This is a genomic window from Oenococcus oeni DSM 20252 = AWRIB129, from assembly GCF_000372485.1.
Taxonomy (GTDB): domain Bacteria; phylum Bacillota; class Bacilli; order Lactobacillales; family Lactobacillaceae; genus Oenococcus; species Oenococcus oeni.
The window spans coordinates 115344-230686 of the sequence record NZ_AQVA01000001.1 but is presented as its reverse complement, the minus strand read 5'-3'; the positions used below and the strand labels follow the sequence as shown (position 1 = coordinate 230686).

General features: G+C 39.1%; 107 protein-coding genes, 1 tRNA gene and 7 pseudogenes (2 of these 115 cut by a window edge). 26 read left to right on the top strand and 89 right to left on the bottom strand.

What is annotated here, in order from left to right; genetic code table 11:
* The 4 genes and pseudogenes from tkt to A3G9_RS0101145 all read right to left on the bottom strand — a co-directional run.
* Positions 1 to 830 carry the start of a transketolase gene (gene tkt, locus A3G9_RS0101160; protein WP_002821710.1) on the bottom strand. Its footprint begins 1210 nt before the window's first position, so the window shows 830 of its 2040 coding nt (coding positions 1-830); its start codon is at positions 828 to 830; the stop codon falls past the left edge of the window.
* Between the two features lie 36 nt (positions 831 to 866).
* Positions 867 to 2237, bottom strand: a pseudogene (locus A3G9_RS01000000109370) (PTS ascorbate transporter subunit IIC).
* 18 nt (positions 2238 to 2255) lie between these two features.
* Positions 2256 to 2555: a PTS sugar transporter subunit IIB gene (locus A3G9_RS0101150; protein WP_011677723.1), complete on the bottom strand. Its 300-nt coding sequence runs from the start codon at positions 2553 to 2555 to the stop codon at positions 2256 to 2258.
* A complete protein-coding gene (locus A3G9_RS0101145) occupies positions 2552 to 3034 on the bottom strand; it encodes a PTS sugar transporter subunit IIA (RefSeq protein ID WP_002820858.1) in 483 nt (160 codons plus the stop codon). Before A3G9_RS0101145 ends, A3G9_RS0101150 begins: the two co-directional genes overlap by 4 nt.
* A 108-nt stretch (positions 3035 to 3142) precedes the next feature.
* On the opposite strand from A3G9_RS0101145, the gene A3G9_RS0101140 reads away from it, so the two are divergent.
* Positions 3143 to 4903, top strand: coding sequence for a BglG family transcription antiterminator (locus A3G9_RS0101140; RefSeq protein ID WP_002821709.1), 1761 nt, complete (start codon positions 3143 to 3145; stop codon positions 4901 to 4903).
* On the opposite strand, the pseudogene A3G9_RS1000000110735 reads toward A3G9_RS0101140, so the two are convergent.
* From A3G9_RS1000000110735 to gnd, 6 genes and pseudogenes are all read right to left on the bottom strand, one after another.
* Positions 4881 to 4961: pseudogene (locus tag A3G9_RS1000000110735) on the bottom strand (prealbumin-like fold domain-containing protein); the annotation flags it as partial. The gene A3G9_RS0101140 and the pseudogene A3G9_RS1000000110735 sit on opposite strands and share 23 nt — an antisense overlap.
* Positions 4962 to 5199: 238 nt before the next feature.
* Positions 5200 to 6666 (bottom strand): amidase, encoded by a 1467-nt coding sequence (locus tag A3G9_RS0101135; RefSeq protein ID WP_002821708.1) that lies wholly within the window; start codon positions 6664 to 6666, stop codon positions 5200 to 5202.
* Between the two features lie 93 nt (positions 6667 to 6759).
* Entirely contained in the window at positions 6760 to 7653 is an 894-nt protein-coding gene (locus A3G9_RS0101130) for a serine hydrolase (protein ID WP_002821707.1), read from the bottom strand.
* A gap of 59 nt (positions 7654 to 7712) precedes the next feature.
* Complete coding sequence (locus tag A3G9_RS0101125; protein WP_002817595.1) at positions 7713 to 8594, bottom strand: DegV family protein; 882 nt, start codon at positions 8592 to 8594, stop codon at positions 7713 to 7715.
* Between the two features lies 1 nt (position 8595).
* The gene (locus tag A3G9_RS0101120) at positions 8596 to 9483 is read right to left on the bottom strand and encodes a DegV family protein (protein WP_002821706.1); all 888 of its coding nucleotides are present in this window, start codon (positions 9481 to 9483) and stop codon (positions 8596 to 8598) included.
* 176 nt (positions 9484 to 9659) lie between these two features.
* Complete coding sequence (gene gnd, locus A3G9_RS0101115) at positions 9660 to 10565, bottom strand: phosphogluconate dehydrogenase (NAD(+)-dependent, decarboxylating) (protein ID WP_002821705.1); 906 nt, start codon at positions 10563 to 10565, stop codon at positions 9660 to 9662.
* A 91-nt stretch (positions 10566 to 10656) separates the two neighbouring features.
* On the opposite strand from gnd, the gene A3G9_RS0101110 reads away from it, so the two are divergent.
* Positions 10657 to 11505 (top strand): MurR/RpiR family transcriptional regulator, encoded by an 849-nt coding sequence (locus A3G9_RS0101110; protein ID WP_002817598.1) that lies wholly within the window; start codon positions 10657 to 10659, stop codon positions 11503 to 11505.
* 82 nt (positions 11506 to 11587) lie between these two features.
* On the opposite strand, the gene A3G9_RS0101105 is transcribed toward A3G9_RS0101110, so the two are convergent.
* The 4 genes from A3G9_RS0101105 to A3G9_RS0101085 form a co-directional block, all read right to left on the bottom strand.
* Positions 11588 to 12811: a DUF2075 domain-containing protein gene (locus A3G9_RS0101105; RefSeq protein WP_002821704.1), complete on the bottom strand. Its 1224-nt coding sequence runs from the start codon at positions 12809 to 12811 to the stop codon at positions 11588 to 11590.
* Between the two features lie 131 nt (positions 12812 to 12942).
* The gene (locus tag A3G9_RS0101100) at positions 12943 to 13308 is read right to left on the bottom strand and encodes a hypothetical protein (protein WP_002819335.1); all 366 of its coding nucleotides are present in this window, start codon (positions 13306 to 13308) and stop codon (positions 12943 to 12945) included.
* Between the two features lie 55 nt (positions 13309 to 13363).
* Positions 13364 to 14287 (bottom strand): alpha/beta hydrolase, encoded by a 924-nt coding sequence (locus tag A3G9_RS0101095; RefSeq protein ID WP_002819336.1) that lies wholly within the window; start codon positions 14285 to 14287, stop codon positions 13364 to 13366.
* 104 nt (positions 14288 to 14391) lie between these two features.
* Positions 14392 to 15063: a DUF6198 family protein gene (locus A3G9_RS0101085; protein WP_472472794.1), complete on the bottom strand. Its 672-nt coding sequence runs from the start codon at positions 15061 to 15063 to the stop codon at positions 14392 to 14394.
* A 229-nt stretch (positions 15064 to 15292) separates the two neighbouring features.
* Here A3G9_RS0101085 and A3G9_RS0101080 point away from each other — a divergent pair, with 229 nt between their 5' ends.
* Entirely contained in the window at positions 15293 to 15721 is a 429-nt protein-coding gene (locus tag A3G9_RS0101080; protein WP_002821703.1) for a helix-turn-helix domain-containing protein, read from the top strand.
* On the top strand, positions 15711 to 16508 hold the full coding sequence (locus A3G9_RS0101075) for a hypothetical protein (protein WP_002821702.1): 798 nt from the start codon (positions 15711 to 15713) through the stop codon (positions 16506 to 16508). Before A3G9_RS0101080 ends, A3G9_RS0101075 begins: the two co-directional genes overlap by 11 nt.
* Here A3G9_RS0101075 and A3G9_RS0101070 read toward each other — a convergent pair.
* From A3G9_RS0101070 to A3G9_RS0101055, 4 genes and pseudogenes are all read right to left on the bottom strand, one after another.
* On the bottom strand, positions 16495 to 17361 hold the full coding sequence (locus A3G9_RS0101070; RefSeq protein ID WP_002819344.1) for a fructosamine kinase family protein: 867 nt from the start codon (positions 17359 to 17361) through the stop codon (positions 16495 to 16497). The genes A3G9_RS0101075 and A3G9_RS0101070 overlap by 14 nt on opposite strands.
* A 265-nt stretch (positions 17362 to 17626) precedes the next feature.
* A pseudogene (locus tag A3G9_RS01000000109365) lies at positions 17627 to 18872 on the bottom strand (ABC transporter permease).
* A complete protein-coding gene (locus tag A3G9_RS0101060; RefSeq protein ID WP_002819346.1) occupies positions 18865 to 19794 on the bottom strand; it encodes an ABC transporter ATP-binding protein in 930 nt (309 codons plus the stop codon). Before A3G9_RS0101060 ends, A3G9_RS01000000109365 begins: the two are co-directional and overlap by 8 nt.
* A gap of 110 nt (positions 19795 to 19904) precedes the next feature.
* Positions 19905 to 20339 (bottom strand): hypothetical protein, encoded by a 435-nt coding sequence (locus tag A3G9_RS0101055; RefSeq protein WP_002821700.1) that lies wholly within the window; start codon positions 20337 to 20339, stop codon positions 19905 to 19907.
* A 128-nt stretch (positions 20340 to 20467) separates the two neighbouring features.
* On the opposite strand from A3G9_RS0101055, the gene A3G9_RS0101050 reads away from it, so the two are divergent.
* Positions 20468 to 21862: an MFS transporter gene (locus A3G9_RS0101050; protein WP_002819348.1), complete on the top strand. Its 1395-nt coding sequence runs from the start codon at positions 20468 to 20470 to the stop codon at positions 21860 to 21862.
* Positions 21863 to 21907: 45 nt separating this feature from the next.
* A complete protein-coding gene (locus A3G9_RS0101045; RefSeq protein WP_002821699.1) occupies positions 21908 to 22585 on the top strand; it encodes a YczE/YyaS/YitT family protein in 678 nt (225 codons plus the stop codon).
* 13 nt (positions 22586 to 22598) lie between these two features.
* On the opposite strand, the gene msrA is transcribed toward A3G9_RS0101045, so the two are convergent.
* The 6 genes from msrA to purR all read right to left on the bottom strand — a co-directional run bounded on the left by msrA (position 22599) and on the right by purR (position 28467).
* Positions 22599 to 23141, bottom strand: a complete 543-nt coding sequence (gene msrA, locus A3G9_RS0101040; protein ID WP_002821698.1) for a peptide-methionine (S)-S-oxide reductase MsrA — start codon at positions 23139 to 23141, stop codon at positions 22599 to 22601.
* 11 nt (positions 23142 to 23152) lie between these two features.
* The gene (locus tag A3G9_RS0101035) at positions 23153 to 23989 is read right to left on the bottom strand and encodes an energy-coupling factor transporter transmembrane component T family protein (protein ID WP_002817612.1); all 837 of its coding nucleotides are present in this window, start codon (positions 23987 to 23989) and stop codon (positions 23153 to 23155) included.
* The gene (locus A3G9_RS0101030; protein ID WP_002821697.1) at positions 23986 to 25674 is read right to left on the bottom strand and encodes an ABC transporter ATP-binding protein; all 1689 of its coding nucleotides are present in this window, start codon (positions 25672 to 25674) and stop codon (positions 23986 to 23988) included. The genes A3G9_RS0101035 and A3G9_RS0101030 overlap by 4 nt, the downstream gene beginning before the upstream one ends.
* 5 nt (positions 25675 to 25679) lie before the next feature.
* Positions 25680 to 26246 (bottom strand): ECF-type riboflavin transporter substrate-binding protein, encoded by a 567-nt coding sequence (locus A3G9_RS0101025; RefSeq protein ID WP_002819353.1) that lies wholly within the window; start codon positions 26244 to 26246, stop codon positions 25680 to 25682.
* A gap of 99 nt (positions 26247 to 26345) precedes the next feature.
* A complete protein-coding gene (locus A3G9_RS0101020; protein WP_002819356.1) occupies positions 26346 to 27626 on the bottom strand; it encodes a bifunctional UDP-N-acetylglucosamine diphosphorylase/glucosamine-1-phosphate N-acetyltransferase GlmU in 1281 nt (426 codons plus the stop codon).
* Positions 27613 to 28467 carry a pur operon repressor gene (gene purR, locus A3G9_RS0101015; RefSeq protein WP_002819357.1) on the bottom strand — a complete coding sequence of 285 codons (855 nt, stop codon included), beginning with the start codon at positions 28465 to 28467 and terminating at the stop codon, positions 27613 to 27615. Before purR ends, A3G9_RS0101020 begins: the two co-directional genes overlap by 14 nt.
* Before the next feature lie 121 nt (positions 28468 to 28588).
* Between purR and A3G9_RS0101010 the strand changes: the two genes are divergently transcribed.
* Positions 28589 to 29968 (top strand): aspartate kinase, encoded by a 1380-nt coding sequence (locus tag A3G9_RS0101010; protein ID WP_002821696.1) that lies wholly within the window; start codon positions 28589 to 28591, stop codon positions 29966 to 29968.
* Here A3G9_RS0101010 and thrC read toward each other — a convergent pair.
* A complete protein-coding gene (gene thrC / locus A3G9_RS0101005) occupies positions 29965 to 31428 on the bottom strand; it encodes a threonine synthase (RefSeq protein WP_002821695.1) in 1464 nt (487 codons plus the stop codon). The two genes, A3G9_RS0101010 and thrC, sit on opposite strands and share 4 nt — an antisense overlap.
* Before the next feature lie 54 nt (positions 31429 to 31482).
* Between thrC and A3G9_RS0101000 the strand changes: the two genes are divergently transcribed.
* Entirely contained in the window at positions 31483 to 32781 is a 1299-nt protein-coding gene (locus A3G9_RS0101000; protein WP_002821694.1) for a homoserine dehydrogenase, read from the top strand.
* Positions 32774 to 33664 (top strand): homoserine kinase, encoded by an 891-nt coding sequence (gene thrB / locus A3G9_RS0100995; protein ID WP_002820876.1) that lies wholly within the window; start codon positions 32774 to 32776, stop codon positions 33662 to 33664. Before A3G9_RS0101000 ends, thrB begins: the two co-directional genes overlap by 8 nt.
* Positions 33665 to 33689: 25 nt before the next feature.
* On the opposite strand, the gene A3G9_RS0100990 is transcribed toward thrB, so the two are convergent.
* From A3G9_RS0100990 to A3G9_RS0100965, 6 genes are all read right to left on the bottom strand, one after another.
* Complete coding sequence (locus A3G9_RS0100990) at positions 33690 to 33944, bottom strand: Veg family protein (RefSeq protein ID WP_002819362.1); 255 nt, start codon at positions 33942 to 33944, stop codon at positions 33690 to 33692.
* 69 nt (positions 33945 to 34013) lie between these two features.
* Entirely contained in the window at positions 34014 to 34892 is an 879-nt protein-coding gene (gene rsmA / locus A3G9_RS0100985; RefSeq protein WP_002819363.1) for a 16S rRNA (adenine(1518)-N(6)/adenine(1519)-N(6))-dimethyltransferase RsmA, read from the bottom strand.
* On the bottom strand, positions 34885 to 35439 hold the full coding sequence (rnmV, locus tag A3G9_RS0100980; RefSeq protein ID WP_002817622.1) for a ribonuclease M5: 555 nt from the start codon (positions 35437 to 35439) through the stop codon (positions 34885 to 34887). Before rnmV ends, rsmA begins: the two co-directional genes overlap by 8 nt.
* A complete protein-coding gene (locus A3G9_RS0100975; RefSeq protein WP_002819364.1) occupies positions 35424 to 36224 on the bottom strand; it encodes a TatD family hydrolase in 801 nt (266 codons plus the stop codon). Before A3G9_RS0100975 ends, rnmV begins: the two co-directional genes overlap by 16 nt.
* 24 nt (positions 36225 to 36248) lie before the next feature.
* Positions 36249 to 37193 carry an L-lactate dehydrogenase gene (locus A3G9_RS0100970; RefSeq protein ID WP_002819366.1) on the bottom strand — a complete coding sequence of 315 codons (945 nt, stop codon included), beginning with the start codon at positions 37191 to 37193 and terminating at the stop codon, positions 36249 to 36251.
* A 1-nt stretch (position 37194) separates the two neighbouring features.
* Positions 37195 to 38046 (bottom strand): aldo/keto reductase, encoded by an 852-nt coding sequence (locus tag A3G9_RS0100965; protein WP_002821693.1) that lies wholly within the window; start codon positions 38044 to 38046, stop codon positions 37195 to 37197.
* 52 nt (positions 38047 to 38098) lie between these two features.
* On the opposite strand from A3G9_RS0100965, the gene msrB reads away from it, so the two are divergent.
* On the top strand, positions 38099 to 38524 hold the full coding sequence (gene msrB, locus A3G9_RS0100960; RefSeq protein ID WP_002817626.1) for a peptide-methionine (R)-S-oxide reductase MsrB: 426 nt from the start codon (positions 38099 to 38101) through the stop codon (positions 38522 to 38524).
* Between the two features lie 14 nt (positions 38525 to 38538).
* Here the strand turns inward: msrB and A3G9_RS0100955 are convergent, their stop codons facing one another.
* The 10 genes from A3G9_RS0100955 to A3G9_RS0100910 form a co-directional block, all read right to left on the bottom strand.
* A complete protein-coding gene (locus tag A3G9_RS0100955) occupies positions 38539 to 39516 on the bottom strand; it encodes a lipoate--protein ligase (protein ID WP_002819368.1) in 978 nt (325 codons plus the stop codon).
* Between the two features lie 29 nt (positions 39517 to 39545).
* Positions 39546 to 39770 carry a hypothetical protein gene (locus A3G9_RS0100950; RefSeq protein ID WP_002819369.1) on the bottom strand — a complete coding sequence of 75 codons (225 nt, stop codon included), beginning with the start codon at positions 39768 to 39770 and terminating at the stop codon, positions 39546 to 39548.
* Positions 39771 to 39798: 28 nt separating this feature from the next.
* Positions 39799 to 40593, bottom strand: coding sequence for an alpha/beta hydrolase (locus A3G9_RS0100945; protein WP_002821692.1), 795 nt, complete (start codon positions 40591 to 40593; stop codon positions 39799 to 39801).
* A 67-nt stretch (positions 40594 to 40660) separates the two neighbouring features.
* Positions 40661 to 41518 (bottom strand): HAD family hydrolase, encoded by an 858-nt coding sequence (locus A3G9_RS0100940; protein WP_002820877.1) that lies wholly within the window; start codon positions 41516 to 41518, stop codon positions 40661 to 40663.
* On the bottom strand, positions 41515 to 42918 hold the full coding sequence (gene cysS / locus A3G9_RS0100935; protein WP_002819374.1) for a cysteine--tRNA ligase: 1404 nt from the start codon (positions 42916 to 42918) through the stop codon (positions 41515 to 41517). Before cysS ends, A3G9_RS0100940 begins: the two co-directional genes overlap by 4 nt.
* 12 nt (positions 42919 to 42930) lie before the next feature.
* Entirely contained in the window at positions 42931 to 43749 is an 819-nt protein-coding gene (locus A3G9_RS0100930) for an SDR family NAD(P)-dependent oxidoreductase (protein ID WP_002819375.1), read from the bottom strand.
* A 37-nt stretch (positions 43750 to 43786) separates the two neighbouring features.
* Positions 43787 to 44608, bottom strand: a complete 822-nt coding sequence (locus A3G9_RS0100925) for a D-alanyl-D-alanine carboxypeptidase family protein (RefSeq protein ID WP_002819376.1) — start codon at positions 44606 to 44608, stop codon at positions 43787 to 43789.
* Positions 44609 to 44707: 99 nt separating this feature from the next.
* A complete protein-coding gene (locus A3G9_RS0100920) occupies positions 44708 to 45181 on the bottom strand; it encodes an S-ribosylhomocysteine lyase (RefSeq protein WP_002817632.1) in 474 nt (157 codons plus the stop codon).
* 77 nt (positions 45182 to 45258) lie between these two features.
* Positions 45259 to 46203 (bottom strand): AEC family transporter, encoded by a 945-nt coding sequence (locus tag A3G9_RS0100915; RefSeq protein ID WP_002821691.1) that lies wholly within the window; start codon positions 46201 to 46203, stop codon positions 45259 to 45261.
* Positions 46203 to 47828, bottom strand: a complete 1626-nt coding sequence (locus tag A3G9_RS0100910) for a malolactic enzyme (protein ID WP_002821690.1) — start codon at positions 47826 to 47828, stop codon at positions 46203 to 46205. The genes A3G9_RS0100915 and A3G9_RS0100910 overlap by 1 nt, the downstream gene beginning before the upstream one ends.
* Before the next feature lie 82 nt (positions 47829 to 47910).
* Here A3G9_RS0100910 and A3G9_RS0100905 point away from each other — a divergent pair, with 82 nt between their 5' ends.
* Positions 47911 to 48804, top strand: a complete 894-nt coding sequence (locus A3G9_RS0100905) for a LysR family transcriptional regulator (protein WP_002821689.1) — start codon at positions 47911 to 47913, stop codon at positions 48802 to 48804.
* Between the two features lie 8 nt (positions 48805 to 48812).
* On the opposite strand, the gene A3G9_RS0100900 is transcribed toward A3G9_RS0100905, so the two are convergent.
* Together A3G9_RS0100900 and A3G9_RS0100895 are read right to left on the bottom strand one after the other, a co-directional pair.
* The gene (locus A3G9_RS0100900) at positions 48813 to 50282 is read right to left on the bottom strand and encodes a PH domain-containing protein (protein WP_002821688.1); all 1470 of its coding nucleotides are present in this window, start codon (positions 50280 to 50282) and stop codon (positions 48813 to 48815) included.
* A complete protein-coding gene (locus tag A3G9_RS0100895; RefSeq protein WP_002819382.1) occupies positions 50275 to 50742 on the bottom strand; it encodes a PH domain-containing protein in 468 nt (155 codons plus the stop codon). The genes A3G9_RS0100900 and A3G9_RS0100895 overlap by 8 nt, the downstream gene beginning before the upstream one ends.
* 190 nt (positions 50743 to 50932) lie before the next feature.
* Between A3G9_RS0100895 and A3G9_RS0100890 the strand changes: the two genes are divergently transcribed.
* A complete protein-coding gene (locus A3G9_RS0100890) occupies positions 50933 to 51481 on the top strand; it encodes an SOS response-associated peptidase (protein ID WP_002819384.1) in 549 nt (182 codons plus the stop codon).
* Positions 51482 to 51607: 126 nt separating this feature from the next.
* Here the strand turns inward: A3G9_RS0100890 and A3G9_RS0100885 are convergent, their stop codons facing one another.
* The 4 genes from A3G9_RS0100885 to A3G9_RS1000000110775 form a co-directional block, all read right to left on the bottom strand.
* Complete coding sequence (locus A3G9_RS0100885) at positions 51608 to 53821, bottom strand: glycoside hydrolase family 3 C-terminal domain-containing protein (protein WP_002819385.1); 2214 nt, start codon at positions 53819 to 53821, stop codon at positions 51608 to 51610.
* Between the two features lie 90 nt (positions 53822 to 53911).
* Positions 53912 to 55123 carry an MFS transporter gene (locus A3G9_RS0100880; RefSeq protein WP_002821687.1) on the bottom strand — a complete coding sequence of 404 codons (1212 nt, stop codon included), beginning with the start codon at positions 55121 to 55123 and terminating at the stop codon, positions 53912 to 53914.
* Positions 55124 to 55149: 26 nt separating this feature from the next.
* On the bottom strand, positions 55150 to 56133 hold the full coding sequence (locus A3G9_RS1000000110325) for an alpha-L-arabinofuranosidase C-terminal domain-containing protein (protein WP_071449377.1): 984 nt from the start codon (positions 56131 to 56133) through the stop codon (positions 55150 to 55152).
* 36 nt (positions 56134 to 56169) lie between these two features.
* Positions 56170 to 56571: a hypothetical protein gene (locus tag A3G9_RS1000000110775; protein ID WP_474147476.1), complete on the bottom strand. Its 402-nt coding sequence runs from the start codon at positions 56569 to 56571 to the stop codon at positions 56170 to 56172.
* A 256-nt stretch (positions 56572 to 56827) separates the two neighbouring features.
* Between A3G9_RS1000000110775 and A3G9_RS0100870 the strand changes: the two genes are divergently transcribed.
* Positions 56828 to 57991 carry a helix-turn-helix transcriptional regulator gene (locus A3G9_RS0100870; RefSeq protein ID WP_002821686.1) on the top strand — a complete coding sequence of 388 codons (1164 nt, stop codon included), beginning with the start codon at positions 56828 to 56830 and terminating at the stop codon, positions 57989 to 57991.
* Between the two features lie 122 nt (positions 57992 to 58113).
* Here the strand turns inward: A3G9_RS0100870 and A3G9_RS0100865 are convergent, their stop codons facing one another.
* Both A3G9_RS0100865 and A3G9_RS0100860 read right to left on the bottom strand, forming a co-directional pair.
* On the bottom strand, positions 58114 to 59025 hold the full coding sequence (locus A3G9_RS0100865; RefSeq protein ID WP_002821685.1) for an alpha/beta hydrolase: 912 nt from the start codon (positions 59023 to 59025) through the stop codon (positions 58114 to 58116).
* Between the two features lie 55 nt (positions 59026 to 59080).
* Positions 59081 to 60292: an MFS transporter gene (locus A3G9_RS0100860; protein ID WP_002821684.1), complete on the bottom strand. Its 1212-nt coding sequence runs from the start codon at positions 60290 to 60292 to the stop codon at positions 59081 to 59083.
* 243 nt (positions 60293 to 60535) lie between these two features.
* Here A3G9_RS0100860 and A3G9_RS0100855 point away from each other — a divergent pair, with 243 nt between their 5' ends.
* Positions 60536 to 61420, top strand: coding sequence for an AraC family transcriptional regulator (locus A3G9_RS0100855; protein WP_002821683.1), 885 nt, complete (start codon positions 60536 to 60538; stop codon positions 61418 to 61420).
* A gap of 69 nt (positions 61421 to 61489) precedes the next feature.
* A complete protein-coding gene (locus tag A3G9_RS0100850; protein WP_002819394.1) occupies positions 61490 to 62338 on the top strand; it encodes a YihY/virulence factor BrkB family protein in 849 nt (282 codons plus the stop codon).
* A gap of 60 nt (positions 62339 to 62398) precedes the next feature.
* On the opposite strand, the gene A3G9_RS01000000109355 is transcribed toward A3G9_RS0100850, so the two are convergent.
* The 18 genes from A3G9_RS01000000109355 to fabZ (A3G9_RS0100760) all read right to left on the bottom strand — a co-directional run bounded on the left by A3G9_RS01000000109355 (position 62399) and on the right by fabZ (A3G9_RS0100760) (position 76964).
* Positions 62399 to 63151: a tyrosine-protein phosphatase gene (locus A3G9_RS01000000109355; RefSeq protein WP_236608175.1), complete on the bottom strand. Its 753-nt coding sequence runs from the start codon at positions 63149 to 63151 to the stop codon at positions 62399 to 62401.
* A 76-nt stretch (positions 63152 to 63227) separates the two neighbouring features.
* On the bottom strand, positions 63228 to 63857 hold the full coding sequence (gene upp / locus A3G9_RS0100840; RefSeq protein ID WP_002819396.1) for a uracil phosphoribosyltransferase: 630 nt from the start codon (positions 63855 to 63857) through the stop codon (positions 63228 to 63230).
* A gap of 29 nt (positions 63858 to 63886) precedes the next feature.
* Positions 63887 to 64900, bottom strand: a complete 1014-nt coding sequence (locus A3G9_RS0100835) for an L-threonylcarbamoyladenylate synthase (protein ID WP_002821681.1) — start codon at positions 64898 to 64900, stop codon at positions 63887 to 63889.
* A 4-nt stretch (positions 64901 to 64904) separates the two neighbouring features.
* Entirely contained in the window at positions 64905 to 65732 is an 828-nt protein-coding gene (gene prmC, locus A3G9_RS0100830) for a peptide chain release factor N(5)-glutamine methyltransferase (protein ID WP_002819398.1), read from the bottom strand.
* Between the two features lie 15 nt (positions 65733 to 65747).
* Positions 65748 to 66821: a peptide chain release factor 1 gene (gene prfA / locus A3G9_RS0100825; protein ID WP_002819399.1), complete on the bottom strand. Its 1074-nt coding sequence runs from the start codon at positions 66819 to 66821 to the stop codon at positions 65748 to 65750.
* A gap of 41 nt (positions 66822 to 66862) precedes the next feature.
* Entirely contained in the window at positions 66863 to 67633 is a 771-nt protein-coding gene (gene accA / locus A3G9_RS1000000110630) for a carboxyltransferase subunit alpha (protein ID WP_002821680.1), read from the bottom strand.
* A complete protein-coding gene (locus tag A3G9_RS1000000110625; RefSeq protein WP_002816346.1) occupies positions 67623 to 68492 on the bottom strand; it encodes an acetyl-CoA carboxylase carboxyltransferase subunit beta in 870 nt (289 codons plus the stop codon). The genes accA and A3G9_RS1000000110625 overlap by 11 nt, the downstream gene beginning before the upstream one ends.
* Positions 68489 to 69871: an acetyl-CoA carboxylase biotin carboxylase subunit gene (gene accC / locus A3G9_RS0100810; protein ID WP_002819401.1), complete on the bottom strand. Its 1383-nt coding sequence runs from the start codon at positions 69869 to 69871 to the stop codon at positions 68489 to 68491. The genes A3G9_RS1000000110625 and accC overlap by 4 nt, the downstream gene beginning before the upstream one ends.
* Positions 69872 to 69881: 10 nt before the next feature.
* Positions 69882 to 70319: a 3-hydroxyacyl-ACP dehydratase FabZ gene (fabZ, locus tag A3G9_RS0100805; RefSeq protein ID WP_002819402.1), complete on the bottom strand. Its 438-nt coding sequence runs from the start codon at positions 70317 to 70319 to the stop codon at positions 69882 to 69884.
* Positions 70316 to 70822: an acetyl-CoA carboxylase biotin carboxyl carrier protein gene (gene accB / locus A3G9_RS0100800; protein ID WP_002821679.1), complete on the bottom strand. Its 507-nt coding sequence runs from the start codon at positions 70820 to 70822 to the stop codon at positions 70316 to 70318. Before accB ends, fabZ (A3G9_RS0100805) begins: the two co-directional genes overlap by 4 nt.
* A 2-nt stretch (positions 70823 to 70824) precedes the next feature.
* Positions 70825 to 72057, bottom strand: a complete 1233-nt coding sequence (gene fabF / locus A3G9_RS0100795; RefSeq protein WP_002821678.1) for a beta-ketoacyl-ACP synthase II — start codon at positions 72055 to 72057, stop codon at positions 70825 to 70827.
* A gap of 27 nt (positions 72058 to 72084) precedes the next feature.
* Entirely contained in the window at positions 72085 to 72816 is a 732-nt protein-coding gene (locus A3G9_RS0100790; protein WP_002821677.1) for a 3-oxoacyl-ACP reductase family protein, read from the bottom strand.
* A 23-nt stretch (positions 72817 to 72839) separates the two neighbouring features.
* Complete coding sequence (locus A3G9_RS0100785; protein WP_002821676.1) at positions 72840 to 73787, bottom strand: ACP S-malonyltransferase; 948 nt, start codon at positions 73785 to 73787, stop codon at positions 72840 to 72842.
* Positions 73768 to 74724, bottom strand: coding sequence for a nitronate monooxygenase (locus A3G9_RS0100780; RefSeq protein WP_002819407.1), 957 nt, complete (start codon positions 74722 to 74724; stop codon positions 73768 to 73770). Before A3G9_RS0100780 ends, A3G9_RS0100785 begins: the two co-directional genes overlap by 20 nt.
* Positions 74725 to 74729: 5 nt before the next feature.
* On the bottom strand, positions 74730 to 74981 hold the full coding sequence (locus A3G9_RS0100775) for an acyl carrier protein (protein ID WP_002819408.1): 252 nt from the start codon (positions 74979 to 74981) through the stop codon (positions 74730 to 74732).
* A gap of 52 nt (positions 74982 to 75033) precedes the next feature.
* The gene (locus A3G9_RS0100770; RefSeq protein WP_002819409.1) at positions 75034 to 76005 is read right to left on the bottom strand and encodes a ketoacyl-ACP synthase III; all 972 of its coding nucleotides are present in this window, start codon (positions 76003 to 76005) and stop codon (positions 75034 to 75036) included.
* Between the two features lie 5 nt (positions 76006 to 76010).
* Entirely contained in the window at positions 76011 to 76463 is a 453-nt protein-coding gene (locus tag A3G9_RS01000000109350; RefSeq protein WP_002821675.1) for a MarR family winged helix-turn-helix transcriptional regulator, read from the bottom strand.
* Positions 76464 to 76520: 57 nt separating this feature from the next.
* On the bottom strand, positions 76521 to 76964 hold the full coding sequence (gene fabZ, locus A3G9_RS0100760) for a 3-hydroxyacyl-ACP dehydratase FabZ (protein WP_002819413.1): 444 nt from the start codon (positions 76962 to 76964) through the stop codon (positions 76521 to 76523).
* A gap of 260 nt (positions 76965 to 77224) precedes the next feature.
* On the opposite strand from fabZ (A3G9_RS0100760), the gene A3G9_RS0100755 reads away from it, so the two are divergent.
* The gene (locus tag A3G9_RS0100755) at positions 77225 to 78214 is read left to right on the top strand and encodes a biotin--[acetyl-CoA-carboxylase] ligase (RefSeq protein WP_002819414.1); all 990 of its coding nucleotides are present in this window, start codon (positions 77225 to 77227) and stop codon (positions 78212 to 78214) included.
* On the top strand, positions 78207 to 78740 hold the full coding sequence (locus A3G9_RS0100750) for a biotin transporter BioY (protein ID WP_002819415.1): 534 nt from the start codon (positions 78207 to 78209) through the stop codon (positions 78738 to 78740). Before A3G9_RS0100755 ends, A3G9_RS0100750 begins: the two co-directional genes overlap by 8 nt.
* 36 nt (positions 78741 to 78776) lie before the next feature.
* Here the strand turns inward: A3G9_RS0100750 and A3G9_RS0100745 are convergent, their stop codons facing one another.
* Positions 78777 to 79415 carry a thymidine kinase gene (locus A3G9_RS0100745; RefSeq protein WP_002820885.1) on the bottom strand — a complete coding sequence of 213 codons (639 nt, stop codon included), beginning with the start codon at positions 79413 to 79415 and terminating at the stop codon, positions 78777 to 78779.
* Positions 79416 to 79442: 27 nt separating this feature from the next.
* On the opposite strand from A3G9_RS0100745, the gene A3G9_RS0100740 reads away from it, so the two are divergent.
* Together A3G9_RS0100740 and A3G9_RS0100735 are read left to right on the top strand one after the other, a co-directional pair.
* Entirely contained in the window at positions 79443 to 80804 is a 1362-nt protein-coding gene (locus A3G9_RS0100740; protein WP_026163818.1) for a MurT ligase domain-containing protein, read from the top strand.
* Positions 80804 to 81538 (top strand): type 1 glutamine amidotransferase, encoded by a 735-nt coding sequence (locus tag A3G9_RS0100735; protein ID WP_002819418.1) that lies wholly within the window; start codon positions 80804 to 80806, stop codon positions 81536 to 81538. The genes A3G9_RS0100740 and A3G9_RS0100735 overlap by 1 nt, the downstream gene beginning before the upstream one ends.
* 108 nt (positions 81539 to 81646) lie before the next feature.
* Here A3G9_RS0100735 and A3G9_RS0100725 read toward each other — a convergent pair.
* The 4 genes and pseudogenes from A3G9_RS0100725 to A3G9_RS0100710 all read right to left on the bottom strand — a co-directional run bounded on the left by A3G9_RS0100725 (position 81647) and on the right by A3G9_RS0100710 (position 85453).
* Positions 81647 to 82722: pseudogene (locus A3G9_RS0100725) on the bottom strand (FAD:protein FMN transferase).
* A gap of 176 nt (positions 82723 to 82898) precedes the next feature.
* Positions 82899 to 83672: pseudogene (locus tag A3G9_RS01000000109345) on the bottom strand (SDR family NAD(P)-dependent oxidoreductase).
* A 196-nt stretch (positions 83673 to 83868) separates the two neighbouring features.
* Positions 83869 to 84567, bottom strand: a complete 699-nt coding sequence (locus A3G9_RS0100715; protein ID WP_002819424.1) for a type I pantothenate kinase — start codon at positions 84565 to 84567, stop codon at positions 83869 to 83871.
* A 52-nt stretch (positions 84568 to 84619) separates the two neighbouring features.
* Positions 84620 to 85453: a metallophosphoesterase gene (locus A3G9_RS0100710; protein ID WP_002819425.1), complete on the bottom strand. Its 834-nt coding sequence runs from the start codon at positions 85451 to 85453 to the stop codon at positions 84620 to 84622.
* Between the two features lie 348 nt (positions 85454 to 85801).
* Here A3G9_RS0100710 and A3G9_RS0100700 point away from each other — a divergent pair, with 348 nt between their 5' ends.
* The 4 genes from A3G9_RS0100700 to A3G9_RS0100685 all read left to right on the top strand — a co-directional run bounded on the left by A3G9_RS0100700 (position 85802) and on the right by A3G9_RS0100685 (position 90634).
* Positions 85802 to 86887 (top strand): BMP family lipoprotein, encoded by a 1086-nt coding sequence (locus tag A3G9_RS0100700; RefSeq protein ID WP_002819427.1) that lies wholly within the window; start codon positions 85802 to 85804, stop codon positions 86885 to 86887.
* Positions 86888 to 86952: 65 nt separating this feature from the next.
* Entirely contained in the window at positions 86953 to 88536 is a 1584-nt protein-coding gene (locus A3G9_RS0100695) for an ABC transporter ATP-binding protein (protein WP_002819428.1), read from the top strand.
* Positions 88536 to 89681 carry an ABC transporter permease gene (locus A3G9_RS0100690; RefSeq protein ID WP_002819429.1) on the top strand — a complete coding sequence of 382 codons (1146 nt, stop codon included), beginning with the start codon at positions 88536 to 88538 and terminating at the stop codon, positions 89679 to 89681. Before A3G9_RS0100695 ends, A3G9_RS0100690 begins: the two co-directional genes overlap by 1 nt.
* Entirely contained in the window at positions 89678 to 90634 is a 957-nt protein-coding gene (locus A3G9_RS0100685) for an ABC transporter permease (protein WP_002819430.1), read from the top strand. Before A3G9_RS0100690 ends, A3G9_RS0100685 begins: the two co-directional genes overlap by 4 nt.
* A gap of 35 nt (positions 90635 to 90669) precedes the next feature.
* On the opposite strand, the gene A3G9_RS0100680 is transcribed toward A3G9_RS0100685, so the two are convergent.
* Both A3G9_RS0100680 and rpiA read right to left on the bottom strand, forming a co-directional pair.
* The gene (locus A3G9_RS0100680) at positions 90670 to 92271 is read right to left on the bottom strand and encodes a peptide ABC transporter substrate-binding protein (protein WP_002820887.1); all 1602 of its coding nucleotides are present in this window, start codon (positions 92269 to 92271) and stop codon (positions 90670 to 90672) included.
* A 179-nt stretch (positions 92272 to 92450) separates the two neighbouring features.
* A pseudogene (gene rpiA, locus A3G9_RS01000000109340) lies at positions 92451 to 93148 on the bottom strand (ribose-5-phosphate isomerase RpiA).
* Positions 93149 to 93348: 200 nt separating this feature from the next.
* Here rpiA and rbsK point away from each other — a divergent pair.
* Genes rbsK through fucP form a run of 3 tightly spaced genes read left to right on the top strand, consistent with a single transcriptional unit; the run spans position 93349 to position 96117 of the window.
* The gene (gene rbsK, locus A3G9_RS0100670; RefSeq protein ID WP_002820888.1) at positions 93349 to 94284 is read left to right on the top strand and encodes a ribokinase; all 936 of its coding nucleotides are present in this window, start codon (positions 93349 to 93351) and stop codon (positions 94282 to 94284) included.
* Between the two features lie 57 nt (positions 94285 to 94341).
* The gene (rbsD, locus tag A3G9_RS0100665; RefSeq protein ID WP_002819433.1) at positions 94342 to 94737 is read left to right on the top strand and encodes a D-ribose pyranase; all 396 of its coding nucleotides are present in this window, start codon (positions 94342 to 94344) and stop codon (positions 94735 to 94737) included.
* 33 nt (positions 94738 to 94770) lie between these two features.
* Complete coding sequence (gene fucP, locus A3G9_RS0100660) at positions 94771 to 96117, top strand: L-fucose:H+ symporter permease (RefSeq protein WP_002820889.1); 1347 nt, start codon at positions 94771 to 94773, stop codon at positions 96115 to 96117.
* 182 nt (positions 96118 to 96299) lie between these two features.
* Here fucP and A3G9_RS0100655 read toward each other — a convergent pair whose 3' ends face one another.
* The 15 genes and pseudogenes from A3G9_RS0100655 to A3G9_RS0100575 all read right to left on the bottom strand — a co-directional run.
* Complete coding sequence (locus A3G9_RS0100655; protein ID WP_002819435.1) at positions 96300 to 98090, bottom strand: oligopeptide ABC transporter substrate-binding protein; 1791 nt, start codon at positions 98088 to 98090, stop codon at positions 96300 to 96302.
* A gap of 117 nt (positions 98091 to 98207) precedes the next feature.
* Entirely contained in the window at positions 98208 to 99155 is a 948-nt protein-coding gene (locus A3G9_RS0100650; protein ID WP_002819436.1) for an ABC transporter permease, read from the bottom strand.
* A 13-nt stretch (positions 99156 to 99168) separates the two neighbouring features.
* The gene (locus A3G9_RS0100645) at positions 99169 to 100128 is read right to left on the bottom strand and encodes an ABC transporter permease (RefSeq protein ID WP_002816400.1); all 960 of its coding nucleotides are present in this window, start codon (positions 100126 to 100128) and stop codon (positions 99169 to 99171) included.
* Entirely contained in the window at positions 100128 to 101096 is a 969-nt protein-coding gene (locus tag A3G9_RS0100640) for an ABC transporter ATP-binding protein (protein WP_002819438.1), read from the bottom strand. Before A3G9_RS0100640 ends, A3G9_RS0100645 begins: the two co-directional genes overlap by 1 nt.
* Complete coding sequence (locus tag A3G9_RS0100635; RefSeq protein ID WP_002816398.1) at positions 101083 to 102105, bottom strand: ABC transporter ATP-binding protein; 1023 nt, start codon at positions 102103 to 102105, stop codon at positions 101083 to 101085. Before A3G9_RS0100635 ends, A3G9_RS0100640 begins: the two co-directional genes overlap by 14 nt.
* Before the next feature lie 367 nt (positions 102106 to 102472).
* Positions 102473 to 103738 carry a membrane protein gene (locus A3G9_RS0100630; protein ID WP_002819439.1) on the bottom strand — a complete coding sequence of 422 codons (1266 nt, stop codon included), beginning with the start codon at positions 103736 to 103738 and terminating at the stop codon, positions 102473 to 102475.
* Between the two features lie 20 nt (positions 103739 to 103758).
* Complete coding sequence (locus tag A3G9_RS0100625) at positions 103759 to 105378, bottom strand: hypothetical protein (RefSeq protein WP_002819440.1); 1620 nt, start codon at positions 105376 to 105378, stop codon at positions 103759 to 103761.
* Between the two features lie 516 nt (positions 105379 to 105894).
* A tRNA-Gln gene (locus A3G9_RS0100620) sits at positions 105895 to 105967 on the bottom strand.
* A 39-nt stretch (positions 105968 to 106006) separates the two neighbouring features.
* Positions 106007 to 107454: pseudogene (locus A3G9_RS01000000109335) on the bottom strand (APC family permease).
* A gap of 179 nt (positions 107455 to 107633) precedes the next feature.
* A complete protein-coding gene (locus tag A3G9_RS0100605; protein WP_002819445.1) occupies positions 107634 to 107966 on the bottom strand; it encodes a thioredoxin family protein in 333 nt (110 codons plus the stop codon).
* A gap of 48 nt (positions 107967 to 108014) precedes the next feature.
* Positions 108015 to 108386: a hypothetical protein gene (locus tag A3G9_RS0100600; RefSeq protein WP_002821670.1), complete on the bottom strand. Its 372-nt coding sequence runs from the start codon at positions 108384 to 108386 to the stop codon at positions 108015 to 108017.
* Positions 108387 to 108443: 57 nt separating this feature from the next.
* Positions 108444 to 109580, bottom strand: a complete 1137-nt coding sequence (locus A3G9_RS0100595; RefSeq protein ID WP_002819448.1) for a serine hydrolase domain-containing protein — start codon at positions 109578 to 109580, stop codon at positions 108444 to 108446.
* Positions 109581 to 109589: 9 nt separating this feature from the next.
* Positions 109590 to 112688, bottom strand: coding sequence for a polyphosphate kinase 1 (ppk1, locus tag A3G9_RS01000000109330; protein WP_002821669.1), 3099 nt, complete (start codon positions 112686 to 112688; stop codon positions 109590 to 109592).
* 44 nt (positions 112689 to 112732) lie between these two features.
* On the bottom strand, positions 112733 to 114622 hold the full coding sequence (locus A3G9_RS0100580; RefSeq protein WP_002821668.1) for a M13-type metalloendopeptidase: 1890 nt from the start codon (positions 114620 to 114622) through the stop codon (positions 112733 to 112735).
* A gap of 64 nt (positions 114623 to 114686) precedes the next feature.
* Positions 114687 to 115343, bottom strand: partial view of an amino acid ABC transporter permease gene (locus tag A3G9_RS0100575; RefSeq protein WP_002821667.1) — the 3' portion only. The gene runs 12 nt beyond the window's last position; the window shows 657 of its 669 coding nt (coding positions 13-669); its start codon lies beyond the right edge, outside the window; the stop codon is at positions 114687 to 114689.

The window sequence follows — 115343 nt, the reverse complement described above, 5'->3', positions numbered from 1 at the left end:
GCCGCCCCGTGGACTTTGCTGCTGCCCTGAAGCGGCGTGCCGTAGCCAATGATTGTCTTTATTTCGATAAAGGATGGTTTGTCGCTCTTTTTCGCTTCTCTGATTGCTTCATCAATATCAGACAAATTATTGCCATCGGCGACAAACTGGTAATCCCAGCCGTTGCCGATAATCCGATCCTGAATCTTTTCGCCGGTCGAAAGCTTTAAGGAGCCATCTAAGGAGACATCGTTGGAATCAAAGAGAACGATTAATTTACTTAATCTTTTCTCACCGGCAATTGCCATTGATTCTTGACTGATCCCTTCCATTAAGTCCCCATCGCCGACGATCACATAGGTCTCGTGATCGAAGATGTTAAAACCAGGGCGATTATAGATGGCCGAAAGATGTTTTTCGGCCATCGCCATGCCAACAGCCATCGTCAGCCCCTGACCCAAAGGACCGGTTGTCGCATCGATTCCCGGGGTGTGTTTCCACTCCGGGTGACCCGGCGTTAGTGAATCCAACTGACGAAACCGTTTTAGATCATCGATCCCGACTTTAAATCCGTTCAAATGAAGCAGGCTGTAAAGCAGAGCCGAGCCATGGCCGGCACTTAAAACAAAACGGTCCCGGTTGATCCAATATGGATCGCGATTGTTAAAATTAAGGAACTTTTGAAAAAGCGTGTAGGCCATCGGGGCAGCGTCCAAGGGCAGGCCCGGGTGGCCGGAATTAGCCTTTTGGATCATATCGAGACTGAGAAAACGGATCGCATTGACTGCCTGCTGTTCGTCTTGACGGTTCAATTCTTTAAGTGGAATATTTTCAAATTGAGTATCGATCATTTGTCCTCCTCTTTAATAGATTGATTATTTAAAAAATTATTTAGCAGGAACCACTTTTGAGCGGTCCTTTGCATTTAATACGATTGAGGTCAAAACAACTACAAGCAGGAAAATCAATATTCCGGAAACAAGTGTTATTGCTCCATAGCTACCTAATTTACCGACCAATATTCCTGGAATCAGGTAATCCGTATCGGCAAAAGTCGATGCAGCTAATTTGAGAGTTCCAAGAACCGGAAGAATAAATAGTGGTAACCAGGAAATCAGCAAACTATTAAATGTTGCTCCCAAAACAGCCCCACGTCTTCCGCCAGTTGAATTTCCATAAATACCTGAAGCTGCTCCACAGAAAAAGTGGCCAACAACTCCTGGAATAATAACAGTCGTTCCAAGTGCAATCATTGCAAACATACTTAGAGTTCCAACAAAAAAGCTGACAAAGAAACCTATCAAAACAGCATTTGGTGCGTAGGGAAAGATAATCGGGACATCAAGTGCAGGCTTTGAATTTGGAACAAGTTTCTTGGCGATTCCCTGAAAGGCAGGAACAATTTCTCCAAGAATCATACGAACACCTTGTAAAACAACAACGAACCCGGCAGCAAATGTTCCTGCCTGAATAATTGAATAAACAATGTAGTTAGTGCCACCACTTAATTTGCTTTCAATATAGTTCGGACCGGTGGCAATTGCCAAGATGACATAAACAACACTCATTAAAAGAGCAATCTAAACAGTAGAATCTCTCAAGAACCCTAAACTTTTGGGGATATTAAGATCTTCAGTACTCTTACTTTTATCCCCAAAAAGTTTTCCAATCAATCCAGCTGATGCATAGCCGATATTACCGGTATGGCCCATCGCAACTTGATCACTTTTTGTAATCTTGCGCATAAAAGGCTGGCAAAGAGCTGGTGTAATAGTAAGCAATGTTCCTTCGAATATTCCACCGAATAAAATTGTTTGCCAGCCATCACCCATACCTGCAGAAATTAAAATAACTGCAGATAGGCAAGACATATAAAGCATCGCTTGACCGGTCAGGAAAATATATTTAAATCTTGTAAATCTGGCTAACAAAATATTCACGATCATTCCTGTTAGCATAATTAAAGCAGTTGGAGTTCCGTATTTTACTAAAGCAATCGCAACGACTGCTTCATTGGACGGAACAACACCTTGAACATGTAGGGCGAATTGAAACATTTTTGCAAAGGGTGCCAAGGCAGTTTTCAAAATAGTTGCACCACCGGTTAATACAAGAAAACCGGCGAAGGTTTTAATTGTACCTGCGACAACTTCATTAGCCTTTTTCTTTTGAAGCAACAATCCAACCATTAATATCAAGGCAACAAGGATGGCGGGTTGGCTCGCTATTGATACAAATAATTCCAGTATTTTTTTCATGATTAACGACTCCTGTTTTTATTTATGATTAATTTTGTTTTTATCAAGGATTTCATTAACTTTTTGTTTGGTTTCGTCTGCATCGATAATGGATTTAAGCAGAACTACTTTCTCCTTTGGCAAATTTCCCAAAGCCGTTTCAAGTGTACTTTCGATAAAAAAGTAATCCGCCGAATCAGGTGTTGCTGAACCGACATCCATATGGGAAAGCTCGAAATTGCCTGTATCGGCCCCCTCATCATTAAGTACATTTTGAATATTCATCTGTACCATAAAACTAGTACCCATACCTGATTGACATACAGCGGCAAGTCTCATTTTTTATCCTCTTTTCTTTTGACAGCGAAATTTAAATCGACATTCTTTATTACATTGAGAAGATCACAAACACTATTGGCGGATAGTAGCTTTTCAACATTATTTGGATCAGTCAATAACTTAGTAAGTTCCTTGATTGATTCCAAATGACTGTTAGAATCAACTGCAGCCAAGACAAACCAGATGTTTATCATGTGGTCTTTAGAAGTCAAGGCAATTGAATCTTTAGTCTTTAATAGCGCCATACCAACACGATTAACAAAACCATTCGGTTGAGCATGGGCTAATGCAATTCCCGGTCCGATATTTATGTAGGGACCCTCTTTTTCAACAACATCAATCATTGAACTTACGTAGCCATTTAGAATCGTTCCATCCTCTAAAAGCGGTTTTGACGCTTCTTTAATAGATGTTTTCCAATCTAATTTTTTTCCATCAGCGATTCTAACTGTTTTCTCATTCAATAAATTAGAAAGCATATATTCACCTCTCTTCCCAAGAAATAAGACTATATCTTGCTGTAAGCGCTAACAAGTGCAAAAATAGCAATATAGGCAGTGCAAAAAGTGCACCAAAGGAATTAAGCGATGTACACTTCGAAAAATAAACGTGTTAACCAGATGTTGAACTTGTTTCTTAGTTCAAAAGATCTAATCACAATCCCGGAACTTGAAAAACAGTTATCGATATCCCGTCGATCTGTTTATTATTCAATCGAAAAAATGAACCAATTTCTGGATGAAAAAGGTTTCGACAAAGTAATTAACGTTAAAAATTTGGGATTTTATTTAAACCAAGAAACAATATCCGCGCTAGAAAAATCAAAAAGATTTAATAACGAAAAAAATGAAGAATTTTTTAATTTCTCGGGAAAACAAAGAATTGAAACTATTATTTGGTTATTAATCAACAGGGAAAAAGTGTCGTTGACACTAATCGAAACAAAATTCGATGTAAGCAGAAATACAGCCGATAAAGATTTTAAGAAAATCAGTTGTATTCTAAAGGATTATCAGCTTTCTTTATCGAAAAACAGCGGCGGCCATACGATCAATGGTCCTGAAATTCAAAAAAGAAATTGGATATACGAACAGTTCTCAAAAGGAAATCCAATTTTATTTTCTTTACTTGCAAAGCGAGTCGAATCAGTTCAAAACATCAACCCTCTTTTAAAAGAGTTTGAAAGAATGACCGGGAATTTTTTTACTGATGATGCTTTTATTTGTTTGAGTGCCTATTTGGATTGGTATATCGACAGAATTCAAAATCCGGTGAATAGATTGGAAAATACAAATGTTATTCCGAGCAATCTAATTGCTTTGGAATGGGCACAAAAATTTTTATTTAAAAATCATGTCGTCAATTTGGGCGAAGCAAGTTACTTGATCAATACAATTCATTCAAGCCAATTCGATAAAGCAAATAAAGAGTATGGCGGAATTCAAGAGATATTGCCAATCGCAAAGAAAATAATTTTCCGTTTTAATCGAATAGCCGGTGTTAACTTAAGGCTGGATTCTCTGCAGGTTAATCTTTCGACTCATTTATTAGCCACCTATTATCGAATAAAATACGGTATATCCTACAAGCACCCAGATTTGGATTTAATCAAGCAAAAATATGAACAGCTATTTTCTTTTACAAGGTTTTCCGTACGACCATTTGAAGAGTTCGTCAAAAAAGATATTCCGGATGATGAACTTGCTTTAATCGCACTTTACTTTGGAGGTGAAATTAAAGCAATCGAAGCCGAGAATTTAAAAAAACAAAAAAACGATGTCATGATTGTCTGTTCGAGTGGAATTGGAACATCACGAATATTAAAGCAGCAATTAGAGGACAGATTTCCCGAAGTTGCTTTCTCAAAACCCTACAACACATTAAGCTATGAGAATTCATCTCTGGAAGATATTAAACTAATTGTTTCAACAATAAAAATTAAAAATCGTAAAGGAATTAATGTTTTAAAAGTTTCAGCAATCCCAGGTAAGCAGGATTGGAAAAATATTGAATCGGCTTTAAAAAAAGAAGGCCTGGTTGAAACAAAAAATCCCAAGATGAATATCGAGGGACTTTTAGACATTATTTCCGAATATGCAAGGATTGAAAATGTTAACGAACTAAAAAAAGCTTTGAAACAATACATTGAAAATTCTTCAACGAACTTTCTGAACAATAAAAGCAAAATTACAAACAATTCGCATACTAAGCTTGAAGAGATTTTTACTAAATCAAATATATCTTTTGTAGATCACGCAAATAATTTTAGAGAAGCGCTGTCTTTAGCTTATCTCTATTGGCCTTATAAAGATCAAAGACCGCGCCGGCTAACTTTTTGCCGGCGTTGACATCTGTTTTCGTCAGAATTACCGAACCGGTTTTTTCCGAATTTCCAGCCTTAACCAAGGCTGGAGTCTGTTGATTGAAGATGACTGTGAAGTGTATTTCTTAAAGGCTAATTACGTGAAGCCATAGCGCGATATAGCATTTTAGAGAACGCTTGCAATGTAAAAAATAGTAGTTTTATATAATTTTTTAATAAAATTTATTTTTTAAATAAATATTTCGATATTGTAAATAAAAAAAGCCAATTGATGTAACATCAATTGGCTCAAAAAATTGTTCAAAAAATATATCAATTACCTCAAAATACTGTTTTATGCAAAAACTGGAACAAATTATGTTTTTCAAACAGGCGGGCAATTCTTAAAAGATCAATCTCGCGACCTTTTGCTGCTTGAAATTGAATACCAAGCGGTAGGCCGGCCGCGGTCAAATGAGTCGGCAAAGAAATGGCTGGTTCGCCAGTCAGATTCGCTTGTTGAGTGAAAGGGGTCAAAGCAAGACTCGGCAAAAAAGCATCATAGATCAATTGTTGACGCTCAAACGACGAATTCAGCGAAGTGACCTCTTTCATCCGACCGAGTAATTCCGGGCTGACCAACTCATCCGTCAATTTGGGCGCCGGATAAGCGGTTGTCGGTGTTAAATAAAGATTATAGTTTCCGTGAAACTGATTCATTTGATAACTGGCTATATCCCATTTACTAAGGGCTTGGCTGTATTCTCCAGCGGTGACGAGTTTGCCGGCTTGATAAATAACCCAAGACATCAATTCCATATCCTGCATATTTGTAGGTCGCCCAATCCCCTCTTCGATGTCGGCAAACATCGCAGCCGTTTCCCCGGCGTTCATTAGATAGTAAAGCTGCATAATTTCTTTGCCGTCCAAAGGATTTTCCTGTTCTTCAACCTGAAAACCTTCCGAGCGAAGAAAATCGACGGCGTTTTCGACTGCTGTTTTTGCTTCATCGCTAACTACTGTTCCGACTGGAGATTTAGTCGTATAAGCAATTGTCAGATTTCTATCAAGTTGATCGATCCCGGCAAAAAATCCTGCTTCATAAAGTGGCGTAGTAAAAGCTGCTGCTGGTTGAACCGTTTGGATGGCGTCAAGCAGCCGAGCATTGTCCCGAACCGAACGCGTCAAGGCAAAACTAATCGAGGCCCCCTGCCAGGTTCGCCAGTCAGTCGGGCCAACCGGAATCCGTCCGCGGGTCGGCTTCAAACCAATCAAAGAAGAAAAAGAGGCCGGAATCCGAATCGAACCACCGCCATCACTTCCGCTGGCAATGCTGACAAAATCAGCCGCCATACTGCTGGCCGCTCCTCCCGAAGAACCACCAGAATAATAATCAAGATTCCATGGATTGCGTGTTGGCCCATAAAGAGTCGGGTCAGTGATATTTTTGAAACCGAATTCCGGGGCATTGGTTTGCCCAATGACAATGAAACCGGCTTTTTGTAGAGCTTGAACATAAAAATCAGTCTGGTCGGCAACAAGTTTCTTTAACAAACGCGAACTGGCAGTCGCCGGTTCACCAGCTAATTTTTGGCCAAGACCTTTCAATAAAATTGGAACTCCAAAAAAAGGCTGACCATGGTCGCTTATTCCTTTGGCTTCTTCTAACGCTCTGTCGGCTCGTAAATAAGTAACCGCATTGAGCTGGGAATTACCTTTTTCGATTTTGTTTAAGGACTGTTCGACCAAATCACTACTGCTGGTAATACCTTCTCTCACCAATTCAGCTTGTCTGCTTGCATCTTCCATGTTTGCTCCCCGAATTTCTAAAAAATATCTCTTATTTAATTCTAAATTTAAAAATGAATATTTTAAATAAAAAAAAACAACTAAGCCGAAAGCTTAATTGTTTTTGCTTTTTGGAATAATATAACCGGCAATCTTGCTGACGAGGTTCTCACCACTATCCTGATCAGTGTTGTTCCTTGTCAAAATCGCAACCAGATAGCGTTCGTGATCCGAATAGCCAATCGTGTTAACATGCCAAGTACCATTATCAGCGTTCAACCAACCGTTTTTAAAAGCTGGGTCTTTCATCACACCGATTCCAAAACGCTGACTCGAAGTAATATTGGACATCAGATTTAAGATATAATTCTTGTCGCTACTCGGCATCGTCAAAATATATTTCAGTAATTTTATTTGATCAGCAGCTGTCGATGTCGACAAACCAAAACCTTCGGTATTAGCAACCGTCGAGGTCATCCCCAAGTTCTTCCACAGCGACTCAAGCGCCGGATAACCACCAATATCGTCAAACAAATCAATCGCTGATTGGTTGTCGGATATTTCAACCATTTCCGTTGCTATGTCATTCAAGTCGCCCGTTAAAGGGCCATCGTCTTTGACAATCTGTGTCAGGATTGAAGCCTTCACAGAACTGGCCAGCCAGAAATCCTTATTGCTATTTGAATAAGTTAGTTTGGCTCCGGTTTTTGTATCCAAAACATAAATATTGGCCTTGGAATTACCGATAATTGCATTAATTTTTTTCGTAAATTCAGCCTGAGAAATCATCGGGCTGGCATTGCTTTGCGTTGTCGTATTCGTACTGCTATTCGTACTGCTGGAAGTTTTTTGATTAAATATTTTACTCCAACCTTCTTTGAAATCTGTTTGAATACTTTTGAAAGAGGTTTTTTTCGAATTCGTTGCGGTGGTTTTACCACTGGTATGGTCACTCCAAACGAAAAATACTAGGCAGACCGCTGCAAGAGAAAAAAATATTAAAAACAACCTCTTACTTCTCATTAGTATATATAGTAACAATTCAAAATTAAAATAATATTAATATTTTAATGATGGCGAGCGATATCTTTCCAATCATCCATATAAACGAAGCCAACCGCTTTCTCACCAGTGTGAACGCCGATTAATGGCCCAATTGGAATAAAATCGGTAATGACATCGGGATATTTTTCATGGAAATCAGCCTGCCAATTTTCCGTTAAAGCTCGATTATTCGCATCGGCGAACAGGACTCTGATTGGCCGATCAAAGTCGGGAGCATCAATAGCATACTGTTTTAAAAGCCAGTTCCAGGCACGTTTCATTTGTCGTTCTTTACCAATCGCGACAATTTTCGATGCCTTATTAAAAACCAGAATCGGTTTAATATTTAAGAGGCCGGCAACCAAAGCCGCTCCTCCGGCCAAACGGCCGGTGCGTTTCAAATGACTAATATCGTCAACGACAATAAAGACTCTTGTCGAATCACGAAGCAAAGCCACTTTTTTCATAATCTCCTCACGCGTAATCCCTTGAGCCGAAAGCTCAGCTGCCAGTAAAGCCTGGACTCCGGAAACCATTAAAGTAAATTTGGAATCCCAAACCTGAACATCAAGTTCCTGATAGTCGTTGGCCAAATTAACCGCCATGTTGTAAAACCCGGAAATACCGCTGGCCATCGTCATCAAAATCGCCTGTCTATATCCATCGGCCCTAACTTGCTCAAAAGCCTTTAAAACATCAGCCGGACTAGCCATTGAAGTCGAAGGCATTTTTTTTGCAGAATTCATATCCTTGAAAAACTTGGCTGCCGAACTCCAATCGGAATCATACTTGATCCGCCCGTTAAAAATAATTGGAGTCGGAATGACATAGATATTGTATTTTTGCTGTTCTTCTTTGGGAATATAAAAAGAACTGTCGACGATCACTGCAACATTTTTTACCATTTCAATCCTCCAATCTTTTATAGTCCTCTGCCCAGATCAAACCAACTGCTTTCCCACCAATATGAACACCGACCAAAGGACCTATAATACCACGTTCAAAAATAATTTCCGGCCAACGCTTTTCGGCCCTTTTAAGCCAAGCATCGGCCAATTCAGGATTATCCGCATCGAGAATCGAAACACGCATCGGCCAGCCGGCTCGTTGGTAGTTATCCGCGATTTTGGCAAAGTGTTTTTCAATATAGCGCCAAGCGCCGGACATTTTGCGTGTTTTGGCAACTGCATCGATTTTCCCTTGTTTATTGGTATTGATATTCAGAATCGGTTTAATATTCAAGAGGCCGGCAACCAATGCCTGGCCACCTGACAAACGTCCGGTTCGTTGTAAATGGCTAATCGAATCAACCACAAAGAAAACACCGGTCCGACTGCGAAGAATCTGTAATTTACTCAAAATCTCGTCAATGCCAATCCCTTTTTCGGCCAAATCGGCGGCCAAAAGGGCTTGGTTCCCAGCACCAAGGCAGGCAATTCTCGAATCCCAAACATGAATATCGATATCGGAATGACTTGAAGCAATCGCGCTTGTATTAAGGAAGGTCCCGGAAAAGCCGGAAGACAAAGTAATGACAAGTGCTTGTTTGTAGCCATCGTCCTTGGCTGCTTGGAAGGCTGCTTCAAAATCGCCGGGAGCTGGTTGGCTTGTTGTTGGTTGGATGGGAGTAGTTGCCATCTGCTGATAAAAATCCGCGTTGACCGGCCAATTAAACTCATGATAAATAGTTTCTCCAAAAATGATTGGATTGTCAATAACATAAATATTATGTTTTTTTAATTGGTCCTTAGGAATGTAACTCGAACTATCAACGATAATGGCAATTTTGCTCATCTAAAACAACTCCGTCCTGACAATCACCGCACCCGCGCGGTACTGGGTTGATTTAAAACCAGTCAATCCATATTTTATCTTACTATAGAGAAGTTTTAGCCAATGATAGACAAACATAGGAAAATAAAAAGACAGTCCACAAAGATCAATTGTTGAACTGCCCAGTTGTATTTAATTTAATTGTCGCATTTGTCGACGGCATGGCCACCAAATTCATGGCGGAGTGCTGCAACAACCTTACCGGTAAAAGTGTCATCCTGCATCGAACGATAACGCATCATTAGTGAAAGAGCAATGACCGGTGTTGGAATCCGCATGTTCATCGCCTCTTCGAGTGTCCACTTACCTTCTCCGGAAGAATGCATTCTTCCGGCTATCTGATCAAGTTTTGGATCTTTGGAAAAGGCATCCTCCGCTAATTCCATCAGCCAACCACGGATAACAGAGCCATGATTCCACAATTTTGCAACAGCTTCATAATCATAGGCGAATTGTGAACCTTCCAAAACTTCAAAACCTTCGGCAATCGCTTGCATTTCGCCATATTCAATACCGTTATGAACCATTTTAAGATAGTGACCCGAACCAAGTTTGCCGGTATAAAGATATCCATCCTTTACCGAAATAGCTTTAAATAATGGCTCGATTGTTTTCCAGGCCTCAGGGTCATCCCCTCCAACCATGAAGTTTCCGCCTTCCAAAGCTCCTTCCATTCCGCCAGAAGTACCAGCATCGAAGAACTTGATACCGGCAGCCGTCGTCCGCTTATTTTGTTCGAGATTATCCTTATAATTCGAATTTCCACCATCAATCAAAATATCACCGGCATCGAGTTTTTCAATCAAATCATCGATTGTTGAATTGGTTGGTTTTCCAGCAGGTACCATTACCCAAACAATTCTTGGCGAATCGAGTTTGTCAACCAAATCCTGAGTATCAACAGCAGTTTGCGCACCATAAGAAGCTGCCTTATCAATGGAATCACTATTTAAATCAAATCCCACCACTTCAATTTTGTTGTCGATCATATTTTTTACTAAATTAAGGCCCATTTTACCGAGGCCGATCATTCCAACTTTCATCTCTGCTCCTTCTTAACGTTATTATTTTATGTAATTTTTTTACTCATATCAAGTTTTTACGTGTAAAATATTTACATAGAGGTAAATCCTAGTGCAAAACGTAACAGAGACAATCAGATCATATTATGAAAAATTACATCCCGGAGAAAAAAGAATCGCTGATTATATTCTTTCCCATCAAGATTCAGTAATGGATGCAACGATTCAAAGCCTGTCGGATAAAATCGGTATTTCAACAGCTTCGATTTCCCGTTTTACCCGGCACCTCGGTTATCCAAATTTTCGTGATTTTCTGATCGCTTTATCGGCTAGTAAAAAAAACAGCAGTTCGGATTTCTTCACGGAAATCAAACAAAGCGACCAAAGTGAGCAAATCGTTAAAAAACTTTTTTCAGCCGGCATTGCTGCCTTAACCGCAACAGCTGCCAACCTTAATATGAAAGATTTGGATCGGGTCGTTGACTGGCTGGTATCGTCAAACAAGATCGGCTTTTTCGGGATTGGTGGTTCGTCAATCGTGGCCTTCAATGCTTACCATAAATTCTTGCGAACTAATTTAAATATTGTCAGCCACCCGGATTACGACATCCAAATTATGCAGGCGGCTCATCTAACAAGTGAAGATCTAGGAATCGTTATCAGTCATTCCGGTCGAAATCAAGATACCCTTTTGGTTGAAAACAAACTACGAGAAAATGGATCAAAAATTGTGGCGATCACGGCTTTTCCGGAATCACCAATTGCGAAAAATGCCGATATTGTTTTGAATTCTTATTCCGAAGAAGTTAATTTTCGTCAAGAATCAATGAGTTCCTTAGTTGCACAAATTACAATTATTGATACTCTATTTACTTTAGTTGGGCATCGTCTGAACGAACAAACTGACCAGGTTATCAATTCAATGCGGCGGGTAATCGAACAAACTCGTGTGAGAAAATAATTTTCAACAAAAGAATAATAAGAACACGCAAAAGAAATTATTCGAAAAATAAAAAAACCTAAGAAGGTCTTTTTTACATAAATTAATCATTAACAATTGTGACTTGTGCCAAGCGACGACGCAGCTTTTCATCACAGGTGTATATATACAAGCCCTTACGGCCGCGTTTTAATAAAACATTCAAAGCATTCAACATAATTCGTTGTTGATCATCGGTAGAAATATCGCGGTCTTTTGGGGTGCGAAAAGCAGCGTGGTCTTCATAGCCGCTAGGATCGACAGTCAACTCTTTTTTTCTTTTGTCATAAGAGATTGAAGGGCCAATAATCAAGCCGACATAATTCAAATCAAAGCCCTGGATTGTATAAATTGAGCCAACTTCGTTAATTGTTTCATCGCGTAAAGCCCACGGTTCGTTGCCAACGTCCAATTGATCCCAAGGAAGACGAAAATCTCCTGCTTGAACGTACCAAACTCCCTTGCCGACTGTGTAAGGAAAATCGGTTGTTGCCAACATTCGAGAAAGACCAAATTGTTGATTATGCAATTTAATTTGTTGAAACATCAATCGGGGATTTTCAAAAAACTTCAAATCAAAATGTCTGCTTTCAACCGAGGGAACAATTTTGCGTTTTCGCGTCAATTGGTTAATCCAGTTTGCCAGGCTATTCCCAGCATCCTCAATTCGATATTGCTGCTGTAAATGAAAAATTTCGTGCGGATAAGCAGCTATTAAATCAGCTAATTTCCCTCTGCTCCAAAGACTCTTGAATTTAAGAACCTGATAAGGATCGAAGACAAGTACAAGAATACGACTGCGTTTAATGATTTCCAATAATTGATTGTTCTGATGAAATTTATTGTAATTATCACTTTGGGTCAACAACAAGTGAGCTTCATCAATCAAAACGATATCGCCATTCCGTTGAAGTTTGTCCGATTGGTTGATATAAGAGGTCGGTTTCATGAAACTATTTTTCTTTAAATGAGGATTTTCTCCGGCCAACTTACGATAAATTTTTAGCATCTCAGCATGATTAACCAGCAAAAAATTCTTTGTCCGATATAGAGGAGACTGACGATCCTCTTCAGCTATTTGCTGGATTTTTGTGAAAGCTTGCTGAAGAATCAAACTTTTTCCAGTTCCGGCATCTCCCTCGATTACCAAAATGCTCGTCTTGTCTGACGAAATATTTTCCTGACTGAAAGTAATGATTTTTTCAATCAGTCTTTTTTGTTCTAAAGAAAGTTTTTCGTCTTTATCAAGCAAAAAAGTTCCTTTGCTTGAAATTAAATTTTGTTCCAATGCAGATCCTTTCGTCTTTTAAATAATCTTTTATATGGTAAATATTTAAAAATAAAAGTGCAAGTTTTATCCAAATATACAAAAAAACACCCGCAAAAAAACAGGTGTTTTTAAAATCTCCAAATCATTAATTAATAGCTGCTTGTACCAGAAGATGAGCTTCCACTAATAAATAGAGAAACCAATGAGAAGATTACCTGATACATAATGAAGTAACCACTCAAAATCCACATACCGATGTAAAGCCAAGCATATGCCTTGTATTGACCCTTAATCTTGGTAACAGTCTTCACAGCAGCCTTGGCAGCTGTTTTGGCCGTCGTTTTAGTAGCTGGTTTCTTGTCTTTAACATCGCTTGTTGTGTTAAGCAGACCGCCGAGACCGTGATTCTTGATGAAAAAGCCTCCCCAGATCAACATGACACTCAAAGCAAGGAATAAGATTTGTTGAAGAATTACGTAAACGTAATCCAAAATTTCTAACCATAAAGTAGACATTTATTATTTTCCTTTCGAACAACTTCTTTATTCTAACAAACAAATGAAAAAAATATTACTTAAAATATAGATTAAGAAACTTCTTAATCTGAGCCGTATAAGCACTTGGATGGTCGCCGAAGCCTTGTACATGACCAGAATTTGGAGCTATCCAAAGCTGTTTTTCCGGATCTTTATCGGCATTATAAAGCTGATAAACCATTTTTGTCGGTACATAACTATCGGCCCCGCCATGCATAAAGAGCATCGGTCGGGTGTTTTTCTCAACCTGTTTTATAGAGCTGGCCTCGGTATATGAATAACCAGCAAATAATTTTGAAATTAAGCTAACGGTTGATACAAAGGGTTTTTGCGGCAAATTATACATTGCTTTGGCCTCATAGGTAATCTCTGCCTCGACGCTGGTGTAACCAGAATCTTCGATCAAAGCTTTGACGTTCGAAGGCAAAGAATCTCCCGACATCATCGCGACGGTCGCTCCACCCATTGAAATACCAAAAGGAACGATCTCGACATTTTTATTCTTCGAGATCAGATAACGGATCCAAGCTTCAACATCGCCTTTATCCAACCAACCAAAACCGACATAATGGCCCTGAGACTTCCCATGACCACGATTGTCGACTGTTAGCGTATTGTAGCCTAAATTGGCGAACATATCGGTATAAGCTTTCATGCCGGTTTTGTTACGACGAAAACCGTGAATGATAATAACCGTCTTATTGGTGGCCTTTCCAGCCGGCAAATAATAAGCGTCCAATTTCAAACCGTCATTTTTAATTGTCACTCTTTCGCCGGAAGCCTGATAGCGTTTTTGAAAATCCTTCACATAAGGCTTGAGGCTAGCCGGAACACCGGTGTAAGTATAATTTTTATCGTTTTCGGAATTCCGAAGCTCGGCAACACTAAAGAAATAAGCGCAGGCTGCCAAATAAACAACAAGGATAAAAACAACAATTCTAATTAACCAACGCAACATCTTTTTTAATATACCCTTTCTTCGAATTTTTTGCTCCTGAAAATTTGTCAAAAATGTAAAACAAAAAATAAGTCAAAAGGATAAGTTCGGAATAATCCAAAAAGTTATGTTCTAAATTTATTTATTGCTTGGGGACCGACTTTTTGACGAAAATTATGTTCCAAATGCGGCCAAAGAAATTCGTCGGCCGTTCGAATAATGAAGCCGTTGAATAAAATCGAATATAGAGTCGCGATGCCAACTGAATAAAGATGCCGAGTAAAAATAAAGGAAACGATCATGACTAATATAGGCGGAACAAAATCAATCAATTGAGACCTGGTCGCGCTCCCTTTTAAATATAGAAAACGAAGAATATTAGTCGTGTCGTCATTAGGATGCATAACAATATTTGCACGTTGATATAAAGAAATACCCATACAAAAAAAGGTAATTCCCAAACAGGAGATGGCGGCTCTTAAAATGATTGGCAAACGGCCGATACCAAGAAGATCAAAAATTTGAACGAAGAAATCAATAAAATAACTGAAGAAACATATGAAAATCATTTCATTCAAAAAACGTTTCCAATCAAAACGACGAATCAAAACTTGATTGGTCAAGGCATTTAAAAACCCATTAATAAATAAAAAGATTCCAATACTAAGTCCGGTCCATTTACTTAGATTAACGGCAGAAGCCGTCCAAACTCCGCTCCCCATGTTTCCGGAAACCGAGAGTGCATTCCCCAAAGCATTCAAGAATAATCCCGATATTAAACCGAACCAACGTTCGATCGATGTATTTTTAATTTACAAAGCCTCCGCGGAACTGTAACAGTTTTACTTATACATATGTAGAATAGCACTGGGTAATCCCGAAAATTGGCAAAAGCAATTGAAAATAGGAAGAAAGATTTTAGAAAACTGTTTTAAAAAACTTACTATTAGATTAAAAATCATTTTAAGCAAAAGACGAACAGAGGTGCGCGTTTAATAAAATCCTCGTTCCTGATAAGATAGAGGCATGTTTCCAGAGAGATTGAGGGCATTACGGCGAGGCAAGGGAATTACTTTAAAACAACTTGCCAAAGCTTTGAACAAAAACATATCAAGAGGCGAAGCCAAGAATACCGAATCCCAGATCGGTAATTGGGAACGCGGCGAACGAAACCCAAATTATTTAGAGGTCAAGAAATTGGCCGATTATTTTGATGTTTCAATGGATTATTTAGTCGGACGTTACAATAATGATCAAGTCGATTTGGCCAAGGCAATGATTACTTCGTCAAAATTGACTTATAACGATACTCCTTTGGATAACAATGACAAATATGAAATACTTCAATTAATTTCCGGTTATCTGCATGCGAGAGGACGTCGATCGACTGGTGATGTGATTAATATCGATCATCAAGAATCACTCGATCTTTTTAATAATCAAAATGACTTTTAATCTCGAAACCTACATTCCCCGCTTAAAAGCCTGCCGGGATTATTTTGCAAAACTTTATTCAGTCAGCGATCTAATTGATGCGCTGCTTTTTTCTGATCTGGCAATCAGCAAAAAACGATTGCCAAATAAGCTGCCAAAACTGGAGCTTTCCGATTCAATGATTATTGAAATTCAAGATTTTTTGTCCAAAGAAATCAGACCGGGAATGTCTGAATTGGAAATTCAGCAAAAAGTCCGTCCGGCCGAAGAACTGGATGGACTTTTACACGATTACCGCGATTACCTGATTGAAAAATATGGAATGTTTGCCTATATCTCAAAAGAATGGGTTCGTGATTTATTAAAATTTTTGAATGGGCGGCCAACGCTTGAAATCATGGCTGGAAACGGCTTTTTAACGGCTGGGATTCGAGAACTAAAAAAAGGCTACCCGATCAAGGCGACTGATAACTTCGATTGGCAGGTCATGAACCATCCGCTATCGCCGGTCACAAAGGTTGTTAAGATGGAAGCCAGCGCCGCGATTGAATATTATTTAAAAGATATTGAGGTTGTGTTGCTGGCCTGGTCGCCACAGCATTCTAACTGTGACTGGCTGATATTAAATTATTTGCGCGTCAATAAGTTTTTCGAGCATGGTGGCCAGTTGATTGTGATTGGCGAAAAAAACGGTGCTACCAACTCAAAAAAATTTTGGAAACAGGCTGAATTATCAGCAGCAAAAAATTTAAATAAGAATTGGTCGCGTTTTGATCTAATAGAAGATCAAGTCTTTATTGTTGAATGATTTGTGCAAGCTTCCCACGATAAGCCTGAATATAAGAACCGGCAAACAAATGAGCATGAACCATCAAATAATAAAGCTGATAAAACATTAAACGTCTTTCGGCACCGGATTGAAAGGGCTTGGTACTCTGATAACCAACATAAAAATCTTGATTGAAACCACCAAAAACAGTCGTAATTCCAATATCAAACTCCGGGTCGCCATAATAAACATCCGGATCGATAAATATCGGTTGGCCACTGTCTGCGTCAAACATAAAATTCCCTGACCAAAAATCACCGTGAAGCAGACTCGGTCGACTGTCATGTTTTTCCATTAACGATTGAAAAATTTCAATCGCTTTTTTATAATTTTGGTCATCGTTCCACTTACCTTCATTGATCAACAGTTCACGTAAAACATTCAAACGCTGTTTAACAAAAAATTCGTACCAGCTGGATTGCCAGGTATTTATTTTGCTGGTCTTTCCAGCTTTAAAATCCTTATCAAAACCGAACTGCCCGTTAGGACTTGTAATCGAATGAATTTTCGCTAAATCCTGACCAAGCGAATATTGATTGCCATAATTCGTCGCATTTAAATACTCTAATAAAAGCCATTGGTCCTGGCCAACGTGGCCTAATGCAATAACTTTGGGAACTCGAGCCGCCTGACCAAGCAGTTTCAAGCCATCAGCTTCGTGTTGAAAGAAAGCCAGGACAGAATTAGGCTGAACTTTTAAAAAGTATCTCCCGCCTTGAGCATCGGTTAGCGAATAGGCTTTATTGATATCACCGCCATGAACCTCATGAAAATCCGTGACTTCGGCATTCGTTGGAACTTCTTTTAAAAAAGCCTTCGTTAAATTGAACATACTTTCATCTTAATCGTTTTTGAAAACAAAAAAAGAACGGCCATGAGGTCGCTCTTAGTTTGGCTTTGCAACTTTTACGTTAGTTGGCTAACGGCAACTGTTACCAATTGCGTCCACGTACCAATAGTCTGGCAGTCCGGGAAGTTCCACAACGACCCAAACGACAGCGGAAAATGCGTTCCCTGAGATTAAACTCAGCTGTCCGTGTTTAAAAACGCGCCGTAGCTGACGTTTCCTCGACTCATCGCATCAGCTACTAAGTATATCACGAATTTTTACTTTGAAAATATTTTAGAAGCTTTTTTAAAGGTTTCCCATCGCCATAGTCCAAAGAATTTCTTGCATAGATACCCGAAGCAAATTTAACCAATAGAAGAATTATCAAGATTTGCAATGCAAGAGCAATCAAAGCATCAAAGGTTGTTGCCGAAGAAACTGCCATCCGAATCGGCATTATTGATTGACTGATTAGAGGGATAAAAGACAATACTTTGAAAACCGGTGCATTGGCCGAAGAAGCAACAGCAAAGCTGAGAAAATACGGAACCATTGCAATCCACATGACTACCGAAGTTGATTTGGCAACATCTTCTTGCCGACTGACCATCGAAGCAAAAACCGCTGCCAAAATAATATAAATAATGATTGCTCCTAAAGTTATCAAGGCAGTTAATACAATGAAGGAAGTTCCCAATTGGGACCAATCAACCAAATTCAAATATTTTGAATAATTAAATGGTTTCGCCAAAGCAAAAGCTATCAGAGCAATGAAAATATAGGCAATCAATTGAAAAATAAAAAGTCCAACAATCGCGATAATCTTACCGGTAAAATGCTGACGGGCTGGCACAGCGGGAAGAATACTTTCAAGAATTCGCGAACCTTTTTCGGTACCGATTTCACTGCCTGTCATTTGAATATAAATAGCCAGGAACATAAAAATTATAATTGTTGCTCCCTGAGCGAAAAGATAACGAACGCTGCGACCACCATTGTTGCTGTTTTGACTGACTTTTTTATTCTCGACCGAAACATACTTTGTTTTGACACTGGCTGGCGCAGTGATACTTTTAACCTGTTTTGCCGAGAGACCCAATTTCGCGACGGCAGACTCTGTCTTCAGGCTACTAATAATTTGAGAAATTGAACTGCTGTCGAAATTAGCTGAAGACTTCGAATTAGCGACAATTTCCGTTTTTGTATAACCGGCATTGGTCTTAACATATGCATCAATTTTTTCGTTACTTAATGCATTTTTAGCTGCTTTTAAGCTGCTCTCGGACTTAACGCTGGCTTTGGATTTCAAAGCCGTCTTAAGAAGGGAAACCTGTTGAGGCTGACCAACGATTCCAATTGTCGGCTGATTCCCGGAAACAGCTTTATTAATAAGAAAACTGGCACCGATACCAATTAAAACAAAAAACAAAGGGAGCTAAAAGCATCCAATAATAAGATGGACTTTTTAAATTTTTTAAGAAAACATGTTTGGCGACAATCCAAGTCTTATTCATGGGTTAATCCCTCGCTTTCCGCCTCTTTGATTGCATCGGAACCGATCTTCATTCTAAAAATCTGGTCAAGGGTCGGTGGTTGTTGATCGAAGGCCGTAATATAACCGTTTTTGGTGGCCAATTTAAAAATCTGTTCGCCAACCTTAGGATCACTCAAAGAAATTTGAAGACCACCAGCAAACTTTTCGACTTTTTCCACACCTTCAATTGCCGATAATTCAGCGGCAGTCAAAGGCGATTCCAAATAAACTCTAGTTCGACCAAAGGATTGACGGACTTGGTTCGTTTGACCATTTAAGACAACGTGGCCACGATTAAGCATGACTATTTTGTCGGCAATCGACGAAACATTATTCATGTCATGAGAAGAATAAATAATTGCTGCTCCCTTTTCTTTTTGCTCAACAATAATATCCAAAAGAATTTGTGCATTAACTGGATCCAAGCCACTGAAAGGTTCGTCTAAAATAATCAGTTTCGGCTCATGAATCAAAGCAGTGATCAATTGAACTTTTTGCTGATTTCCCTTTGACAACTTCTTAACTTTATCGTTAAGACTTCCCTTAACGTCGAAACGATCCATCCAGTCTTGAAGTTTCGGCTTAATTTCGGCCTTTGAACGACCATGCAATTCGGCAAAATACATTATCTGATTGCCAACCTTAACATCCGGATAAAGCCCGCGCTCCTCCGGCAAAAAGCCAATCATATTCATTGTTTGATTATCGATCGGCTTTTGGTTCCAGGTAATTTGTCCGGAATCGGTCTCGATAAAATTTAAAATCAACTTAAAAGTCGTCGATTTGCCGGCACCATTCTGGCCAATTAACCCCAAAATTTGGCCTTCATCCAATTGCCAGGATTCGTCGACAAGTGCGCGAAGATTATCGAAACTTTTGCTGACATGCTCGAGTTTTAACATATACTTCTCCCTTTTCTCCCCTGCTTCTTTAGTAACTATTAAAGTTAATACAAGAAGTTTTAAAACACTTAATCAATTTTCGCATACTCACCAAGCAATTATAAAAACCTTCACTTTTTCGTGGAGGTTTTTGCATCTTTTTCAATTGTTTTATCGTCTTCTTCTGGAGCTTTCCAATTTTTTTCAATCTCATAAAAGTTTTGAATTTGTGAATCCAAATCCTTTAAATCCGGAAGCTGGACAATTTTCAGTTTGGATCGGCTGATTTTATTTGATTCAAAGATCAAATAAGAGAAAACTTCAATCTGCTGATCGACATGAATTAACTTTTTATATTCATTGATATAACGAAGGGGCAAAGGATAAGGGGCCAATTCCAAAGAAATGGTCTGGCCATCATTTTCAATCCCGCCATTAATCTTAACTTCGCTGCGATTAATCTTGCCTAAATCAAAATTTCCTTCCAAAGTATCAGCTACTGCTTGAGAATACTTTTCGGCAGGAAAACTTGCCAGCGGAAAATTTTGATCGACAATTTGATCCAATATTGTTTGTCCTAAAATTTCAGTCATCCAACTTATACTAACAAAATGTTAGAATGTTGGTTGTGCAAAATTCAAACTTTACAAGTTCAAACAAATTAGATAGAGATCACATATGGATATTAGTCGCTTTGGGCATGCTGACTTTTATGAGCGTCCTTGACGGTTCGATCGTCAATATCGCTCTGCCCTCAATTTCAAAAGACTTAAAAATACCTTTAAACCAGGCAACTTGGACTGTCATCGTGTACTTGATTGTTATTTCTGGATTATTGCTTTTGTTCGGTCGTATGGGCGATGTCTACGGGAAAATTAAAATCTTCAAAATCGGAACAATCATTTTTACAATTGGTTCCTTTTTAGCCGGGATTTCCAAATTTGGTCTAATTTTCCTCTTGGCATCCCGAGCAATTCAGGCCGTCGGCGCCTCGATGGCGATGTCAACAAGCTTTGGCATCACCACTTCAAATTTCGCGCCGAACATTCGTGCAAGGGCGATGTCTGTAATCGGAATGTTCGTCTCTCTCGGAGCGATTGCCGGACCAGCCCTCGGCGGAGCTATTCTAAATTTTCTCAGCTGGTCATATATTTTTTGGGTTAACGTACCAGTTGGGATTTTGGCAATTTTTATTGGCTTTAAATATTTTCCGAAAGATACAATTTCCCAACCTGATGGAAAAATAGACTACATCGGCTCAGCTTTGTTTTTCGGTTTCATCGCCTGCTTTTTCCTGGCGATCAATGCAGCCGAATCAGTTGGTTTTGGAGACTTCTGGGTAATAGCCGGTTTGATCATTTCCATCATTCTCCTAGTTGCCTTCCTAAAAGTCGAACCAGCCTTTAAAGAACCGATGATCAAACTAGAAATTTTTAAAAATCAATTATATTCGATTTCGTTGATAACCGCCTTTCTGGTTTTTGCAATTAATTCCTATACAAACATTTTGATGCCCTTTTATCTGCAGGATTTGCGCAAATTAACCCCCGGTCAGGCCGGTCTGATTCTGATGGCCTTTCCAATTACCAACTTCATTTTTTCGCCAATTTCAGGTTGGGCTGGAGACAAATTCGATAAAGAAATGATTACTTTAATCGGTTTAGCCGGTTTAACGCTCAGCCAAATCGGTTACCTTTCGATCGGTGGTAAATCGCCTTATATACTGCTGATAATTACCCTGATTGCCAATGGGTTGGCATCAGCTGTTTTCCAATCGCCAAACAATGCTTTGACAATGAGCACTGTGCCAAAGCCATTATTGGGAATCGCCGGCTCGGTCATGGCTTTGGCGAGAAATGTCGGCTTCATTGTTGGAAATACTTTCGCAACAACCATGCTTTTTCTCAGTATGAGTCGCTTAGCCGGCCGGCAGGTTGTCAATTATCTGCCAAGCCATCCGGAATACTTTATTAAGTCGATGCATTTCTGCTTTATTTTCGCCGGTATTCTCAGTTTGATCGGACTGATGCTGACTTTGTATCGAATGCTCAGACGTCAGGTTTTGAGCAAATATATCGCCAAGAATTAATTTCTTGGCTTTTTTTGAATAAATGATTAGTGCTTTAATAGAAATATGTATTATTTGAACGGGGAATATTTTGAGCTGACTTTAAAACAGAAAATCACCTACTTCTTTATTTCCCTGGCAATTATTTCTTTTGGAAACGGATTATCGATTGCTGCCCAATTGGGAGCCGCTCCCTGGTCGGCATCGGCTGTTAATCTGGCCAATGTAACCCATCTGCCGACAATGCTTTTTTTAGCGATTGAAGCAATTTTAGCGGCTGTTATAAATCTGTTTATGGTCGAAAAAATCAATTGGCGGCGAGCAATCGGAAATGTAATTTTTGGTCTGTTGTTCAGTCTTTTCGTCGCTGAATTTGCCAATTTGTTCCATCCCCTGCTTGCACCACTTAGTTTGATTCCCAAACTGATAGTTGATTTATTTGGAATCTGGTGTATCGGGATCGGAGTATCGGTCATTCAAAGGGCTAATTTCGTACTACACCCGCTCGATAATTTGACGAACGTCGCTCGTTTTAAGTTTTTTCGCGGTTCGGCACCACTTGGGCAACTTTCCAATTTCATCTTTGCCGTTACTATTTCTTTAATTTGCTGGGCACTTTCCGGAAAATTACTGAGTTATGGAATTGGAACAATATATTGTTTCTTTTTGCAGGGAAACAATATCGCTTGGGGGGATAAACATCTTTTTAAGCATCTATTGCATATCGACCCAACAAAAATATAAAAAAGCTGATGAATTAATCATCAGCTTTTTGTTTGTTCCAATGTTCCTTGATAAAATCCTCGCGCGGAGCATCTTGAACTTTCATTCGTGCTTGGTTGTATTTATAAAAGTCCTGGTGATAATCTTCTGCTTCCCAGAAAGTCTGAGCCTTTTCAATCTTGGTAACAATTGGGTCTTCTCCGAAAACCCCCGAATCAAGTAACTTTTGTTTTGACGAAAGGGCTGTCTGGTACTGGCTATCAGAGTTAACGAAAATAACCGGCCGGTAATTATCGCCATGATCCTGGAATTGACCGCCGGCATCAGTCGGATCGGTCACCTGCCAATAAAGGTCAACTAGTTCGGCATAAGATATTTTTTTTGGATCAAACCAAATTTTCACTGCTTCGGTATGCCCGGTTTGATGTGATGAAACCTGCTCATAGGTTGGATGATCGACATGGCCGCCCGTATATCCGGAACGGACCTTAATAATTCCGGGAAGCGAGTCAAAAGGTTCGACCATACACCAGAAACAACCGCCTGCAAAGATTGCTGTCTGTATTTCATTTGCCATAATAAACTCCTTTAATGGATGAACGGATTCCAAAAACGTCCACCATTAACCACCAATAGAATAACCCCGCCAATCATAATTAGCAAGACTATAAACAAGACCAGCCAATCGACAGCTTTGAGTTGTTCTGCAAAATACCAGCTGCGTTTTTTCTTGGCCCCAAATCTCCTTAATTCCATGGCCTGGCTAACCGATTCGATTCGATCAATCGAACTGAGCAGTAAGGGCACAAGAATCGCAGCAGCACCCCTTAAACGTTTAAAAAAGCCTGCTTTTTTAGAAATCTCGTTGCCGCGTGCTTGTTGAGAAAGACTGATTTGCTGATACTCTTTTGTGACATCAGGAATGTATCTAAGAGCCAAAGAAACTGCGTAACTGATCTTATAAGAAATTCCGATCCGATTCAAACCGGAAGCAAATTCCGAGGGATTTGTCGTCAACAAAAATATCAAGGCCAAAGGAACCGCAACAAAATATTCGAGCGAAATATTAACCAGATATAATAATTCCTGTTTCGTCAAAGCATAAGGACCGCTACCAAAAATAATATCCTTGGAGTGATAAAGCTGAGCACCATAACCAGGTGCCAAAACATAAATCATCAACAGATTGATAATCATAAAAAAGACGACCAATTTAATCAAAAAAGAAACTTCGGAAAATTTAACTCTACTGATTTTTAAAACAATTAAAGAAAGAATTACGAGGAAAATTAAAAAACGGGTATCTAAGACAATCATCGAAATACCGGATAAAAATATAAAAGCTAATAGTTTGGTTGCTCCACTGGCCCGGTCCAACCAGGTGCCACGATCCCGATAAGCGAGATTAAAAGAATTGTTATTCATAAATCGGCCTCGCTTTCAACAAGTCTTTCCGATAATTTAATCGGATCGACTTGACTGAATCGGGCCAGATTATAAAGGCTGGTCGGAGCCAAAGAGGCTTCTTTTAAAAGCTCCAAGTTGCTCAAAAGCACGGCTGGACGATCATCAGCAAGAATCTTGCCGTCAACCAAAGCCAAGGCTCGATCAGCGTATTCCAACATTAAATGCATATCGTGAGTGATGACAATAATCGAAGTATGATGCTCACGATTAAGAGAAGCAACAAAATTCATGATCGAACGATAATTCAGATAATCTTGTCCAGCGGTAGGTTCATCCAATAAAAGAATTTGCGGTTCCAAAACCAAAACAGAAGCAATCGTCACTCTCTTCTTTTGGCCGAAGCTTAAAGCCGAGACCGGCCAATGACGCATCGAATCAAGACCAGAGATTTTCAATACTCGTCGAACTCTTGTTTTGATCTCTTCAGGATTAACTTCGCGTAATTTCAGTCCGTAGGCGACTTCGTCAAAGACAATATTTTGGCTGATCATTTGATTTGGATTTTGCAAAACGTAACCAATTTTATCAGCCCGCTCTTTGACAGACAGAGAGTCCAAGCTTTGACCATCGAAAAAAATCTGGCCGGAATCCTGTTTTAAAAAACCGGTTACTAAATTTGAAAAAGTTGATTTTCCGGAACCGTTCTTACCAACAATCGCCGTAATCTGACCAGCATAAAAATCCAAATTGAAATCTTTAAAAACGCTTTGTTTCGGATAGGAAAAAAACAAGTTTTTAATTGATAAAATCAGTTGACCAGGATTTGGTTTTTTAACAGAAATTTGAGTATTAAGCCAATTCGAGATTTTTTTGCTAACCAATTCTTGATTCAAAGAAGAAAGATCTGTCAAATGTTTCTCCAAACTCAGATCGAAACCGGCTTTCTTTAAAGCGGTCAGATAAAGCGGTTCACGAAGTCCGACTTGAGAAACAACCCCGCTTTGCAGGACCCGATCAGGCGTATCGTTGGCAATGATTTTTCCTCGACTGACAATCACCAGTTTATCGGCCTGAATTTTAAGTGCTTCTTCCAAACGGTGTTCAATGATAATAACCGTTAAATTCAACTTTTTCTGTAGTTGGGAGATTAATTGAATTGCCGCTCTCCCAGCAGCCGGATCGAGATTGGCCAATGGTTCGTCAAACAAAAGAATCTTGCTGTCCGAACTTAAAACACCGGCCATACTGACTCGCTGCTTTTGTCCACCGGAAAGTTCTTGGGGATGATGATTCTTAACCGATTGAAGATTCAGTTCCGTTAACCAATGATTTGTTTTTTTTAATAGTGTTTGATGATCGATATTTTCATTTTCAAGCAGAAAAGAAACATCTTCAGCAACTGTCATGCCGACAAATTGAGCATCGGTATCTTGCAGGACAGTCGCGACGGCAAAAGATAAATTGAAAATATCCAATTTAGAAACATCCTGATCATTAACCAAGATCTGACCATCGAGATTCCCGGGAAAACTTTGTGGAATCAAACCGTTAATTAAATGGCCAATCGTGGTCTTACCGGAGCCGGATGGCCCGGCAATAATAATTTTCTCCCCATAATCAAAAGCAAAGCTGACATCATGCAATGTGGCTTGGCTTTGAACGCGATATTTGAAATTAACGTTTTTAAATGTAACAGCTGGCATAGAAATCAGTCTTCAGACTTTAACGATCCCGACCTGGTTCTGGTCTTACTGTAAGCAACTAATAAAATTGTTCCAACGATCGCAATTGCAACGATATTTCCGATTCCAGCCCAAATACCCTGTAAAAATACTTTAGCAGCGGGCTGTTTGTAAACAACAATGTCTCCGAGCGGAGCAATCAAAAACCAGGCAATTGCGTTGGAAACAACCTGCCAAATATTGAAAAAAATAATTTTTTTCTTCGTTAAATGCTCGCTTTGCAGTTTTAGGCGAGATTTTGTTAAACCCAATAACAAGCCAAGAACTCCATCAGCAAAAACCCAAGTCCACCAAACGCCCCAACCAGAGGCTGTGTCATTCAAAGCATGGCCGATAAAACCAACCAAAAAACCAACAATCGGACCAAAGATAGCTCCAATTAAACTAAGCCAGGGTTCGCCCAAATTGATCGTCGTATTCGAGACAGGAGTCGGTATTGCCAAAAAACGCATGAGAACAAAAAAGACCGCTGTACCGATTCCAATAGCAACAACATCTCTGACACTAATAAAACTCTTTTTATTTCCCCACATAATCTCTTCCTCTCATTTTTCAAATCTTTGTTTTTCTAATTTTAAAACTTTGAACAAAAATAATATCCGTTTTAATTGCCTAAAGAAACATATTAGCAATCAAGGCTGGCCATCCCTTTGATCGTGTTTAGCATCATATTCGGTCGCAAAATCCTCGTGAGGCATTCGCTGCCAAAAATCACTTTTATTCGTTTGCCGTTGTCGAGCAATGCCCATGGCGTGCCGATCAACATTATCGGTAATTGTTGATCCGGCAGCTGTAATCGCTTCAGAAGCAATTTCAACCGGAGCGACCAGCTTGCTGTTGCTGCCAATGAAGGCCCGGTCGCCAACTTTGGTCATATGTTTATTTTTGCCATCGTAATTAACAAAAATTGTTCCTGCACCTATATTGACCGCTTGGCCAACCTCGGCATCGCCAACATAAGTTAAATGGCCAATATGAGTATGATCACCAATCTTGGCATTTTTTGTTTCGACAAAATTTCCAATATGAACATCAATACCGGTCACAGTTTTTTCACGTAAGTGAGCATATGGACCAATCTCATTTTCAGCTCCGATCACCGAATCATGTTCGATGACTGTACCCGGCTTAATGATGGTTCCGGTTCCAACCAGAACATTGGCATCAATATAGGTTGTCAATGGATCGATCATTGTAACGCCGTTGGCCATTATTTGATCGTTAATTCGTTTACGGGCAATTTTGCTAACAGCTGCCAATTGTTGTTGAGTGTTGACACCAAGAATATCCTGCCAATCCGCAACTTGAACAATTTTGGCACCGGGCAAAGCATCAGTCAAATAATACTCACTTTGAGAATTATCGGTCGTCACATTGTTGATAGCACGTTTAATATAGTCGGCACGAAAAAGATAAACACCGGCATTAACCAAATGCAATTTCTCCTGGTCGGCAGTTGCATCCCTTTCTTCGACAATTTGTTCAACAACATTACGTTCGCCAACCGGTATAACGCGGCCATAACCAAAAGGCTTTTTAAGATCGGCTGTCAGCAAAGCTGCATCGAAGCCTTCTCCTTTTTCAACCAGATCAACCAAGGCGTTCTCGGTCATTAAAGGCATATCAGCATTAATAACAATCAGTTTTTCAGCATCGATTTTTGGAAAAGCGCACCGCAAAGCATCCGCAGAACCCAACTGCTCTTTTTGAACGACCGTTTCATCGACATAAGAAGAAAAATCTTCGTCAGCTCCCTGAACGGCAATTATATTTTTCGGATTAAATTTCCTGACTGCCCGGCAAATCCATTCAAGCATCGGCAGGCCGGCAACTTTATGAAGCGGTTTGGAAAGATCGTCCTTCATACGGCTGCCCTTGCCGGCCGCTAAAATAACAACATCAACTTCTGACAATCTTATTTTCCCTTCCCCGAAAAATGTTCTGTTTGTAATTTCCAAACTGAACTTTGATTACTTCTCCGGAATCAAGATTGGTATCAACATGCAGTAATGAAGTAAAATCGTCGACTTGGCGTTCCTGAGCCCGGCCCTCGGCAAAAATCGCAACACCTTTGACATCGAAATCAAATTCTTTTGCGAGTGTTTTCATACCATTAATCGTGCCGCCAGCCTTCATAAAATCGTCGACAATTAAAATATTCAAACCGGTTGGCAGACTCCGCCGCGATAATTCCATCTTTTCAACATGCTTGGAAGAACCAGTTAAATAATTGACCGAAACAGTTGGGCCCTCGGTAACTTTGTTTTCCCCGGAACGAACAATCACAAAGGGTACATTTAATTGTTCTGCAACGGCTGCAGCCATTGGAACACCCTTGGTTGCGGCAGTCATAACCGCTTGGATATCAGTATTTAAGTACTCTGTTGCAACTAAACGGCCGACTTGGCGCAAAACCGATGGTTTGCCCAAAAGATCGGAAAGATAGACATAACCGCCTGGCAAAACCCGCGTCTCGTCATTAACCTGTTTGAGCATATCATTGACGAACTCGTCAGCTTCTCTTTCTAAAATATAAGGATAGAATTTGGCCCCGCCGGCAGCTCCGGGAATTGTCTCCAAGAGTCCAACGCCACGCTCTTTTAAGGTCTTTTTTAGAATTGTTAAATCTTCGGAAATTGATGACTTAGCCGAAGAATAGCGGTTAGCAAAAAAAGTCAACGGTACAAGTGTCCGCGGCCTTTCCACAAGATAGTGGGTCATATCTACTAAACGTTCAGCTCGAGGTGTTTTCATAAATGTCCTTTCGCTAATATTCTACTAAAAAAAAGGATTAATACCAGCAAATTCCGAACATTCGTCAATTATTCAAAATACTTTCGATGCAGTTTCATATAATTCGGTTAGAATAAGGCTTATGAAAATTGTCAAATTCGGCGGAAGCTCGTTATCCAGTGGCGTGCAAATCAGAAAAGTTTTTCAAATTGTAAAAAGCGACCCGGAAAGAAGAATCGTCGTTGTTTCAGCACCGGGAAAACGTTTTAAGGGCGATGTTAAAATTACCGATCTTCTCCTAAAATTGGCCGAAGCAATTTTAAACGAGGAAAAAACAGCTCAAATTTATGAACAAATTTTTCTGCGCTATCAGGCGATTGGCGATTTCTTTAAAATCCCAAGGTCGGGAATCGAGCAGCTAAAAGAACACCTCTATTCAGTTGCCCAGGCAGATTGCCCGTCCAATGATTTTTTTAGAGCCGCTTTATCAGCCCAAGGCGAAAATATGTCAGCCCACCTGATAACACTTATCTTCAAACAGCTTGGGCTAAAAGCCCGTCTTCTTACACCAAAAGAAGTCGGCTTAACAGTCAGCGGCGAAGCAAGAAAAGCACAGATTCTGCCGGGTTCCTACGCAAAAATCGCCAAAACAAAATTCACCGATAACGAAGTACTTATTTTCCCGGGCTTTTTTGGTATCACGAAAAACGGTTTGATTAATACCTTCTCACGTGGGGGTTCCGATATTACCGGAGCAATTTTGGCTCGCGGGTTTGGAGCGGATTTATACGAAAACTTTACCGATGTTAATTCGATTTATGCCGTTAATCCTGGTTTGGTAGCCGATCCGGCACCAATTAAAGAGATGACCTATAACGAAATGCGGGAACTAAGTTATGCGGGTTTTGCCGTCTTTCACGACGAAGCGATTCTGCCGGCAATTCAAGGAAAAATTCCAATCTGCGTAAAAAATACGAACCGTCCGGAAATGCCCGGAACAAAGATTGTTCCGCGCGACAAGGTTTCCCACAAAAATAAAATTACTGGGATCGCCAGCTCGCATCATTTTCAAGCCATTTATCTTCACCGTTATTTAATCAACCGGGAAGTTGGTTTTACCGCTAAAATATTAAAAATCATGGCCGATTTGAATATTTCCTATGAGCATATGCCTTCGGGAATCGATGATTTGACGATTATTTTGGATAAAAACCAGTTAACAAATGGTCGCAAAGAAAAACTGACGCAAAGAATTAAAGACGAAATTCAACCGGACGATCTTCAATGGAGAAACGACTACGCAATCATTATGGTTGTCGGCGAAGGTTTGGTTAATCGAGTTGGCGCAATGGCCGACATCGTTGATCCGATCAGAGATGCCGGAATTTCTTTAACGATGGTTAATCAGGGATCTTCGGAAATTTCCATTATGCTTGGCGTTCGTCCGGAAGACGAACAAAAAGCCGTTAAAGCAATCTATAACGATCACTTTGAAAACGGCCATCCTAAAAAAGAGCTTTAAATTCCGAGAGCTTCATTCAAATCGGTTAGCAAATCTTTGATTGCCAATTTTTTTGTATGAATAATTTTTTTATCGAAAAGTCCGCTAATCGCCAAAGGAACTCTTTGGCCACTCAAATCAGATATGAGATTCAAATTCATTTGTGGATCATTGTCGGATTCTTTTCCGAGCGCTTTTAAAACAGTTTCGGCAAACTTAAAGGGACTGGCTGTTGCAACAATCAGTTGTTGCCTATTGCTTGGAAAATCTTTGTTAACAGAAACAGCAACCGCTGTATGAGGGTCCAACAAATAATTATTCTGCTGAAATGTTTCCTGAATTGTTTGAGCGGTTGTTTTGGAATCGGCAAACGCCGCATTAAAAGAATCCTGAAGTCTGCTCAAAGAAAAATCATCGAGTTGATATCGACGCTTGTCGGTCAAGTCTTTCATCCAAGCGGCGACCGCTTTGGAACCGGCAATGTCAAATAAGAGCCGTTCCAAATTACTGGAAACAAGAATATCCATTGCCGGACTGCTGGTAACTTGAAAGGAGCGATCGGCATCGTAAATTCCGGTTGCAAAAAAGTCGGTCAGAACATGATTGGCATTAGAAGCAACGGTCAATTTTCCAATTGGGACACCAAGTTTTTTGGCCCAGTAAGCAGCCAGGATATCACCAAAATTACCAGTCGGAACGCTTATATCCAATTTCTCACCAGCCGATAGGCGATTATTCTTAACTAATTGAGCATAAGCATACACATAGTAAATGATTTGAGGTACCAAACGACCGATGTTAATAGAATTCGCAGAGGAAAAACCAAGCGAAGCTGCTGACATTTTTTGAGCCAACCGATGATCCGTCAAAAGATTTTTAACCGCTTTTTGAGCATCGTCAAAATTGCCAGTAACAGCAACCACGTGAGTATTTTTTCCGTCAGCTGTCGTCATCTGTTGACGTTGTAATTTGGAAACACCAACCGACGGATAATAAACAACAATTTTTGTCTGCGGGACATCATTGAAACCATTTAAAGCCGCACCACCGGTATCACCGGAAGTTGCCGTTAAAATAACCATTGTCTTTGAACTGCCGTTTTTTTTGACAGCCGCAGTCAATAAATAAGGTAGAAGGGAGAGCGCCATATCTTTAAAAGCCAAAGTCGGTCCATGAAACAATTCCAATAAATTTCGTTTGTCATCAAGCTGATGGATTTCAACAATTTTTGAATCATCAAAATCCCGATAAGCCGATTTCAAAAAATCAGTTATTTCGTTATTTGAAAATTCGTCAAAAAAAGTCGAAAGAATTAATTGACCAATCTGAAGATAATTCTCATCCTGCAATTTTTCCCAATCAAAATCAATTGTTGGAAAAACAAGCGGTACATAAAGTCCGCCGTCCGGTGCCAATCCGTTGATAAGGGCGTCAGCCCCATCAACAATCGCTGCTTGTCCGCGTGTACTTTGAAATTTCATATAACCTCTGCCGACATAATAGCAGAAAGCGAGCCGGCGTGTTAACATTTGTTCATGAAAAACTATCGAATTGGAATTTTCGGTTTGGGAACAGTCGCCAGTGGGTTGATAAAAATCCTAAAAAAAGAAAAAATCAACTATCAAAATAGATTCAACGTTAATTTTGAGCTTTCTCAAGTAGTAGTTCACGATCTCCAAAAGAAACGCGCTCCTGAATTCGATGGATTAAATATTTCCGATGATCCGGCTAAAATTATCGAAGATCCGGCTATTGATATCGTAATCGAACTTATCGGCGGCAAGACAGTGGCTAAGAATATAATTGAAGAATCGCTTCAAACCGGCAAACACGTTATCACAGCTAATAAAGATTTAATCGCCAGCGAAGGACGAAAATTAAGTCGACTTGCCAAAGAAAAGCATGTCGGTCTTTTTTATGAAGCAGCTGTTGCCGGTGGGATCCCGATTTTAAGATCTCTTTCCAATAGCTTAGCTTCTGATGAAATCGAACAAATCAACGGCATCGTTAACGGAACTTCCAATTTTATTCTTTCACAAATGCGCCAGAACAAAATTTCTTATGCGGCTGCCCTAAAAACAGCTCAAGAAAAAGGTTTTGCCGAAGCAGATCCAAGCAACGACGTCGACGGAATCGATGCTGCTTATAAGCTGCAAATTTTAGCTGATTTTGCCTTTGGAAAACAAATCAATCAACGAGATATTCAAATGGGTGGAATTCGTACGATTACTCAAGCTGATTTGCAGGATGTTACTGATCTTGGTTATGAAATAAAACTTTTAGCCAGTGCGACAGTTATTTCCAACAAATTGGAACTATCAGTTGCTCCGACGCTTGTCCCTAAAGGGCACCCGTTAGCTTCGGTTCAAAATGAAAATAATGCCGTTTTCGTTAACGGACGATATTCAGGTGGTCTGATGTTCTATGGACCCGGTGCCGGCGAATTCCCAACAGCCAACTCAGTTGCCGCTGATTTAATAGAGCTGACTAAAAAGATCGACCAACCGGAAAGCTTCAACACGAATTTTTCTTCCGATTTGACGCTGGCAAAACCAAAAGATCGAATTGCCAGTCGCTATATCGTTTTCAACGTCGCTAATCGTCCAGGAGTGATGCACAAGCTATCGGCTTTCTTCCTAATGAGCGATATCAATTTTCGCAATATTCGTCAATACGATCCGGTTGGCGACAATACCCGTGTTGTGATCATTACCTATCCAGCCTCGGATGCCCAATTGAATCCGGTTAAAACAACAATCAGAAAGGCTTGGGGTGTTGAGATAATTCATGAATTCAAGCTCCTAATCGAGCCAAAAGAGGTTACCAATGCCTGAAATAATAGTTCCGGCAACCAGCGCCAATATGGGCCCGGGTTTTGATTCGCTCGGCCTCGCAGTCAACTTGTATTTAAAGGTCAGAATTTCCAAGCAAAGCGATCAGTGGATAGTCCATCATCCTTTTGATAAAAGGGTTCCCACTGATGAAAAAAATATGATAGTTTTATCAGCTCTAACCGTCGATGCCAGCATTCAGCCACACGAAATTTTTGTTGAGAGTGAAATACCACTGGCTCGCGGCTTAGGCTCATCGTCTTCGGCAATCATCGCTGGTTTAATGTTGGGAAACGAACTGTCCGAATCAATTAATCTAAGCAAGCAACAAATTCTTGATCGCGCAGTAAAAATAGAGGGCCATCCGGACAACGTTTCACCAGCAATTTTTGGCGGCATTGTGGTTGGTGGGCCTGATCCACAAAAGAAAGGAAACTTTTTAACTTATCAGATTGATACACCTGATGATTATTTGCCAATCGCAGTAATACCGGATCGCGAATTAGCAACCAGCGAATCGCGTGAAGTTCTGCCGACTAGTTTGGACAGAAGAAAAGCCGTCAGAAATAATGCCGAAAGCAGTCTTTTACTGGCAGCCCTCTTTAAACACGACTGGGATAATGTAGCCAGGCTCTTGGAGTCCGACCAATTTCATGAAGTCTATCGAATAAAGTTGGTTCCCGAATTAAAAACGGTTAGGAATCTTTGCCATTCAGTGGGAATCTTTGGCAGTTATCTGTCCGGTGCTGGGACAACCGTCATGATAATTGCAAAAAAAGATCAAGCAGATTTTCTGCTTGATCAGTTGAATAAAACGGAAAAACTGAGAGGTTGCAAAATCAAATTATTAGAATTTAATTTAAGCGGTGCAAATATTTCCGAATAATAAAAAAACTCCTTTTAAGGAGAACTTAGGCGGTTTTGACTTGTTGCTGCCTAAAATTAACATCAATATTTTTTGTTAGGATATCAGTATAACTATAGGAAACACGTTCGAAGGTCCCTTCCGCCTTGTCAAGCTCAACAATGAATAGGGACGGATAAGTCTCAATCAGGACACCTTTACGAGTAGTCGTCTTCTTTCGACCAGCCTGGGCAATCACTGTAATTGGACTGCCGATTTTTTCATCTAAATTATCTTTAATATTCTGTAATGCTTCTGGCATACTACCTCCTCGTATTATGAGACTATCTAATTTTAGCAGATATCACGATTTTTTACAAGGTTTAACAGTTCATTCTTTAGAAAAAATCATATTTTCAGACAAATTATTAACTAATTGTTCGTAATTTTCCAAAGTTAAACGTTCTCCTCGAATATTTAAATCGAAACCAGTCTCGGAAATCGAACGTTCGATTTTTGTTCGATTTTCATCGTTTTTTCCAAAATAATAAAGCAAATTATTAACAAGTGATTTTCTACGATGAGCGAAAGAAGCTTTAATAATTTTAAAAAGGGCCTCCTCATGTGGAAAAGACTGAAAATTTTCTTTTGGAGTTAATTGAACAACAGCTGAATCGACATTCGGTGACGGCATGAAAGATTTTCGAGTTACGGGAAGAATTATTTCGACATTAACACGATACTGAATTGCTAAACTCAGCTCCCCATAATCCTTGCTTCCAACACCGGCCTGCAGGCGAGCCGCAACTTCTTTTTGCATCATCACGGTAACTGACTTAAAATTCAGCGAACTATTAAGTAAATAAAAAAGAATCGGTGTCGTAATATAGTAAGGCAAATTGGCAACGATTTTCAAAGACTGATTTTTCGCAAAAATCGAGAAATCAGCTTTTAAAATATCTCGGTTGACAATTTTAACGTTTTTATAAGGTCGCAAAGTTTCCGATAATATCGGGATTAGTTTTTTGTCGATTTCATAAGCGACTACTTGCTTGGCCGCTTTTGCCAATTGTTCAGTCAGAGAACCGATTCCGGGACCAATTTCGATAACCGTGTCGTCCGGCCCGATCGCTGCTCCCTGAACAATTTCTTGCAACACATTTAAATCAATTAGAAAGTTTTGTCCAAGACGTTTGCTGGCATGCAAATCGTACTCATTTAAAATCGCCCGCGTTCTGATCGGACTGCCAATTGCTGGAATATCATTCAAGGTTTTTAATCGCTTCTTTCAATTCTTTTTTAGTGATGCCAAACATTTGTAGCCGCTTAAGAAATTGTTTGCCATTTGTATTTCCCAAGTGTAATTGATCCGATATCTTTTTTCTCAAAACAGCTGAACCAGCACCATCAATCAAACCAAAATCAACCAAATCGGAACGTTGAATCTCTAAAGTTGGAGAAAATTCTTTGACATACTTGCCAAGCAGTTTTTTTAAAAGTTTCGGATCAGCGTGTTCGACCCCCAATGAGCCCTTGTGATTGGGCTTACCATCGATTTTATTCAAAAAAAGCTGCTTGATGTTGGGGACCCTTTCAAGAACTATCTTCCTGATTCTCTCTCCTTGGAAATCGGGATCGGTTAATAAAATCAATTCGTGATCCCTAGCACTTTGCTCTATCAGGTCCAAAACAGCGGACCTGATTTTGGAACCACCGGTTTCAATTGTTTCGATCGAATCTCCAAAAGCAAGTCGCAGACGAGCTGTATCATTCTTTCCTTCAACAATAAAAATCGTTTTTTTCAATTCTTGGGCCATAAGCGATGCGCGTTTTCTACTGTTATTTTTGCCAATTGGTTTCGGCCGATTTCAAGGACCTTTGCCAAACCATCGACGACGAATTTAGCCCAGGCCGGTTCGTTGGTTTTTCCACGATTTGGAACCGGTGCTAAATAAGGAGCATCGGTCTCAACCAGGATCCGATCAAGTGGAACCACCTTTGCCGCTTCATGAATTTCTTTAGCGTTTTTAAAAGTGACCATCCCGGAAAAACTAATATAGGCACCAAGATCGACTAATTTTTCTGCCTGTTCGGGTCCACCGGCAAAAGAATGCATTTCAAATTTGCTAAGCCGACGCTCTTTTAGAATTCGATAAAGGTCCTCAAAAGAATCACGCATATGAATAGTCGTTGGTAAATCAAACTCGGCCGCTAAATCAAGATGCCTTTCAAAAGAATTAATCTGAGCATCTCGGTCAAAACCTTTCCAATGCCAATCAAGTCCTGTTTCACCAACACCAATTACAACTGGATCAGATAATTGTTTACGCAAAACTTCTTCAGCCGACTGATCGAATTTATTCGTATCTTCCGGTTGGAAACCAACAATCGCACGAATCCCTTTATCAGAAAAATCGTGAGCAATTTGGATCGCCCGCTGGTTCCCTTTTGGATCATAGCCGACTACATTCATTTCCATCACGCGGAATTCGCGTGCTCGTCCAACATAAGCGGCAACATCATGATACAAAGCATCGTCGTTTAAATGAGTATGGGTATCGTAAACATCCCCGGGAGTTTTAGTTGGATCGTAAATTGCCATGTTTCCAGTATAAAAGAAAAACACTTATTCAGTGTTCTTTTTTAGAGCCTCTTTGGTTTTATCCTTAATAAAATCAGCCGATTGTTTCAACTTTGTCCGCTCGTCTACACTCAGATCCAATTGAAGCTGCTCAATGATTCCCTTGCGACCAATGATAGCCGGATAGCCAAGATAAGTGTCAAGCGGCTGATAATAATTTGAAACCGGTAATTCCTCATGGGCATCGTTCAAAACAGCTTTCAGCAAACGAAGCGCCGCGGCTGAAATACCGTAATTGGTGTAATGCTTGCCAAAGAAAACAATATGGCCACCCATCTTCGAATCATGATCGATTCTTTCCAAATCAGCATTTGGATAGGCTCCCTCTTTTAAAATTTTTTTAATCGGTTTCCCCAAAACACGAACCGTCGACCAGGCAACAAATTGCGAATTTCCGTGTTCGCCCAAACTATAGCCAATCACGCTGCGGGGATCTATTTTCAAAGCAGCCGCTGTTGCCCTCTTCATTCTCGATGAATCAAGCAGAGTTCCAGTGCCGATAACTTGATCCTTCGGTAGTTCTGTTATTTTTTGAAAAATCGAAGTAATTACATCACAAGGATTGGAGACAACAATCAGGACACCCTTAAAAGCACTTGCTTTTAGACGTGGGGCGGCTTCTTCAACATACTTTTTCGTATAAGGAAACTCAGCGAAACGATCAGTAGGCGTTTCCCAAGCTTTGGTAATATTACCAAAGGCACTGATGACAACATCGGCATCGGATAAAGCCGAATAATCGTTAGCGATCAGCTTAGTATGATAACTCAAATTAACTTGAGCATCTTGGAAGTCCAATAGATCGGCTGATAATTTGTCTCGGTCCGGATCGATCAATACTAACGTATCGGTGATCCCTTCAATAATGATTTGGTGAGCAATCGTTGAACCAACATGCCCACAACCTAAAATTCCAATTTTTCTCGTCATTTTAACCCTGAGTAGAATTGTGGAAATGAGCTGGCGCAGCATCCGGCATGGAATTTAAGGTTCTCATATCATCATCATTAATTGTGAAATCGAGTTGGGTATTCTCTTGAATATGTCTCTCACTAATAGCTTTCGGGAGAGTAACGGTTCCGTTTTGAAGTGTAAAACGCAAGGCCAGTTGGGCAACACTGACGTTATACCTGCCAGCAATTTTGCGAATTGCTTCAGAATTCAGAATGTCGCCAGTCGCTAATGGCGAATATGCCTCGATACGAATATCGTGCTCTGCGGCAAATTTGGAAATTTTTGGTTCGGTGAAACCAATATAATATTGGATCTGATTGACAACCGGTTTAATTTCGGCAATTTTCAGGATATTCTCCATATCGTGAACATCAAAATTGGAAATTCCGATCGATTTAACACGTCCGGACTTTTGCAATTCTTCAAGAGTTTTCCAAGCTTCAGCGTTTTCCTCATCAAAGTGCTTGCTACCCGCTTCTCCCCGTGGCCATGGAGCGTGAATCAAATATAGATCAACGTAATCAAGCCCGAGACGAGAAAGAGAACTCTCGAAATCAGCCAAAACAAGATCACGAGTCTTATCTTGGGAAGGCAGTTTAGTTGTTACCCATAAATCTTCTCTTTTAACATCTGAATCGGCAATGGCTCTGCCAACCGACTTTTCATTGCCATAAATTTTAGCGGTATCGATATGACGATATCCAAATTTTAAAGCCGAAGAAACCGCTTGATAAGCGACATCCCCGTCAGGCGTTTGCCAAGTTCCAAAAGCGACCTTGGGAATTTTTGTTCCGTTATTCAGAGTATATGTATCTGTTAGAATTGACATAAGTTCCTCCTATGAATATAATTATCCCACTTGAATATGGGAAAATTAGGTTATGGCAGATAAAGACTTATCACATTTAAGTAAAGAACAATACGAAGTTACTCAAAAGGGAGCTACCGAACGTGCTTTCACCGGTAAATATGATGACTTTTACGAAGAAGGGATTTACGTCGACGTTGTTGATGGTACACCGCTATTTTCCAGCAAAGATAAATACGATGCCGGTTGTGGATGGCCAAGTTTTACAAAACCAATCGAAAACCCAAGTATCGTAAAAAAAATCGATCAATCTTTGGGAATGACAAGAACCGAAGTGCGCAGTAAAGATTCCGGCAGCCATTTAGGCCACGTTTTCGACGACGGTCCCGATGATAAAGGCGGTCTGAGATATTGCATCAATTCCGCTGCTTTGAAATTCATCCCGGTTAAAGAGCTGAAAAAAGCTGGTTACGGCGAATATCTAAGTTTATTCAAATAATTTATTTCGCAGTTTTAAAATAGGCTCTCAAGATCTTCAAGCGATATTTTGTCTCCAAAATAATTTCTAAGATTTGTTTTTTGTAGAACCCCTTTAACTGCATCTTTCGTAAAGAGAACTCCTTGCAGAAGTTTTTCTAAATCAGTGATATCACTGATTCCCAAAAAGTCTCCCTGAATTTTGATTACAGTAATTTTTCCTTGAGAAACGTTGGCATGTATTTCAACACTTCCACCGGCAAAACGCTGCCAATTGTTAAATTCGAATTTGGGCGTCCTGCCCCAGTTCCAATTCCAAGTAGAAAATTTATTATCACGCAATTCCTGGACACGTTTTAAATCATGCTCTTCTAATTTTAATTCGTCGTCGCCATTGGAAAGTTCTTTTGTCAACTGATTTTTGAAATCTAGAATCGTAAATCCCTCAGGAAGTGAAGATTTTATCAAACCAACTCGACTTTTCACAGATTTGGCTGCTTTTGAAATAAATTTATCTTTAGCCGGCGTCAAAACCCGGCTCATAACTTCCATATTGATATCAAACAATAAGGTTCCATGATGCAATAAGCGTCCATTGGCATAACGTTGGGCACTCCCGGAAACTTTTTTTCCATTGATAATCAAATCATTTCGGCCATCGGTGACAACCGGAACTCCAAGCTTATTTAAAGCGTCGACCATTGGCTGAACAAATTTTTTGAAATTAACTTTGGCCGGATCGCTAACTGGAAGAACAAAAGAAAAACTAATATTGCCTAAATCGTCATAAACGGCGCCGCCACCGGTTTCTCGACGCGCTACTTGAATGCCGTTTTCTTTTGCAAATGCCTGATTAACTTCGGCGAAAGTATTTTGATTTTTGCCGACAATTACAGCATTGCCATATTGAGAAAAGAAAAAGACCGGTTCGGTCAAAGGATATTCTTCAAGCAAATAATGTTCCATCGCAACATTATAAAAAGCATCAGTATTTTCATAACTTATATATTTCATGTTTTCTCCTAGAAAACAGATTCAAAAATTCATGCGCAATCGTAACTAGGTTTCTCGCCCTTGTAGACATCGATAATTTTGCCATCCGGTTGGACCGTAATTTCATCATATTCGTCAAAAAGTTCGTCGTAGTTCTCATTAGTCGGAAGATCCTGCAATTCCATATGGTTGGCAGTCTCACCGGAAACAATCAATTTTTCAACGGAAGATCCATCCAATAAATCTTTTTTATCAAAAATCCCATATTCGTTCATAATTCGCAATACCTCCTTTTTTCGATTTTTATGATAGACGTTCTTCTTTAATATAATCAATCGGAAGCCATTCTAACACCTTTTCAATCTGTTTGTTCCAGTAATACCATTCATGGCGACCATGCGATGTTTGATAATTAACCTCATATCCAAATTTTCTAAAAGTTGGAATTGCAAATTGATTAGCCGGATAAAGTGAATCTTCTAATCCAATCCAAGCAAACAATTTTGGTAATTCTGCTTTCCCTTCGGACTGTTTTTTTGCCAAAGCAAATAAATCGTTTTTCGAACCGACAACTTTGTCCGAGTCGCCAAAAACACCCTGCCAATATTTTTTTGGAGCCATTTCAAACATTTGTGGAAAATTAAAATCATGCATCAAAGCACCGGATAACGAAGCGGCATAAGAAAAATAATCAGTCGACATTGCCAGTTTAAAAGCACCATAACCGCCCATTGAAAGACCGGCAACGAAATACTTTTCGCGTTTTTGGGAAATTTCCGGAAACATGAAAGCGACTTTTTGAAATAATTCAGCCGTTAAAGCATCGAAATAGTTTAGGCCATAATCCGTATTCGTGTACCAACCAAGACCAGTATCTGGCATCACAACCGCCAAATTGTTTTTCATGAGCAAACGTTCGATATTAGTCTCGCGCTGCCAGGAAAATAAATCATCACCCATACCGTGGAGCAAATATAAAACGGGGATGTCCCTTCTTTTATTATTATTATTATTAGTATCCAATTCAGGAAGAATAACATTCATCATCGTGGCCTTGCCCAACACATGCGAATGATAATTTATTTGTAAAAAAGCCATTGGTTTTTTCCTCTTTTTCTATCTGGAAATTTATGTTAAACGAAAAGCTCATACAACTCAAAGCAGTCTAATCATCAAGCAGTTTTAAAATTGTATCCAAAACACCGTCGTGATTATTGTCGGAAACTGTGTATTGGTCTTGATTAAAATAGCTTTTCAATTCGTCTTGCGAATTTGGCATAATATATGGATGACCAACATATTGCAACATTTCCAAATCATTCAGCCCATCGCCGAAAGCAGCCATCTCTTCGGGTTTAATTTGCAGTTCTTTGGCCAACAACTGTAACCCGGAAGCCTTATCGGCATTTTTATTTACAATATCGATTGCTCCAAAACCCGAAATTGGGCTTCTTAAACCGGAAAGGATCGGATCGCTGTTCAGCAAATCAAGAAAACCCTGACCGCTGTCATTGGTCCAAGAAAGCGAAATCTTATCAATTGGAACGTTGATTTCTGCAAAAGTTTTGATCGGAACCCAATTAGGATAAAAATCATCAATTGTTCCAGCAAAAAAAATTCGTGTGCCTTCCACCTGAACCGATTCCTGCCAAGTAGGAGCAAAAGCGGCATCCTTTCCGGCAAAAACCACTAAAGTCGGTCGAGGATTCAAAGTTGGCAAAAGATCGTAAATCCGTTTGGTTTTGATCGGATCAATAATTGATTGATGCAACAAATTTTGACCATTTTGAATAAAAGCGCCGTTCTCAGCCACCATGGAAATTACCTGGCCATCCGAATCAAAAGGAAGAAACATCTTATTAATGCGAATCGTCTGATTGCCAGTAGCAATCACAAATTTTTTCTGCTGGCGCCGTAAAATGCCAATAACTTCGGCAAACTTTCGCCGATTAAAGGCATTGTCATTATCGAGCAGCGTTCCATCCATATCAGCCGCAAAAAGTCGCAGATTTGTATTCGTCATATTTTCCTTACCTGTTGTCCATTTGACGAGTCGCTCACTTTATAACCGAGTGAAAAAATTTCGTCGCGTAATTGATCAGACTGCTGCCAATTTTTGTTAATTCGAGCAGTTTCACGCTTTTTTAACAGAAGTTCAATTTTCTTTGGCAGGGACTCTTTTTTTGTTTCCAAACCACTGATTCCAAAAACTCCGATTAATTCAGCAATTTGTCTAAGAATTTCTTGAGCGCTTTTATCCTTCACATCGCCGGAATCAACATAAGAATTGGCCAAACGGACCAATTCGAAAATGGCAGCTAAAGCATTGGCAACGTTAAAATCATCGTCCATTGCCTCAACGAAAGCTGCGGTCTGTTTTGAAACGAGTTGATCAATTTGTGGATCATCGCCGATTTTAAAATCGGCGTTTTTCAAACGGCGATAGGCAGTTCGGATTCGGTCTAATTCGACCCGTGCTCGTTCTAATTCGGAAGAAGAGTAATTAATCGGCCGACGATAATGAGTGGCAGTCATCAAAAAACGAATTGCCATCGGGTCATCATAGGAACTCAATAATTCGTGAACCGTGGTAAAATTTCCCAACGATTTGCTCATTTTCTCGTTGTTAACATTAACAAAGCCATTGTGAAGCCAATAATGCACGAATTGTTTGCCAGTATGTGCTTCGGATTGAGCCATTTCATCAGTATGGTGTGGAAAAGCCAGGTCAATACCGCCGCCATGAATATCAATTGTGTAACCCAGATATTTAGTCGACATAACCGAGCATTCAATATGCCAGCCAGGTCGGCCCTGTCCCCAAGGAGAATCCCATTTAATAACCTGACGCGGTTCGTTCTTCCAAAGAGCGAAATCGAGAGGATCCTCTTTTAAAGCAAGCGCACCATCATCCAAACGACCAGAGGCGCCAACCTCTAAATCCTCCAAATTTTCATGAGCCAGTAGACCATAATTCCCAGCCTTTCTGACTCGGAAATAAACACCCCCCTGAGATTCATATGCGTAGCCTTTATCAATCAAGTCACTCACAAATTCAATAATATCCGGAATTACTTCGGTTGCTCTCGTGCGAGTAGTCGCTGGGATAATATTTAACGGTTTGGTATCTTCATAAAAAGCTTTGATATACTTCGATGCAATTGCGTTTTCACTAACTCCCTCTTCTTGAGCACGATTAATTATTTTGTCGTCGACATCGGTAAAATTAGAAACAAAATTAACATCATAGCCTCGATAGAGCAGGTAGCGGCGAATCGTGTCGAAAGCAATCGAACTACGGGCATTTCCAACGTGAATGTAATTATAAACGGTTGGACCACAAACATACATGGTAATTTTCCCCGGAACGATTGGTTTAAACTCTTCTTTTTTTAAAGTAGCAGTATTGAAAACTTTCAGCATGTCTTCATTTTACTATTTCATCAATTTCTTAATAACCATATCGGTAAGACTATAGGGCAAATGACGGAAAGCCCAGATTACTGTTCGGTTGGAAAAGCCATCGGCGTAACGAGCTTTCGGATGTTCGACAGTTGCCGCTTGATAGAATAATTCTGCTAAATCCTGACTGCTTCGTTTCGATGACATTGGTGAAAACATTTTATCAAAAGCGTCGATCAAAGAATAATAAATCGAATTTTTTGGCGTATTTTTTCGAGCATTTTTCAAAGCTGTCTCCAGCCATTCAGAGCGGGTTCCGCCTGGTTCAATTAAAATCGCCTGAATACCAAAGTTTTCCGTCTCCAGACGCAGGGTATCGGTTAAAGTTTCCAAAGCATGTTTCGTCGCGTCATACCAACCTCCCAGAGGAGTGTAGAGAAAACCAGCAATCGAGGAGATATTGATAATTCTGCCCTTATGTTTTTTTCGCATAAACGGCAAAAGTAGCTGGGTCAACTGCATCGCGGCAAAAACATTAACTTGGAATTGTGCACGCGCCTGTTCGATTGGAGTATCCTCAAGACTGCCATATTCTCCATAGCCGGCGTTATTGATTAAAACATCGATATCATCGTTTTTTTGTAGAACCTGCCGAAAAAAAGTTTCAATTGAGTCATCCTTAGAAAGATCAAGAAAAAAAGTTTCAACACCGAATTTTTTTAATTCTTTCATTCGTTCAAGTCGACGAGCACCAGCGAAAACCTGCCAACCGTGTTTAGAAAATAATTCTGCCGCAGCGAAGCCCATACCGGAAGAAGCCCCGGTGATAATGACGGTTTTTGTTTTTTTCATAATGCATTCTTTAATAAAAAGATAAAATTATCAGTTATTATTTGAGTACCGAAGACAACATTTTTTCTGATTCAACATAGCAGTTGCGTCCCTTTGGCTCGAGAAAATCAATTTTGGCAGCAAGATATACCGTTACAAATTGTTTTTGATCAGATTGAACAATTCCGACAAAAGATTCCGTATCGGGTGAAGTTCCTGTTTTCAAACCAATCCATTTGTGCTTGGTAATTGCTAGGAATTTAAAACGGTTTAAATAAGGATATTCTTGCCGATTACTTTTAAAATTAAATTTCCATTCTTGGGCAATCTTCAAAACTTCCGGAAAACGATCGACAATTTTTTCGGTAATTATCAGGACTTCTTTGGCCGAAAAAAGCGGTTCGTAAGAATCGGTCATCTCGGGGTCTTTATAAGTTTCCAGATCTTGATTGGAAAGACCAGCCGGATTGGGAATAATCGGGTTATTAATACCCCAGGATTCCAAAAGAGCAATCGTTTTTCGATGCCAATTGGTCAAGTTTTTAAAAAGTTTTTCTGCGAAAACAAAGGCGAAAGTATTTTCCGATAAAATCAAAAGTGCATCAAGGGCATCCTTGACCGTATAAGTTTCGCCTTCGGTTAATTTTATTTCAGCAACAACTTCACCCTTTGTAAATTCAGCAATTCTTTTTGTTGTAGTTAATTGATCGGTCCAATTAAGCTGATGCCTTTCAACAGCTGCATAAAGTTGATAAATAATAATTAATTTCGTAACCGAAGCAATCGGCACTCGCTGATGGGCATTCTTCTCCGCTAAAACAGATCCATCAAGTTCGGCAACCAATGCCGACGCTGCCAAAACTTTCAATTGTTTCATCATTAACCCCTTCTGTCTGCTTTGTTTTATCTAAAAATTCTAATAATAAATTATAAAAAAACACAGTCGTTTAAACTGCGTTTGAAAAAATTTTTAACTGAATCAAACAACTTTTCTTTCAAAAGGATCGCTGCTGATACCTTCATCCAAAATAACCTTTGCCCAGTTTTTAGCGCTCCACAAAGAATGGTCCTTGAAATTACCACAAGTTTTTTCAGAGACACCAGGAATATCCGAAAATTCAATACTATCGCGAATTTCCGTTAAGGTCTCTTTCAATGCTTTTGCAACTGTTTCAGTATCGTAGGTATACCAACTAATCATATGAAAACCAGTTCGGCAACCAAAAGGTGAAATATCAATAATTCCATCAAGCCGGTCCCGCATCAAAGAAGCAAATAAATGTTCCAGGGTATGAAGACCGCCTGTTTCAATCGAAGTTTGGTTTGGCTGGGCCAAACGTAAATCATAATTGGCGATTGTGCCACCCTTTGGTCCTTTCTGTTCTTCAATCAAACGCACGTATGGTGCTTTAACTTTTGTGTGATCCAATGTAAAACTTTCGACTTCTGCCATTTTTTCCTCCTACCTGATTAAAATTGTACAAGAAAAAAAGACTTACGGAGCGTAAGTCTTTCAATCGTAAATTATCATTAGACAAACTGCATCAAGATCGGCACAACAATCACGAAGAGCACCGTTGAAGTCGTAACGACATTTGTTGCATATTCAACGTCACCATGATTTTGTCCAACCAAGATCGGCAAAACAGCCAGCCCAGGAGCAGCTGCTTGAATAATCAGCGTTGAAGATTCAAGCTTTGGCATTGATCCGCCAAACAATTTTAAAATTATAATCATAACCGCCGGAACAATGATGAAACGGCCGATTAAGGCTAAAATCGAATCGCGATCGAAATGAATCGATTTCAATCCAGCATCAGCCAAAATAATTCCGATATATATCAGAGACATAGGCGTCACAATTCCGCCAACCATGGAAAAAGTCGTGCTAACCCATCCGGGAATCGGGATTGCCAAAAGCAGAACAACAATCGAAATCAAGAAACCAACTAATGGCATTGGTAATAACTTTTTCCAATTAAAACTTTGTTTTTCCGTCTTATCCCTCGTTGGATCATCGGATGAAAAAAAGAAGATGCCAATTGCCCACGTCGAGATTGTATTCATAACATAATAAATTAAGAAATAAGGCATAGACTTCGTACCGAACAAAGCCGAATTTAGCGGTAAACCGATAAAAATCGTATTAGCGTTAACAAACATATTGATAAATGTTCCACGACGACCAACCCGAATTTTAAAAATTTTTGTGATCAAATAAGCGAGCACGTAGCTGACAGCAAAACTAGCCGCAGCGAAAACCAAACCGCCAGACAGACTAACTAATTTATCACGGGTCAAATAAGTCAGCACGCTAACAAAAATCGACAGCGGCAGGGCAATATTCATAATCAAATACGAGATATTCCCTTTAAAAGAGTCGGCTAATTTACCCGATCTCCTTAAAACATAACCTAAAGCGATCACTAGAATAATTTCTACGACACTCTCAACACTCGTAATAAAAGCATTCATTAGTATTTCGGCTCCCACTTCAAATCGTCGACGGCCTTTTCAACATCATCAATCGGCTGGCGATTAAGACCTTGTTCAACAGCTTTTTTAGCGACAGCGACAGCGACTGTACGCGAAAAGTCGGCTAATTTTGAAACTGGTGGCAAAACAGCAGCACCAACTTTTGTTGTATCAACGATTCCTCCAAGACTATGGGCAGCAGCAGAAATCATTTCAGGCGTAAGCAGCTTTGATTGAGCGGCAATGGCACCAAAGCCAAGACCTGGATAGATCAAGGCATTGTTGGCCTGACCGATTTGGTAAGCGTTGCCCTCATATTCAATATCGTCAACTGGAACACCAGTACCGATCAAGGCTTTTCCATTAGACCATTTCAAAACATCTTCGGCTTTTGCTTCGGCTAATTTTGTTGGATTGGAAATTGGAAAAATGATTGGTCTTTCAGTATAACCAGACATATCTTTAACAATTTCTTCAGTAAAGGAATTTGGATGTGTCGAGGTTCCGACCAAAATGGTCGGGTGGACAGCTTCAACAGCTGCTTGGAGATTGGTCAATTGATTAGCATTTTTGAAATCACTTCGTTTAGCAGCGAAAGGCTTTTGCTCTGGAGTTAAATCCGGATCATCATCAAACAAGAGGCCTTGTTTGTCAACAAGGAAGAAATGCTTTTTAGCCTCTTCGTCGGAAAGACCCTGTTCAACCATTTCTTCATGCAACTGTTTAACAATTCCCATTCCAGCAGTTCCGGCACCGAAGCTCATGTAAGTTTGATCAGTTAATTTCTGACCGGAAATCTTCAACGCTCCAAGAACGCCGGCAAGAACGACGATTCCAGTTCCTTGAATATCATCATTAAAAGTAGCAATTTTATCTTTATAGCTGTTTAAGATATTAGAAGCATTCGAACGGCCAAAATCTTCCCAATGCAAATATAAATTAGGAAAAAGCGATTCGGCATGATTAACAAATTTGTCGATAAAATCATAGTACTTATCGCCACGAACACGATTAAATTTATTTCCCAAATACATAGGATCTTTCAAAAGCTTTTCGTTATTTGTTCCAGCATCAATAACAACTGCAAGAACTGTTGATGGATCGATTCCGGCCGCAACTGTATAAACCATCAGTTTGCCGACAGCAATATCAACACCCTGGACACCCCAGTCTCCAATCCCAAGAATACCTTCGGCATCAGAAACGACCAGCAGCTTGATATCGCGGCCATTAGCAGCATTTTTCAGAGTCGATTGAATGTTTTCCGGATGATTAATATCCAAAAAAGCGGCACCTTGCGGTTCAACAAATAATTCCGAATAATTTTCAATTGTATCAGCAATTGTCGGGTCATAAACAATTGGCATAAATTCAACAACATGTTGAGAAAAAAGCTTATAAAACAACACGTGATTCGTATTGAATATTTCCATTAAAAACAATCGTTTTTCGAGATTTGAAACCTTGCTTTGAAATTGAGCATAAGTCTGATCAACTTGCTCTTGTAAAGCCTGAACCTTGGCCGGTAATAAACCGTTTAAACCAAGCTCCTCTCTCTCCGCTTCCGTAAAAGCAGTTCCTTTGTTAATAAAAGGATCATTTAAAATACTTACTGGATCTGTCATATTTTCTCCTTAAGAACCAGACTATTGTATTCCATTAGGATTAATATAGTCAAAACTTATAAAAGAGATAAAATTATCTTATATGAAATTCACCGATATCGAATACTTCGACAAGTTATCCGAACTTGAATCCTTTTCAAAAACAGCTATTTTTTTCAATGTCAGTCAACCGACAATTTCCTTTGCCATTCAGCGTTTAGAAAACGAGATGAAAAAAACTCTAATTAATCGCAATCGGTCGCATGGCGAGATTTCTTTGACGGAAGCTGGAAAAGTTTTTGAAAAACACGCCAAAAAAATTCTTCAAGAAGTGGTTGCCGCCCACGAAGAAATTGACCGAATGAATCAACCAACAATTGAATTCGGTTTGCCGCAAATTATTGGAAATTATTATTTACCAAAATTAGTCAAACATTTTGTCGGCAATCCCTTTTTTCAAAATGTTGCGACTAATGAAGCCGGCTCCAACCTACTTTTAGGGGCTTTAAAAAATCACCGGCTGGATTTGGCAATTATTTCTTCGGTTGAACCGGTAAAAATTGAAGGTTTGGAAACAATTGAAATCGATCGAAAAAAATATTCGATTGTTGTCAATAAAGATAATCCTTTAGCTAAACAAAAAAAGGTTTCTTTTGAAGATCTCGCCGACGAGAAATTTGTCTCCTTAAAAGAAGGTAATGTTCACCCAATTGCTTTTCGTAAATTGGAAGAAACTTACAATGTTTACCCGAAAATTATTTACGAAACACCGGATATCAATATTTTAAAGAAAATGATTGCTGAAAAAACCGGGATTGGTTTTATCGCTGAGATAGCAGTTGAAAAACAGGATAATTTGGCAACCTTGGAATTGAGCAACGAAAAAGTTCCGGAATTTATTATCAGTTTTGTTTATAAAAAAGATTTACAAATCCCTGGAATTAAAAGGATAGTCGAAGAATTAAGAAACAACAGCGTCTTCGATCAGGACAGATAATTGAAGTATTAAGTATTGGATTTATTCAAATAACAATTATAAATCCGACGAGCTTCCTTTTCTGGAAGATAGCGAATCTGAACTTCATGATTAGAATTAGCGTGACGAATACTGATAGATAAATGAACTAAATGTTTGCGAGCCATCCAAATAGTTTGCCGATAACTGACAGATTGTATTTTATTTTGCTGAATCAAATAGAGCTCATTAGTCCAAAAACGACCGCTTTGAAATAAATAACGCCCACCGGGGATAATTGCAAAAGCCATATGGCGGCTTTTGTAGTAGCCAAGACTGATAACCAGAGGAACAATCAGCAATGAAAAACAACCCCAAAAATGATAGAAATATATCAAGGCTACGATCGGAAGCAAGCAAACCAGAATAGCATTACGGATAAAATACCAACTCTGAAAAGTCGGTAAGTGGGTTAATTTAGGCATTTGTTTAGGAAAGTAGGAAATAAATTTCTGAACTTGTTGAAAAAGCTGTTGTTTTTCAATAACAGGAAGAATAACCAGATCGCCGGCATCCTTCTCGTTTTTACCGGCATCCGAAGCAACGATTGTTTCAACAGTTGCTAATTTCAACCACTGACGTAAAATACTTTGCTTGACAAAAACTGCTTGGATTTTTTTTAAGGGCAAACTAACAACATATCTTTGAAAAAAACCACGAATCGTCGTTAACTTATGCTCACTCTTAATCAAAGTGAAGTGATAATACTTTTGGACAGTGGTCAAATAGGAGGCAAGCAAACTGAAAAGCAGGATCAGGATTAGGATAATTAAAAATTCCTGTGCGACCAAACTGTTAATTGTCGATTCAACCGGCTTCTTAATGCTTTGCGGTAAATAATCATCAACCTGAGAAAAGAATCCAACAAAACCCAAAAGGGTTGGAATAATGCCGAATGAAGTCAAGGCATATTTTGATAAATCATGAAAATTTATTTGATAGTTGCTATCAATTTTTTTATTTTTGGCTTGTTGGGGAACAACTTCCGACGAAACGTCTTCCAGACGAGACTGTTGATTTAGTTTTTCAATAAAATTGGAAATTTTTAAAGGAATAACCGGCAAAATCGCTTCGGCTTTTCCATCATTATGACCGGCCGTTTCGATTGAAAGCGATTCAAGACCAAAAGGCTGCAAGAAAAACCATTGTTTATGCTGAATTGTTTGGATCTTATTAAACGGAATGTGTTCATGATGACGGACAAAAACTCCAGAATCAATCGTTAAACTGTTTTCGTCAAATCGATAAGCAAAAAATATATATCTAAATAAGGCATCTATAAAAGAAAAAATCAGTAGAAGAATTAATGATCCATACAGTAATAATCCTGAATGGCGGTCCCCAATAATTTCAAAAAATAAAAAAATAATAAATAAAAGATATCTTTTCAAATTATTGTATAAAAAAACAAAAAAGGCCAATGGATGCAAACGACTATTTTTATTCATAATCTTATTCATCGCGGGCCTCCAAAGCCAAGTGCATAATCTGATCACGCAGCCGCCTTGCGGTATCGTCTTTTAAACCGTCAATCTTATGACTACTGGAGGCAGTTGCAACGACCACTTTCTCCGGTTTTTGCCATTGAAGTACAGGGCCGGCTGATAAAGTGACGTTTTGAACCCGGGCAATTGGAATCGCCACCCGGTCACGAAAAATAAAACCGGACTGTATTTCAACTGAATCATTGGTAATTTTATATTGCCAAAAACGATAACGATAAGGAATTGAAAGCAGTTCAAAAGAAATAATCAATAAAGCTAAAACTAAGGCTGGATAGATCAACCAATCGGCCAGTTTCCAATAATGAATGGCAAATTCCAGCAATACCATACCGATGACAAGTAAAAGCAAATTCCCGAAAACGTGAATTAGCCAAATGAATTTGATTCTTGATGGCAATTGTTCGATTTTATTCATTATGTCTCTCCAAAGTGATGAAATATTCTTACATAAGATATCTTACTTCGAAATATATGTCAAACGTTTTAAAAATAAAATTGTTTTTAAAATTCATGCAAGAAAGAGTTTTAGCAAAAGTCAATCAATTTTTCACTAAGTTTTGCTTGCTGTTAGACTAAAAAAGGGGTGTAAAATGTGTGGGCGTTTTATGTTTAAACCAACGGATAGTCCAGAAATTCAACGAATCTATCAATTGGCTCTTGATAATGGATATCAACTAAAAAGTGGAGAAATCTTTCCAACAGATCAAACGGCACTGATTGTTGCCGGCAAAAAACAGGTCAGAATCGTTCAAATGCCTTGGGGTTTTCCCGGTTTTAAAGAAAAACAAATAATCATCAATGCCCGTGCAGAAACGATTATGAATAAGGAAATCTTTGCCGATGCTTTTATCAAATATCGCTGCGTTTATCCGACAAGTGGTTTCTTTGAGTGGACCAAGGATAAACAAAAAATCTATTTCAACTATCAAGAAAAGCCGAGTGCACTCTATATTGCCGGTTTTTATAACTTTTTTGATGGCCAAGCAAAATCGATTTTGATTACGACTGTGCCTAATGCTTCCGTCGCTCCGATTCATAATCGAATGCCTTTGATTCTAAAGAAAGAAGAAATCAATCGTTGGATTTATGATTCTAATTTCGCAAAAAATTTATTGGCAAAACAAATGCCGCTTTTGACAGCAAAAAAAATTTAATCGGATAAACCTAAAAAAATACAGAAGATATGGATTTTAAATATTTAAAAAAATCTGCCGTTTCAAATAACGACAGATTTTTAATAGAAGATGAAAATATATAAAATAATTAGAGTGCTCTACTCTTTAACTTTGATTGGCGAGTTTAATAAATTGTTGAATTTGATGATTGGAAACGCCCATCATCATCAAAGCTCTCAGAGGCATATTGGTCAAAATTGCTTGATTATTCTCATCGCCGGCCAGTTGTTCCAACAATTTATCCAATCCGCTCTCTTTCAAAGGTGCTTTAAAAGCCTGCTCCTTTAAAATATCACTCAGATAACTGTCAGGGCTAAGTGCCTGCACTTTATTCTCCGACCAATCGATAAGCAAATTCTTGGTTAAACGAATATCGCGACTGGAGGCAGCCAACTGTATTTGGTAAGAGCCATTGTCAACCTGCCATTTATCAGTCTCAGGATTGTACCAGCTAAAAGATCTTTTATCCAAGACAATTTCGACTTGTTTTGTCTGTCCCGGATTCAAAGAAACTTTGGCAAAACCTTTTAGTTCCTTCAGCGGTTTTTCGATTTCACTAGTCTGATTGGAAAGATATATCTGAGCTGTTTCTTTGCCGGCAACCGAACCGGTATTTTTAATTTCAAAACTAACAGTTACTTCATGATCGCTTTTTAAAAGTTCCAGTTTTCTATATTCGAAAGTTGTATAACTCAGTCCATGACCAAAAGGAAACAGGACTTCCTGTTTTTTCTTGTCATAATAGCGGTAACCAACGAAGAGACCTTCATGATAATTCTCATTTTTCCGATCTGCGTTAAAAGTCAAATAAGTCGGATTATCGGCCAATTTTATAGGAAAACTTTCGGCCAACTTGCCTGACGGGTTAACACGACCAAATAGAATATCCCACGTAGCCTCGCCAACGGCCTCGCCAGCCAAATAGGTCTCGACGATTGCTTCTACCTGTCCAACCCAAGGCATTTCAAGAGCCGATCCGTTCTCTAAAACAACGATTATTTTTTTATTAACAGCAGCTAATCGTTCGATTAAATGATTTTGATTATCAGGCAAACTAATCGTTTTCTTATCAAAACCTTCCGATTCATAAGAACTTGGAAAACCGGAAAAAACAACTACCTGATCGGCTTGCTTTGCCAGATCGACTGCCGCTTGTTCGGCCTGCTGATCGATTTGATCAGAGTCTATTTGATAACCCGCTTGATAAGCAGTCTTCGGCAAAATATCCTGAACAACTTTTAGCGGAGTAGTGGTATTAAAGGCATTGACATGAGCACTGCCGGACCCCTGATAACGTGGTTTTTCAGCTAATTGTCCAATCACAGCTAAAGACTGATTAGATTTAAGCGGTAAGAGCTGTTGCTCGTTTTTTAATAGAACAATACTTTCACCGGCAAGCTGGCGAGCAAATCGATGCTGTTTTTCCAGATCATAAGAGATAACCGTCTTATTTTCCGGCTGCCATTTTTCAACCATTTGGATAACTCTTGAGGCAGCCCGCTCCAAAACTTTTTCATCCAGTTGACCTTTGTTAACGGCTTCGATAATCTCACTAGTCGACTCGTTTCCCTTGCCAGGCATTTCCAAATCCAAACCAGCTTTTAAGGCCGCAACATGATCACTGACAGCGCCCCAATCGGACATCACAAGTCCTTTGAATCCCCATTCTTCTCTTAAAATTTGCGTCAACAAGCGTTGGTTTTGGGAATTGAGGGTTCCGTTAATCGCATTATAAGAGCACATGATTGTTGCCGGTCGAGCCATTTTAACAGCCTTTTCAAAAGCTGAAAGATATAATTCATGCAGACTGCGTTGATCAATATTGGAGGAAGCTGTAAAACGCTGGTCCTCCCGATTGTTAGCGGCAAAATGTTTTAGGCTGACGCCGACACCACTTTCTTGAACACCTTGAACATAGGAACTGGCCAATTCACCAGTAAGATAAGGATCTTCAGAAAAGTATTCAAAATTACGTCCGGCCAAAGGACTTCTTTTTAGATTGATACCGGGCCCTAATAAAATCCCGACTCGTTCAGCCTTGGCCGCCTGGCCAAGATTTCTGCCCAATTCCTGCAGCAGAGCACGATCAAAGGAAGCAGCCGTCAAAGACGAAGAAGGAAAATTAACTGCAACGACGCTTTTGTTCAGGCCCAAAGCATTGGAAGCATCAGCCTGTTTTCTCAGTCCAGACGGTCCATCGGAAACCATCATTCTATCTAAACCGGAAACTTGAGCGGTAAACCAAAAATCTTTGCCGGAAACAAGATCGGCTTTTTCTTTTAAAGATAATCCTGAAATAATTGAAGTAATCTTAGACAAGTTAGACTCCTTTTAAAATGAAAATTTTTGTTAAATTGAATATCAGTAGAAAATTTAACAAATTTCTAAATTGGCGAATAAAGCAAGTATTTAATTATTTCCATCGATTGCTTTAGTTGTGTTTGATCCGATACCCTTTTTGAATACCGGAAAAACAAAGATAACCGCTAAAACACCATAGAACAAGACGGACATTGATAAGCCCTCTTTAGCGCTACTGTTGCCGATTGCATTCGATATAATCGACACGATATACGGAGAAAAGAAGGCCTCTAAATTACATGCAACCATCGCTAATGATACAGATATATTTTTCGATGCAGCGTTAACATTATCGAATATCACTCCGTACAAATAAGATATAAGCATACTGTAACCGATATATACGAGTGAAGTTCCAACCGTAAAGAGAATCATTTCGCTACTATAAGCGACGCCGGCAAAGCCGAGAGCAACAACCGCGCTGGAAAAAATAGGAGTTATATTTTTCAGATGGACATAAACTCTTCCATATAGGAAACCACTCACAGCACCTAACAAGCCGCCAATTGTTAATGCAGTACCAAGAAAAGCAGCATTTTTAATATTTTGTTCGGTGAGAAATTCACTTGTTTTCGTGGCTATATTCATCAGAAAAACAAACATGAAGAACATACTAACAACCGATAAAATGACAGTTGAATTAAGTTTTATTTTATTTTTTTCCTGGGCATTCAAGGCAGAACTATCGTTAGCAATTTTTTTGCTTGGTTCAGGAACATTAAGGTAGAAAACGAGCAAAATCGGAATCGACAAAGCATAAACCAAATATGCGTAATGCCAATCATAACTTACTAAAATTCCGGCTAGAAAGGTTGTTAAGGCCGACCCGATTGCCGAGGTAGCCGTTTGAAAACCTAAAAGTTTTTTCTGTTCGACTCCGGTAAAAAAGTCGCTAATCAAGCCAACGGCAAGTGTGTTGTAGGTTCCAACTCCGGCACCCAACAAAAATCGGCAAAAAATAATAGCTGGAAAGCTCGTAACAAAAGCAGGCAAAACACCTCCAATAAATGCCATAGAGAGTCCCAACAAAACAGTTTTCTTTTTTCCAATCAATCTAATAACAAAATTGCTAAGCAAAATAAACAACAACATTGAAAATGATGGAATCGTTACAAGGGATTCGACGGTTGTCGCACTGATATTTGAAAAAGTTGCTTCCATCGGTGCAACGGTAACCGAAATTGCTGTGGCGTCGCTTATTAACAAAGAAGTTGCCAAGATGCCAAGCTTTAAACCCAAATTATTTGTTTTTTTGTCCATGGTTATATACCTCTAAAGAGCAGTTCTCAATCAATTGTTTTTATATGAAAAACATTGACTGAAGCTGGTGACAGCTCTAAAGTTATTTCTCCTTTACTAAAATCTTTAACTTCCGTTTGCTGCATCCTAATCAAGTCGGGATTATCGGACGAATTAAAATCGGTAGGACGATCAGATTGCAGAAAATCTTTGCTAATACTTTCAATTTCCCTGTTTAATTCAACTGTCAGCTTGACCTGATCGTTTAAATTAGCGTTAATAACATCGAGAATAATTTCTCCATCTTTTTTCGAAGCAAAAGTATAAACGTTTTTTTGATCCTGATTAGTCTGAATTTTCAAAGCAGAATTGCCTCTATGTGCCTTATACATCATGAAAACATCATAGTTCGGCGTCAGAATTGTCTGGTCGCCTTCAGTCAATATCAGGGCGTTTAAAACGTTAATTGTTTGAGCAACACAAGCCATCGTTACTTTATCGGAATTTTTCTGCAAAATATCCAACATGAGAGCCGTTGAAATTGCATCCCGCATCGTGACCTGCTGTTTTAATGCTGGTTTGGCAGTAAAAGCAGTTCTATGCCAATTGCCCCATTCGCCAACCACCAAATCAATTCGATCAAGTCTGTGGTCCAGCGATGATTCGGGTTGAGGTATATTTTGCAAACCCTCTTTAATCAAATCAGCCTGTTGATTGATAATCTGATCTAACTCCCGAGTCCCGTTGATAACTCGGTACCAGTCATCTTCGCCAAAATCCGTCGGCGTATCGGATTCGTGTTCAATGTTCCAGTTATAAAAGTGCAGATCCATAGCGTTAATGCCCGGTTGCCGATAACGGGAAAAAGCCTTCAAGAAATCTTTTGTCCACTTAACACGTTCTATCGGCTTATTGCCATCGGGGCCGCTTGCAATTTTATAGATTGGGTTCTGATCAAAAATGCTTTTTTGGAAGGTCGGCATCGCCGATGCATATTCCCGATACTTGTCGGCATACATTTCCGGTGTCATTGATCCGCCACCGCCCCAAACCTCATTACCAATTCCCTAATATTTAACAGCATATGGTTCAGCGTGCCCATTATCTTTTCTTTGATTCGATAACGAGGTTTTTTCACTGCGATTGCAATACTCCATCCAATCCTTCATCTCCTGGACACTAGCGCTGAGCATATTCATATTGAACCAGGGCTGGGCACCGATTAATTCACAGAATTCCATAAATTCATCCGTGCCAAACGAATGTCGATCTCTTTGATAGGTTCCAAAATTTTCATTGAAGGAAATCGGTCGATCTTTCTGTGGACCAATACCGTCTCGCCAATGATAGGTGTCGGCATAACATCCACCAGGCCAACGTACAACTGGTGGAGCAAGTTTTTTAGGGCATCGACAGTTCCTTTTCGCATCCCGTCGATGTTGGGAATTTTGGAATCCTTGCCTACCCAGATTCCTTCATCGATGCAATTTCCTAAAAATTCAATAAATTGACCATGCAAATTCGGATTAATTTGTCCGTAACTATTTTGGTCATTAATATTTATCTTCATAAATTTGTTGCCTCCTTACGAAATCTATTGTAATAATAATGTAAGCGTTTTAATATAAGAATTTTAAACAGATTAGCAAATTTTTATGCTGAATTATTATAAAAATTTGCTAATTGCAACTTAACTAGATTTAAATTCTTAAGAAGGCTCAGTCATTGAAAACCGCATTGGATGCCATTTTGAATCATCTTATAAGAGTCCTCCGGGTCCCGATTCGCTTATTTCAGCAGGATCGTTTAATTCAGTACTGGGGGCATCCTCCACATTCAGACAAATTAATCGATAATCGTGAATTGATTAATCAACTATTGCTCGATTCGAGTAAAGATTTTCCATATTTAAAATATTTGTCGGCACAAAAAGTGATTGCCGTAATTTCCGGTAAAAATATTAAATACCTGATTGGTCCGGTTACTATTAATGATTCATCTGAGAAAACACCCGTTTTCGCTCAAACCGACGATTCTACTTATTCGACAGAATTTTTATTCGAAGAATTAAATTTGCTGCAAAACGCAATTCATGGAAGCGATCTTCAAAATTCGGACATTTTTATCAATAATCACTTGAGCGAAAATAAAATTAGAAACAACGATGCACAAATAGCCCGTTATTCCAGTGACAACCAAGAAAACGAATTTGTTCATAATCCATACGATCAGGAAGTAAGAGAGCTTCGCAGCGTGACGGAAGGTAACTTATCGGCCATGAAGGAAAGTATCCACGAGTCATACGAAGGGAGTTTTGCTACACTTGGACCAACCAAATTGCGTTCTTTGAAAAATCTGGCAATTGTTGATTTGGCCTTGTTAGCACGAGCCGCCATTAAAGGCGGAATTGATTATGAACAATCTTTTACAATCAATGACCAATATATTCGATCGGTTGAACAAGCCAATAATGTTCAGGACGTAATTGCTTTAAGTTTGCAGGCAAAAATCCAATATACCGAGTTGGTTCATAATATTAATTATCCAGTCGAAAAGACAAAGACCAATTTAATCATCAAACGCTGCAAAAAATATATCCAAACTCATTTGCACAATAAAATTCATCTTGAAAAACTCGCCAAATATTGTAATGTCAGCGAACAATACTTATCCAAAATATTTCACAATACTCAGCAAACAACTGTAAATGAATATATTCAGAGGGAAAAAATCGAAGCGAGCAAACGCGATTTGATTTATGCAGACTTGCCGATCAATACGGTTGCACTCAATTTTGCTTATGCATCGACAAGTCACTATGGAAGTGTGTTTAAAAGAATTATCGGCATGATACCACTAAAATATCGCAATACATTCGGCAAAGTCTGAGAAAACTTAGTAATAAACATGTTCATAAAAAACTTAATTGGGATAATAAAATAAAAGAATTCTCTTTTAGAATTCTTTTTTTGAATATAGCTTATATAAAAGCCCTATTAAAAATGAAGTAATCATTCTACTGATCTGTTAGAACTTTCATAAATGTTGCGGAAAAAATCGGCTTCAAGATCATTGCATTCTTTTGCCAATTCATCTCTTTGATCAAGTTGGAAATCATGCCCTCTTGGATGCTGGTCATCGCCAAATACCCGTTGTTGAACATTAACGCCGACCTTTTTAAGTTTTTCTGCCAATTGGAGCGACTGATGTTTTAAGAAATCGTCTACAGCAGTGACAATATAAACTGGTGGAAAATCTTTTGTCAGATACTCCTCCGTCCGTAGTTGTTGTCCCCATTTTTCCAAAGCATTTTTGCCAAAATAGGCTTCGACTTCACTGTCCTCCGGCATGCTTTCCGGATCAGCCAGACAAGAAAGAGCGGAATTCAGACCAGTCGCCAGAATTCTTAGTTTGGGTGAATTGTAATCAAACAATTTTTTAAAATCCGGATTGCTGAGAATCGTCAAATATTGTTCAGCCAATTGCCCACCAGCACTGTCGCCGACAACAAAGACTGATTGTGGATCCAAACCATAATCCCGGGCATGGTTGCCGAGCCAATTCATCATTTCGTTAACATCTTCCAAAGCGGCTGGATAGGGATGATCAGGCGCTAAGCGATAATTAAAATTGATAACTCCAAAACCGCGTTGAGCCATGCCCAAACAATAGAACTGATATCCTTCTTTATTTCCATAGAAAAAACCACCGCCGTGAATGCTGATAAGCATTGGAATCGGAAGATCATGATCCTCCGGTAGATATATATCGAACAAATTATCCTTGCCGTGGGAACCATAGCTCAAATTATCATAGCGTTTAATACCTTTTGGCGAGGTTGATAAGCCTTCATCGCGTTTTGCATCGGCTTTTCCCCATTCCTGCTTAAACTTTTCGATTTTTTTTAAAACTATTTCTGACATATTTAATCCTGATTTTTATTTTATTTATAAGAAATTTAAATTAAAAACATTCAATTTAAACAATTTCTTTCTTGTTTCTCGTTTTAAAAGAAAATATTGAAAAAATTGATATCACGAACATAACAATAAAAGCGATCATCGCGACCAGCATGCTCGACTGAGCGCCGGCTGTCCAAAATAATCCTCCGAGAAAATTCAAAATTGTCGGGCAGGCAAAAACTCCAATATTAGTAGTAACTAATAAAACAGTAGATGCCAAATTTTCCGAATTCTTTGGTGCAACCTTAGCCATCCAGACATAAATCGACGGTACCATAAGTCCAAAACCAACACCGGAAACAATTGCGCCTAAACCAACGATCAACAAATCACTGCCAAAAGCAATCAGTGAAAATCCAAGGGCAGCAAATAAGAATCCTGCAGATAAAGTAAGGTTCTTTAGGAATTTACTTACTTTGCCATAAACGGCTCCAATCGGAATACCAAACAAAGTTGTAATTCCGTTTAAAACAGATACCTGGCTCAAACTACCAATTTTTTTAGCCGTTACCAAGGCTGGAAGCTGTAATTGGGAAGCCAGGAAAAACGCAAAAACCAAAAAAATCAAAACCGACAGTCCCCAAACCGGAAGATTGATTGTTTGTTTACCGGAATTTGAAGATACTTGTTTTCCTGAAGAAGAAACACTTTTACCTTCATTTAACAGCTGTCGTGGAATACAGAAAATAAACAAAGCCATAATCGGTAATGCAATTAGATAAATCAGAAAAGTCTGGTGCCAACCCAAAGTAACCAGCCAGCTTACAAGGAAGGCTCCCAAGGCGCCTCCAAGCGATCCAGTCGCCCCCTGAAAACCCATCATCGTCGATAATTCATCACCCTTATAAAATCTCGCAATAAGACTGACGCACATGGAATTAAAAAGACCGATTCCGGATCCCAAGAGAAATCTGGAAACAAAAACGAGTGCATAATCGTTCGAAAAAACCGGAATTATACCGGCAACGAGTGCAAGCAATAGACCAAAAATCACTGTGTTTTTTCCTCCAATTAGTTTAATAACAAAAGTACTCAAGAAAAGGAAGACAATAATACCAAAATTCGGGACCGTTACCAAAGTTTCCACAGCCGTTTCCGTTTCCCCTTTAAAAGATCCATACATCAAGGGTAAAGCTGATGAAATAGCCGGAGCGATCATCGTCATCAAAGAGATTGAAAGAATTGATAGTTTGAATAAAGGTCTGTGAACTATATTCTCTTCTTGCATGTTTTATACCTCCAAATTAATTTCGTACAAGTATTTGCTTAATAATTATTTCTGCCGGCAAATCACTAAATTCTTTTTAAGTTAAATCCCTGTACAAAGTTAGGTTACAATGAAAGCGGTTACTTTAAGAGCGAATTGCGACCCTCTTTTCAGTCTTTTTATGACATCTTTTTCTTAAGCGAACAATATTTATATTCTGAATTTTAAAAAAGAGCTCTTCAATCATTATTGAAAGTAAAACTTATGTATTATCATGAATCAATCGATAGCAAATCCAAAATCTTTCCAGTCAAGATAATTCTGCATGATAAGGCAGTTAATGTTCCAAAACACTGGCATCGTTCTTTGGAAATAAGTTATACCTATCAGGGCAGCATTCCCGATTTCACAATTGCCGGGAAACACTATTCAACCCGACCGGGAACGATTTTAGTTGTTAATTCCAATGAGATTCACTCGGTGTTTTTCCCGAAAACAAAAAAACGGCAAGATAGTTTGGCTTTAAGTTTAATATTCCCTTATCCTTTTCTAATGAAAATAGTTCCTAATTATCGCTATCGTCGATATGAAATTCCCGATAAGGAATTATTAACAGCAAATAATCAACAGAATTTAGCAGAATTGGAAGGGATTTTAAAAAAATTCTTCCAATTTGCTTCCCATCAAACAAATTCTTTGGATGAGATCAGCAAAACTTCGCAAATATTACAGATTCTCTACCTGCTAACAAAAAATTTCTCCAGTATCGTAACGACGCCAAACGATCTTGCCACAACCGATAAACCATTTGAACGTTTGGATGAAATAATCATGTTTATTCAAGAACACGCCAAAGAAGCTTTGACAGTTACAAAAATTGCCGATCATTTTAATTTGTCTACTAGTTATTTTTCGAGAAATTTTAAGTATTATATGGGCAACTCGGTAATTGAATATTTGAATCTGGTTCGTCTTCATGAAGCATATCAGCTACTAACAAATACAAAAAAATCAATCCTGGTAATTTCTACTCAAGTTGGATTTCCGAATGAAAAAGCTTTTACGAGAACTTTTAAACGAATCTACAAAGTGACGCCAACCGATTATCGAAAACGACTGAGCGGAAAAAATAGAACGAACATACTTTGATGGATACTTATATAATTAAGTTGAGTTATTCGGGTTAATTTTCTTTTTCGATAAATTAGGGGGAGCTCAATGAACAAACATAAATTGTTGAACAGTTTTCTTCGTTGGGCTAAATTATTTAAAAAATATTACCAACAGGGGAATGTTAATAATAATGCGATAATCTTGTCTTACTATTTATTGCTTTCCCTACCACCAATTATTTTGATACTTGGAAATTTGCTGGCACATCTGAAAATCGGTGTTAGGACGATTCTTAATTACATTATTCAAATCACACCGTCTGATATGAGTAATATTATCAAACCGATTATCAATTCCTTTCTGACTAACGGCAGCAATAGTAGTTTGTCAATTGGAATTTTAGTTACAATCTGGTCGGCATCCGGATTAATTGCGACGCTTCGACGCTGCTTCAATCAGATTTACAATTCTTCGAGCAAACAAAATGCCATTGTAAGCAGAATTCTTTCTTTTATCCTGCTCTTACTGGCTTTTCTATTGTTCGCTCTTCTTCTATCAATAATGCTGTTTGGCCAATACCTTCTCAAATTACTGAAAAATAACTTTGGCACGTCTCTCGGTTGGCTGACGAGTCTGCTTGGAGCAAAAAATTTAATTGGTTTGGTCGGTTTATTTTCTCTCCTGATATTAATTTATTATTTCGTACCTCAGGCCAAAATAAAATGGCGCTACGTCTGGATTGGCGCAGTATTTACGTCTTTGGGCTGGCTATTACTGGCTCAGGGATTTCAGCTATATGTTGAATATTTTGCCCAACGGGTTTCTTCGTATCAGACAATCGGAAGCTTTATATTATTGATGTTTTGGCTTAATTTTTCTAGTTCCATTATTCTGATCGGTGGAGTAATAAATGCCAGCTGTCAAAATTATTTTGAAAAAGTGGTTAAATTTTAAAGCAAAAAATAGCAGAAAATACAAAAACCTGTTTTAGCAAAGGAAAAAAATCAATAAAAACTAAGACAAGTACTTATTCCGTAAAATTTGAATCTTTTCATCACTAAGGCCAAGGTATTTTTTTAAATAGGCCTGGGGGCTTCCAGCGATTTCATCCATAGCAGCGAAAGCATTTTCGAGATAGTTACGATCTGTCAGCAAAAAATGTTTTACATTATCTATATCGTCATCGTCCTCTCCTCTTTCAACCATCCGCTCTAACTCAACCTCTGTCTGTTCATGATTATAAGTATCCGTCAACAGGTAATCCTGAAAAATAGTTTTTTTGTCAATGCCAACGGCCAAAAAAAAGAGTGCCGTCGCAATACCTGTTCGATCTTTTCCTTTCGTACAGTGAAATAAAATTGCACCATCGTCCTGATTCAACAAGTAATCAAAAAATTGCCGATAGGCTTGTTGAGAAAATTCATCAGTGATCAAACGCCGATAAGTATTCATCATTTGCTTATATGCAAAACCGTTACTGTGGGATAAGCGATGAAATTCTTCCGGAGTAATCGTCGAATAAGTCGTGTCCTGGTCTAAAACTGTCAATCTTATATCATTGGAGGTCTCTGGATAAATATCAGGATCATTTAAGCTCTCGTCAAGACTGCGAAAATCAATAATCGTATTGATATGGCGGCGCTTTAGAACCCGAAGATCATGATTGGTAAAATTGTTCAGTGCAGAACCGCGAAAAAGCCTGCCCCAAAGAATTTTTTTTCCGTCATGGGTCTGATAAACCGCCGAGGTCACGAAAATTAGAACCACCTTTTATTTTTAAAACACGTTTTTCAAACATAAGACTCCAAAAAGAAAGACCGCTAAAAAAGCGATCAATAGTTATTTACTTCGTGCCGAATAAACGATCGCCGGCATCTCCTAGACCGGGAACGATATAACCATTTTGATTTAAATGATCATCAAGTGCTGCTGCATAAATATCGACATCCGGGTCAGCTGCCTGAACAGCCTTAACACCTTCCGGTGCAGCAACAAGCACCATTAATTTTATGTATTTCGCGCCACGCTTCTTTAGGGCGGCTATCGCATCTTTAGCAGAACCACCGGTTGCGAGCATTGGATCAACAACAATTACTTCTCTTTTTTCAATATCTTCGGGCAATTTAATGAAATATTCGTGCGGTTCGAGCGTTTTCTCATCACGATACATTCCAATATGGCCAATTCGAGCGGCCGGAATTAATTTAACGACACCGTCGACCATCCCTAAACCAGCTCGTAAAATCGGCACAACAGCGACCTTTTTACCAGTTAATTGTTTAACTGTCGCATGGGCAACAGGTGTATCTATTTCGACATCTTCCAGCTGCATATCACGGCTGACTTCGTAAGCCATCAGCATCGCGATTTCATTAACCAAGTCGCGAAAGTCTTTCGTACTAGTATTTTTATCACGTAAAATTCGTAATTTGTGTTGAATCAATGGATGATTGATTACAGTAAATTTAGACATGTTTTTAATAACCCTTTTCTATACTATCATTACAATCCGAAATGTTGGCCGCCAGCCGATTTTTCCAGACGATTCATATAAGCTTCTCCAATTCCTTCACTAGGCAGGGACTCAACATAAATTGTTTGAATATCTTTTTGATCGTCGAAAAACCTTAAAGCGGAAAATAATTCTTCGGTTGCCGAATCGGCCGTTTCACCCAGAGACCAGGAATGCCGGCGATCAAGTTTTAATTGATTCAAGCTGTCTTCTAAAGCGACAACGGCATCATTTTTTTTAAGCTGCTGTTTTAAATCTTTTAAGTCGGTTTGATTGAAAATCACGACTGCCTTGCTGGGAGCATAATGACGATATTTCATTCCGGGAGCTTTTGGAGCGATGTTCGCAGCAAGCGAGATTGGTCCAGTCGGATCAATTACTTTTTCTCCCAACACAGAAGAGACCTGATCGGCCGTGACTGCTCCTGGACGTAAAATGGTCGCTTGTTTGACTGACAGATCGACAATTGTTGATTCAACGCCAATCTCAGTTGGGCCATCGTCGATGACAGCATCAATCCTCCCATCCATATCATGGAGAACATGTTCGGCAGTTGTCGAAGAAGGTTTGGTCGATAAATTAGCTGAAGGGCCAACGATAGGATTATTTAACAAGGTAATCAAATGACGAGTCACATCGTTTTTTGGATTTCTAAAAGCCGCCGTTAATAGTCCGGCGGTAACGTTATCCGGCAGAATATCCTGATCAATTAAAGGCAAAATCATTGTTAAAGAACCAGGCCAAAAATTTTCAATCAATTTTTCGGCACGCCAATCCAGTTTAGCAAAACGAGAAGCCATTTCAGCATTGGATACAGTTACGATTAAAGGATTGTCGTGCGGGCGCTTTTTGGCAGCAAAGACCTTTTCCACTGCATCACGTTTAGTGGCATCAGCACCAATCCCATAAACAGTTTCAGTCGGGAAAGCAACAACCCCTCCGCTGGCCATTATATTGGCCGCTTCGGCAATTGCCTTTTCACTTGTTTTCAATACCAAGGTCATACTTCTAATTCCTCCATGCGATAAAACGATCCAATCCGGAAATATCTTTAAAAATTTCTATCTGGGCTTTTGGAAAATTCTTTTTAATCAAAGATTTGATTTCATCACCCTGACGATAATCCATTTCAAAAATTGCATAACCGTCCGGTTTTAAATGCTTAACAGTTTCCGGAATCATTTTCCTAAAAACATCCATACCATCGGCACCGGCATAAAGAGCCTGATGTGGCTCAAAATCAACAACCTGTTTGTCAATTTCTTTTTCACCAGTCTTAACATAAGGCGGGTTGGAAACAATCAAATCAAACAGGCCATTAACATTCTCCAAAAGATCGGAACGAATGAATTTAACTTCGGTAGCCGACAAATTTTGCGAATTTTTTTTAGCCAGGTCCAAAGCATCCTGACTGATATCGACAGCTAAAACATTTTTCGCTTTCAGTTCCAGCGCCAAAGTAATCGCCAGATTTCCACTCCCGGTACCGATATCCAAAATTGAAAAATCATCTTCCAAGGGCAGCAATACAGCGTTCTTAACGTGGTCAATCAACTCGGCTGTCTCAACTTCCGGAATCAAGACCTGTGGTCCAACCGAAAAATCCCGCCCATAAAAATTGGCAAAGCCGAGTACATATTGAACAGGTTCACCGGCTTGGACTTTGTCGAAATCCAGTCTGAGCTTGCTTTCGGTTCGTGCCGGAATTTGTTCGGAAAACCTTAACAAAAGTTCGGTATTGTTAATTTTCAATTCTCCGCGCAAAAAAACATCGATCGTTTCAAAGTCGACTGATGTTTTAAAAAAATCATTTCTAATTTGCCGTAAAGTGGTCATTAGCCTTTATTATAGTTAAATCATTTCCTCTAAGCGCTTAGTTTGATCAGCAATTATTAAAGCATCAATAATTTCTTCCAAATCGCCGTTAATTACCTTGTCCAGTTTATTCAAAGTGAAATTAATTCGATGGTCGGTAACTCTATTTTGAGGAAAATTATAGGTACGGATCCGTTCCGAGCGATCGCCGCTGCCGATTTTTGTCCGTCGCTGTTGATCGTATTGTTCACGGTTTTCCTGGGCAAAATGATCATAGACCCGCGAACGAAGAATCTGCCAAGCTTTACTTCGATTTTGTTGTTGGGAACGTTGCTCCTGCATTTCGACTTTGATTCCGGTTGGGAGATGGACAAGACGGACTGCCGAACTGGTTTTATTGATATGCTGGCCTCCAGCACCTGAAGAACGATAGACATCCTCACGAACGTCCTTCGGATCGATCAGGCCCTCTGTATCAATATCTTCAAACTCAGGCATAACTCCAACAGTTGCAGTACTGGTATGAACACGCCCCTGAGTCTCTGTAACGGGAACTCTTTGGACCCGATGAGCTCCGGATTCAAACTTCAGTTTGCTATAAACATTTTCACCAGAAATATTGATAACCGCTTCCTTAAAACCACCAGCCTCGCCGACTGTCTGGTCAACAATCTCAAAACTCCAATTCTGCGATTGGGCATAATGGGCATACATGTTCAGCAGATCACCAGCAAACAGGTTGGCTTCATCTCCACCAACAGCACCACGAATTTCCATGATAATATTCTTATCGTCATTCGGATCCTTTGGGATCATCAGAACTCTGAGTTTCTCTGATAGTTCGGATTGTTCCGGTTCCAATTCAGACAATTCTTTTTTTGCCAAAGAAGCCATTTCTTTATCATTTAAAAGTTCTTTGTCATCGTTGATTTCATTGGTTAACTGTTGATATCTGCGATAATTTTCGACAATTGGCGTAATCTCACCAAGTTCTTTGGCATAACGAGTATATTTGCCGCTATCAGAAGCCACATCGGGATCGGCCAGCAGCTCGTTAAGTTCATCGTAACGATCAACTACGTTTTGAATTTGTGCAAAGATTTTGTCCACTTATCTATAATAGTTGATTAACGTTGACAAAATAAAACGATTTAAAACTTCCGAAAACGTTGATAACGCTGTTCAACCAAAGCATCAGGCGTCAAAGCGAATAATTCGTTAAAAGCTGAAAACAATTGCTGACGAAGTCCGACCAAATCCAAAGGCTCCGGTAAAATTTGTTCAACAACGCCAGCATCCAATAAAGCGGCCGGAGTCAATCCCATGACTTCAGCGGCTTCCGAAGAACGCTTGGCATCTTTCCACAAAATCGAGGCAAATCCTTCTGGAGAAAGTACGGCATACTCACTATGTTCAGTCATCCAGACACGATCGCTGCTGGCCAAAGCAAGCGCTCCACCACTACCTCCTTCACCGAAAATAAGCGAGATAACCGGAACTTTTAAATTCATCATTGTAGCAATACAAGATGCAATCGCTTCGCCCTGGCCGGCTTTTTCAGCGTCCATCCCCGGAAAAGCACCCGGTGTATTAATCAAAGTAACGACCGGACGACAAAAAAGTTCGGCCTGTTTCATGAGTCGGATTGCTTTTCGATATCCCCAAGGCTCCGGGCTGCCGAAATGGGTTGCCAATCTGTTCTCGACATCATGGCCTTTTTGAGTAGAAATCAAAGTCACCGATCGATCCAAAAGCCGACCGATTCCACCGATAATGGCCGGATCATCAGCACTATTGCGATCGCCATGAAATTCACGAAAATCAGTCAGCAATTGCTTAATCATTACTCTACTATCAGTTTTATTATCACTACGAGCTCGTTTAACGACTTCCGCAGCTGAAACTTTTTCCTTATTTGTCATGATTGGCTCTCCAAGCGTTTGATTGATTCATATCCAAAAGAAGTTTCAATTCTTCGGTCAAATGTTCACGCGGGACTATTTCGTCAACGAAACCATTTTTTTGTAATTGCTCGGCACTTTGAAAATCGGCAGGCAATTTTTGTTTGACAGTCTGCTCGATAACACGCCGCCCGGCAAAACCGATTAAAGCTTTTGGTTCGGCGATTGTAATGTCAGCTTCCATCGCAAAGCTGGCTGTAACACCGCCAGTCGTTGGATCAGTTAGAACAACAATATACAAAAGTCCTGCCTGGCGATGACGATTAACGGCCGCTGTGACTTTGGACATTTGCATTAGAGAATGAATTCCTTCCTGCATACGGGCACCGCCGGAAGCTGTAAAAAGAATCACCGGCAATTCATGAAGAGTAGCCCGTTCGAACAAACGAGCCAGTTTTTCACCGGTAATCATTCCCAAACTTCCCATAATGAAATAAGGATCCATGATCCCCAGAGCAACCGATCTTTTATCCAAAAGAGCCAGTCCTGTCCATACACTTTCATTCAATTTAGTTATTTTTTGAGCCCGCTGCAATTTTTCCGAATACCCAGGAAAGGAAAGCGGATCTTTAGTAACTAAATCAGCGTCCCATTCAACAGCATCCTTAGTGAGCATTCTCAATCTTTTGCGGGCTGTTAAACGGAATCCATAACCACATTCGGGACAAACATCGAAATTTCCAAAACGACGATAATAAAAACGCGAATGGCATCTTGGACATTCCCGCCAAATCCCAGAAGGTATTTGAGTTAAATATCGGTTAAGCAACTTGTCGGTTTGTTGTTTGGAATAGTCTTTAAGTCGGTTAAACCAGGTCATCCTACCTTCTCCTCAGACAATTGGGCCTGCCAATAGGGCAAAAATTCTTTTTCAATATAATCAGTCGTTGTATTGCCTTTGATGACAGCCGGGGAATGAAGAAGCCTTTGTTGAAAATCCAAATTACTTTTAACTCCAACAAGCGACATCTCATCCAACATACGATCCATAATTGCCAAAGCCTCCTTTCTATTCGACCCGTGAGCAATTAATTTCGCTATCATCGAATCATAGAAAGGCGGAATTGTACTCCCGTTTTCAATAGCCGAGTCGACGCGTGCACCCGGACATCCCAGTGGAAAATGAACAGATTTTATTTTTCCGGCTTGAGGCAGAAAATTATGAACCGGATCTTCGGAGTTGATTCGGCACTCAATTGCCGTTCCATGAATTTTAATATCGCTTTGTTTCAAAGAGATCTTTTCTCCAGAAGCAACGCATATTTGCATTTTGACTAGGTCGATACCCGTTACCATTTCTGTAATCGGGTGTTCAACTTGCAGACGAGTATTCATTTCCATGAAATAAAAATGATGCTGGTCATCCATCAAGAACTCAAAAGTACCGGTATTCAAATAATTGATTGCCTTGGCAGCCTTGGCGGCAACCGACATCAAGTATTCACGTTCTGAAGGGTTAATCAAAGGGCAAGGACTTTCCTCAACCATTTTTTGATGGCCACGCTGCAAAGAACAGTCACGCTCGGGAAAAGCCAAGATGTTTCCAGCACTATCTCCCATTACCTGAACTTCGACATGCTTGGGGGATTGGATAATCTTTTCGATGTACATATCGTCATCGTCAAAAGAAAGTTTCGTTTCCCGCTGTGCGTCAGGAAATTTTTTAATCAGATCTTCCCGATCTTTAATAGCACGAATTCCTTTACCCCCACCACCAGCTGCCGCTTTTAACATAACCGGATAACCGATTTGATCAGCGATTTCGAGTGCAGCATCGATATTTTTAATCGATTGATTGCTGCCGGGAACAACCGGGACACCATGTTTTTTCATTGTGCTGCGAGCATTGGACTTATTACCCATTAATTCAATTGTCTTGGCCTCCGGGCCAATAAAAATAACGCCGCATTCAGCGCAAACTCTTGCAAACTCGGCGTTTTCAGACAAAAAACCAAAGCCAGGATGAATTGCGTCGGCTCCAGAAAGAACAGCCGCACTGACGATGTTCTGAATGTTTAAATAAGAATCGGCCGGCTGCGGCCCACCGATACAAACGGCGATATCTGCCAATTTAACAAAAAGACTATCGCGATCAGCCGTTGAATAAACCGCAACTGATTCGATCCCCATCTCACGAAGGGCGCGAATAATCCGGACAGCAATTTCACCACGATTAGCAATCAAAACACGTTTAAACATTTATTTCACCTCACTTGATCAAAAAGAGCAAATCCGCAGAACAAGCTTTTTCTCCATCAACGGTTGCCAGAGCATGTGCACTACCAATGTTGTCTTTTAATTTGTCCAAAGTCACATTCAAGGTTAGAGTATCGCCGGGACGAACCATTCTTCTAAATTTGACCTTATCGACACCACCAAAATAAGGTGTTTTGCCAGCAAAACGATCCATTTTAAGCAATGCAATCGCGCCAGCCTGGGCAAGTGCTTCAACAATCAAAACACCCGGCATAACCGGATTCCCAGGAAAATGCCCCTGAAAAAATTCTTCGTTAATTGTGACATTTTTTTGGGCCAAAATTCGTTCACCAGATACTAATTCCAAAACCCGATCAACCATTAACATCGGATAACGATGAGGTAAAACTTTCTGAATCTCAGTCGCTGTCATTACAATTTGTTCCGTCATTTCTTTGCCTCCGTGTGTACTTTAATTAAAGGCTGATCATAATCAACCATTGATTCGTTATCAATTAAAATTTCGGCAACTGTGCCGCTGACCGAGCTTTTAATTTCAGTCATCATTTTCATTGCCTCGATAACACAGACAACATCGCCAGCCTTAACCTGATCGCCAACTTTCACGTATGACTCTGCATCTGGATTGGCCTGCAAGTAAGCCACTCCAACTAAAGGAGAGTTAATAGTGCTCGTATTTTCGTCCTCTTGTTGTTTGGCTTTAGCTTTTCCTTTGTCTGCCTCGGAAACTTCATCATTAGAATCGGAGTTGTTAGAATCCAAAGGAACTTGTGCCGAGGAAGCTGGTTTATCAGCTGTTTTAGAAGTTGAACTTTCACGATTATTTTTGTTTTTCGACAAATATAAACGAACCCCGTCAACAGTTAAATCAAATTCACGAATCGAACTTTGATTGATCTGTTCAATTAGATCTTTAATAGTTTTTTCGTCCACGCTTAATCACTCCATTTTTTAAAGGCCAAAACAGCGTTATGGCCCCCAAACCCAAAGGAATTACTCAAAGCATAGTCAACTTTTGTTTGAGCATTCTCTTCAGTAACTAGATTAACTTGACATTCCGGATCCTGTTCAGTAATCCCGACGTTGACTGGCAACTGCCCATCACGCAATGCGCTAACAGTCGCAACTGCCTCGATCGCACCAGCTGCACCAAGCAAATGACCGGTCATTGATTTAGAGCTGCTGACCAAAACCTGCTGATCTTTAGAGAAAACTTGATTAATTGCGGCAGCTTCAGCGAAATCATTGCCATGAGTAGCTGTGCCATGAGCATTTATGTAACCAATTTGTTCTGCTTTTAAGCCAGCCTCTTCAATTGCCAATCGCATAGCTCTAGCTGCTTGAGTTCCAGCCGGGTCGGGACTTGTAATATGGTAAGCATCTTCGCTGGCACCATAGCCAACTAATTCGCCAAGAATTTCAGCGCCACGTTTTTGGGCGTGTTCGAGCGACTCTAAAATAAGTGTTCCGCCTCCTTCTCCCATCACAAAGCCGTTACGGTTTTTATCAAAGGGTAGAGAAGCTTTTGTTGGATCAGTTGCTTTGGACAGAGTCGAAAGAGCAGCGAAACCACCGATTCCAATTTCATTAATCGAAGCCTCAGAACCACCGGTTAGCATTATATCGGCTCGGCCGGACTCGATTGCTCGAAAAGCTTCGCCGATCGCGTTTGCGCCGGAAGAACATGCTGTTACGATCGTCATGCAGATATTTTGTGCATGAAAACGGATCGCCAAATTTCCGGCCGCCATATTCGCGATTGCAGTTGGAACAAACATTGGCGAAACGCGATCAGCACCAAGATCGTGCATTCTAATAACCTGTTCTTGAATAGTTGTTAAACCGCCGATTCCAGAACCATAAATTACTCCAAAACGTTCGGAATCGGGTGTTTGATCTTCCAACCCAGCTTGTTGATAAGCTTCCAAAGCCGAATAAACGGCAAATTGCGAAAAGCGATCCATTCTCCGCAAATCTTTTTTGCTTAAACGAACCAAAGGATCAAAGTCTGCTGCTTCACCAGCTAAAGTCACGCCGGTTGCGCTTGAATCAAAAGTCGAGATCGGTCGAAAACCAACCTGTTGTTTTCGCAAGCCGGAAACAAATTCATTAACCGAACTTCCCAACGGCGTTACGGCACCCATACCAGTGATTACTACTCGTGTCATTAAATACCTCCATCTTGTCTAAATAATTCAAGCCATCGACAAACCACCATCAATGGTGATTACTTGACCTGTAACATAGTCATTTTCCGCTAAAAAAACCGCCGCTTGAGCAACTTCGTCAGGTGATCCAAAATCACCTAAAGGAATTTGTTTTTTTAACTGTTCTTGATTTTTTTCAGCCAGAGCAGAAACCATATCGGTCGAGATCATGCCCGGCGCAATTGCATTACAACGCACATGACGACGAGCAGCTTCTCTAGCAAGTGTTTTTGTCAAACCAATTAAACCAGCTTTACTGGCAGCGTAATTAAGTTGGCCAATATTGCCTATCAAAGCAACAACACTGGAAATATTGATAATGCTGCCTCTTTTTTGATGGTACATCGTCTTAAGCGCCGGCTGAGTGACATTAAAACTACCAATTAGATTAGTTTTAATCGGAGCTTGAAAATCTTCTGAAGACATCCGATTAGCCAACATATCACGATTGATACCAGCGTTGTTAACCAACACATCAATTTGATGAAAATGTTCTATCGTTTGCTCGACTATATATTGAGCTTCTTTTTCATCGGCAACATCTCCAATTGCAGAAAATACACGATTGTTATCGGGGAATTGCTTCAATACTTCTTCAGGAATTGCATGTCGGCTGTTCAATACAATATTGCAACCACGTGAATAGAAAGCTTTTGCAATTGCTAAGCCGATTCCGCGAGTACTGCCAGTGACAAGTACGGTTTTATCTTGTAAATCCATATAAACTCCTTTAATTTTCAAACTTAGGCTGTTAAGGCGGCTAGAGCTTTCTTCAAGGAAGCTGAATCATTGACAGCATAATATCCATCAAGTTTTAGAGTTTTCTTGGCAAAAGAAACCAGCGAATGTCCAGGACCCAATTCAACAACAGAATCAACACCAAGATCCCGTAATTCAAACAAGCAGTCGGTAAAACGAGTTGAACTGATCATTTGTTTGCTGAGAGTCTCGCCGATTGAGGAATCCGTGAAAACTTTTCCGGTAGTATTGCTTACAACTGGAATGATCGGGTCTTTGAACTGAATCTTTTCCAAATCCGGTAAAAATTGTCGATTGGCTGATTCCATCAAAGGAGTATGAAAAGCTCCACTAACCGGCAAATCAACAATTCGCTGGACACCGGCTTGATGAAGAGCTTCAACTGCTGTTTTAACAGCATCCACTTGGCCACCGATGACGGTCTGTTTTGGATAGTTATAATTAGCAATCTGAACTTTTTGGCCACTTGATTGAAAAACATCTTGACATACATCTTCAATCAATTTTGTATCTTGGCTCATAACCGCAGCCATGGCACCGGGAAACTCCTCACTGGCTTGTTGCATTAACTGCCCACGTTTTTCAATTAGTTTCAAACCCTCTGAAAAGTCCAAAGCATCACCAGCAACCAAAGCACTGTATTCACCCAAACTCAGACCGACAAGAGCACTTGCCTGTGGCAGTTCATTCTTTATGGTGCGATAAAGAGCCGTACTTAAAACAAATATTGCCGGTTGAGCAAAACGCGTTTCTGCCAAACGTTTGTCCCCGCTTTGCCAAAGGTTCCATAAATCAACTCCCAAAAGCGATTTTGCTTGATCGAAAGTTTCACGAAAACTGCTCGATTCAAGGTAAAGTGACTGGTCGAGTGGCTCGATTTTTCCACCCTGACCGCTAAATAAATAAGCGAGTTTAATTGCCGTAACCTCCAAGTAATTTTGCAGCCTGATCAGTTACTTCCTGTAGAATTTCAGCAACTGGTTGTTCTTTAGTAACCAAGCCGGAAATTTCTCCAGCCATGTAAGAACCCTTCTCTACATCGCCGGTTTCAACCGCCCTACGCAAACTTCCATTGCCTAATTCTTCAACTCCGCCAAAATCAGGATTTTCCTTTTGAGCCTCTGATTTTTCCTGACGAATAAAATTAACAGCCATCTTGTTTTTTAAAACACGTGCCGGATGACCAGCAAATTTACCGGTTACCAGCGTATCGATATCTTTTGCTTTTAAAACCGACTCTTTATAACGCGGATGAATATGACATTCTTCAGCAACCAGGAATCTTGTTCCCATTTGGACGCCTTGAGCTCCAAGCATGATTGAAGCAGCCAAACCACGACCATCACCAATTCCACCGGCAGCAATAACCGGAATGTCAACAGCGTCAACAACTTGAGGTACCAAAGCCATCGTTGTCATCCGGCCAATATGCCCACCAGATTCCATTCCTTCGGCAATCACAGCATCTACGCCTTCGCGAGCCATAATTCGGGCCATCCCGGTCGAAGGAACAACTGGAATCACACGAATATTCGCTTTTTGAAATCCCTCCAGATATTCAGAAGGATTGCCGGCTCCGGTTGTGATTAGAGCGATTGAATCTTTTTCTTCTAAAATAACTTTCACAACTTCTTTAACATGCGGCGATAAAAGCATTACATTAACGCCAAAAGGTCGAGATGTTAATGATTTAGCAACTTCGATTTCATGACGAACAACATCTGCCGGTGCATGACCGGCGCCAATAATTCCCATTCCACCAGCATTGGAGACTGCTGCTGCGAGCTTGCCGTCAGCTACCCAAGCCATTCCACCTTGAAAGATTGGATAACGTAAGCCCAGTGATTTAAAAAATGGACTTAATTCCATAATTATTATTCTCCTTTAGCGTTAGCCAATTGTTTGTCGACAAAGTTCACGAGATCGCCAACCGTATCCAAGCCCTCTTCGACTTCGATTTTGACATTCAATTGATCTTCGATTTCATTCATAACTTCAAAAATGTCCAAACTGTCAGCGTCCAAATCATCTTTAATATTTGTGGTCATAGTGATTTTTGAAGCGTCTTCGCCAGTCTGATCTGCAATAATATCTTTTACTTTGTTGAATAATTCTTCTTTTGACATTTTTATGTCCTCCAAAATTTAATAAATTAATTGATTTGATGTTTTTGTTTTTTTAATACTTGTAGACTATGCTTCCAACGCTGAGGCCCGCGCCAAAACCGCTGAAAGTTAATAATTGTCCGGATTTAACAATATTTCCTGTAACCATTTCATCCAGTAATAAAGGAATGCTGGCAGCGGAAGTATTGCCATATTTACTCAGGTTACTAAGAAAACGATCTGCAGGCTGCTTTAATAAATCAGCTACCTTGTCAATAATTCGCTGATTGGCCTGATGAAGCAAAAAATAATCTGTATCACCGATATCAGCAGAAATTTTTTCGAAGGTTCTTTTAATCGAAGCCGCTACCTGCCTAGTGGCAAAAGAATAGACCGCGTGGCCGTCCATTTGAAAATAGCGACTTCCCTTTTCCGGCTGATTCCAAGTTGTCGATGACCACAAATGTCCAGCTGTTAAGGATTTCGCCTCTTTGCCAAAAGTTTTCAGATCAGCCGCCAACAAACGTTCAGGCCCATCGACAGCTTCAACAAGAACTCCGGCTGCTCCATCTCCGAACAGGACGGCTGTACTACGTTCCTGCCAATCAACCAGTTTGGAAAGCGTCTCAGCCCCAATTACAACTCCATAATGAGAACCCAAAGTATTGACCAGGCCATGAGCCAAAGTCAAGCCGTAAACAAAACCGGAGCAAGCAACATTGATATCCATGGCAAAGGCATTGCTTAAACCAGCCAACGCAGAAGCCTGAGCGGCCGTCGATGGTGCCATCGAATCCGGACTCATTGTCGCAACAAGTACAAAATCGATTTGATCGGCAGAAATTCCACTCCCTTTTAATAATTTTTGCAAAACAGAAGCAGCCAACGAGGCAGTCGTTTCATCAACAGCAATGTGCCGTTTGAAAATTCCGGTTCGACTGCGAATCCATTCATCCGATGTGTCCATCATTCCGGCAAGATCGTCATTACTGACAATTTTCTCAGGAAGTTGGCTTGCCGTTTGAATAATTTTAATCGTTCTCATTGGAATCACCCTTCTCGTCTGCAATTTGCAAAAAACGTCTGCAGATTAAGCAGCGAATGTTCAATAATGTCAACTTGTTCGAGATCCATTCCATTAAGGAAGCTCTCGGTCATTTGTCGGTGGAAAGATTGGTGAGCTCGATAAATCAAGCGGCCTCGTCGGGTTAAACCCAAACGAATAACCCGTTGATCGTCTTTTGACTGCAAACGAACAACGTATCCTTTTCGAACCAATTTATCGATCGAAGCAGTGACGGTCCCGGGCGAAAGCCTCAACTGTCGAGCAACAGCGGTCGTCGTTTTATGGTCATACATCGTAATTGCATCTATCGTATGAACCTCTTTAACGGTGATATCACGGAATTGAGTGGTCCGCAAATATTTATCTTCAACTTGCATAATGCCGTTGTAAACTTCGATCAGCAAAGCGCTGATTTGTCTGATTTTGCGATCAGTCATATAGCTACCCTTTTATTTTGATATTTAAATATCGAAATACTCCAGATCGACATTCTTTTAATCAACGGCCGGTTCCTCCGGTGAAACGACAAATAATAGCTGGGCATGGCAAATTTCTTCTTCTCCAACTGCAGCGGTGCAATCGACGACTCCCATGTTTTCGCGAACTTTAGTCAGTAAAATTGATAATTCAATCTTTTCTCCGGGTTCAACCGATCTTTTGAAACGGGCCGAATGAATCCCACCGAGATATGCGGTTTTGTGTGCAAACTTAGGCGATTTAAGGATCAAAATCGAAGCCGCTTGAGCCAACATTTCAATGAGGAATATATTTGGAACTACTTTTTCGTCTTTTCGTCCCTGAATGAATCGTTCATTGATTGTCACATTTTTGAAAGCTGTGATTGATTGATCGGGAATAAAATCCGTTACGCCGTCAATCCATGCAATCGGATATCTGTTGGGAATTAAATCAGCAATCTGCTGAACATTTAATAACACCAGCCAACCTCCTTAAATTTATTTCAAACATCAAAGTGTTTGTGCTATGTATACTAACAATTGGTATTTTGCTTGTCAATTATTTCGCAATTCAAAAAAACGTCTAATCCTAAAAAAACGCCTTAAAACGGGTCTTTTCACTGAAAAATTACAAATTAATCCTTCCTATAAGTTGCAAATAATTTACTTCGAATATCAAATAAAATCTTGACATTAGTTAACGTTAAGGGGTAAATTGGTTAACAAATGGAGGTGAAAAAATGTCAACCAGCCAAAAACTGCTGACTTTCTTGAGTTCCTATCCGGAAAAATGGTTCTCCGGAAATCAATTGGCTTCCCAATTAGAACTTAGTCGGACGGCAGTCTGGAAGGGAATTCGTTTGTTGGAAGAACAAGGGTACAGCCTTGAGAGTCGGCATGGGCTTGGCTATCGGTTAATGATCGACAATCAACTAAATGCCGCCTTAATTTCCCAGGAATTGAGACTGGACCATCAGCCAAGAATTGTTGTTTATAACAAGGTTTCTTCAACGAACACAATCGCCAAACAAATGCTGTTTGAGGACTTGAAAAAACCAGCAGTAATACTTGCAAATCAGCAGACAGCCGGCCGTGGACGTTTCGACAGAAAATTCTATTCGCCGGCTGCATCCGGTATTTATATGAGCATTGCTTTGCCGCTGTCAATTGATGAAAAAGTAAATCCGGGTCTCTTGACAACGGCAACTGCTGTCGCCGCCGGAAGAGCAATAAAAAAAGTCTTTCATCGACAGGTTAAATACAAGTGGGTAAATGATCTAATTCTAAACAATCGAAAGTGTGGCGGAATTTTGACTGAGGCAATAACCGACTTGGAATCTGGGCGAATTGCTTCGTTGGTGATTGGAATCGGGCTTAATCTAACTCTGGATACAAAAAAAATGCCAACCGAATTACTCGGCAAAGCCGGAGCAATCAGTAAAGGCGACAGTTCGAAAAGAAACCTGTTAATCGCAGAATTTATTAACTTTTTTTTCGATATTTACAGAAATTATCGCAGTGGAGATTTCTTGGAAGAATATCGTCGGCATTCAATTGTGTTGGGTAAAAAAATCGCCATAGTTGTTAATCGAAAGAAAATAATCGGAAAAGTTGAAAAAATTAATAGTCAAGGAGCTATTCTGCTAAAAAATGATAATAATCAATTATTAACTATTAGTAGTGGAGAAATTATAAAACTTAATCTTTTAGAAGGAAAATATCATGAATAAACAAACTTTAAAAAATTTCGGACTAAGTCTTGTCCTGGCCATTTTCTTGGCGCTTAGTTCTCAAATCACGGTCCCTTTGCTTTTCGTTCCAATCACTTGTCAAACGTTGGCGATTGGATTAATCGCAACAATGTTTGGTCTAAATATTAGTTTGGAATCAATTAGTTTATACATTTTAATGGGCGCTTTTGGCTTACCAGTCTTTGCCGGAGCTCATTCCGGAATTGCAGTTATTTTCGGAACAACCGGTGGCTATATTTGGGGATTCTTGATCTACGCATTTTTGGTCAAGTTCATGCTTCATAATTCGAAGGCCACTTTAAAAATCGGTGTTGCTAATCTAACCGCCGCAACACTGCAACTATTTATCGGGGCCGCTTGGCTAATGTTTGTGGCTCATTTAACCCCACAGGCAGCAATCGCAAACGGCGTTTTGCCTTTCTTGGTACCAGGAGCTATTAAAATAGTCGCAATCGTAGCCGTTGCTCGCTTGTTTGCCCAACGAGTCCCAGTTCTTTACCGTTAATTTTTATCCTCACTAACAAAAAAGTATCGGAACAAATTACTGTTTCGATACTTTTTTGTTTGCCGGAAAAAATTCTTTCAACTTTTTGAGATCTGGGTTTTTCCAATGTTTTCGGCAAACCGGTATATAAGTTTCGTCTCCGCCAATAAAAACCTGGCTGCCTTGATACTGAGGCTTGCCATCAACGACACGTAACTGAGTAATTGCCTTTTTTTCACAAAAAGTACAAATCGTTTTCATTTCTTCAAGTTTGTCAGCGATTTCAAAAAGCCGTTTCGACCCAGGGAAAAGATGATTGAAAGCATCCTGGCGCAATCCAAAAGTCATCACCGGAATATTAAGCTTATCAACAACATCAGCCAGCTGGTCAACCTGAAATGGTTCTAAAAATTGGGCTTCATCAATTAAAACGGCAGCAAGTTCTCCATCGACTCTTGAAACCTCCGTAAATAAATTGTCCGTTTTATGAATAGCAATCGCTTCTCTTTTCAGACCGATTCGGCTGGAAATAACTCCGATACCTGCCCGATCGTCAACCGCCGGAGTCATTAACAAGACTTTTTTGCCTTGTGACTCATAGTTGTGGGCAACTTTTAAAATTTCAATAGTCTTTCCGGAACCCATCGCACCGTACTCAAAAAATAGCTGTGTCATGCCCCTAATTATATCAATCATCTTTTTCGGCTAGTCTATAATTTGTTTATGACTATTAGAAGCAAATTTGCCTTGTTTGCCGGCTCAAGCAGCTACATACTTTTACATAAAATTCTCCATCGCGGTGGTACTTCGCTTCCGGGCAAGATCGCTTATCGGATTGATCCAACTTTTCTTGAAGAATTTCGCGATCAGATTGAAACGGTAATTGTGAGCGGTACAAACGGTAAAACGTTGGCAACTGCTCTTTGCGCAAGAGTTCTTAAAAAAACAAATCGTGTCGTTGTAACAAATAATTCCGGTTCAAATATGATTCAAGGAATTGTCGCCGCTCTACTTTCCCAGAAAGACAAAATTAAAAAATCAATTCGTCACGGCACGATTCCGATTGCAGTATTAGAAGTCGATGAAGCCAATGTAAAAGAAGTTGCAAAAATCTTACAGCCAACTCATTTTGTTTTGACAAATATTTTTCGCGACCAAATGGATCGATACGGCGAAATATATACAACTTACGAAAAAATAACAGACGGAATCAAAACTGCACCAAAAGCAAAGGTCGTTGCCAACGGGGATTCACCAATCTTTGCTCGAAAGCCCTATAAAAATCAAGCTGTTTATTTTGGTTTCACCCACAAAAAATCAGCTGGCGACCTGCGTGCTCCAAATAATACCGATGGAGTACTGGCACCGACTAACGACCAGGTTCTCCACTATCATTACTTAACATATGCCAATCTTGGAGATTATTTCACAAAAGATGGTTCTTTCAAACGGCCACAACTCAAATACTCGGTGAACAAAATTAATTCATTAACTCCATCGAAATCGGAATTTGAAATAGCTGGAAATAAATTCACATTACCGCTGGGCGGTCTTTATAATATTTATAATGCTTTGGCCGCTTATTCTTTAGGACGGGAATTCCAAATTTCCGCTGAAGATATTTTCAATGCTTTAAACGAAGATTCAAGAATTTTTGGTCGTCAGGAACAATTAACAATTGGCAGCCACTTGGTTACGATTGTTTTGATAAAAAATCCGGTTGGAGCTAACTCTGTAATCGATATGATGATGACCGATCCGGAAGAATTCAGTTTGGTAACTTTACTAAACGCTAATTATGCCGACGGTATCGACACAAGTTGGATCTTCGATGCTGAATTCGAAAAGCTACACCAGACGGCCCTGAAAAAAATTATTGTAGGCGGACAGCGTTATAAAGACTTCAGTGTTCGACTAAAAATGGCAGGCTTTAAAAATCAAATTGTCGAACAGGATTTTGCCAAGTTAATCGACCGAATCAAAGGGTTGCCAACCAAAAACGTATATGTCGCTGCAACTTATACAAGTATGTTGATGTTTCGTGAAGAATTGGCCAAAGCCGGTTTGGCGAAGGAGAGTTTTTAATGGAAAATTATCAACTGAGAATTGCTCATCTATATGGGGATTTGATGAATACGTATGGTGATTACGGAAATGTGATTGCGATTAAATATTATGCCAAACAAATTCAGGTTGAAACCGATTACCATTTAATTTCACTTGGGGACTCCTTTAAAGCCGACGATTACGACTTTGTTCTTTTCGGTGGTGGCCAAGATTATGAGGAATCGGTGACTGCAAAAGACCTGCCCAGCAAATCGGATGAAATAAAAAAATATATCGAAAATAATGGTTCTTTGGTTGCTGTCTGCGGCGGCTTTCAGCTGCTTGGAACAACAATGGAATTTGCTAACGGAAAAATAATTAACGGAATTGGAGCAATGAGCCATCATACAGTTAATTTGAATTCTTCCGAATTGTTTGATAACATGCGCGGGAAACGCTTGATTGGCAATATCCAAATCAAAAACAACGAAAGCGGCGAAACTTATCACGGCTTTGAAAATCATCAGGGAAGGACTTTCCTTGGCAAAGGCGAAAAAGCTCTGGGAACGGTCGTATCCGGCAATGGCAATAATGGCGACGATAAAACCGAAGGCGTTATCTATAAACAAGTCTATGGGACTTATTTTCACGGTCCAATTTTGACGCGCAACGGTAATCTAGCAAAAAGAATTTTAAAAAATGCGCTTCTTAAACGTTATCCGGATATCGATTGGCAGGCAAAACTCGATGGAATTCCGACCGAGAGTTTTTAATTTTTTGATTTGGCAATAGTAAAGAATATAAATAAAAAAATAATCAGTTTCTTTTAGGATTTAAAAAACAGCTGCTATTAAACAACTGCTTAAAGAAGAATATTTTATTTAATTACCCATTTTAAATTTATGGTTGGTTAGTTTAAAATTATTTTTTAAACCATTCGTAATGTATATTTTTTTATCTTTTGTAATAAAAATAGCTTGAATGTTTTGCTTATTTTTCTTGTTCATATATTTAAGACCTTTTTTAGACCTTTGTCGAAAGCTGCATTCGATAATGCATCCCCATCAACAGATTTCTTGGAAATAATTGTCACTGAAACCAAATTATTTTCATATGGATAACCGGTTTTAGGATTCATCAAATAAATATATTTATGACCATGAGAAATTAAATACTGCTCGTAAGTACCGGCAGTCACAATCGACATATCGGACTCACGAACATAGCCAACACTTGATCCTCTTGATTGATTGGGATTTTGGATGCCGACATTCCAGTCTCTTGTTCCAGAAGTTGGATGGCTCTTACCAATCACATAAATATTACCGCCCAAACTGACAATTGCGCTTGTAACATGATTTTTTAAAAATGTTTTCTTAACCTGATCCGCAATATACCCTTTAGCGATTCCCCCAAAATCAAGTCTCATGCCCTTTCGGGTTAGATAGACAGTATGTTTTTTCTTATTCAAAATTACATCGTGATAATTGAGCAGGGGCAGGGCGGATTTAATTTCGGAATCCGAGGGAACGCGTGCCCCAGGGAGACCAATTTTCCAAAGATTTGTCACCGCACCGATTGCCATATCAAAACTTCCATCGGAGTTCTTAGAAAAATACATGGCCTTCTCAATCAAGGGCCAAAAATCATCGGGAACCTTGACCGGTTTGATACCGGCATTTGCATTTATTTTATCAAGAACAGAACCTTTTTCCGTTAAAGTTGCTTCTTTGTCAAAGTGACGGATCGTAGCCATTCCTTTGTTCAAGACAGCTGATTTTCCCTTATCGTAAATCGTCAATGTACAAATCGTTCCCATAAGGAATTCATTTTTTTGATAAGGAACATCTGCATATTGAACAGCCGATTTCTGTTTGTTGCTAATGTAGAAATAGGCAAAAATTGCAGACAAAGAAAGGACAATTAGAACTAAAAAGACCCAAATTTTCTTCTTCATTATTATTTACCCCGATTATTATTTACCCCGTTATCCCTTGTGATTTGAAAGTTGAAGATGAATATTTTCTGAAAACAGTATTCGTTTTTGACAATCAAAAAGTCAATCAAGCCTTTTTCAGCCTAACTGACTCTTTCTTTTAAACAAGACAAATTTTAATCTTCCATTCCTGGCAATTAAGAAAATTTAATTCCACCATCGACCGCGATTGACTGACCGGTAATATAATCACTTTCATCGCCGGACAAGAAGCTGACCAATTTAGCAACATCTTCAGGTTCTTCACCACGTCCCAATAGAATTCCATCTATAAATGCCTGGCGTGTCGATCCAACGGGGACGTTTTTACGCTCGGCAAAACGGGCATCGATTTCATCCCACATTGGTGTCAGAACAATTCCTGGGTTATAGGCATTGACGCGAATCTTGTCGACGGCCAATTCTTTTGCTGCCGCTTGAACCAATCCGCGAGTTGCAAATTTAGTCGCAGAATAGATTCCCAGCATCTCGAAACCTTCCATGCCGGCAATTGATGAAGCCAAAACGATTGAACCTCCATCGCCACTTTTTCGCATAACTTTCGGCGCCGTTTGCAAGGCCCAAATTTGCGATTTCAAATTAATATTTATTACATTATCTACTTGGTCTGCCGGTGTTCCCTCGATAGTATCAACCCAATCGATTCCGGCGTTGGCTACAAAAACGTCCAAACGTCCAAATTAGGATTCGGCTTTTTTTTCTAACTGCTCGTTAGCAGACTTGCTTGAGACATCTCCAACAAAAGTAATCACCTTTCCGTTGTTGTTTTTGATCTCCTCAGCAACTTTGTCTAGTTTCTCCTGAGTTCTTCCATTAATAATCACTGAATATCCGTCTTTTGATAGGCGCAGAGCGATTCCACGGCCAATTCCCTGAACACCACCGGTAACAATTGCGACTTTATTTGTCATAATTTACACATCCTTTGTATGTTAATTCACAATATAATTGTACTATATTTTTCATAAAATGGCTTACATAATTCACAAGGCAAAAAATAGGCATTCATTATTTTTATCGTAGGACACAATTCAATTAAATGGCTTAATAAGAAAATCAATTCTTTGATTAGAAAAACAGCAACATCTAAAAACTTAAAAGCGATGTCTAATTGACAATAATCCTGTCGATCCGGTGTCCCTTTGTTTTATGTATGACCATATCAGCCTTCTTTTTCATCGGTTCGATAAATTCGGTCAGGTTCCTTAAATCGGTCTGTTCCCAAGTTTGATTAATCGCTGGCATGATTTTAGGGATCGGCATCTTTGAAAACTGATAATAAAAATTGTTCGGATCATCTTTACTATTCCTAATAAAAGAGAGCGTCCGTTTCAAAAACCATTGGTAAATCAGTTTTTCATCGGCATCGACATAAATCGATAAATCATAATTATCGATCCTAAAAGCGCAAACCCCTTCAACTATCAAGATTTTTGGTTTTTTAATTGTTTCGAACTCACCTGCAGCAATATTGTTGATCGCCTGAGAGTAAACGGGAATCTTAATCTCGTTAGAACCGTTTTTTAATTCAAATAACGCTGCCGACAACGCTTTTAAATCATAGCTTTTAGGGAAACCTTTTTCAGAAAAAATTCCACGGGATTTCAATTCTTCATTAGAAAAAATAAAAGAATCGACAGAAATAATAGCGGTTGTTACGCCGGGGAAAGATTTCTTTAATTCATCGGATAATTGCTGAGAAATCGTTGACTTCCCCACCGACACCGAACCAGTCAGGGCAATCACAAAAAAATTTTCCCACCCTGCTTTATATCTCTTCAAAACTTCGTCAACCACTTTTCTCATTCTTTAATTATGCAGCTAGACTGATCCTCTTGTCGAAAAAATTTCTTGCACATTAAGCGAGTAAGCGATCCCGGCGAATCTCTTTTCCTTCTTTATCTAAAATCAAAATATTCAAAGCCGCTTCGATATCAGCCGAATGAGAACCGCCGTCAATATCATAGCGGGAAAAATCATTTTGATTATTTCTCATTTCGACAATTGGATTTGACTGATCGGCTGACAAAAAATAACTCGGTGTATGCCCGGCAACAATTACTTTGTTGCTAGTATTTCTGTGCCAAGCCTTATCTACAATTGGTCGTTTAACAGGATCATATAAAGATGCCGCTGAAAAATTACTGAAAAAATATTTTTCGCGAATCCAGATCAAATCCTCAACTGCTGTATCGTGGTAATTATTCTTAGTCCAATCAATACCCGCATGAACGAATAAACGCTTTTGGTCTTCAATAGCGTAAGGAATTTCATCAAGAAAATCGATATATTCGGAATATTTCTCGTTCAATTCATTTTTTGTTAATTCGATATTAACATCGTTAGCTGTTAAACCCAATAATTCCTGGGTTTCTAAAATTCCATTGTTTCCCCAATTAAAAAATTTGTCAGAATCGCCGATGGCTGTACCATAGAGCATGTCATCGTGATTTCCATGAATTGCCAAAGCGCCATGATTCTTGACCTGATCCATAATAAAATTAATCACTTTAATAGGCTCATGCAGATTAGAACCATTGGCATCAGTATAATCACCGAGAAAAACCAGAGTATAGTCGCTTTTTCCATATTCCGGCAAATCAACGATTTTTTTTAAAGCCTGCCAATTTTCATGAATATCGGAAACAAGAATTACTTTGTCCAATTGTTCGTGAACTTCAAATTTATTCATTATAAGTATCTTAGTATTTTAAGCCGGTTTTTCCGAACTTTATTTCCTATTCAAGCAATAAAATCGATAAAAAAATAAGTAAATTATTATCCAAATAGAAATAAATAAAATTATCTTTTTTTAAAGCAGCAATTTTAAGCTCTTTAATTAACAAAAATAGCAAAATTTAGAAAATAAAGACGATATTCCTTTATCCAAAATGTAATATTCTAATTTTCAACGTTCGTGTATTTATAAGCTATTGTACTTTTAGGCTATTTAGTAACGCATTTCAGGGGATATTCCGAATGATAAATCGAAGACTCTCTGAAAGTGTGGGCTTTTAGCTAATTAAGTTAGGAGAGATTTATGAATCGTTTTCGTTGGACTATCGTAGCAATAGTCGTAGTGGTCATTGCAGCAGTCGGTGCTTATTTCGGTCTGAATGGTGGGAAAAAAACTTCCACTAATGATTCGGGGAAAAAATCAGTCGCGATTATCACCGATACTGGGGGAATCGATGATCATTCCTTTAACCAATCTGCATGGGAAGGTTTGCAGAAATATGGTAAAGAAGAAGGTTTATCCAAAGGAAATAATGGATATAACTACTTCCAGAGTAATGATGAGTCTGATTATAAACCAAATATCAACTCTGCTATCCAAGCAAAATTTAAAACAATTTTCGGCATTGGATATGATCTGGAACCGGCTGTCAAACAAGCGGCCAAACAAAATCCAAAAACCAATTTCGGTATTATCGATGACACAATTCCAAATATTAAGAACGTTGTCTCGATAACATTCCATACCGAACAGTCTTCTTATTTGGCCGGTGTTGCTGCCGCCAAAGCGTCGAAGACACAAAAAATCGGCTTTGTCGGTGGTGTCAAAGGCGACATTATCGATACTTTCCAGGCCGGTTACGTTGCCGGAGCCAAATCCGTCAATAAGAATATACAAATAAATGTTCAATATGCCAATTCATATTCTGATGCCGCTCAAGGAAAAACAATCGCTTCAGCCATGTATGCTGATGGCGACGATGTGATCTTTACCGCCGCCGGTGGAACCGGTAATGGTGTTTTCGCTCAAGCAAAAGCCTTGAACCAAAAACAAGCAGCTGACAAAAAAGTTTGGGTTATCGGTGTTGATCGTGATCAAAAATCCGATGGTAATTACACAGATAAAAACGGCAACAAATCAAACTTCACTCTGGCTTCAGCAGTGAAAGAAGTTGGTCAAGCCGTAATTGATATCTCCAAAAAAGCTCAAGCCGGAAAGTTCCCTGGTGGAAAAACCGTCAGCTTTGGTTTTAAAGAACATGGAGTTTATCTAGCAAAAGATTCAATGAGTTCCAGCGTTTGGTCAGCTGTTCAAGCTGCAAAGAAAAAAGTTGAATCCGGAAGTATCAAGGTTCCGATCCATCCAAAATCTTATGCTTCGGTACAATAATCTTAACTGCTCACCTGCCTAATGGCGGCGAGCCTACATAGTATGGAGAGACTTGAGGAAAAATGATGGAGCAAATAAAAGAAAAAATTCCGGCAATTAAAATGGAACATATAGTCAAAAAATTTGGCAATTTTGCTGCCAATGATGATATTAATCTCGAGGTAAAAGCCGGTGAGATTCATGCATTGCTTGGTGAGAACGGCGCCGGAAAATCAACTTTAATGAATATCTTGTCGGGCTTGTTGCAACCAACATCCGGCGAGATATTTTTGCGAGGAAAAAAAGTCAAGATCAAAAATCCGGCGGCAGCTTCCAAGCTTGGAATTGGAATGGTCCATCAACATTTTATGCTGATAGATGCCTTTACAGTGACGGAAAATATTATGCTTGGTGCCGAAAAAACCAAGGGGGCATCGTTGGATATCGAGACTGCAAAAAAGGAAATCCAAGCCCTTGTCGATAAATATAAATTAAAAGTTAATCCAGATGCTTTGATAACCGATATTTCAGTCGGTCAACAACAACGTGTTGAAATTTTAAAAACTCTCTATCGAAAAGCCGATATTTTAATTTTCGACGAACCGACAGCTGTTTTAACTACCCAAGAAATTCAAGAATTGATCGCGACAATGAAGAATTTGGCCGCCGAAGGAAAAGCGATCATTTTAATAACTCATAAACTCGAAGAAATTCGTCAGGCAGCAGATCGAGTTACCGTTATCCGATCAGGAAAATCGCTTGAAACTTTTAATGCAAAGAATGTTTCTGCAATAACTTTGGCAGAAAAAATGGTTGGCAGAAAAGTTTCTTTTACAACTGAGAAAAAAGCAGCCAAAACAGGCAAAGATATTTTAAAAATCAACGATCTTGTCGTTAAAGACGCAGAAAATGTTACTAAAGTCGATCACCTCTCTCTCGATATTCGTGCTGGCGAGATTATCGGTATCGCCGGAATCGACGGCAATGGTCAGACAGAATTGGTTCAAACAGTTACCGGCTTAACACACTCACAATCCGGAGAAATTATTTTAGACGGCAAGAATATTACCAATAAGACACCAAGAAAAATAATCAAAGCCGGTACTTCCCATATTCCAGAAGACCGCCTGCGTCATGGGTTAGAAATCAATATGCCGCTTGCTGACAATATGGTGATTGAAAATTTCTACGAAAAACCATATGCCAGAATGGGAATTCTTCAGGGAAAAGCAATTGCCGATCATGCCAAAAAATTAATTAAACAATTCGATGTCAAAATGACTTCGATCGATGAACCAGCTGGATCCTTGTCAGGCGGTAATCAACAAAAAGCCGTCGTCGCAAGAGAACTTTCGCGTGATTCCAAACTGATTGTTGCTGCTCAACCGACGCGTGGTCTTGACGTCGGAGCCATCGAATACATTCACAAACAATTAATTAAACAGAGAGATCTTGGAAAAGCAGTTATGCTCATAAGCTTCGAGCTTGATGAAATTCTGGATCTGGCTGATAGAATTGCGGTTATATCGTCCGGAAAAATTATCGGCGTTGTCAACACCAAAGACACAACCAAAGAAGAACTTGGTTTGATGATGACCGGGGTCGGCTTGAAGAGTGCTAGAAAAGAACTGGAAGCAAGCAAAAACAAAAATAAGGCAGGAGTTAAATAATGCAATCAAGAAACAACAAAACGATCATTGCCATCTGCTCTGTTGTCTTCGGCCTGATCGCCGGAGCAATCATTATGCTCTTTTTCGGATATAATCCTTTTTCCGGCTATGGTTCTTTAATCAGCACCGCTTTTGGGACGCCACAAAACATTGGTGAAATTTTCTCGCAAATGACTCCTTTGATTTTGACCGGATTATCTTTTTTGATTGCTCAACAAGCAGGGTTTTTCAATATTGGAATGTCTGGTCAACTTTTCGGAGCTTGGGTCGGTAGTGTCTGGTTCGCACTGACTTTCCCCCATTTACCTGATTTTTTGATAATCATTGGCGCAACAACTTTCGGAGTTGTGATCGGCGCAATTTCCGGTTTCATTCCCGGTTATTTAAGGGCCAGGTTCGGAGCTTCAGAAGTTATTATCACAATAATGATGAATTATGTAATCTTATACCTTGGTAATGATGCCATTACAGCTGTCTTTCCTAACTCGATCAAACAAACGGTTGATTCCAGCAATCAAGTCGGAAATCATGGTGGAATCGGTTTGAAATGGTTATCGGATCTAACCAACCAATCATCGATTTCGGCCGGAATTTTTATCGCTCTGATTACAACTCTTTTAATCTGGTTTGTGATGAAGAAAACGACTTTAGGCTTTTCGATTGATGCTGTTGGAAAAAATGCCGATGCAGCCAAATATGCCGGTATTAATGAAAAAGCCACGCAAATTTGGGCGATGACTTTATCCGGAGCCTTGTCGGGCCTTGGCGGTGTCACAGAAGGATTAGGACATTATGGGAATGTTTTTGTCCAGAATTCAACCCCCGAGACAGGCTTCAATGGTATGGCGGTTGCCTTATTAGGATCGGGATCCTTTATTGGAGTCATTTTAGCCGCCGCTCTCTTCTCTGCTTTAACCGTTGGAGGAGCGGGAATGCCAAATATATCAGGCGTTCCTACCGAACTCGTCGCGATCGTAATTGCGTTGATTATTTTCTTTGTTGGAACCGGATATCTAATCGATTTAATGATCGAAAAAATAAAATCAGCCGATCAAGCGTCTTCGAATAAAGGAAAAGGCCCCGGCGCTGGAAAGCAGCAACAAAAAAAGATTAGCAAAAAAGAACAAAAGGAGTTGGAAGCATGAGTTTTCTATCAATTCTCGCACTATTAATCAGCACTACGATTATTTATTCCGCTCCACTTGCTTTTACAGCTGTCGGCGGTGCTTTCTCGGAACATGGTGGTGTTGTCAACGTTGGTCTGGAAGGAATTATGACCATGGGTGCTTTCAGCTCAATCGTTTTTAATCTAACCTTTGCCGATCAGTTTGGAAGTTTAACGCCATGGATTGGCCTATTGGTCGGAGCGCTGATCGGGCTGGCAATTGCCTGGGTTCACGCTTTAGCTACTGTTACCCTGCGAGCAGACCACATCGTTTCTGGTACGGTTATCAACTTGATCGCCCCAGCTCTTGGTGTTTTTTTAATCAAAGTAATCTACGGAAAAGGTCAGACTAATCAAATTAATGAGAGCTTTGGTTATTCCGATATTCCTCTGTTGGATAAAATTCCAATTCTGGGAAAACTCTTCTTTCAAAATACAAGCTATCCAGCGCTGCTGTCAATCGTGGTATCGATTCTCGCTTCATATGTGATTTATAAAACTCGTTTCGGTTTACGTCTTCGTTCGGTAGGCGAAAACCCACAAGCTGCCGATACATTAGGTTTGAATGTTGCTCGTTTGCGTTATCAAGGCGTATTGATTTCAGGTTTCCTTGGAGGAATCGGTGGCGCGCTTTACGCCGAATCGATTGCTTTGAACTTCGCCAATTCAACAATTGCCGGCCAAGGTTTTATTGCAATGGCAGCAATGATTTATGGCCGTTGGAACCCAATTGGAGCCATGTTGGCTTCGATGTTTTTCGGCCTTTCGCAATCATTATCGGTAATCGGGACTCAAATTCCAGTTATTAAAAATATTCCTGCCGTCTGGTTGCAAATTTTCCCTTACGTTCTAACAATCATTGTTTTGACCCTCTTCTTTGGAAAAACAAAAGCTCCTAAAGAAGACGGAATTAATTACATTAAATCGGAATAAAAAAACGAGCTTCAATTTAGAAGCTCGTTTTTTATTTACTTAAGATAATCATATTTATAATAGAATGAATCACCAGAATTAAAATTTTGTAATCCTTTTAACTTCGGATTAACCAAACTTGGATAAGCATTCCAGTAAACCGGTGATGCTCCAGCATTTTTAGCAAGAGCAACTTCGGCACTGATTTCATCTTTCGTCCGAGCTTTGGTATTCAAAGCATCTTGGTCCATTGCTCGATTAAAAGCATTCGTATAAGCTTTTGAAATCCATTTGCCATCATTATTGGTTCCGTTATTAGTAAATAAAGTCAGAAAACCAGTCGGTTCGGCAAAATCAGAGGACCAACCAGCAACCATTACATCGAAATTTTGGTTCTGTTGATCCTGTAGCCTTTGCTTGAATGGAACGAATTTTTCCGTAACTTTTATATTACCGAGTTTCTGCCAAGTTTGTTGAAGATAATCAACTTCAGGCTTCGACACAGGACTTTCAGCGGTTGCTTCAACCGAAATCTTCAAACTTTTCAAACCAGCCTCTTTCAAACCGGTCTTGAAAAGTTTTTTGGCTTTTTTCATATTGTATTTATAATATTTCCCAGTATATTTTTTGGCCGCTTTTGCAAAATCCTCACCAGTTGAAGTCTTGCCACCGGCACCTTCCGGAACGAGACTCGTGGCCGCTGTATACATACCACCGGATATCTCGTTAGCAACGGCCTTCCGGTCAATTGCATAACTTAAGGCGAGCCTGATATTTTTGTTGGCAAGTCCCTTATTTTTGCCTGTTTGATTATATTCGAGATAATAAACCGCATCCCCAGAATACTTTTTAAAATCAGACCGTTTTTTATTAGCTGTAACCGATTGTTGAGAACTCAATGGAGCTAGATCCAATTTTCCCCTTTTGTACAAACCAATTGCAGCCGTTGGTTCTTTGACGACCGTTTCAACGACTTTATCAGTTTTAACATGTTTTTTGTCCCAATAGTTTTCGTTCTTGACCAAGGTAAACTTTCCGTTAGTACCATTCCAACCGGTTAACTTATAAGGGCCATCGTAAACCTGCTTATTAGAGGCCGTTCCAAGCTGTTTACCATACTTTTTAGCGACCTTTGGGTCTTGAGCAAAGAATGATTGAGAGGCCATCTCCAATTCAAATTGCGGCATTGGATGATCCAGCGTTACCACTAAAGTTCGATCATTTTTTGCCACGACTCCAAGTGAACTGACCTTCGCTTTCCCGGCCTGAATCTCGTCGGCATTTTTAATTCCAGAATATTTGTAAGCCGCCTGACTGGAAGTTTTCGGATTAACGACTCTTTGCCAAGCATAAACAAAATCCGAAGCAGTCAGTTTGTCACCATTTGACCATTTAAGACCTTTTCTCAGAGTAAAAGTCCAAGTTTTTCCGTCAGAACTATGTTTCCATTTTTCAGCCAATCCAGCCTTGACTTGGCCTTTGGCATTTCGACTGAGTAAGCCTTCCTGAACATTAATCGCAATCTGGTCGGCATAAGCATCGGTCATTAAAGCCATATCCATCGTTGTCAAATCAGTCGGCATCGAGAAATACAGTGTCGGATTTGTTTTGGCACTGGCCACAGTCGGTATAAATAGACCATTTCCGATACTAGCCAAAAGCAAGCTTCCCAATAGCAATACGTTTGTCCGTTTTTTAAAATTAATCAATCCCAGTGTTTTTTAATCTCCTTCCTTCTCATTTCATAAAATGAAAATTAAATTGCATAATTATACACACAAAAGAAGACGAAGATTAAACAAAAAACAAAAAAATATATAAATACTTTTGGCTTTGATTATTTATCGGGATTTTCCAGAATGAGGGGTTGGCCTTTTTTGCCAACAACAACCTTATCGACTACATTTAAGAATAATCCATGCTCAACCACGCCAACTGTATTAATCAATTGATTGGAAAGCTTGGCCGGATCAATAATCTGATTTAAATGCAAATCGATAATATAATTTTGGGAATCAGTCATGACTTTCTTTCCATTTTCCGTCAATCTCAAAACCGGATTGAGATTGAGCTCTTCGAATTTATTTAAGACATGTAAAGTACCAAAGGGAATAACTTCAACCGGAAGCGGAAAGCTTCCAATTCTGTCGACCAGCTTGGATTGGTCGACAATCCAGATATTTTTTTAGAATTTGTGGCAACGATTTTTTCCCACAGCAAAGCGGCTCCCCCACCCTTGATCCCATTGAAATTATTATCAACCTGATCGGCTCCATCGATCGTCAGATCAATCCGTGGAATTGAATCAAGACTGACAATCTTAATTCCCAAAGACTCCGCTTGAGAAGCAGTTCTCTTAGAAGTAGTCACTCCGGTAAAGGATAAATTTTCTTCTCTAACCTTCCGTCCCAACTCATCAACCAAAAACTTGACTGTTGATCCAGTACCTAGGCCAACAACAGTATCGTTTTCAACAAATTCAGCTGCCCGAATGGCGGCTTCTTTTTTAAGTTCGTTCTGTAAATTTTTCTCCATACAAATATATATACACCTAAATTTTTAAAAAAATCAGAGACTCAAATAATCCAATCAATAAATTGATTTATATTTTACCGAATTAAAAAAATTATTGAAAACACTTTCAAACAATGCTAGACTATTTAATTGATGAAGTTAGTAAAGCGTTTTACTTAATTTTTACGAATTTCATCTTGGATAAGAAAGAGGTTGATCTTGTGAATAAGGTAATAGTTTTAGGCAGTTTAAATGTTGATACTATTCTAAAAATAAAGCGTTTCCCAAATCCTGGAGAAACACTAGAAACTTTAGATAAAAGCTCTGCTGCCGGCGGAAAAGGAGCAAATCAAGCCGTAGCCGCCGTCCGTTCAGGTGCTCAAACAACAATGATTGGGCAAATCGGTCATGATGATTTAGGAAAATTCATGATTGACTCGCTTCAAAATGATCACATCAATGTTTCGCCGATTACGGTCAATGACACAGTAGGAACTGGCACAGCAACTGTTTTATTAGACGAGAATGGTCAAAATTGCATTTTAGTATATGGAGGCGCAAATCAAAAAATAAGTCCAGAAGATATTAAAAAAATAAGCGACAACATCAAAAATTCGGATTTTTTAATATCTCAATTCGAGACCCCGCAAAATGCTACTAAAGCAGCTTTCGAAATAGCAAAAGAAAATAGTCTTACAACTATTTTGAATCCTGCGCCGGCGTCCAAAATCGATTCTAGTTTATTAACTTTAACCGACTTAATCGTGCCAAATGAAACAGAAAGTACAGTTTTAACCGGCATAAAAATTACCGATGAAAAGTCGATGATTGAAACCGCAAAAGCATTTTCAAAAATGGGTATCGATAATTTAATTATCACAATCGGCGATAGAGGGGTCTTTTATTCTACAAAAGAAAAAAGTGAATTAGTATCCGCATATCATGTCAAAGCAGTTGATACAACAGCCGCCGGAGACACCTTCATCGGCGCACTAAGTTCGCAGCTGAAAAAAGATTTGTCAAACATTAAATCCGCTATATCATTTGCTCAATGCGCCAGTTCAATAACAGTTCAGCGACTGGGAGCCCAACCTTCTATTCCAACTCTAAACGAAATTAGAATTGCAGAGAAGAACTATGAAAGTGTTAAAAACTGATTTAAATTTATTCGGTCATTCTTTAAAAAATAATTAAAAAGGAAATTGAAATTCAATATGAAAAAAACAACAGTTATTAATTCAGAGATATCAAGTGTAATTGCCGGAATGGGACACATGGATTGGCTGGGAATCGGCGATGCCGGAATGCCGGTTCCGCTTGGAACAAAAAAAATCGATTTGGCTCTGACGAAAAATTTACCAAGTTTTATCGATGTTTTAAAGAACGTGTTAACAGAATTAGAAGTCCAAAAAATCTATCTAGCAGATGAAATAAAAACAAAAAATCCGGAACAATTGCAGGCAATCAAACAACTGATGCCAAATGTCGAAATAGAATTTGTTCCTCATTCCGAATTAAAAAAAGATCTTGCCAAAACGCATGCCTTTATCAGAACGGGAGAGATGACAGCATTTTCAAATATTATTTTGGAATCCGGCGTAGTCTTTTAATTCAACTTAAAAAAATCATGGAGGTTTAAAATTATGGAATCAACAGCAGTCGAAAAAAAACATGGATGGATTCAGTTATCCGATGGATATTTGGATAAAACACCCATTTTCCAATTCGTAATCGTTTCTCTTATATTTCCGCTTTGGGGAGCGGCAGCATCTTTAAATGATATTTTAATTACCCAGTTCAAAACTGTTTTCCAACTGAACGATGCTTCGACAGCTTTTGTACAAAGTGCTTTCTATGGAGCCTACTTCTTAATTGCAATACCAGCTTCACTAATCATCAAAAAAAATAGTTATAAATTTGCGATCATGACCGGTTTGGTATTTTACATTGTCGGCTGTGGATTATTTTTCCCAGCATCGAACATGGCAACATACAGCATGTTTCTCGTTGCTATTTTCGCGATCGCAATCGGTCTAAGTTTCTTGGAAACATCCTGTGATACTTACAGTTCGATGCTTGGACCTAAAAAACAAGCAAATATCCGGCTGAATATTTCTCAAACCCTGGTTCCACTGGGCGATATGATGGGAATTATTTTGGGAAAATATTTGATCTTCGGTTCCGTCGGAAACTTGTCAGAGACAATGAAAAATATGCATGGTGCTCAAAGACTGGCTTATGGCGAAAAGATGCTTCAGCTAACGCTGGAACCCTATAAATACATCCTGCTTGTTTTGGTTCTGATGCTCGCTATTTTGGCTTTCACACCAATGCCGAAATCAAAAGCAATCAGTACAAGTAAAGATAAGAAAAGCAGCCCGAGTCTAAAAGAAACGCTAGTATATCTGGCAAAGAATTCTCGCTTTAAAAAAGGTGTCATGGCACAATTCTTTTATGTCGGCATGCAAACGACAGTTTGGTCATTTACAATTCGCTTGGCACTTGATCTGAATCATTCGATAAGCGATAGCGATGCCAGTACCTTTATGATTTACAGTTACGCCGTTTGGTTCTTCGGAAAAATCGTTGCCAACCTACTAATGAACCGCTTTTCCGTAACAAAAGTTTTGACTGTTTTTTCCGCTCTCGGTACTATCGCTTTGCTGATAACAACTACGGTTACAAACATGACTGCTGTCTATGCGGCAATTGCAACAAGTTTCTTTTTCGGACCAGAATGGCCAACAATCTATGCCCACACTTTGGATACAGTCGAGGACAAGAGATTTACAGAAACAGCTGGCGCCTTTATAGTAATGGCAATCGTTGGTGGAGCCGTTATCCCGGCAATTCAGGGGCTGGTTTCCGATATCAGTGGTTCGATGCAATTATCATTTATCGTTCCAACAATTTGTTATGTAATAGTTACTACTTATTTTTATTTCGAACACCGCTTGGATATTTCCAAACAAAAATTAGCAATAAAATAAATATTCAATCATTTGAATCTTTACTTAAAAACTCCCGATTAATTAATCGGGAGTTTTTAGGCTAACTTATAAATATAAAAAAATTCAGATAAAAAGACGAGAACTACGTTCTCGTCTTGCATCTAAACTTATATCTTTTACTTTATCAATAATTGTAAACTATCGAATTAATGCTCGGCAGCTTACTTAATCTTAGACGAAGTAAGTGACAAATTACTCCAGAATTCGTTGTTAGAAGGACTGACATTGTATCCTTTAACACGATGGTTAACAGGAGCCCATGTATAACTAAAGCTGCCTGGAGCATAAGCGGCTTCTTTGTTCATATATGCCTGCCACTTTTTGAAGACTTTAACTCGATAACTTTCAGTCCAAGCCTTGCTTCCATTCATTTCATTCATTAACTTGGTATTTTCCTTTGAAACAAAATGACCCATGTTATAAGGTGCATCCTCACCGTAAATTTGTGTTGGTGTCGGTTCGGAAGATAGGCTCCAAGCTGCGGCATAAACATCGATTTTACTTTGTTTTGGTTTTTCCAAAGTATCATAGAAACTATTCATTTCCATTTCTTTGCCTGTAGCCAATTTGACATTCAGACCAATTTTATGCCATTGCTGCAAGTAATCTTGATATTCGGCTTGTTGAGCGGAAGTTCCCTGCATTGCACCAAAGTAAATTGTTAATGGTTTTCCGTTAGGGCGTACTCTCCACTTGCCCTTTTTCTTATAACCAGCCTTATCAAGCAATTCATTGGCTTTTTTAATGTTCAATGGATAACCTTTAGCTGATTTATTATAGTATTTGCTAAAGACTGGTGGAAGGAGTGTATTGGCACGCCAACTAACACCATAACCAAACTTCTTTTCAACCGCATCCAAATTCAAAGCATACATCATTGCCTGTCTGAGACTGCGATTTGCCATTTTACTGTTTTTATCCATGACATTCTTTTGTGTCTTAGTATCGTAATGGCCGACATTAAAACCAAAGTAATCGTAACCCAATTCCGGCAGACCGATGACTGAATAATCTTTAAGATTTTTCAGTTCTTTATAATCGGTTCCGTGCATAACGCCATTAGGTGAAGTGAAATCATATTTCTTTGACTGGATAGCCTTGTCAACGTTGCTAGAAGAAACGACACTAATTACAATATGCTTGATTTTTGCCTTTTTGCCAAAATAGTACTTGTTAGGAGACCAAGTTGTCGATTCTCCTTCAACTACTTTGTCGAGCTTGTAGGCACCAGTAAAAATAGGGTTCTTACGTACTTGACTTGACGAAGCCAGTTTTGCAATTGAAACATTTTTGATGTATTCATATGGTTCAACAGAATCCCAAATGAAAGAATTACCGGCATATTTCATGCTTGGGGACATCTTGGTAAAGTGAATTACAACTTGTTTACCATTCTGTCCATCCGGATAAGTGAATCCGGAGATCGTTTTAGCTTTGCCGGCGTGGTAAGCAGTCATACCTTCGATGGTCGCAAAATCAGAAGAATATTGTTGTGAAGTAGTATTCGGATTGGCGATTACTTCGTATGCATATTCAACATCTTTCGCTGTCACGGCCATTCCATTTGACCATTTAGCATTTTTGCGGATCGTAATTGTTGCCGTCTTGGCCTTTCGGTCTAATTTTAAGTTGGCAAGTCCGCCATTAACTATTTTATAGTTCTTATCGTTAAAAAATAACGTATCCAATCCACCAGGTGCAAACACATCGGCATCTTCTGCATTTGATGCTAATACCGGATCAGAAATTCCCTCAAAAGGCGAATCGTTAGGTTCTGCAACCTTTAAGGTACTTTTATTATTGGCACTTTTACTGGCAGCACTGGTGTTCTTATATGCTGACGGAAAACTGACTGTTCCAGAAGTGCTCTTAGCGCTGACCGGATGAGCGGCTAACGCAACAGCCGATAAAACTGCCATTGCCGAAAGGGTAATTTTTTTAGATTTACTCACTATTACCTCCCACAAATATTTTTTTATAAGTAAACTAACTCTTCAAAATTATGTTGTAAATTGACTCATTTTTAAAAAACTTTTCAGCTGGCATCATCTCCTTAAATGACAGATTTTTCATTTGTTGCTTTTGCGTTGCGAAGAATCAGCAGCACGTCTGGCAACTTGGCCAATATAGCTAATTGCCAAACACAAGATAATGATCTCTAAAGCTGCAGGAAACCAAGTCCACCAATATTCGGTAATATTGTTCGGATCATTGGCATTCGCAATCAAAGTTCCCAAGGAGGGTGTTTGAGCCGGTAACCCAAATCCCAAATACGAAAGACCAGTTTCAACCCCAATGTTTTCGGCGAAAGATAAAGTCGTATCGACAATAATCAAAGAGGAAATATTCGGCATCACTTCTCGAAAAATAATTTTCCAAGGATTCGTACCAGAAGTAATCGAAGCAGCAACATAGTCTTTTTTAGATTCTGCAAGTGTTCGCGAGCGAATCAGTCTGGAAGTCCCCAACCAATAAAAGCAGGAAAAAATCAATGTCAAAGTTACTGCATTGTAGTTATTGATTATTGTCACAATGACAATAATCATCATCGTCATTGGCAGCATCATCATAAAATCATAGACACGCTGCATGCCCCAATCGACAAAACCGCCAAAATATCCGGAAATAAGCCCCCAAGCAATTCCGAAAGTCGAGGAAATCACAGTCAACCCCAAAGCGATTCCGATTGAATTTCTCGAACCGACAATCAATTGTTGGGCAATCGAACGACCACCGGCATCAGCTCCTAAAAGAAAACCATCTTTAAAAGGAGCATCGAAATAATCCAAAATATTGGTTTCCATCATTTTTGATGTATTGATAAATAAAGATGCAATTACAACAAAGAGAATAAAGGCCACAACGATTACCAAGGCAATCAAAGCCGGACGGTCGGCTTTGAATTCATTCCAAATTATTCGTCCAGCCGATGGCGCTGCCTCTTTTTCAGCTTGTTTTGATAAGCGTTTTAAATCTTCAGTTGAGATTTCTTCATAATTTTCACCAGTTTGTTTCATCTCCTTTACCCCCTTATTCGATCCTGATCCGAGGATCCACTATGCTCAAAATTATGTCTGATAGAAGGGTCCCAAAGATATTAAGAATTCCAAATAGTAATACCAGTGCAGTTATTACCGTGTAATCACGATAAGAAATAGAATTTACAAATAATAATCCCATTCCAGGATAGGAAAAAACACTTTCGGTAAAAATAGCGCCGTTTAACAATCCGGTAATCGAGTAACCAGCAAAAGCTGCAATCGGTAGTAAGGAATTCCTAAAAATATGGTGCCGATATATATCGTTGATCGGAACTCCTTTCGCCCGTGCAGTCCGAACGTAATCGGAGGATTTAGCATCGACAACTTCAGAACGCAAATACTGAACAATGTTGACTGTTCCAAACAAAGCTCCCAGTATGCCAGGCAAAAGCATATGATAGAATCTTGATCCGATCGTTGCAAAAGTGCCATTAGCGGTCGGAGAAACCGATCCAGTTGTTGGGAACCAACCTAAAACATAGCCAAAAATCCAGATCCCCAAAACCAGGATTACGAAAAAAGGAATGCAATAGGTCACATAAGTGTAAAAACGGATAACCGTATCCGGCAATTTTCCTTCATGACGTCCGGCATAAATCCCCATCGGCAAAGCAATTAAGTAAGTCAATACCACCGTGAACAAAGATAGCCATAAAGTATTGACAGCTCTTTGACCGATTATGCGTGTGACAGGTTCGTTATATTGATAACTTTCACCCAGATTTCCATGGAATAAGTGAACGACCCAATTCCAATACTGTTGGTACCAAGGATCGTACAAACCGTTTACTTCCATCAAATGATGAATTTGTGCAACTCCAGCGCGCGGGTTGATTGATCCGGTAAAGGGATCTCCGGGCATTGCTTTAGCAAGCAGGAAAACAATAATACTTAATATGATAATTTCCGGTATCATTATTAAAATCCTGCGTAAAATTGTTTTCCACATTATACTTCCACCTCTTTTTCTGAATATTTCTTGGCTTCCTGAGGTGGCAAAGCAACACTATGCATAGAAGAAACTTTAACTAGTGGATAAGCCAAACCATTTTGATCATAATATTTCGAGGACTGTTCCTGATATATTTTTTCAATCTGAAGCCTTTTTTCACGGTGCTCTTCCCGATGATCAACATCGATTTGGGGAATTGCAGCCAGTAGTCGTTTCGTGTATATGTGTAAAGGATGATTATAAATATCATCACGACTACCGACTTCGACCAGCCTTCCCTTGTTCATGATTGCGATGTTATTGCACATATGGCGAACAACACCCAAATCATGAGAAATGAACAGGTATGTGATTCCGAATTCTCTTTGAATTTTTTTCATAAAATTTAAAACTTGGGCCTGAACAGAAAGATCCAAGGCAGAGACCGGTTCGTCAGCAACGATCAATTTTGGATTTGTAGCTACGGCTCTGGCAATACCGATTCTTTGTCTTTGTCCACCGGAAAACTGGTGAGGATATTGATACAAGGCGTCTACACTCAAACCAACGATGTCGAGTAAACGAAGGACACGCATTTTTTCTTCATTCTTGCTCAAATGCTCAAAATTTCTTAATGGTTCGGCAATAATGTCCTCAATTCGTTTTCTTGGATTCAAACTTGAAAGAGAATCCTGAAAAATCATTTGTACATCGCGGTTATAATTCAATTTTTTTCGGTTTTTTTCACTGGTAATATCGACGCCGTTGTAGAGAATCGAACCGCTAGTAACTTTCTCAAGACCGACAACTGATTTCCCGGTTGTCGATTTTCCCGATCCTGATTCGCCGACTAGACCATATGTTTGCCCTTTTTCGATATTGAAACTAATTCCATCAACTGCTTTGACCGAGTCGGTAACACGATTGAAAAAACCTGAACGAATCGGATAATGAACTTTTAAATTATTAATCTCAATTAAGCTCATTTGCGACCTTCTTTTTCTTTTGATCAGGAAAATAAAAACTCTTATAACAGGTACAACGAACCAAATGACCACTGCTTACCTCGTGCATCTGCGGATTCTTTTCATGATCGGAAGCTGGAATCCATGGAATTCTGGAAGCAAAACGGTCTCCGCTCGCGGGCATTTTTTGCAGCGAAGGAACATTACCGGAAATTACATATAAATCATCGCTCTCGCCGCCCAACTGTGGTATCGAACGTAATAAAGACCGCGTATAAGGATGCTTTGGTGTTTTAAAAATTTGTTTTGTCGAACCATATTCAACAATTTGTCCGGCATACATAACAGCGACTTTATCAGCTGTTTGAGCAACAACACCTAAATCATGGGTAATCAAAACAATTCCGGCATGATTTTCTTTTTGAATATTTAACAAAACATCCAGAATCTGAGCCTGAATCGTAACATCCAAAGCAGTTGTCGGCTCATCAGCGATTAAAAGATCCGGTTTGCAGGCGATTGCAATTGCGATGACCACTCTTTGCCGCATTCCACCGGAAAGTTCATGCGGAAACTGATGAGCGGTCCGTTCAGGATTAACAATTCCCATTTGACTAAGCAGCTCAATTACTCGAGCATGCTTCTTTTCGGAAGACAGATCAGTATGATAGTCCATCACTTCTTTTATTTGATCTTCAACTCTTTTTAACGGGTTTAATGATGACAAAGGATCCTGAAAGATCATGCCGATTTTGGCTCCTCTAATCTTGTTGTATTTGTCTTCAGGCAATCCAACCAAATTGGTTCCTTCAAAGTCTATTTCACCGGAAATTTTCGTTTCTGCCGGATCATGCAGACCCATAATCGTTGTAGCCAGAGTACTTTTTCCACAACCGGATTCACCCACAATTGCAAGAATCTCGTCTTTTTTTATTTGTAAATTTACGTGAGTGACGGCATCATAAAAATGGCCATCGATTTTGAAGGCCGTGCTAACATCCCTTACGTCTAAAATTTTTTCAGTTGCCACATTAATTAATTCCTCCCCTTAAATTAAAACTTACAAATTTAAATTATTAGTGTTGTTTTTACCATAAATATCCAACGCTTGTCAAGTTTTACAAAAAACAACAAGATTTAAAAACCCAAGTATAGCAACTATTTAGAAGAAATTATCTTAAAAAATGAGTTGCGATTATCAAAGAATTAAACCCATATTTTTTTAATACCTACTTAAAAAAACATTTGATGTTTGTATTTTTATTGAATGAATTTTGTGCCTAAAAAAACTGTTGTAATCGCAACAGTTTTTTAAATAGCAAATTTATGATCTAAGCGAATCTATTTTTAAGATATTATAAATCTGAAAATATATTGGCCGGAAAAAACTTTATTAATTAATTTGTTTCCAATTTATCTTTGAATACTAAGTAGACAGAAATCGTAATTGTTAAACAGACCGAGATAATTGAAGCAATGAGTACAAAAATACTGCCAAAAGAAATCTCAGCCGCGTGGGACAAATAGACATTCAACTGATTAAAGAAAATTAAAATATTCAAAGCGCCAAAAATCAGTAGATAAGCTAAATTGCTTTGACGATCCTTTTTTAAAATAAGGATCAGGAAAATAAATGCAAGACTTGGGATTTCATATCTCTCATGTTGTTGCATTGTAAAAGTAAAAATCCATAACGAATACATTAATAAAGCTTCATTCAAATCGAAATGAAAACGCAAAATCATTAAGAAAATTATCGCAAGAATGATCAACAAGATCAGAAAATTCAAATTCTTAAAAGTAAGACCGAAAGCAAAAACGTCGTTAACTTTTGGCAGCAATTTAACCGAATAAGGATAAAAAACCGACCAAAAATTAAAAGTATGATCGTTAATAGCTAAATAACGGCCGCTTCCATTTAAATATAATTTAATCGGTAAGAAAAAGTCATGATTAATAATCATCAAAGGAAACCAAGGAACAAGAAAAGTCAGACTGCCGGTAATAAAAGATTTCAAATAATCAAGAAGTTTATAGTGAATGATTAGGAATAAAACAAAGATTGGGAAAAAATAGACTGCCTGAAGTTTCGATAATAATGAGACCGCCATCCAAAAAGATGCAAGTTCAACATGTTTATTCTCCAAGTAATAAAAAGACAAAATCAGCGTAATCACGCTGATTACATCAAATTGCCCCCAAACAGTGGTATTGAGAAACAAAGCCGGTGAACAAAGAAACAGTAAGACCAAAGGCCAATTATTTCCGTTGAATGAAGACCGTTCTTTTTTAAGCCAAGTAATAAAGGCAAAAGTGCCAATCAAGGAAGGTAGCTTTACCAAACCGTTACATAAAAAATAAAAAGGTAATCCTCTCAGACCCAGCGAGATATGAACGAAGTTCAAGAAGGAACCAATTACACCTAATATCAAAGGGATTAAAGGTGGGTAGTTAACTAACGGGTGAATTTTACTGCTGTAAATGTTGAAATAATTTTTTGGAATCTCTAAAGCCCAGGGAATATTAAAACGTCGAACATCCATAACGCTGCTGATAAAAAAGACGGCCAACAAATACATGACTAAAAAAGAAAAGACAATTATTCTTTTTTCAAATTCCGACTCGCGTTGAAGTTCTTTTTCTTTAATATTTTTTATAGCCATATTATTTTCAACCAACTTTTTTAGTAGTAAACACGATATTGCCCGAAATCTTTCTTGTGTCTATTTCTCAGCCTGAAGTGAAGTTTTTGACCCTTTTTAACAATCAGGACAGAATTATTGCTCATCTTTTTTGGTTGCTTAAAATACCACTTGCCATAAGATTTATAATTCGATTCAGTTTTAAAAGTAACATTGGGTTTTTCTTTATTAAAAGCAACCGGACTAATTGGACAATAAAAGCGTGGAATCACATATCCACCCTTCGGCAGACAAGTGATATAAATTTTTTTCGCTTTGCTTTTATTGGCAAATCGAATCGCTTTGCCCAAAATCGAGGGTGTTAAGGTCCTTCCCTGTGTTAGCAAAGTTTGATCGGCATGAAAATAAAAGAAAGAAAAAGTAACAAAATAAAGAGAAAAAACTATTGTGAATGCCATCTTAAGGATCGGCCCTTTTAGCGAATAATAAAGACCGAGCGCCTCAAAATATAAAATCGGCAACATTAACGCATTCAAGTGATTTGCATTGATTTTAATAATCATGACAATTGGGAAACAGGATAATAAAGAAATTAACATAAAGTTATCCCAATCGTTGCGTTTTTTAAAAGCAATTACAATACCGACAATACAGAATATAAACATAAAAGGATATAAAATACCGATTTGAGGTAAAGAATTCCAGATAAGATGATCATTCCCAGTCACCATTAGCTTAATAAACTTGAAAATATTATTCGAAATCGAATAAAAAATATTTCCATGACCAATAATTAATTCCGAATTGCTACGACTGCTTGAAAGTTTTGGGATCGTCAAAGATAATATTTTGAATGTTTTCCCCGAAAAATAATTAATTTTGGCAAATAATAAAAGTGGCCAAATGATCAACAAGATCAAAAAAGCAGGTGCCGACAGGCTTTTAAGAGACGCTTTTTTCTTTAGATATAAATATCCAAAAATCCCGCAAACGAAAAACGGCAGCATAAACCAATTATTCGAATAAGCATAAGCGCTAAGAGCAATTAAAAAAGCAAAGATATAGAGATACATTTTTGCTTGTTTCGGATGATTTGCCTGTTTACTTAAAAAAAGCAAAAAGGCCGAAGCAGCAAAAGTGAAAATAATTGGGAAAAGATTGCTCTCCAAGCCCCAACGATTAGCCATAATTGACCAAGGGCTAAGAAAAACGGTTGCCAAACTCAGCAAAATCAATCTGTTCGGTAATTTATACATCAGCATTCCAACCACAAGAGAAAAAATCGATCCGATGCTGAGAATTACCATCGGTAAACGATAAGCGACCAAACTAAGCCCGATCAATTTTATAAAAGGAACGCTGATCAAGGGATAAAGAAGGTTCATGCCCGTGCCCCAAGCATACAAATAGACAGGGTTACGATTTAAAGCCGAATCAACACCGTAGTGGGCCAAGCTCCAGGAATTATAGCCACCCATTGCTTCGTCCAAATTAAGTCCCATTATCGAACTATAGCGAAATATTCTAATAAAAGCCGTCAGGAAAATAATTGACATGGCAGCTATTCGAAAATATTGTGAACGATTTTTAAATAAGCTGGAACGATTTAAGAAGAATATTCCAATAATTGTTAAAAAGATAATAAATAATTGAATAAACATATTGATTAACAGATTAGACCTTAAAGCACACCCAATAATTACCGATATAAAAATAAAAAACTTTGTTAACGGGAGCTTTTATTGTCAAAAAAGCAACATATAACAATCTGTCTCGAATAAAAAATAATGAAATCTTGATTCTCCAAGATCCACTGAATATTAAAAAGCTAATTCCTTTTATTTAAAAATAACTCTTATCCCTTTCTCATTATACATTTTGAAAATCGGACGATCTTGTTTGTCTAAAATAACGTTATCTCCCATTTTCAGTTGTGAAATTGATCAACGGTGTCTTTAATTTAAATAAAGATAAAGATCAGCAATCGACGGGGCGCAAAACCATAACAATTAAACAGCATATTTTTTATTTTTGAACTTTATATACAACCTTGTATCAGGAGTTTGTCAAGATCCAAATTATTAAGCAAAAATTGCTAACACACGTTGCACTTTATTTATTTTGTGTATTAAAAAACTAGCATGTCTTTACTTAAACATGCCAGCTTTAATTAACTATTGCCCTTGCTGGACTCGAACCAGCGCATGATGGCACCAGAAGCCATTGCCTTACCAACTTGGCCAAAGGGCACTAACAAAATATCATTTTAACATGATATCTAATGAAAATTCAAGCATTATTTTCTTTAATTATTGACTGGTCAAATTTGCTTTCTTTAACCATTGAATGACGAACTCCATAGGTGAAATAGATCAATAAACCAACCAATGTCCAGACGCCAAACATTACCAAGGTTTTTGTCTCTAACTGAGTTATAAAAAAGAAACTTGTTAAACCACCAATAATTGGAATGATTGGATAACCAGGTACCCGAAAACCGTTTTCATTTGGTAAATCTGTCCGATGGCGGAGCGGTATGATACCAAAATTAACAAATGTGAAAGCCGCCAAGGTACCTGCATTGATTAGAGAAGCAAGATAGGACAAAGGCACAAAGCCGGCCAAAATAATTTCAACCACACCAGCAATCAGAAGCGCATTAAAGGGCACATGTTGGCTACCGGAAATTTTCCCAATAAAATTTGGTAACAAACCATCGCGACCAAAAGAATAAATTAAACGAGAAGAAGCAAACACCAAGGCTAAAACACCCGTAAACATGCCAATCATCGAACCGATTCCAATCACCGAAGCCAACCCTTTTTGACCGACGAAAGTAAAGGCAAACGAAGCCGGATCGCTGACATTTAATTTCGTATAATTAACCCTTCCAGTCAAAACAATTGCAAACAAGGTATAAAGTACCGCCGCTACGATGACCGTATAAATGATTCTGCGAGCCACCTGTTTTTTTGGATTTTTAACCTCCGCAGTATGAGCAGCGAGAGTATCAAAACCAATAAAAGCAAAGAAAATCCCCGAGGTAGCCATCCAAATTCCCGATAATCCAAAGGCACCGGTCTGAAATTCTTTTGGATAAAAAGGAACATAATTATTTGATTTAATAAAAAATAAACCAACGATAATAAAAATTGCCAAAATAGCCAGTTTAATCGCAACAAAAACATTTTCGACCCAGCGAGTCGTTGATAAACCGATTATTTGAATACCAAGAATCACCAATAACAAAACTACAGCCGGCAAATTAATAATTCCGCCTTCCATCGGACCAGCCAAAATGGAATTAAAGCCACTAATATGATCCGTTTGAAGCAAACCTGCGAGATAAGATGAAAAACCGACAGAAACGGCCGAAGTCGCCAAGAAATATTCAAGTATCAAAGACCAGCCAAGAAACCAGTCGACGACGACCTGCCCAAAAATAACCGAGCCATAGGAATAAGCCGATCCGGCAACTGGCAGAGCACTGGCAAATTCTTAATAAGCCATCCCCGATATACCGGAAATAATAGCAGCCAGCAAAAAAGAAATTGCCACCGCAGGGCCGGCATGAGTGGCCGCTTCGGTTCCCGGCAAAATAAATATTCCTGTTCCAATTACAGTTCCGATACCCAAAGCAACCAAATCCTTCGTATCAAGTACTTTTTTAAATGGGCATCGGCTTCCGTAAATTGTTTAATCGAACTGCGTCTAAAAGCAAGTTTTAAAAGTCCCAAAAATATCTCCTTTTCCTTTAATGAAGCGAATTGTACAAATTATGCCATGCGACAAACAAAATGTAAACCAAAAATTTAAAAAAAGAATCTTTTTTATCGAATATTTTTTAAAACGCAGGCAGAAAGAAAAGAAAAAAACAAATAAAAAACGCCATCAAAGCGTCCTAAAAATTAAAAATTTATAGAGTTGTTTGATACCAATCCAAAACTTGTTTGGGAGTCAGACGTTCCCCGTCTCCAATGTGAGAAAGTTGTTTGCCATCCTGAAAGAGTACAAAAGATGGGATTCCCCTCAAACCTTGGCTTTTGGCAATTTCCAAATTAGCATCCCGATCTGCATCAAACCAATTGGCAGTCTTTGAAACCTGATCCTTGATATTCTGAACGAATGGTTTGATCGCCTTACAATCTCCGCACCAATCGGCAGATAAAAACATTAAATTGCGACCCTTGGCTTCGATATTCTTTTTAAGCTGATCATCTGTATTTGTTTCCGGTTCATAGAAATTCATACTTACATTTTATCAGTTAATTGAGTTTTTCCAAGCTTTTTAAGAAGATCATTCCGATTGGAAAATCTGACGAATTTGTTTGAAAAATAATTCAACGAAGGCCAATAATTTTTCTCGGGTCAAAACAATTTGATCACCGTTTTTAAAGGATAAAAAACTTTCATAGGGAAAATCACTTGGAAAAACAATCGCCTTACCCGACATAATTGCCTGGTTGATTATACGCAGTTCGACTAAGGAATTGAAGACCCCGGTAATATTTTTTTCCAGCGAGTCAGACCGTCCTTTAAAACGCTCGTCCAAAGAAAGAAGCACAGTCTGAAAAAATATTTGATCATCAGCCTGAACATCATCTAAAAGCAAATGCGTCTGCCCCTCGGCTCGGTCGATGTATGTTTTTGTATAAGCAGCTTCAGTCATTTTCCCCTTCTACAAAGATAATTCTAGCAGTCAATAAAAAACTGTGCCAGAAAATAATCAGATGTTGATTTTCTGAAAAATTTTTTCGGCTAATTTTTCCCAAGGGACTTTATTTGAAACATTTGAAAGCATGATAACGGCGTTAGTAGCGTTCTTATTAATAAAGATACTCGGCTCATAACTCAAAATATCTCCGTGAGCTTTATAATATCGGGGATAAGTATAAGCACCGGAAGCATAAGCAAAACCATTGACTTTTGAATACATTTCTTGAACGAGTTTTTTTGGAATTAATTTTCCGTTAAGTAATTGTCGGAAGTACAAATATAAATTTCCTGTCGTTGTAAAAAGATTGCCAGTCGCAACCTCGCGTTGAAGATATGAAGGATCTTTGGAAAAGCTTGCTTCAGTCGTTAAATTATTTTTATAAGAGTACGTATGATTTTTGCTAGCAACAAATTCACCCGGCGATAAGAAATGAAATTTGTTGCCAAACTCAGTTTTTAAATTAGTGGCATAGCTTTTTTTCGTCAATATTTTCAATATACCGGCTAAAATTTTAAAATTAGTCGCATCATAATGCCAACTACCAATTGGATATTTTTGAATGGCATGATCTGTATACCAATCAATATATGCATTTCCATCTTTTAAATTTATCGGATTGCCTTTGGATGAAAGTCCGGAAGTCATTGTTAACAAATTATGAATGGTAATCTTTTTGGCATTTGGAATTTTTGGATAAAAAAGGTCAAGTTTGGTTTGCAAAGTAATTTTACCGGCCTGAATCTGTTTCATAATCAATAAAGCCGTCAATCCTTTTTCAATTGAGGCCATTCCATAAAACGACTTCGGTGTGTTCAGAATCTTTTTATTCTTATCGGCATAACCGTAGGCGGTATTCAAGAGGATCTTATTCTTGTGGATAATTAAAATACTCCCAGAAAAATTACTATCTTTAATTTCTTGTTTAATTGTCCTGGCCAAAGGGCTTTTCCTTTGAAATTTATTTGTATCAAAATTTTCTTTATACTTAACCGAAAATTGATCGATTTTATGGAAATGATAAGGGCGCAGAGGCTGCCCGCTTTTGTGGACTGATTTATTTTGTTCTTTAGATTGAAGAAAACAAAAAAGAAGAACGACAAAAAAGGCCAACAAAAAAAGACTTGTTTTTACAAAAAAGTTTTTCATTCGTTGGAATTAAGTCTCGTCACTTTCTGTATCAACCGATTCATCAACTCTCGGGTCAAGAACTTCATGGCCGGCAACCTTTTGAATTTCTTCAAAGAGAATCCCCTCGCGAAGACCAGATTGTGAAAAAATAACTTGATCGGAATCGATATACTGAAAAAGTTTGATTATCGGCAACATACCACCCACGATAATGTCAGCTCGATTTTTGGCCAAGCCAGGAAGATCGCCCCGTTCTTTCAAATTGCTGCCAAGAACTTGTTCGAATATATGATTAGCTTCATCCGACGGCAAATGATAACCATGAATCGGCAAACCAACAACTTCTCGTTGTCGGCGAGAGATTTTCGCTAAAGTTCGATTGGAACCGCCAATCGCAACAATCGGAAAATTTCGAACCTCCAAAAGCCAGGAAACATCGCGAAAAAGTCGCTGCAAAGCAGTCGAGCTTTTGAAAAAAGAAACTGCCGAGATTTTATCTTTTTCCAGATAGGTTTCTGAAATATTTACCGCTCCCACAGGTAAAGAAATTGCATGAATTTCTTTCCTGTCTCTAACCATAACCATTTCCAAAGATGCTCCACCGGTATCAAGAATCAGTGCATTGTCAATTGGCAAGGTCTCAATGATGCCCATATAATCATAATGAGCTTCTTGAATTCCGGAAATCACTTCCAACGGCTGATCCAAGGCAGACTGAAACCTTTCCAAAAATTCTTCTTGATTCGAGGCCTGGCGAACAGCCGCCGTCGCAACCGCCCTAACGTTGATTTGGTCATATTTTGCGATCTCTTTTTTAAATTCCTTAACAGCTTGAATCGTGCGATCAATTGCATCGGATTGCAGGACGCGTTTCCTGCCCATCCCAGCAGATAAACGAACCATTTCCTGAAAACGACCGAGCACCTCGTATTCGCCATTTTTGCGATATTGGCTGATTGTCATTCGAATCGAGTTTGATCCAAGATCAATAATTGCAAATTTTGTCATAAACTCTCCCGCTTTTAGTCTAACATATTCATCGCCAACAAATTTTTCAGCGAACCTGTCTGCAACGAATTCCTGTTCCATAAACAACGCTTGGCTATCAACTCTCCGGCGACGTTTGGAATGCCGAGCATAACTGCCATCTGATTTCATCTTCCACATATTAACTGTATCGGCCCACATCGTTTCAAAGATCTCGGCAAGTTCCGATTCGCATTTCGGATCAACAATCGGCACTAAAAGTTCAACACGACGGTAAAGATTTCTTGGCATTAAATCTGCACTGGAAATATAAGTCAAGGGGTTACCATTATTAGCAAACCTATAAATTCGAGAATGTTCAAGAAAACGTCCAACAATCGAATGAACCTTGATTTTATTCGTAACCGACTTTATTTCCGGTTTGAGTGTTTCGATACCCCTAATCAACAAATGAATCGGAACGCCAGTCTGGCTAGCGTAAATAAGATGTTCAATGATATTGGTGTCATTTAAAGAATTAGCCTTAATCCAAATTCCTGAAATTTGACCCTTTAGTTCCGCCTCACTTTCGGCATCAATCAATTTCTCAAGATGATCAGCGATCCCATTCGGAGATATATGAGCAATTTTCAAATTTTTCGGTGCAAAATAGCCGGTTAAGTAATTAAAAACCTGAGCAAGATCATCAGCCAAAAGATCATTGGATGTAAACAAAGAAATATCTGTATAAAGACGAGCGGTTACTTCATTATAGTTGCCGGTTCCAACATGCATATAGCGCTTGATTCCGGAACTCTCTTTTCTGATTATTAAAGTCATTTTGGCATGAACCTTTAGATTAGGAAGACCATAAATCACGTGAACTCCCTGTTTTTCTAATTCCTCAGCCCAGTGAACATTGTTCTCTTCGTCAAAACGTGCTTTGACTTCCACCAGAGTCGTAACCTGTTTACCTGCTTCAGCGGCTCTTCCTAGCGCAGCTACAATCGGAGAATGATCAGAAACTCGATAAAGAGTCATTTTGATTGCCATCGTTTGGTCATCATCGGCAGCTTGATTTATTAAATTTACAACTGGTCCATAATCATCGTAAGGATGCTGCAAAAGAACATCATGGTCGGCAATCGTTTTAAAAATTCCTTTGCCCATTAACGACAACTCAGTTCTCGGTTGGAAGGGTTGATAAATTAATTCAGGAATTTGAACTTGTTTGATCAAAGTATCAAGAAAAGCCAGATCAACCGGACCAGAAACACGATAAATTCTCCGTTTGTTAAGGGGGAGAGCTTTTTGAAGATGCTTCTCAAGTTTCTTGGACATTTTTTTCTCTGCTACCAAACGGATTACCTGACCACGTTCACGTTTTTTTAATTGGGTCTGGACTTCTTTTAAAAGATTAGGAGAATCTTCTTCGGCAATGCTTAATTCCATATCACGAAGTAAATGAAAAGCAGTTACTTCTTGAATTTTATAGCCTTGAAATAAAAGATTGATATATTCTCGAATTACATCTTCGATCAAAACATAAGTCTGTCCAACTCCGATCGGAAGTTTAATTACCCGCTGCAGATTCTTTGGAACCTGAATAAAAGCATAATTCTCCGTTTTGCTTTTTTTCTTTTTAGTCGGATTGGCAACAATCCGAATGCCAAGATTTAAACTGTCGTTAGACAAAAAAGGAAAAGGGCGTGTACCATCATCAGCCATCGGGGTTAAAATCGGCAAAATCTCCTGCTGAAAATATTTTTCCAGCCAATCATATTGCGATTCTTCAAGTTCGTCGATCCCAAGAATGTTAATGTGCTTTTTGGCCAGCATTGGAACCAGTGATCGTGCATATAGAGAATGTTGTTTTTTCAACTGGGCACCTGCAGCAAGCGAAATTACGTCCAGTTCCTCCGTTGGCGAAAGGCCAGTCGGATCTTTCGACTTTAAACGCAGTTGAACCATCTGATGAATCGAGGCCAGACGAACCATAAACCATTCATCAAGATTTTTTTGGGTAATAGAGAGAAAACGGGCTCGTTCTAATAAGGGATGCCTTTGATCGTTTGCCTGCGCTAAGACTCGATCGTTAAACTTCAACCAGGAAAGCTCACGGTTAACTAGATATTTTGAATTTTTATTTTCTGTCAGCATGTGTTCTTTCAATTAATTATTTAAAAAATTTCCTGTCGATCAAATCACCAAAGCTTTACGCGATCTTCAGGAGCACGATACATTCCATCACCTTTCTTAATGGCGAAAGCATCAAAGAATTCCTGAAAATTTTTAACAGGCTCGTTGGCCCGCAGCTTATTTGGAGCATGTTCATCTATGCTGGCCAAAAGCTTTACGTATTCATCGTTAGCCTTCATTCGCCAAATAGCCGCCCAAGTCGAAAAGAAAAGTCTAGCCGAAAAATGATCGCCGTTTTCAGCGGCCTGCAAAGCCGCACTCATGCCACCAAGATCGGCAATGTTTTCGGTTAAAGTTAATTTTGGATTGACAGGGACCCCGTCGATTTTCAAATTCGTCCATGCCTGAACGATCGCCTTGGCTCGATTTTCAAATTCTTTTAGATCGTCTTTGGTCCACCAATTATTCAGCGAACCTTTTTCATCAAAACGGGCCCCATTAGTATCGAACGCATGGGAAACCTCGTGAGCGATAACAGCCCCAATACCACCATAATTAGCCGCAGGATCACGTTTAAACTCATAAAAAGGCAATTGAAGGATCCCAGCCGGGAAATTAATCGAATTACTTTGAGGATCGTAATAAGCATTAACCGTATCGGCTGTCATATCCCATTCGCTTGTGTCGACCTTTGTGTTCCAACGGCTAAGACGAAAACGCGCTTCCTGTCTCGACAAAGAAATGTAATTATCCATAAGAGTGGCAGTATGGTCAACCTTTCTTTCTAGAAAACGTGTTGGGACTTTATCAGGATAGCCAATCTTGATTGCTATGTGGTCAAGCTTATTAATTGCTTTTTTGATCGTTTTCGGGCCCAACCAGTCGTTATGCGTCAGACGATCGCGATAAACAGCAATCATTTTGTGAATCATTGATTCAACGTTGCTTTTTGCTTCGGGAGAAAAATGCTTGATTCTAAAGTATTCTCCAAGTAAAAAACCAAATTGGCTGTGAGCAAGCGCATAAGCCTCTCGTTCCGGTGAAGGTGCTTGAGCCGCACCAGTTAAAGTTCTTGAAAAGCTACCGGCAAATTTAAATAGATCATAGGAAGCAAAACTCGCAAAATAATTGGTATTTTTGGCAATCAACCAGTTCTTAAAAATCGGCCAGTGATCCTCGGAATAGACTTCTTTAGCGGCCTTCCAAAAGCGTTCGGAAGACAAAATAACTTTGTCGACTTTTTTACCGACCAATTTTTCAATATAAGCATTTAGATCAATCGTATCCAAATAAGCAGAAAAATCCTCAATTGATTTTGGATGATAATTCTTGTAGTACTCGGTCTGTTCTTCACGACTTAAAACCAACTTCGGTAACAAGGCATCAAATTTTTTAGCATCTTCGACGATTGTCTCGGATTGTTTACTCGAATATCCACTAGCAATCAGCAAGTGGCTTGTCATTTTAGACCAGGCCGTCAATAATGGTCCTTTTTGCGGATTATCATCGGCATAATAAGTAGAATCCGGCAAAATAGTACCGGGTTCGTCAACCCAAAAAATATAACGATCAGCCTGTTTAAAATCGGGAGTCACACCAACATTAAAACTGCTGGCATAACCGTTCAAATCTAAATCGGCAAGAGCCAAAGAAAAGTCCCGGAAACTATTTAAAGCAAGAATCGGTTTTAAAGCTTTTCTAATCGGTTCGGCACCCTCCTCATTTCGCTTGTCCCAATCTCCTGCAAGCTTGTAAAGATCAATGAAATTTTTTAAATAAGTTGGCGATTGTTCTGCGCCGCTGGCAAAAGCTTTTGTATCAGCGCGCATATCGTCTTCAATTGATAAATATAAATCAGTAAACGAACTTGCAGAAGGCATGTCAGGACGAATCTTTGCTGTTTTCAGCCATTCTTCATTAATCGCTGAAAACAAATCATCTTGTACTCTAACCATTTTTCCCCTAAATTGTTTCAATTCTAACATAGATATTAAATAAAAAAGACCTATAAAATAGGTCTCAAGCTGCCATCCTGTGGTCAAACCAACGTGCAATCAGAGAAAGACCGTAATTCAGAATGAAGTACATAATCGCTAATGCAATAAAAACCGGAATTGTATAATTCGAATTTTGTGCATAAATAATCTGTCCACGAAATGTCATTTCAGCCAAAACAATTCCAACTGCCAAACTCGTATCCTTAACCAAAGATATCAATTGAGAGATAATTGGTGGAATCATTTTTTTAATTGCCTGAGGAAGAATAATGTTTAACAGCGCCTGCTGATTTGTCATTCCAACCGACCCGGCTCCTTCGGTCTGGCCAATCGGAATCGCTAGCAATCCCCCACGAATAATCTCAGCCAACATAGTCGATTCAAAAACGGTCATCGCGATCACAGTTGCCCAGAAAACCGGTAAATATATACCAATTACCGGCAAAACGAAATAAACGAAAAAGATAATCAATAAAAGTGGTAAATTGCGGATAACGTCATTAATTATCGAAACATATCTTGATAAGAAAGGTATTTTCTCATAAATAATTATTCCTATGAAAGAACCAAAAATCAAACTGCCAATAACGGAAATTATCGAGACCCCAACTGTAATTCCAAGCCCGCCAAGAAGATAGTGGACATTATTTTTTGTAAAAGCGTCAAATATTCCAGCTGC

Coding starts and splice junctions, on each gene's coding strand:
- A3G9_RS0101150 (WP_011677723.1), bottom strand. CDS start 2,555: ATGAGACTTGCCGCTGTATGTCAATCAGGTATGGGTACTAGTTTTATG.
- A3G9_RS0101145 (WP_002820858.1), bottom strand. CDS start 3,034: ATGCTTTCTAATTTATTGAATGAGAAAACAGTTAGAATCGCTGATGGA.
- A3G9_RS0101140 (WP_002821709.1), top strand. CDS start 3,143: ATGTACACTTCGAAAAATAAACGTGTTAACCAGATGTTGAACTTGTTT.
- A3G9_RS0101135 (WP_002821708.1), bottom strand. CDS start 6,666: ATGGAAGATGCAAGCAGACAAGCTGAATTGGTGAGAGAAGGTATTACC.
- A3G9_RS0101125 (WP_002817595.1), bottom strand. CDS start 8,594: ATGGTAAAAAATGTTGCAGTGATCGTCGACAGTTCTTTTTATATTCCC.
- A3G9_RS0101120 (WP_002821706.1), bottom strand. CDS start 9,483: ATGAGCAAAATTGCCATTATCGTTGATAGTTCGAGTTACATTCCTAAG.
- gnd (WP_002821705.1), bottom strand. CDS start 10,565: ATGAAAGTTGGAATGATCGGCCTCGGTAAAATGGGCCTTAATTTAGTA.
- A3G9_RS0101100 (WP_002819335.1), bottom strand. CDS start 13,308: ATGTCTACTTTATGGTTAGAAATTTTGGATTACGTTTACGTAATTCTT.
- A3G9_RS0101095 (WP_002819336.1), bottom strand. CDS start 14,287: ATGTTGCGTTGGTTAATTAGAATTGTTGTTTTTATCCTTGTTGTTTAT.
- A3G9_RS0101080 (WP_002821703.1), top strand. CDS start 15,293: ATGTTTCCAGAGAGATTGAGGGCATTACGGCGAGGCAAGGGAATTACT.
- A3G9_RS0101075 (WP_002821702.1), top strand. CDS start 15,711: ATGACTTTTAATCTCGAAACCTACATTCCCCGCTTAAAAGCCTGCCGG.
- A3G9_RS0101070 (WP_002819344.1), bottom strand. CDS start 17,361: ATGTTCAATTTAACGAAGGCTTTTTTAAAAGAAGTTCCAACGAATGCC.
- A3G9_RS0101060 (WP_002819346.1), bottom strand. CDS start 19,794: ATGTTAAAACTCGAGCATGTCAGCAAAAGTTTCGATAATCTTCGCGCA.
- A3G9_RS0101045 (WP_002821699.1), top strand. CDS start 21,908: ATGTATTATTTGAACGGGGAATATTTTGAGCTGACTTTAAAACAGAAA.
- msrA (WP_002821698.1), bottom strand. CDS start 23,141: ATGGCAAATGAAATACAGACAGCAATCTTTGCAGGCGGTTGTTTCTGG.
- A3G9_RS0101035 (WP_002817612.1), bottom strand. CDS start 23,989: ATGAATAACAATTCTTTTAATCTCGCTTATCGGGATCGTGGCACCTGG.
- A3G9_RS0101030 (WP_002821697.1), bottom strand. CDS start 25,674: ATGCCAGCTGTTACATTTAAAAACGTTAATTTCAAATATCGCGTTCAA.
- A3G9_RS0101025 (WP_002819353.1), bottom strand. CDS start 26,246: ATGTGGGGAAATAAAAAGAGTTTTATTAGTGTCAGAGATGTTGTTGCT.
- purR (WP_002819357.1), bottom strand. CDS start 28,467: ATGAAAACACCTCGAGCTGAACGTTTAGTAGATATGACCCACTATCTT.
- A3G9_RS0101010 (WP_002821696.1), top strand. CDS start 28,589: ATGAAAATTGTCAAATTCGGCGGAAGCTCGTTATCCAGTGGCGTGCAA.
- thrC (WP_002821695.1), bottom strand. CDS start 31,428: ATGAAATTTCAAAGTACACGCGGACAAGCAGCGATTGTTGATGGGGCT.
- A3G9_RS0101000 (WP_002821694.1), top strand. CDS start 31,483: ATGAAAAACTATCGAATTGGAATTTTCGGTTTGGGAACAGTCGCCAGT.
- thrB (WP_002820876.1), top strand. CDS start 32,774: ATGCCTGAAATAATAGTTCCGGCAACCAGCGCCAATATGGGCCCGGGT.
- A3G9_RS0100990 (WP_002819362.1), bottom strand. CDS start 33,944: ATGCCAGAAGCATTACAGAATATTAAAGATAATTTAGATGAAAAAATC.
- rnmV (WP_002817622.1), bottom strand. CDS start 35,439: ATGGCCCAAGAATTGAAAAAAACGATTTTTATTGTTGAAGGAAAGAAT.
- A3G9_RS0100975 (WP_002819364.1), bottom strand. CDS start 36,224: ATGGCAATTTACGATCCAACTAAAACTCCCGGGGATGTTTACGATACC.
- A3G9_RS0100970 (WP_002819366.1), bottom strand. CDS start 37,193: ATGACGAGAAAAATTGGAATTTTAGGTTGTGGGCATGTTGGTTCAACG.
- A3G9_RS0100965 (WP_002821693.1), bottom strand. CDS start 38,046: ATGTCAATTCTAACAGATACATATACTCTGAATAACGGAACAAAAATT.
- msrB (WP_002817626.1), top strand. CDS start 38,099: ATGGCAGATAAAGACTTATCACATTTAAGTAAAGAACAATACGAAGTT.
- A3G9_RS0100955 (WP_002819368.1), bottom strand. CDS start 39,516: ATGAAATATATAAGTTATGAAAATACTGATGCTTTTTATAATGTTGCG.
- A3G9_RS0100950 (WP_002819369.1), bottom strand. CDS start 39,770: ATGAACGAATATGGGATTTTTGATAAAAAAGATTTATTGGATGGATCT.
- A3G9_RS0100945 (WP_002821692.1), bottom strand. CDS start 40,593: ATGGCTTTTTTACAAATAAATTATCATTCGCATGTGTTGGGCAAGGCC.
- A3G9_RS0100940 (WP_002820877.1), bottom strand. CDS start 41,518: ATGACGAATACAAATCTGCGACTTTTTGCGGCTGATATGGATGGAACG.
- cysS (WP_002819374.1), bottom strand. CDS start 42,918: ATGCTGAAAGTTTTCAATACTGCTACTTTAAAAAAAGAAGAGTTTAAA.
- A3G9_RS0100930 (WP_002819375.1), bottom strand. CDS start 43,749: ATGAAAAAAACAAAAACCGTCATTATCACCGGGGCTTCTTCCGGTATG.
- A3G9_RS0100925 (WP_002819376.1), bottom strand. CDS start 44,608: ATGATGAAACAATTGAAAGTTTTGGCAGCGTCGGCATTGGTTGCCGAA.
- A3G9_RS0100920 (WP_002817632.1), bottom strand. CDS start 45,181: ATGGCAGAAGTCGAAAGTTTTACATTGGATCACACAAAAGTTAAAGCA.
- A3G9_RS0100915 (WP_002821691.1), bottom strand. CDS start 46,203: ATGAATGCTTTTATTACGAGTGTTGAGAGTGTCGTAGAAATTATTCTA.
- A3G9_RS0100910 (WP_002821690.1), bottom strand. CDS start 47,828: ATGACAGATCCAGTAAGTATTTTAAATGATCCTTTTATTAACAAAGGA.
- A3G9_RS0100905 (WP_002821689.1), top strand. CDS start 47,911: ATGAAATTCACCGATATCGAATACTTCGACAAGTTATCCGAACTTGAA.
- A3G9_RS0100900 (WP_002821688.1), bottom strand. CDS start 50,282: ATGAATAAGATTATGAATAAAAATAGTCGTTTGCATCCATTGGCCTTT.
- A3G9_RS0100895 (WP_002819382.1), bottom strand. CDS start 50,742: ATGAATAAAATCGAACAATTGCCATCAAGAATCAAATTCATTTGGCTA.
- A3G9_RS0100890 (WP_002819384.1), top strand. CDS start 50,933: ATGTTTAAACCAACGGATAGTCCAGAAATTCAACGAATCTATCAATTG.
- A3G9_RS0100880 (WP_002821687.1), bottom strand. CDS start 55,123: ATGGACAAAAAAACAAATAATTTGGGTTTAAAGCTTGGCATCTTGGCA.
- A3G9_RS1000000110325 (WP_071449377.1), bottom strand. CDS start 56,133: ATGACACCGGAAATGTATGCCGACAAGTATCGGGAATATGCATCGGCG.
- A3G9_RS0100865 (WP_002821685.1), bottom strand. CDS start 59,025: ATGTCAGAAATAGTTTTAAAAAAAATCGAAAAGTTTAAGCAGGAATGG.
- A3G9_RS0100860 (WP_002821684.1), bottom strand. CDS start 60,292: ATGCAAGAAGAGAATATAGTTCACAGACCTTTATTCAAACTATCAATT.
- A3G9_RS0100855 (WP_002821683.1), top strand. CDS start 60,536: ATGTATTATCATGAATCAATCGATAGCAAATCCAAAATCTTTCCAGTC.
- A3G9_RS0100850 (WP_002819394.1), top strand. CDS start 61,490: ATGAACAAACATAAATTGTTGAACAGTTTTCTTCGTTGGGCTAAATTA.
- upp (WP_002819396.1), bottom strand. CDS start 63,857: ATGTCTAAATTTACTGTAATCAATCATCCATTGATTCAACACAAATTA.
- A3G9_RS0100835 (WP_002821681.1), bottom strand. CDS start 64,900: ATGACCTTGGTATTGAAAACAAGTGAAAAGGCAATTGCCGAAGCGGCC.
- prmC (WP_002819398.1), bottom strand. CDS start 65,732: ATGACCACTTTACGGCAAATTAGAAATGATTTTTTTAAAACATCAGTC.
- accA (WP_002821680.1), bottom strand. CDS start 67,633: ATGACAAATAAGGAAAAAGTTTCAGCTGCGGAAGTCGTTAAACGAGCT.
- A3G9_RS1000000110625 (WP_002816346.1), bottom strand. CDS start 68,492: ATGACCTGGTTTAACCGACTTAAAGACTATTCCAAACAACAAACCGAC.
- accC (WP_002819401.1), bottom strand. CDS start 69,871: ATGTTTAAACGTGTTTTGATTGCTAATCGTGGTGAAATTGCTGTCCGG.
- fabZ (WP_002819402.1), bottom strand. CDS start 70,319: ATGACGGAACAAATTGTAATGACAGCGACTGAGATTCAGAAAGTTTTA.
- fabF (WP_002821678.1), bottom strand. CDS start 72,057: ATGACACGAGTAGTAATCACTGGTATGGGTGCCGTAACGCCGTTGGGA.
- A3G9_RS0100790 (WP_002821677.1), bottom strand. CDS start 72,816: ATGGATTTACAAGATAAAACCGTACTTGTCACTGGCAGTACTCGCGGA.
- A3G9_RS0100780 (WP_002819407.1), bottom strand. CDS start 74,724: ATGGAATTAAGTCCATTTTTTAAATCACTGGGCTTACGTTATCCAATC.
- A3G9_RS0100775 (WP_002819408.1), bottom strand. CDS start 74,981: ATGTCAAAAGAAGAATTATTCAACAAAGTAAAAGATATTATTGCAGAT.
- A3G9_RS0100770 (WP_002819409.1), bottom strand. CDS start 76,005: ATGAGAACGATTAAAATTATTCAAACGGCAAGCCAACTTCCTGAGAAA.
- A3G9_RS01000000109350 (WP_002821675.1), bottom strand. CDS start 76,463: ATGACTGATCGCAAAATCAGACAAATCAGCGCTTTGCTGATCGAAGTT.
- A3G9_RS0100755 (WP_002819414.1), top strand. CDS start 77,225: ATGTCAACCAGCCAAAAACTGCTGACTTTCTTGAGTTCCTATCCGGAA.
- A3G9_RS0100750 (WP_002819415.1), top strand. CDS start 78,207: ATGAATAAACAAACTTTAAAAAATTTCGGACTAAGTCTTGTCCTGGCC.
- A3G9_RS0100745 (WP_002820885.1), bottom strand. CDS start 79,415: ATGATTGATATAATTAGGGGCATGACACAGCTATTTTTTGAGTACGGT.
- A3G9_RS0100740 (WP_026163818.1), top strand. CDS start 79,443: ATGACTATTAGAAGCAAATTTGCCTTGTTTGCCGGCTCAAGCAGCTAC.
- A3G9_RS0100735 (WP_002819418.1), top strand. CDS start 80,804: ATGGAAAATTATCAACTGAGAATTGCTCATCTATATGGGGATTTGATG.
- A3G9_RS0100715 (WP_002819424.1), bottom strand. CDS start 84,567: ATGAGAAAAGTGGTTGACGAAGTTTTGAAGAGATATAAAGCAGGGTGG.
- A3G9_RS0100710 (WP_002819425.1), bottom strand. CDS start 85,453: ATGAATAAATTTGAAGTTCACGAACAATTGGACAAAGTAATTCTTGTT.
- A3G9_RS0100700 (WP_002819427.1), top strand. CDS start 85,802: ATGAATCGTTTTCGTTGGACTATCGTAGCAATAGTCGTAGTGGTCATT.
- A3G9_RS0100695 (WP_002819428.1), top strand. CDS start 86,953: ATGGAGCAAATAAAAGAAAAAATTCCGGCAATTAAAATGGAACATATA.
- A3G9_RS0100690 (WP_002819429.1), top strand. CDS start 88,536: ATGCAATCAAGAAACAACAAAACGATCATTGCCATCTGCTCTGTTGTC.
- A3G9_RS0100685 (WP_002819430.1), top strand. CDS start 89,678: ATGAGTTTTCTATCAATTCTCGCACTATTAATCAGCACTACGATTATT.
- rbsD (WP_002819433.1), top strand. CDS start 94,342: ATGAAAAAAACAACAGTTATTAATTCAGAGATATCAAGTGTAATTGCC.
- fucP (WP_002820889.1), top strand. CDS start 94,771: ATGGAATCAACAGCAGTCGAAAAAAAACATGGATGGATTCAGTTATCC.
- A3G9_RS0100650 (WP_002819436.1), bottom strand. CDS start 99,155: ATGAAACAAACTGGTGAAAATTATGAAGAAATCTCAACTGAAGATTTA.
- A3G9_RS0100645 (WP_002816400.1), bottom strand. CDS start 100,128: ATGTGGAAAACAATTTTACGCAGGATTTTAATAATGATACCGGAAATT.
- A3G9_RS0100640 (WP_002819438.1), bottom strand. CDS start 101,096: ATGAGCTTAATTGAGATTAATAATTTAAAAGTTCATTATCCGATTCGT.
- A3G9_RS0100630 (WP_002819439.1), bottom strand. CDS start 103,738: ATGGCTATAAAAAATATTAAAGAAAAAGAACTTCAACGCGAGTCGGAA.
- A3G9_RS0100625 (WP_002819440.1), bottom strand. CDS start 105,378: ATGTTTATTCAATTATTTATTATCTTTTTAACAATTATTGGAATATTC.
- A3G9_RS0100605 (WP_002819445.1), bottom strand. CDS start 107,966: ATGAATTTCTATGAACCGGAAACAAATACAGATGATCAGCTTAAAAAG.
- A3G9_RS0100600 (WP_002821670.1), bottom strand. CDS start 108,386: ATGACTGAAGCTGCTTATACAAAAACATACATCGACCGAGCCGAGGGG.
- A3G9_RS0100595 (WP_002819448.1), bottom strand. CDS start 109,580: ATGAAAAACTTTTTTGTAAAAACAAGTCTTTTTTTGTTGGCCTTTTTT.
- ppk1 (WP_002821669.1), bottom strand. CDS start 112,688: ATGCTGACAGAAAATAAAAATTCAAAATATCTAGTTAACCGTGAGCTT.
- A3G9_RS0100580 (WP_002821668.1), bottom strand. CDS start 114,622: ATGGTTAGAGTACAAGATGATTTGTTTTCAGCGATTAATGAAGAATGG.